The 94,040-nt window shown below is 62.7% G+C and carries 78 protein-coding genes; 44 read left to right on the top strand and 34 right to left on the bottom strand.

Translation table 11 applies throughout. From position 1 onward, the window contains the following. The first annotated feature begins 95 nt into the window (after window positions 1-95). Window positions 96-500, top strand: coding sequence for an IS66-like element accessory protein TnpA (locus B9A97_RS22850; RefSeq protein ID WP_244564327.1), 405 nt, complete (start codon window positions 96-98; stop codon window positions 498-500). Between the two features lie 33 nt (window positions 501-533). Here the strand turns inward: B9A97_RS22850 and B9A97_RS22845 are convergent, their stop codons facing one another. Next, entirely contained in the window at window positions 534-3,539 is a 3,006-nt protein-coding gene (locus B9A97_RS22845) for a Tn3 family transposase (RefSeq protein WP_084368128.1), read from the bottom strand. A 5-nt stretch (window positions 3,540-3,544) separates the two neighbouring features. Further along, window positions 3,545-4,171 (bottom strand): recombinase family protein, encoded by a 627-nt coding sequence (locus B9A97_RS22840; protein ID WP_084368127.1) that lies wholly within the window; start codon window positions 4,169-4,171, stop codon window positions 3,545-3,547. Window positions 4,172-4,359: 188 nt separating this feature from the next. On the opposite strand from B9A97_RS22840, the gene B9A97_RS22835 reads away from it, so the two are divergent. Beyond that, window positions 4,360-4,869, top strand: coding sequence for a P-loop NTPase family protein (locus tag B9A97_RS22835; RefSeq protein ID WP_084368126.1), 510 nt, complete (start codon window positions 4,360-4,362; stop codon window positions 4,867-4,869). Between the two features lie 164 nt (window positions 4,870-5,033). Here the strand turns inward: B9A97_RS22835 and ftsZ are convergent, their stop codons facing one another. From ftsZ to B9A97_RS22820, 3 genes are all read right to left on the bottom strand, one after another. Further along, on the bottom strand, window positions 5,034-6,059 hold the full coding sequence (gene ftsZ, locus B9A97_RS22830) for a cell division protein FtsZ (protein ID WP_084368141.1): 1,026 nt from the start codon (window positions 6,057-6,059) through the stop codon (window positions 5,034-5,036). 4 nt (window positions 6,060-6,063) lie between these two features. Continuing rightward, window positions 6,064-7,332 (bottom strand): beta-ketoacyl-ACP synthase II, encoded by a 1,269-nt coding sequence (gene fabF / locus B9A97_RS22825; protein ID WP_084368125.1) that lies wholly within the window; start codon window positions 7,330-7,332, stop codon window positions 6,064-6,066. 76 nt (window positions 7,333-7,408) lie between these two features. Further along, window positions 7,409-7,999: a TetR/AcrR family transcriptional regulator gene (locus tag B9A97_RS22820; protein ID WP_084368124.1), complete on the bottom strand. Its 591-nt coding sequence runs from the start codon at window positions 7,997-7,999 to the stop codon at window positions 7,409-7,411. A 97-nt stretch (window positions 8,000-8,096) separates the two neighbouring features. Here B9A97_RS22820 and B9A97_RS22815 point away from each other — a divergent pair, with 97 nt between their 5' ends. Both B9A97_RS22815 and B9A97_RS22810 read left to right on the top strand, forming a co-directional pair. Then, complete coding sequence (locus tag B9A97_RS22815) at window positions 8,097-9,206, top strand: efflux RND transporter periplasmic adaptor subunit (protein ID WP_084368123.1); 1,110 nt, start codon at window positions 8,097-8,099, stop codon at window positions 9,204-9,206. Further along, window positions 9,206-12,319, top strand: coding sequence for an efflux RND transporter permease subunit (locus tag B9A97_RS22810; RefSeq protein ID WP_084368122.1), 3,114 nt, complete (start codon window positions 9,206-9,208; stop codon window positions 12,317-12,319). Before B9A97_RS22815 ends, B9A97_RS22810 begins: the two co-directional genes overlap by 1 nt. Before the next feature lie 88 nt (window positions 12,320-12,407). Here B9A97_RS22810 and B9A97_RS22805 read toward each other — a convergent pair whose 3' ends face one another. Continuing rightward, window positions 12,408-12,893: a PaaI family thioesterase gene (locus tag B9A97_RS22805; protein ID WP_143530670.1), complete on the bottom strand. Its 486-nt coding sequence runs from the start codon at window positions 12,891-12,893 to the stop codon at window positions 12,408-12,410. A gap of 257 nt (window positions 12,894-13,150) precedes the next feature. On the opposite strand from B9A97_RS22805, the gene B9A97_RS22800 reads away from it, so the two are divergent. After that, entirely contained in the window at window positions 13,151-13,963 is an 813-nt protein-coding gene (locus tag B9A97_RS22800) for an oxidoreductase (protein ID WP_084368121.1), read from the top strand. A 62-nt stretch (window positions 13,964-14,025) separates the two neighbouring features. Here B9A97_RS22800 and B9A97_RS22795 read toward each other — a convergent pair whose 3' ends face one another. After that, on the bottom strand, window positions 14,026-14,943 hold the full coding sequence (locus B9A97_RS22795) for a LysR family transcriptional regulator (RefSeq protein WP_084368120.1): 918 nt from the start codon (window positions 14,941-14,943) through the stop codon (window positions 14,026-14,028). Between the two features lie 134 nt (window positions 14,944-15,077). Between B9A97_RS22795 and B9A97_RS22790 the strand changes: the two genes are divergently transcribed. The 7 genes from B9A97_RS22790 to B9A97_RS22760 all read left to right on the top strand — a co-directional run bounded on the left by B9A97_RS22790 (window position 15,078) and on the right by B9A97_RS22760 (window position 22,175). After that, window positions 15,078-16,019: an ABC transporter substrate-binding protein gene (locus tag B9A97_RS22790; protein ID WP_084368119.1), complete on the top strand. Its 942-nt coding sequence runs from the start codon at window positions 15,078-15,080 to the stop codon at window positions 16,017-16,019. 77 nt (window positions 16,020-16,096) lie between these two features. Next, a complete protein-coding gene (locus B9A97_RS22785) occupies window positions 16,097-17,839 on the top strand; it encodes a thiamine pyrophosphate-binding protein (RefSeq protein ID WP_084368118.1) in 1,743 nt (580 codons plus the stop codon). Window position 17,840: 1 nt separating this feature from the next. Beyond that, a complete protein-coding gene (locus B9A97_RS22780) occupies window positions 17,841-18,665 on the top strand; it encodes an ABC transporter ATP-binding protein (RefSeq protein ID WP_143530669.1) in 825 nt (274 codons plus the stop codon). Beyond that, the gene (locus B9A97_RS22775) at window positions 18,662-19,438 is read left to right on the top strand and encodes an ABC transporter permease (protein ID WP_084368117.1); all 777 of its coding nucleotides are present in this window, start codon (window positions 18,662-18,664) and stop codon (window positions 19,436-19,438) included. The genes B9A97_RS22780 and B9A97_RS22775 overlap by 4 nt, the downstream gene beginning before the upstream one ends. Beyond that, window positions 19,435-20,202: an ABC transporter permease gene (locus B9A97_RS22770; protein ID WP_084368116.1), complete on the top strand. Its 768-nt coding sequence runs from the start codon at window positions 19,435-19,437 to the stop codon at window positions 20,200-20,202. The genes B9A97_RS22775 and B9A97_RS22770 overlap by 4 nt, the downstream gene beginning before the upstream one ends. 71 nt (window positions 20,203-20,273) lie before the next feature. Further along, a complete protein-coding gene (locus B9A97_RS22765) occupies window positions 20,274-20,708 on the top strand; it encodes a GlcG/HbpS family heme-binding protein (RefSeq protein ID WP_084368115.1) in 435 nt (144 codons plus the stop codon). 36 nt (window positions 20,709-20,744) lie between these two features. Continuing rightward, on the top strand, window positions 20,745-22,175 hold the full coding sequence (locus B9A97_RS22760) for an aldehyde dehydrogenase (RefSeq protein ID WP_084368138.1): 1,431 nt from the start codon (window positions 20,745-20,747) through the stop codon (window positions 22,173-22,175). 4 nt (window positions 22,176-22,179) lie between these two features. Here the strand turns inward: B9A97_RS22760 and B9A97_RS22755 are convergent, their stop codons facing one another. Then, window positions 22,180-22,899, bottom strand: a complete 720-nt coding sequence (locus tag B9A97_RS22755) for a GntR family transcriptional regulator (protein ID WP_084368114.1) — start codon at window positions 22,897-22,899, stop codon at window positions 22,180-22,182. Window positions 22,900-23,021: 122 nt separating this feature from the next. Here B9A97_RS22755 and B9A97_RS22750 point away from each other — a divergent pair, with 122 nt between their 5' ends. The 4 genes from B9A97_RS22750 to B9A97_RS22735 are packed head-to-tail and all read left to right on the top strand — an operon-like array spanning window position 23,022 to window position 27,455. Further along, window positions 23,022-24,062: an amidohydrolase family protein gene (locus B9A97_RS22750; RefSeq protein ID WP_084368113.1), complete on the top strand. Its 1,041-nt coding sequence runs from the start codon at window positions 23,022-23,024 to the stop codon at window positions 24,060-24,062. Between the two features lie 4 nt (window positions 24,063-24,066). Further along, on the top strand, window positions 24,067-24,960 hold the full coding sequence (locus tag B9A97_RS22745) for a VOC family protein (protein WP_084368112.1): 894 nt from the start codon (window positions 24,067-24,069) through the stop codon (window positions 24,958-24,960). 30 nt (window positions 24,961-24,990) lie between these two features. Next, window positions 24,991-26,568: a bifunctional 3-(3-hydroxy-phenyl)propionate/3-hydroxycinnamic acid hydroxylase gene (locus B9A97_RS22740; protein ID WP_084368111.1), complete on the top strand. Its 1,578-nt coding sequence runs from the start codon at window positions 24,991-24,993 to the stop codon at window positions 26,566-26,568. Window positions 26,569-26,606: 38 nt separating this feature from the next. Continuing rightward, window positions 26,607-27,455: a fumarylacetoacetate hydrolase family protein gene (locus B9A97_RS22735; RefSeq protein WP_084368110.1), complete on the top strand. Its 849-nt coding sequence runs from the start codon at window positions 26,607-26,609 to the stop codon at window positions 27,453-27,455. Between the two features lie 401 nt (window positions 27,456-27,856). On the opposite strand, the gene B9A97_RS22730 is transcribed toward B9A97_RS22735, so the two are convergent. The 3 genes from B9A97_RS22730 to B9A97_RS22720 all read right to left on the bottom strand — a co-directional run bounded on the left by B9A97_RS22730 (window position 27,857) and on the right by B9A97_RS22720 (window position 30,604). Further along, the gene (locus B9A97_RS22730) at window positions 27,857-28,780 is read right to left on the bottom strand and encodes a sugar ABC transporter substrate-binding protein (protein WP_084368109.1); all 924 of its coding nucleotides are present in this window, start codon (window positions 28,778-28,780) and stop codon (window positions 27,857-27,859) included. A 118-nt stretch (window positions 28,781-28,898) separates the two neighbouring features. Continuing rightward, on the bottom strand, window positions 28,899-29,672 hold the full coding sequence (locus tag B9A97_RS22725) for an ATP-binding cassette domain-containing protein (protein WP_084368108.1): 774 nt from the start codon (window positions 29,670-29,672) through the stop codon (window positions 28,899-28,901). Beyond that, window positions 29,669-30,604 carry an ABC transporter permease subunit gene (locus tag B9A97_RS22720; RefSeq protein ID WP_179145368.1) on the bottom strand — a complete coding sequence of 312 codons (936 nt, stop codon included), beginning with the start codon at window positions 30,602-30,604 and terminating at the stop codon, window positions 29,669-29,671. Before B9A97_RS22720 ends, B9A97_RS22725 begins: the two co-directional genes overlap by 4 nt. 208 nt (window positions 30,605-30,812) lie before the next feature. Here B9A97_RS22720 and B9A97_RS22715 point away from each other — a divergent pair, with 208 nt between their 5' ends. From B9A97_RS22715 to B9A97_RS22655, 13 genes are all read left to right on the top strand, one after another. Beyond that, the gene (locus B9A97_RS22715) at window positions 30,813-31,697 is read left to right on the top strand and encodes a GntR family transcriptional regulator (RefSeq protein WP_084368107.1); all 885 of its coding nucleotides are present in this window, start codon (window positions 30,813-30,815) and stop codon (window positions 31,695-31,697) included. A gap of 157 nt (window positions 31,698-31,854) precedes the next feature. Continuing rightward, the gene (locus B9A97_RS22710; RefSeq protein WP_084368106.1) at window positions 31,855-33,198 is read left to right on the top strand and encodes a polygalacturonase PglB; all 1,344 of its coding nucleotides are present in this window, start codon (window positions 31,855-31,857) and stop codon (window positions 33,196-33,198) included. A gap of 22 nt (window positions 33,199-33,220) precedes the next feature. After that, complete coding sequence (locus B9A97_RS22705; RefSeq protein WP_084368105.1) at window positions 33,221-36,298, top strand: alpha-mannosidase; 3,078 nt, start codon at window positions 33,221-33,223, stop codon at window positions 36,296-36,298. Continuing rightward, complete coding sequence (locus tag B9A97_RS22700; protein WP_084368104.1) at window positions 36,295-37,527, top strand: CehA/McbA family metallohydrolase; 1,233 nt, start codon at window positions 36,295-36,297, stop codon at window positions 37,525-37,527. The genes B9A97_RS22705 and B9A97_RS22700 overlap by 4 nt, the downstream gene beginning before the upstream one ends. Window positions 37,528-37,537: 10 nt before the next feature. Then, window positions 37,538-38,581 carry a LacI family DNA-binding transcriptional regulator gene (locus B9A97_RS22695; RefSeq protein ID WP_084368103.1) on the top strand — a complete coding sequence of 348 codons (1,044 nt, stop codon included), beginning with the start codon at window positions 37,538-37,540 and terminating at the stop codon, window positions 38,579-38,581. Window positions 38,582-38,702: 121 nt separating this feature from the next. Further along, window positions 38,703-40,604, top strand: a complete 1,902-nt coding sequence (locus tag B9A97_RS22690; protein ID WP_084368102.1) for an ABC transporter substrate-binding protein — start codon at window positions 38,703-38,705, stop codon at window positions 40,602-40,604. A gap of 138 nt (window positions 40,605-40,742) precedes the next feature. Further along, window positions 40,743-41,729 (top strand): ABC transporter permease, encoded by a 987-nt coding sequence (locus B9A97_RS22685; RefSeq protein WP_084368101.1) that lies wholly within the window; start codon window positions 40,743-40,745, stop codon window positions 41,727-41,729. Window positions 41,730-41,735: 6 nt separating this feature from the next. Next, a complete protein-coding gene (locus tag B9A97_RS22680) occupies window positions 41,736-42,899 on the top strand; it encodes an ABC transporter permease (protein WP_143530668.1) in 1,164 nt (387 codons plus the stop codon). A 22-nt stretch (window positions 42,900-42,921) separates the two neighbouring features. Beyond that, complete coding sequence (locus B9A97_RS22675) at window positions 42,922-43,968, top strand: ABC transporter ATP-binding protein (RefSeq protein WP_244564325.1); 1,047 nt, start codon at window positions 42,922-42,924, stop codon at window positions 43,966-43,968. Beyond that, the gene (locus tag B9A97_RS22670; RefSeq protein ID WP_084368100.1) at window positions 43,965-45,011 is read left to right on the top strand and encodes an ABC transporter ATP-binding protein; all 1,047 of its coding nucleotides are present in this window, start codon (window positions 43,965-43,967) and stop codon (window positions 45,009-45,011) included. Before B9A97_RS22675 ends, B9A97_RS22670 begins: the two co-directional genes overlap by 4 nt. Then, window positions 45,011-46,288, top strand: coding sequence for an HAD family hydrolase (locus B9A97_RS22665; RefSeq protein ID WP_084368099.1), 1,278 nt, complete (start codon window positions 45,011-45,013; stop codon window positions 46,286-46,288). Before B9A97_RS22670 ends, B9A97_RS22665 begins: the two co-directional genes overlap by 1 nt. Beyond that, a complete protein-coding gene (locus B9A97_RS22660) occupies window positions 46,285-48,795 on the top strand; it encodes a hypothetical protein (protein ID WP_084368098.1) in 2,511 nt (836 codons plus the stop codon). The genes B9A97_RS22665 and B9A97_RS22660 overlap by 4 nt, the downstream gene beginning before the upstream one ends. A 24-nt stretch (window positions 48,796-48,819) precedes the next feature. Further along, window positions 48,820-49,926, top strand: a complete 1,107-nt coding sequence (locus tag B9A97_RS22655) for a beta-galactosidase BglB (RefSeq protein WP_084368097.1) — start codon at window positions 48,820-48,822, stop codon at window positions 49,924-49,926. Window positions 49,927-49,970: 44 nt separating this feature from the next. On the opposite strand, the gene B9A97_RS22650 is transcribed toward B9A97_RS22655, so the two are convergent. Next, window positions 49,971-50,966 (bottom strand): acrylyl-CoA reductase (NADPH), encoded by a 996-nt coding sequence (locus B9A97_RS22650; RefSeq protein ID WP_084368096.1) that lies wholly within the window; start codon window positions 50,964-50,966, stop codon window positions 49,971-49,973. A gap of 51 nt (window positions 50,967-51,017) precedes the next feature. Further along, entirely contained in the window at window positions 51,018-51,776 is a 759-nt protein-coding gene (locus B9A97_RS22645; protein ID WP_084368095.1) for a FadR/GntR family transcriptional regulator, read from the bottom strand. 160 nt (window positions 51,777-51,936) lie between these two features. Between B9A97_RS22645 and B9A97_RS22640 the strand changes: the two genes are divergently transcribed. The 3 genes from B9A97_RS22640 to B9A97_RS29540 are packed head-to-tail and all read left to right on the top strand — an operon-like array spanning window position 51,937 to window position 57,859. Then, a complete protein-coding gene (locus tag B9A97_RS22640) occupies window positions 51,937-53,370 on the top strand; it encodes an FAD-binding oxidoreductase (RefSeq protein ID WP_084368134.1) in 1,434 nt (477 codons plus the stop codon). A gap of 1 nt (window position 53,371) precedes the next feature. Beyond that, window positions 53,372-56,848 carry an indolepyruvate ferredoxin oxidoreductase family protein gene (locus tag B9A97_RS22635; RefSeq protein ID WP_143530666.1) on the top strand — a complete coding sequence of 1,159 codons (3,477 nt, stop codon included), beginning with the start codon at window positions 53,372-53,374 and terminating at the stop codon, window positions 56,846-56,848. A gap of 33 nt (window positions 56,849-56,881) precedes the next feature. Continuing rightward, window positions 56,882-57,859: a nucleoside hydrolase gene (locus B9A97_RS29540; RefSeq protein ID WP_143530665.1), complete on the top strand. Its 978-nt coding sequence runs from the start codon at window positions 56,882-56,884 to the stop codon at window positions 57,857-57,859. Window positions 57,860-57,861: 2 nt separating this feature from the next. Here the strand turns inward: B9A97_RS29540 and B9A97_RS22630 are convergent, their stop codons facing one another. Genes B9A97_RS22630 through B9A97_RS22615 form a run of 4 tightly spaced genes read right to left on the bottom strand, consistent with a single transcriptional unit; the run spans window position 57,862 to window position 62,869 of the window. Further along, window positions 57,862-59,964 (bottom strand): acetate--CoA ligase family protein, encoded by a 2,103-nt coding sequence (locus tag B9A97_RS22630; protein WP_084368094.1) that lies wholly within the window; start codon window positions 59,962-59,964, stop codon window positions 57,862-57,864. Between the two features lie 10 nt (window positions 59,965-59,974). Next, the gene (locus B9A97_RS22625) at window positions 59,975-60,784 is read right to left on the bottom strand and encodes an enoyl-CoA hydratase/isomerase family protein (RefSeq protein WP_084368093.1); all 810 of its coding nucleotides are present in this window, start codon (window positions 60,782-60,784) and stop codon (window positions 59,975-59,977) included. A 23-nt stretch (window positions 60,785-60,807) separates the two neighbouring features. Beyond that, on the bottom strand, window positions 60,808-61,737 hold the full coding sequence (locus tag B9A97_RS22620; RefSeq protein ID WP_084368092.1) for a pseudouridine-5'-phosphate glycosidase: 930 nt from the start codon (window positions 61,735-61,737) through the stop codon (window positions 60,808-60,810). Window positions 61,738-61,759: 22 nt separating this feature from the next. Continuing rightward, complete coding sequence (locus B9A97_RS22615; RefSeq protein ID WP_084368133.1) at window positions 61,760-62,869, bottom strand: carbohydrate kinase; 1,110 nt, start codon at window positions 62,867-62,869, stop codon at window positions 61,760-61,762. A 103-nt stretch (window positions 62,870-62,972) separates the two neighbouring features. Between B9A97_RS22615 and B9A97_RS22610 the strand changes: the two genes are divergently transcribed. From B9A97_RS22610 to B9A97_RS22590, 5 genes are all read left to right on the top strand, one after another. After that, window positions 62,973-63,950: an isopenicillin N synthase family dioxygenase gene (locus B9A97_RS22610; RefSeq protein WP_084368091.1), complete on the top strand. Its 978-nt coding sequence runs from the start codon at window positions 62,973-62,975 to the stop codon at window positions 63,948-63,950. A gap of 81 nt (window positions 63,951-64,031) precedes the next feature. Beyond that, on the top strand, window positions 64,032-65,069 hold the full coding sequence (locus B9A97_RS22605) for an ABC transporter substrate-binding protein (RefSeq protein WP_084368090.1): 1,038 nt from the start codon (window positions 64,032-64,034) through the stop codon (window positions 65,067-65,069). Between the two features lie 90 nt (window positions 65,070-65,159). Then, on the top strand, window positions 65,160-66,203 hold the full coding sequence (locus B9A97_RS22600; RefSeq protein WP_084368089.1) for an ABC transporter ATP-binding protein: 1,044 nt from the start codon (window positions 65,160-65,162) through the stop codon (window positions 66,201-66,203). Continuing rightward, the gene (locus B9A97_RS22595) at window positions 66,200-67,057 is read left to right on the top strand and encodes an ABC transporter permease (protein ID WP_084368088.1); all 858 of its coding nucleotides are present in this window, start codon (window positions 66,200-66,202) and stop codon (window positions 67,055-67,057) included. Before B9A97_RS22600 ends, B9A97_RS22595 begins: the two co-directional genes overlap by 4 nt. Window positions 67,058-67,065: 8 nt before the next feature. Continuing rightward, window positions 67,066-67,848, top strand: coding sequence for an ABC transporter permease (locus B9A97_RS22590; protein WP_084368087.1), 783 nt, complete (start codon window positions 67,066-67,068; stop codon window positions 67,846-67,848). Between the two features lie 114 nt (window positions 67,849-67,962). Here the strand turns inward: B9A97_RS22590 and B9A97_RS22585 are convergent, their stop codons facing one another. From B9A97_RS22585 to B9A97_RS22515, 15 genes are all read right to left on the bottom strand, one after another. Further along, entirely contained in the window at window positions 67,963-69,423 is a 1,461-nt protein-coding gene (locus tag B9A97_RS22585; protein ID WP_179145366.1) for an FAD/NAD(P)-binding protein, read from the bottom strand. A 156-nt stretch (window positions 69,424-69,579) separates the two neighbouring features. After that, entirely contained in the window at window positions 69,580-70,770 is a 1,191-nt protein-coding gene (locus B9A97_RS22580) for an NnrS family protein (RefSeq protein WP_179145365.1), read from the bottom strand. 1 nt (window position 70,771) lies between these two features. After that, window positions 70,772-71,992, bottom strand: coding sequence for an NnrS family protein (locus B9A97_RS22575; RefSeq protein ID WP_084368084.1), 1,221 nt, complete (start codon window positions 71,990-71,992; stop codon window positions 70,772-70,774). After that, window positions 71,989-72,738 carry an ABC transporter ATP-binding protein gene (locus B9A97_RS22570; protein ID WP_084368083.1) on the bottom strand — a complete coding sequence of 250 codons (750 nt, stop codon included), beginning with the start codon at window positions 72,736-72,738 and terminating at the stop codon, window positions 71,989-71,991. The genes B9A97_RS22575 and B9A97_RS22570 overlap by 4 nt, the downstream gene beginning before the upstream one ends. Next, entirely contained in the window at window positions 72,735-73,544 is an 810-nt protein-coding gene (locus B9A97_RS22565) for an ABC transporter permease (RefSeq protein WP_244564324.1), read from the bottom strand. Before B9A97_RS22565 ends, B9A97_RS22570 begins: the two co-directional genes overlap by 4 nt. A gap of 8 nt (window positions 73,545-73,552) precedes the next feature. Next, complete coding sequence (locus tag B9A97_RS22560; protein ID WP_084368082.1) at window positions 73,553-74,596, bottom strand: ABC transporter substrate-binding protein; 1,044 nt, start codon at window positions 74,594-74,596, stop codon at window positions 73,553-73,555. Between the two features lie 183 nt (window positions 74,597-74,779). Continuing rightward, the gene (locus B9A97_RS22555) at window positions 74,780-75,508 is read right to left on the bottom strand and encodes an SDR family NAD(P)-dependent oxidoreductase (RefSeq protein WP_244564323.1); all 729 of its coding nucleotides are present in this window, start codon (window positions 75,506-75,508) and stop codon (window positions 74,780-74,782) included. Beyond that, window positions 75,508-76,290 carry an SDR family oxidoreductase gene (locus B9A97_RS22550; RefSeq protein ID WP_084368081.1) on the bottom strand — a complete coding sequence of 261 codons (783 nt, stop codon included), beginning with the start codon at window positions 76,288-76,290 and terminating at the stop codon, window positions 75,508-75,510. The genes B9A97_RS22555 and B9A97_RS22550 overlap by 1 nt, the downstream gene beginning before the upstream one ends. 13 nt (window positions 76,291-76,303) lie before the next feature. Then, window positions 76,304-77,725: a diaminopimelate decarboxylase family protein gene (locus B9A97_RS22545; protein WP_084368080.1), complete on the bottom strand. Its 1,422-nt coding sequence runs from the start codon at window positions 77,723-77,725 to the stop codon at window positions 76,304-76,306. Between the two features lie 26 nt (window positions 77,726-77,751). Then, entirely contained in the window at window positions 77,752-78,657 is a 906-nt protein-coding gene (locus B9A97_RS22540) for a dihydrodipicolinate synthase family protein (protein WP_084368079.1), read from the bottom strand. 15 nt (window positions 78,658-78,672) lie between these two features. Then, window positions 78,673-80,070, bottom strand: a complete 1,398-nt coding sequence (locus B9A97_RS22535; protein WP_084368130.1) for an aminotransferase — start codon at window positions 80,068-80,070, stop codon at window positions 78,673-78,675. A 27-nt stretch (window positions 80,071-80,097) separates the two neighbouring features. Next, window positions 80,098-81,183 (bottom strand): ABC transporter ATP-binding protein, encoded by a 1,086-nt coding sequence (locus B9A97_RS22530; RefSeq protein ID WP_084368078.1) that lies wholly within the window; start codon window positions 81,181-81,183, stop codon window positions 80,098-80,100. A gap of 15 nt (window positions 81,184-81,198) precedes the next feature. Then, complete coding sequence (locus B9A97_RS22525) at window positions 81,199-82,020, bottom strand: carbohydrate ABC transporter permease (RefSeq protein WP_084368077.1); 822 nt, start codon at window positions 82,018-82,020, stop codon at window positions 81,199-81,201. Further along, window positions 82,020-82,913: a carbohydrate ABC transporter permease gene (locus B9A97_RS22520; RefSeq protein WP_084368076.1), complete on the bottom strand. Its 894-nt coding sequence runs from the start codon at window positions 82,911-82,913 to the stop codon at window positions 82,020-82,022. Before B9A97_RS22520 ends, B9A97_RS22525 begins: the two co-directional genes overlap by 1 nt. A gap of 74 nt (window positions 82,914-82,987) precedes the next feature. Next, a complete protein-coding gene (locus B9A97_RS22515; protein WP_084368075.1) occupies window positions 82,988-84,343 on the bottom strand; it encodes an ABC transporter substrate-binding protein in 1,356 nt (451 codons plus the stop codon). 275 nt (window positions 84,344-84,618) lie between these two features. On the opposite strand from B9A97_RS22515, the gene B9A97_RS22510 reads away from it, so the two are divergent. Both B9A97_RS22510 and B9A97_RS22505 read left to right on the top strand, forming a co-directional pair. Next, window positions 84,619-86,073, top strand: a complete 1,455-nt coding sequence (locus B9A97_RS22510) for an NAD-dependent succinate-semialdehyde dehydrogenase (protein ID WP_084368074.1) — start codon at window positions 84,619-84,621, stop codon at window positions 86,071-86,073. Window positions 86,074-86,085: 12 nt separating this feature from the next. After that, window positions 86,086-86,904, top strand: a complete 819-nt coding sequence (locus tag B9A97_RS22505; RefSeq protein ID WP_244564322.1) for an IclR family transcriptional regulator domain-containing protein — start codon at window positions 86,086-86,088, stop codon at window positions 86,902-86,904. Window positions 86,905-86,942: 38 nt separating this feature from the next. Here the strand turns inward: B9A97_RS22505 and B9A97_RS22500 are convergent, their stop codons facing one another. Together B9A97_RS22500 and B9A97_RS22495 are read right to left on the bottom strand one after the other, a co-directional pair. Next, entirely contained in the window at window positions 86,943-88,091 is a 1,149-nt protein-coding gene (locus B9A97_RS22500) for an NAD(P)/FAD-dependent oxidoreductase (protein ID WP_084368073.1), read from the bottom strand. A gap of 3 nt (window positions 88,092-88,094) precedes the next feature. Next, complete coding sequence (locus B9A97_RS22495) at window positions 88,095-89,780, bottom strand: FAD-dependent oxidoreductase (RefSeq protein ID WP_179145364.1); 1,686 nt, start codon at window positions 89,778-89,780, stop codon at window positions 88,095-88,097. Between the two features lie 164 nt (window positions 89,781-89,944). Between B9A97_RS22495 and B9A97_RS22490 the strand changes: the two genes are divergently transcribed. The 5 genes from B9A97_RS22490 to B9A97_RS22470 all read left to right on the top strand — a co-directional run bounded on the left by B9A97_RS22490 (window position 89,945) and on the right by B9A97_RS22470 (window position 93,859). After that, a complete protein-coding gene (locus B9A97_RS22490; protein ID WP_084368071.1) occupies window positions 89,945-90,709 on the top strand; it encodes an SDR family NAD(P)-dependent oxidoreductase in 765 nt (254 codons plus the stop codon). A gap of 167 nt (window positions 90,710-90,876) precedes the next feature. Beyond that, window positions 90,877-91,686: a transporter substrate-binding domain-containing protein gene (locus B9A97_RS22485; protein WP_084368070.1), complete on the top strand. Its 810-nt coding sequence runs from the start codon at window positions 90,877-90,879 to the stop codon at window positions 91,684-91,686. Between the two features lie 118 nt (window positions 91,687-91,804). Then, a complete protein-coding gene (locus tag B9A97_RS22480; RefSeq protein WP_280164095.1) occupies window positions 91,805-92,455 on the top strand; it encodes an amino acid ABC transporter permease in 651 nt (216 codons plus the stop codon). After that, a complete protein-coding gene (locus tag B9A97_RS22475) occupies window positions 92,455-93,141 on the top strand; it encodes an amino acid ABC transporter permease (protein ID WP_084368068.1) in 687 nt (228 codons plus the stop codon). Before B9A97_RS22480 ends, B9A97_RS22475 begins: the two co-directional genes overlap by 1 nt. Continuing rightward, window positions 93,122-93,859, top strand: coding sequence for an amino acid ABC transporter ATP-binding protein (locus B9A97_RS22470; RefSeq protein WP_084368067.1), 738 nt, complete (start codon window positions 93,122-93,124; stop codon window positions 93,857-93,859). Before B9A97_RS22475 ends, B9A97_RS22470 begins: the two co-directional genes overlap by 20 nt. Window positions 93,860-94,040: the final 181 nt, after the last annotated feature.

The following is a 94,040-nucleotide window of genomic DNA, read 5'->3' as shown; positions in this document are numbered from 1 at the left end:
TACACCTGGATTGATGAAACTTCTCATCCCGTCACGTTCGATGCGCAAGAGTGCTTGATAAAGGTGCTGCCGGGACACCGCTTACGGATCAGTGCATGATTGACGATGTTGAGCTCGAACGAGGGCTTAGACATATGTCGATTTCACAGCTTACGCTTAAATCCAGCGATGAAGAACCAGTGCGCCGGTTTGAGGTTTTTACTGGCACCGGCCGTCGTCGCGATTGGAGCGATGAGCAGAAGGCGCAGATTGTTGCGGAGAGTTACGAGCCGGGCATCAAGGTCTGCACGGTGGCTCGGCGTCACGGATTGACCCCGCAGCAGTTGTTCACTTGGCGTCGGCTCGCCCGCAAGCCGCTCGAAGCTGCACCTGATGTTGAAGTTGAAGTTCCGATGTTCGCGCCGGCGGTCCTGGATGTTCCCACGATGCCTGCGGCGAAAGGGCAGGAATCGCCGCGCGCAGCGAGAAGGAAGTCGAGCACCGGCGCAATCGGGGTTTGAGTAGCAACGGAGCAGAAAACCTACATAAGGATTTCACGGTTCATCCGGATCGGTGTTTTTTGGATCGCGAAGTGGGCGAAGCTGACCACGTGCGACGAATTCCGGTAGTGTGAAGGTATATCGGCCGAGCATGTTGACGTGGCCAAAGCCGAGGGGCGATAGGCGCGCAAGATCCTCCGGCCGGACATCATAGCGTTCGTTCACGAGCTGTTTGATGGCAGCGTCCATGTATATCGTATTCCAGAGCACGACGAGATTGACGACCAGGCCAAGCGCTCCGAGCTGATCTTCCTGCCCTTCACGATAGCGCTGACGCAGTTCGCCACGTTTTCCATGAAAGATAATGCGGGCGAGCTGATGACGGCCTTCGCCACGGTTGAGCTGGACAAGAATGCGTCGGCGATAGGTTTCGTCATCGATGAACCGCAGAAGATAGAGGGTCTTTATAAGTCGGCCGAGCTCTTGGAGGGCGCGCGCCAGCCGCGTAGGCCGGTCGTTGGTCTGGAGCGTTCGCGTGAGACCTGCGGCATGGACAACCCCGAGCTTGAGAGAGCCAGCGAGACGCAGCAGATCGTCCCAATGCTCTGCGATCAGCTTGATGTTGATCTTGTTCGAGGCGATGGCGTCGAGAATGCCGTAGTCGGCCTTGGCGTCGACTCGCCAGAAGCGCGCACCGCCGACATCGGCGATGCGGGGGCTGAACTGATATCCAAGCAGATGGAATATGCCGAATATCGTATCGGTATATCCCGCCGTGTCGGTCATGATCTCGGTTGGCTGCAGCTCGGTTTCCTGTTCGAGCACGATGGCGAGGAGATTGAGGCTGTCGCGCAACGTGCCGGGAACGGTCATGGCGTTGAGACCGGTGAACTGGTCGGAGGCGAGATTATACCATGTGACGCCGCGTTCCTGTCCAAAGTATTTCGGATTGGGGCCGGAATAGATGGTCCGGATCGGCACGACGAAGCGCAATCCATCGGCCGAGGCGACTTCGCCACCGCCCCATTGCCTGGCAAGCGGAATGGAATTTTGCGCCGCGACTAGAGCGGCGTTGGCCGCTGTCAGGGTCTCGGCACGCAGAAAATTCTGTTTCACCCAACTGAGGCGTGAACGTCGAAGCGCCGGGCTATCGAGACGAACCAGAGGCTCGAATCCGGTATTGGTGGCTTCAGCTACGAGGACGGCGCAGATGCTTGTCGCAACATCCCCGGCCCGTGTGCCGCCTTCGCTGGCATGGGTGAATAGATCGGCAAAGCCGGTTCGCGCATGCATTTCCATGATCAGTTCGGGTAGGTCGAGCCTGGGTAGCCGGGCCTCGACCGACATGCGCAACGCGACCAGGCTTGCAGGTTCTTCCAACTTTTCCAGACGTTCGACGTAGATGTCCGGACCATCTGGGGTGCTGACGATGGTGCCACCTGAATTCGCAGGCACACGGCTGGCCGTTTCCCGGAAAGCGAGATCTAGCCGTTGCGACAGTCGCCCGAGTTCTTCCTCTGCCACACTGGATACGCCAACGGTACGGCATACAGTCGGACGAGCGGCCTCCCAGGCCGGGCCTGACAGTAGCCCCTTGCGTGGATCAGCGTAACGTAGGGATCTGGCGGGAAATAGATCGCGTCGGCGGATGGCGCGGCGAAGGCAATCGAGGACACAAAGCCGGTAGCCGGTCAGATCGAGGGAGCCGTCGGGCGATCTGATCTGTCGGAGCCACTGCTTGGGCGCAAAGGTGGTTGGCGGTGGCCCGGTACGCTTGCGCCCGGAATGAATGGCGCGCAGATATTCGATCGCCTCAAGCAGCGGTCGGCCGGCAGGTGCTGCGCCAAGATCGAGGCCTGTCAGGAGAGCGGGCGTGTAGGCTATCTTACGATTGAATTTCCTGAGTTCGGAGAAATAGGTCTCGTCGTGAGGCTCGGCCAGCTCCCCGACACGCTCGACAGCCGCCGCAAGTGCGTCGGTGTCCACGAGCTGGAACACCGCGTTACGGACGGCATCATCGGGAGTATCCGGATCGAGGATGATGATTGCCGCCTCCCGCAGCTTCAGTGCGGCGGCATCAAGATCTCGAAGTGATCGCAACCTTGCCTGTTTCGCCGCTGTGGACGCTTCGCTGAACATCGACGTGGAGACCGCATCGAACAGGTCGATGACATCATCACTGGCCGAGGCCTCCAGCGTTCGGATGAAGGCCAGCAAGGTGGCGGCCCGTCGATCAGGCGGCAGGCGGGAAACGGCCTGCGCTTTGGCGGCGCTGGCAAAGCGTGCCAAAGCCGTTATTCTTCCGGGCGGCAAACGGTCGATGAAGGGCATCCCTTCGGTAAGACTGCGGATCTTTCCCAGACGATTGAGCGCACGAGTGATCTCCCTGCTGCTTTGAATGTAAGGTCCATCTCGCAAGCGATCGAGCGGACTTTGCCGTTCCCCCTCTGGAATGACGACCAGTTCATCAAGCCTCGCCCGTTGCTCTGATGTCATCGTCACGACCATCAGTTTATGCAGACGGGCATTCGCTCGCGTCCGCACCCTGGCCACGGTACGCTCGAGTACGGACGAGCCGGGTAGCAAGACCTTGAATTCCAGCAGCCAGGCGACTGCCCGGTCGAAAAGAACGGACCCGCGATCCGATCCGGTCCAGCACAGGGCGTAGAGGAAGCGATTGAGCCGAAATCCAACGCCGGGGTCGGTATAGGTTCGGTAGCCATAGTGCACCCGGATGCGCGGCGCATGTCGCCAACGTCCTTCACTGCGCACATATTCTGCGATCAGGCGCTCTGGATCGGAGAACGATAGCTGACGCGCTATGAATTGCAGGGCGGTAGCAGGAACCTGACCCGGATTCTCGAGAAAGACACCGAGCATCCTCAACGATCCGAGCTGAACGGCCACGCCAAGCCGATTGTGATCGCTGCGATGCGTCGAGACGAATCCGCGATCAGCGTCATCGAGATGGAAATAGCGGGCCAATTGATCCGGCGTCGGCTCTCCAGTGAAGCGGCCATACTCTCTAGCCTGGCTTTCGGTCAGGAACCCAACCGGCACGGTCTTTACACCGCAACGTGGTGTTCGCGCTTCGCCCGACGCTTGTTTGCCAGCAAGTCATTTGCCCGCTCGCGGGGCTTTCCTTTGGCATCGACATAGGCGTAGAGCGTCGACAGCGAAACGCCGAGTTCGGCCGCAACATCGCGTGCCGCGTTATCGCGGTCGGCCATCATCGCCATAGCCGCCTTCAGCTTCTTCACCGTCATGACGCGCGGCCGTCCTCCGGCCCTGCCTCGGGCGCGGGCCGCTGCCAGCCCCGCCATGGTGCGTTCATGAATAAGATCACGCTCGAATTCCGCCAGGGTGGCAAAGATGCCGAAGACAAGTCGGCCCGTGGTTGTCGTGGTGTCTACGTCGCCGGTCAGGACCTTCAGGCCAATCCCCCGTTTCTGCATGTCGCTCACCATACCAACAACATGCGCAAGCGAGCGTCCGATGCGATCGAGCTTCCAGACGACGAGGGTATCGCCAGCCCGAGCAATCTCAAGCGCCTTGTCCAGGCCGGGCCGCTGTGTAGCACGTCCCGAACATACGTCGTCGAAGATGTTCTCGCATCCGGCCTGCTCAAGACCATCACGCTGAAGATCGAGATTTTGCTCGCCGGTCGAAACGCGCATATAGCCAATCAGCATGGTCGCTCCCAAATTCCACATTAACTTAGACGGCAGGGAGTTTATAGGCTATAGGTTTATGCACGGGTATTTATGAGATTTGGCAGCTTTTCCGGGATTTTTGCGATCTGCCTTGCAGCGTGACATCAAACCGGGGTTTGTTGGACGAGCGGCATACGGGAATTGACCTCGCGGACCGTGGAGGACGGATGCAAAGAATCTTCGTTGTAGGTAACAGCGGGAGCGGAAAAACTTGGTTAGCCAACAGGCTCGCTGAAGAGCTTTGTCTACCAGCGGTTCATCTTGATGATCTTCACTGGCTGCCCGAATTTGCAGGCGAGCGCTCACGTGAAGAGCGAATCAGACTAGTGGCTGAGGCCGCAAACGACAGCGGGTGGGTAATGGAGGGAATCTACGGCCGGATTCTTCAACAGGTTCTCCCTCGCGTAACGACACTGACCTGGCTCGATCTCTCCGTCGATGAATGTATCTCAAACCTCCAAAATAGAGGCCAAACTGGAGGTGGCACAGACGAACAGTTCCAAGAGCTGTTAGAATACGCGCGCGGTTATCCAAACAGACAAAATCACCTGAATTCGTTCGAAGGCCACCGAAGGCTGTTCGATTCCCATACTCGCGAGAAGATCAAAATAGTCAGCCGACCCGACGCTGCATCTTTCCTCGCGACGGTCACGACCGGCAGGCAGCAAATATCGTGATAAAGGCGTCAGCGTCGGAGAAGATCCGCACGGCTTATGTAGGTTTTCTGTTCCGTTGCTACTCAGACCCCATGTCTTGCTGCAAACTCGCCGGACGTATCTCGAGGCTTGAGATCGGCGATATCAGCAGTGCCCTTGCTGACCTGTAGGCTGGCCCCCCATCTTCACGGGCCGCCTCCATTGGCACGCTGCTTCCGGAGGTGTTCGGCGAGCACCACCACATCAGCCGGTGCATTCAGCCCTGCAGCAATGATCGACACGCGCAGATTTTCACCGAGTGTCGGATCAAAACTGGTGCCAAGGATCATATCCGTATCCGAATTGACGTGGTCGCGGATGTAGCTTGCTGCCTCATCGACTTCGAAGAGGGTCAACTCCCGGGTCGCGGACATGGAAACCAGCAGGGTTTTCGCGGTTTCGAGGCTTGTTCCCCTGAAGAGCGGATTGTCGATCGCCGCCCGGGCCGCCTCTGTTGCGCGACCGCTCCCGGCGGCCATGCCGCTGGCGATAATCGCCCGGCCCATTTTCTTCATCACCGCTTGAACATCGGCGAAGTCGAGGTTGATCAAGCCATCCGCCCGCATCAAGTCGACCAGGGACATGACGCCTTCGACAAGGACCCTGTCAGCCATCTGGAATGCCGCATCAAGCGTCGTCGTCGCATCCGAAAGGTGGAAAAGGTTCTGGTTTGGAACAACAATCACGGTATCGGCTGCCTCGACCAGAGATCGAATGCCGTCCCTTGCCTGGCGCGCCCGGTGTGTTCCCTCGAAAGTGAAGGGCTCGGTCACGACAGCAATTGTCAGCAGGCCGGCCTGGCGGGCGGCTTGTGCGATCACGGGTGTGGCACCGGTTCCTGTGCCGCCACCCATTCCGGCGGCGAGGAAGCACACCTGGACATCTTTCAAATGCGCCATGATGTCATCAATCGATTCCGTCGCCGCAGCCTGTCCGAGCTCCGGCCGAGACCCTGCGCCAAGCCCCTGAGTGGCGTTTCTGCCGAGCTGGACTTGATGTTCGGCCTTGGAGGACGCCAGGGCCTGGGCGTCTGTGTTGGCGGCAATGAACCTCACATCCGCGTCGCTGCGCGCGATCATGGTGTTGATCGCATTGCCGCCGCCGCCGCCGCCGCCGATCACGGCAATCCTTGGCGTCCAGGCGCTCAGTCCAGGCGAGGGCGTTGGTTTCATGGAGTCACGCGTCCCAGCGCCGGAATAGCGCGCTGGCATTCACCCCGCCGAAGCCGAAGCCATTGCTGATTGCAAATTCCATGGGGAGTGACCTTGCCTTGTTGGCGACGAAATCGATGCCATCGCCGGCGGGATCGGGGGCGTTAAGGTTCAGGGTCGGGGGCGCGATCTGGTCGCGCAGGGCCAGGATGGTGAAGATCGCTTCGAGACCGCCGGCTGCTCCGAGAAGGTGTCCCGTTGCGGACTTGGTGCCGCTCACCGCTATGCCCATGCTTGTTCCGAACACGGATTTGATCGCCTCGATTTCCCCGCGGTCACCAAGTTGGGTGGATGTGGCATGGGCGTTGAGATGCTGAACCTGGGACGGCCTTATGCCCGCCTGCCTGATCGCGATCTGCATGGCTCTTGCCGCCCCGGACCCATCTTCCGGGCCGGATGTGACATGATGGGCATCTGCCGTGGTGCCATAGCCGACCAGTTCCGCCAGGGGTTTTGCCCCACGCGCCAGGGCGTGACTGAGCGCCTCGATCACCAGGATGCCGGCACCTTCCCCCATCACGAAACCGTCGCGCATCATGTCGAAAGGTCGGGATGCAGCAGCCGGGGTGTCGGCAAATCCGGTCGAGAGCGCCCGCGCCGCCGCGAAGCCTCCCAGGCTGACGATGTTCATGCAGGCTTCCGTTCCGCCGCAAACGGCAATGTCTGCCTCATTCGCCCGGATCAGCCGAGCCGCGTCGCCGATGGCCTGGACGCCTGCCGCGCAGGCGGTCACCGGCGCCCCGAGCGGGCCCTTCAGCCCATGGCGGATGGACACCTGTCCGGCCGCGAGGTTGACCAGGAAGGACGGAATGGTGAACGGCGACAGGCGGCGTGGGCCCTTCTCGTCGACAATGCGAACCGCCTCGGTGATCGCCGGGAAGCCGCCAATTCCCGAGGCGATGATCGTCGCCGTGCGCTGGCGATTCTGGTCCAGTATCGGCTTCCATCCGGCCTGCGCCAAAGCTTCGTCGGCTGCCGCCAGTGCCAACAGGATGAAGCGATCCACCTTGCGCTGATCCTTCGGGGCCAGGACGCGGTCCGCATCAAACCCGGCCTCCGGATCTTCCGAGATCGTCGGGACGACACCACCAACTTTTGCAGGCAAGTCACCTGCAATGTCGTCGGACAGACGGCGAAGGCCTGATTGACCGGCCAGAAGGCGGCTCCAGGAGCTCTCGACGCCGGCGCCGAGCGGACTGACGGCACCCATTCCCGTGACAACGATACGACGCATGACGACTCCATTGCCGGGATCCACTGTCGAGCGGATGCCGGGCGTTCAGAAAAGTTGAGAAAAACAGCAGGCCCGCTTACGCGCCCGGCTTTGCCGAGGCCAAAGCCCGGGCTTCCCCGGCGGCTGCGTCCAGGAAGCTGTCGGCAAGCGCCTCATCGGTCACGATGCGCGAGAGTGTGACCGCGCCGACCATCAGCGCCAGCATGACCTGGGCTTTCTGGGTCGTGCTTTCCGGGCTGTCAGAGGTGGGCAGGAGTTCCGCAAGCACCTCTAGATGCGCCTTGATCCCGTCCTCAAACGGCTTGCGAACCTCGTCGCTCTGGCGCGCGGCATCGGAGCCCAGCGCCACCAGCGGGCAACCATCCGCCGTTTCTCCGCGATGGCCGGCCGAGAGGTAGAGGTCGATGACACCCCGGATCGGGTCCTCGCTTGATGCAGCGACCGAGGACCATCGACGCGTTGCGCTCTCCATGGCGCGGCGCGATGCCAAGGCCGCCAGATCATCCTTGGATTCAAACTGCTTGTAGAAGCCGCCTTGGGTCAGGCCGGCTCCCTTCATCAGGTCCTTGAGGCCAATGCCGTCGAAGCCATGCTCGCGGAAGAGCCGGCTTGCGACATTGATGACTGTCTCGCGATTGGCCTCTGCCTGTGCGCGGCTCACTCTCATGACGGCTTCCTTTTAGATTTCATTTGACATCTATAAATGTTTTAGAGTTAGAGTGCAATCTAAAAATTGAAATGCTCCCGTCAAGAAGGATGGTGTCATGAAACGAAAACTCCTGCTCGCGACAGCCGCAGTCGCCATAGCCGGCGGCGTGGCTGCTGCCGTCTTCCTCCGCCCGCCAGCAGCGCAAGAGGCAGAAGCCTCCGATCCCCGCACGCTTCCGCCTCTTGTCAATCTGGCGCGTGTTCGCATTCCCGATGCGGCGCGGAGAACCTTCACGGGCACCGTCGCGGCGCGGGTTCAAAGCGATCTTGGATTCCGGGTTCCCGGAAAGATCGTGGAGCGCCTGGTGGGGGTCGGAGACCAGGTGAAGGCGGGGCAGCCCTTGCTGCGCATCGACAGCAACGACCTCAACCTCTCGCTGACAGCAAAACGAAATGCGGTGAACGCAGCCCAGGCGACCTTTGTGCAGGCGCAGGCGGACGAAAAACGGTTTGCCGTTCTCGTCAAATCGAATGCGGCGTCTACCCAGCAATACGAGCGCGCAAGGCTTTCTCTTGATACCGCCATAGCCCAACTGGCCGCTGCCAAGGCGGATGCCACGGTCGCCGAGAACGAGGTGGCATACACCGTTCTGCTGGCTGACGCCGATGGGACGATCGTCGAAACCCTTGCGGAACCGGGGCAGGTCATATCGGCAGGGCAACCCGTCATGCGGCTGGCGAAAGCGGGTCCGCGCGAGGCACTGGTGTGGATGCCGGAGAATCTGAGGCCTGCGATCGGCGCTGAGGCGCGCGCCGCGATCTACGGCCGGAGCGGGGCAGAGACCGCGCTGCTCAGACAGATTTCGGATGCCGCCGATCAGCAGACGCGAACATTCGAGACGCGTTGGGTGTTGCAGGGCTCCGCTGCGACGGCGCCCTTGGGGGCAACGGTGACCCTCAGTGTTGACAGTGGCACCCATGCAGCCTCCGTCGAAATTCCGATCGGCGCGATCCTCGACGACGGCGCCCGGACCGGGGTCTTTGTCTTCAACGACAGCACATCGACCGTTCAATTTCGCGCGGTGAAGATCGAGACGTTGGGCGAAGAGACAGCCATTGTCACAGACGTGAACCCGGGCGAACGGGTGGTGGCCCTTGGAGCGCACCTCCTGCAGGACGGCGCCAGCGTGCGCACAGCGGTTGAAACCGCAGAGGCGGTGAACTGATGAGCTTCAACCTTTCAGCGCTTGCTGTGCGCGAGCGCGCGGTCACCCTTTTCTTCATCGTTCTTCTGTCGGTCGCCAGCGTATACGCGTTCATCAAGCTGGGGCGGGCCGAAGATCCTTCGTTCACGATCAAGACCCTCACCGTGACCACGGTATGGCCCGGTGCAACTGCGCGTGAGATGCAGGATCTTGTCGCGGAGCCGCTGGAGAAGCGCATTCAGGAACTGACCTGGTATGATCGCGTGGAGACCACCACGCGCCCGGGCTTCGCCTATATGACGGTGACGCTGAAGGACAACACGCCGCCTTCCGTGGTGGAGGACGAGTTCTATCAGGCGCGAAAGAAGCTCGGGGACGAGGCGCGAAATCTCCCTCAGGGCGTGCTTGGCCCCTTCGTCAACGACGAATATTCCGATGTGAGTTTTGCGCTCTATGCGCTGAAGGCACAGGGCATGCCGAAGCGCGAGCTTGTTCGCCAGGCCGAGACGATCCGTCAGGACCTGCTGCATGTGCCCGGCGTCAAGAAGATCAATATTCTCGGCGAGCAGCCGGAGCAGATCTTCGTGGAATTCTCCTATCCGAAGCTCGCAACGCTCGGCATTTCTCCGCAGGATGTCGCGGCCGCGCTGCAGCGCCGCAACACCGTGACCGCGGCGGGCACGATCGATACCCGCGGCCCGCAAGTCTTCATGCGCTTCGATGGCGCCTATGACAGCGTTCAGGCCGTTGCCGATACGCCTGTTGTCGCCAATGGCCGCACCATCAAGCTCTCCGACTTCGCCGAGGTTCGAAGGGGCTATCAGGATCCGGAAACCTTTATCATAAGGCACAATGGCGAGCCGGCCATCATGCTGGGCGTTGTCATGCAGCAGGGCTGGAATGGCCTGGATCTGGGCAAGGCCCTGGAACAACGCTCCTCGCAGATTGCTGAGGCGCTGCCGCTCGGCATCACCCTTGCGAAAGTCAGCGACCAGGCGGTCAACATTCAGGAAGCCGTCGGCGAGTTCATGCTGAAATTCGCGATGGCGCTTGGCGTCGTGCTGTTCGTCAGTCTTGTCAGCCTCGGCTGGCGCGTCGGCATTGTCGTGGCGCTTGCGGTGCCTCTCACCCTCGGTGTGGTGTTCATCATCATGCTGGATACCGGACGGTTCTTCGACCGCATCACGCTCGGCGCGCTGATCCTGGCGCTGGGTCTGCTCGTCGATGATGCGATCATTGCCATCGAAGTGATGGTCGTCAAAATGGAAGAGGGCATGGACCGCATCAAGGCGGCTGCCTATGCCTGGAGCCATACGGCGGCGCCGATGTTGTCGGGCACGCTCGTCACGATCATCGGCCTGATGCCGGTCGGCTTCGCGCGCTCGGCGGCTGGCGAATATGCCGGCAACATCTTCTGGATCGTCGGTTTCGCCCTGATCGTCTCCTGGCTCGTGGCGGTCATCTTCACCCCCTATCTGGGCGTCAAGATGCTGCCGAACATCAAGCCCGTGCAAGGCGGACATCACGCCATCTACAACACGCCCAACTATCGCAGGCTGCGTGGTGTGATCGCTTTCGTGGTCCGCCACAAGTTCATGACCTGCGCCGTCGTTGTATTGATGATGGGGGCATCCGTGGTCGGCATGGGCTCGGTTAAGCAGCAGTTCTTCCCGACATCTGACCGCCCGGAGGTGCTTGTCGAAGTCCGTCTCCCGGAGGGAACGAGCATCAAGACGACGACCGACACGGTCGCAAAGCTCGAGGATTGGCTGCAGAAGCAGCCGGAGACGAAGATCGTCACCAGCTATGTCGGGCAGGGCGCACCGCGCTTCTTCTTTGCCATGTCGCCCGAACTGCCGGATCCGGCATTTGCGAAACTCGTCGTGCTGACCCCCAATGCTGAAGCGCGCGAAGCGCTGAAGGAACGGCTGCGCGAAGCTGTTTCGGCTGGGCTGGCTCCCGAAGCCTTCGTTCGCGTCACACAGCTCGTCTTCGGACCCTTCACGCCCTTCCCGGTCGAGTTTCGAATCATGGGGCCTGATCCCGAAAAGCTCTACGAAATCTCCGAGCAGGCGATGTCTCTGATGCAGACCGTTCCGGACGTGCGCAACGCCAATCGTGACTGGGGCAATCGCACACCGGTCCTGCGTTTCGTGCCGGATCAGGAACGGCTCAATCTGATCGGCCTGTCCCCGGCCGAGGCCGGGCAGCAGCTTCAACTGCTGCTGACGGGCGTGCCGATCACCCAGGTCCGCGAGGATATCCGCAATGTTGCCGTCGTCGCGCGAAGCGGTGGCGATACACGCCTCGACCCGGCGAAGTTGGCGAACTTCTCTTTGATTGGCAGGGAAGGACGCGCCGTGCCGCTGGACCAGATCGGCCATGCCGAAGTGCGCTTCGAAGAACCTGTCATGAAGCGGCGCGACCGGACGCCGGTCATCACGGTCCGCTCTGACATCAACGAGGCAACCCAGCCGCCGGAAGTCTCGATGCAGGTCATGCAGGCCCTGCAACCGCTCATCGCGTCGCTGCCGGTGGGATACCGCATCGAGATGGGCGGCAATATCGAGGAATCCCTGAAGGCGAATGTCGCGCTGGTTCAGGTCTTCCCCGTGATGATCGCCGCGATGCTGATCGTCATTATTCTGCAGGTCCGCAGCCTGTCGACGATGACGATGGTGATGCTGACCGGTCCGCTTGGGCTGGCCGGCGTCGTTCCGGTCCTGCTCATCTTCAATCAGCCATTCGGTTTCAATGCCATTCTCGGCCTGATCGGTCTCGCCGGGATTTTGATGCGCAACACGCTGATCCTGACAGAGCAGATCAAGGAAAACCAGGCGGCGGGGTTGGACGACTACCATGCCGTCATCGAGGCGACAGTGCAGCGAACACGGCCCGTCATCCTGACGGCCCTTGCGGCGGTGCTGGCGTTCATTCCGCTCACGCATTCCGTCTTCTGGGGGTCGATGGCCTACACGCTGATCGGTGGCACGGCTGTCGGGACGGTGATGATCCTGCTGTTCCTGCCTGCACTTTATGCGACATGGTTCCGGATCAAGCCTCCCAGGCAGGAGGCTGAGCATCAGCATGACGAGCAGCCGGAAACACCCGCATTGGCGCTTGCGGCTGAGTGATATCAGCAACAGGTCGCGGCCATGTCGGTTGATCATTCAACATGACATGGCACGCGCGTGACCCTGGGGAGCAAACGAAGGCAAAGGCTCAGGCCTTCATCGCCTGAACCAGACAGGTGGATGTGCCGTGGGCGTGCAGCTTGCCATCCGCCGATTCAATCCTGCCATCCAGCGTGATGACCGTTCGGCTGCGAGAGATGATCTTGCCCACGATCGTCAACTCGCCGCTGTCTGCCAGGATTGGCCGAACGAATTTCACGGAGGTCTCGTGTGTGGGGCACCACTGCCCGGCTTCCAGAACGCTGTGTGCGGCAAGCGCCATGGCCGTGTCGAGCATCGTCATGCTCCAGCCCCCGTGGACGGTGCGCAGCGTGTTCAGGAACCGGCTTTCGGGAAAGGCCTTGAGTGTGACGACACCCGCTTCCGGGGGCAGGAGCGTGAACGGGAGAAGCTCGGCCATGGGCGGGCGCGGTAGCCGTCCCTCGGCAAGCAAGGTCACAAATTCCAGGCCCGGGAGCTCCTCCAGGTTTGGTCTCTGGCTGTTTGCCGCCGATGCAGTTGTGCTTTCATTCATATCCGTCGCTCCTTGCGTTTGCTGCTGAATGGGAGGTTGGCGCAGCCGCATTCGACCAGCCGCAATGCGGCTCTCCAGATGGCCTCACGGTGAGATGCGGGAAATTTAACCACGATGCCGCGACGCCCCTTGACCTTTTATATTTCGAATGACATCTAATTCATCGTTAGATGTCAATATAAATCTAATGAAGAATTCGTCGAGGCACCAGCGTCGTCGCCGATCGACAGAGGCGAAGAAGAATAGAGGAGGCCATCATGGCCCAGCAGAAAGTAGTCGTGATTACAGGCGCGTCGTCGGGGATTGGCGAGGCAACCGCCCGTCTACTCGGCCAGAAGGGGTACCGGGTCTACGGCGGTGCGCGCGACCCCAGCCGGGCCAAGCCGATCGCCGGCGTGACATTTGGAGCACTTGATGTCACCAGCGACGAGTCCGTTGCAAGTTTCATCGCATGGGTGCTGGCTGAGACCGGCAGGATCGACGTGCTTGTCAACAATGCCGGTGTCTCGCTGGTCGGGCCAGTGGAAAACACCTCGGTGACCGAGGCCGCGAAACTGTTCGACGTGAATGTGTTCGGCCCGCTGCGCATGATCCGGGCTGTCCTGCCGGGCATGCGAAACGCCCGGAACGGCCTGATCATCAACATCAGCTCTGTCCTTGGCTTCCTGCCGGCCCCCTTCATGGGGCTTTACGCGAGCAGCAAGCACGCCATCGAGGGATTGTCCGAATCCCTGGATCACGAGATCCGTGACTTCAACATCCGCGTGGTTCTCGTCGAACCGACCTTCACCAACACCAACCTGGATGTGAATGCGGCCACGACTGAAGCGCCTCTCGGGGTGTACGCGCGGCAGGCCGAGGCGACCACGAAAACCGTTCTCGCGCAGATCAAATCGGCTCCGTCACCGACAATTGTCGCGGACAAGATTCTGGCTGCCATCGAAGGACCCTACAAGATGCGCCAACCCGTTGGAAGCCAGGCGACGCTGCTGAGCCGGCTCCGGCGCTTCATGCCGGCCAAGGCCGTTGATGGCAGCCTTCGCAAGACCTTCGGGTTCGGCAAGGGATAGAGCCTTTCGCACCTGGCCTCGTTTGGTCGGCGAGTGGGTCGGGCTGCGGGCCGCGCGTGATGCTATTTCCCGAGATAGGTTGCCTGCCAGCGGCCGGACCTGATGTTCTCCCTGGTCGCGGCAAGCAACATGTCCACGAAACGCCGGGCTGCCAGCGATCGCTCGGAATTTTGCAGCAGCGCGATCAGCCAGGTGACGGAAAGCCCCTCGATCGGCGCCCAGGCGAGTTCGGTCAGCGGTGAATTGACCATTCCGCAGAAGGGCATGATCGTGAAGCCCACCCTGCGGCGGATAAGATCATCCATCGGCGCATACTCCGTCTCCACCGCGACCCTGACACGGCGGCCGATGCGCGCGAATTCCGTTTCGATCAGCGTCCGCAGGCCGTCGGGGCGTGGCGTCAGGATCAGCGGCCGGTCGGCCACCATGTCGAGGGTCAGCGGACGCTCGGGCGAAAGGTCGCTGCCGGCCGGACCGACCAGGTAGAGCTGTTCCTGCAGCAGGGGTTCGGTATGCAGGTCCGGTTCCGTCAATGGGGCTGCCAGGATGCCGATATCGATGTCGCGGAAGAAGATCGCCTCGCGTAGCTGGAAGGAATGGGCGCCGCGCACGCGAAGCCGCACATGGGGAAATGCCTCGACATAGCTCGCCACCAACTCGCCGGTCAGCACGCGTCCCATGAAGGGCGGCGCGCCGAAGGCAAGCCGGCCGGCCGGGGTGTCGGCGGCATGCATGACCTCTTCCGGAACCCGCTCGATTTCTTCCATGATCGCCTCTGCCCTGACGCGGAAGATCTCGCCGGCGGGCGTCAGCGTCAGGCCGCGGCCGGTGCGGTGGAACAAAGCCGTGCCGATCTCCTGCTCCAGCGCGGAAATCTGCCGGCTCAGCGCCGGCTGCGAGATGTCAAGCTTTTCGGCGACCCGCGAAAGATTGCCGAATTCGGCGGCCTTCAGGAAATATTCCCACTTCCGCAGGTTCATCGCATCGCCTCCCGCTGCCGCTGAGATATGCCCTGGAGGTTATATCTGAACTGTCATCCTGTCTATTGATGAAAGGGTCCGCAGTTGGAATAGTCGCTGGGGGTTGAGGAGCCCCACATCAAAGGGAGGTATGAATGCTCAAACGCGCAATTCTCATCGCCGGCGTCGTCATGGCCGGTGGTGTCATGGCCAGTGCGGGCCCGTCCTGGGCACAGACAAAGATCGCCATCGGCACGCCGCCGATCGCGGAGGTGGAAGCCGCCTTCGTGGCGAAGGACGAGGGCATGTTCGAAAAGAACGGCCTCAATGTCGAATTCCTGCCGACCGGCTCCAACCAGACGCTGGTGGCGTCGCTGGTGGCCGGTTCGCATCAGATCGTCGCGGTGTCGCCGACCGTGCTGCTGCAGGCGGTCGATAGCGGGATCGATCTCGTCGTGGTCGCCAATTGCGGCGTGAGTGCTCCGCGCACCGCGAGGAATGTCGGGCTCGCCGTGCGCGGCGGCGTCGAGATCAGCAAACCCGAGGATCTCATCGGCAAGAAGGTCGGCACGCCGAGCATCGGCGGCACGCTGGATATTCTCTTCCGCCAGTGGCTGAAGCAGAAGAACGTAGACGAAAAGGGCATTACCTTCATCGAGGTGCCGATCCCCAACACGGCCGACGTCCTGAAGGGCGGCACGATCGATGCGGTCATCGCCGGCGAGCCGTCCCTGGGTCGCGCTGTCGGTCAGTCCAACGGCAAGGTGGCCTTCAACTACATGTCGGAAATCCCGGCAGACCTTCCCTATACGACGTTTGTCGCCACCCGCGACTGGGCCAAGGAGAATGCCGACACAATCAAGTCCTTCCGTGCGGCCTTCGCCCAGGCGGCGGACTATGTGGCAGCCAACCAGGACAAGACCCGCGCGATCGTCTCCAAATATACCCGCCTGCCGGTGGAGGTCCTGAACAAGATCGAACTGCCGGAATGCAAGACCGTACCGACCCAGGCTGCCCTCGACTATTTCGACAAGGCCATGCGCGAAGGCGGCATGCTGACCGGCAAGATCGATACCGCCGGACTGATCGCGCCCTGAGCCGGCAGTCCTACTTCAGGCCGGGGTACACCCGTGATGTTCCCCGGCCACGCTCCCCGTTTTCTACAGGTGACATCATGGTCCAGATGACCGGCGCCGAGGCGCTGACCCGTTTGCTCGTTCCGGAAGCCGTTCCGTTTGTCTTCGGCATCGCAGGAGGCAAGCTGAACCCGCTTCTCCACGCGATTTCCCGCGAGCCCTCCATTCGCTATCTTGGCGTGCGCCACGAGGCCTCTGGTCCGCTGATGGGGGCCGCCGTCGCTGCCGCCAGCGGGCGCATCTGCGTGGCGCTCGGCGAGATGGGGCCGGGGTCTTCAAACCTGGTCAGCGGCGTCGGCACGGCCTTCAACAACAACCTGCCGCTCCTGCTCATCACGTCAAACAACCATCAGGCCGCGTCCTATCCGAACCGCGGCATGTTCATGGACCTGGACACCCACGCACTGCTGAAGCCGCTCACCAAATGGAGCGCCGTGGTCCACGATGGCCGCCGCCTGCCAGACCTCGTTCGCGATGCATTCCGCCAGGCGCTGACGGGCAGACGCGGGCCTGTGCATCTCGACGTGCCGCAGGAAATCTTCACAACCCGGTTCGATTTCGACGAAGAGGCGCTGTCGCTTGCGCCGGATGTCTATCGCGCGGTCGAGGGCCCGCGTGCGCCGGCAGCCCAGATCGCCCGTGCGGCGGAGATGCTGGCGTCCGCCAAACGCCCTGTTCTGGTGGCAGGCGGCGGCGTCGTCTCGGCCAATGGCGGCGACCTGTTCCGCGAACTCATCGCCGAATTGAAGGCGCCCGCGCTCGCCACCCAGATGGGCATCGGAACGGTTCCCTCGGATTCGCCCTTCTTCATCGGCCATGGCGGTATCATCGGCGGCGACGCCATTCCCACGGCATTTGCGGAGGCGGATGTCGTGCTGGCGGTGGGCTGCCGCTTCTCGTCCTGGCTCTGGGACGAGGGCGGCGCACTGGCGAAAGGCGGAGCCCAACTCATCAACATCAATATCGACCCGATGAGCCTTGGTGCAAATGCTCCGCACGCCCTCGGCATCTGGGCCGATGCGAAAGGCGCGCTTGCCGACCTTCTTGTGGCCCTCAAGGGCCGCCCCATGCCGCAGCGCTCGGACTGGCTCGAGAGGCTGCGCGGCATCTATGCCGGCTACCGCGGCAAGCTCGAGCGCATGGCTGAGGATACCGGGGCCATCATGCATCCCGCCCGCCTCGGCACGGAGCTGGGAAAGCTGCTGCCGGCGGACGCGCTGATCGCCTATGACGGCGGGCATACCTCTTTCTGGAGCAACGACCTGACGCCGGCCACCGTCGAGCGGACACGCTTTCATGAGCCGGGCATGTGCCAACTCGGTTTCGGAACGCCTTACGCCGTGGCGCTCAAGCTGCTTCATCCCGACCGGCCGGTCTTCAACATCTGCGGCGACGGTGCCTTCGGCTTTACGCTTGCCGAACTGGATACGGCGCGGCGTTATGGCCTGCCGATCATCAACATCATCCACAACAATGCCTCCTGGGGCGTGATCAAGATGGGGCAGCGCAAGACCTACGACTTTTCGTTCGGCACGGATCTCGAAGGCATCGACTATGCCGACGTAGCGCGCGGCTTCGGCTGCCACGGCGAACGCGTCACCACGGTGGAGCAGATCGGCCCCGCGCTCGAACGCGCTATCGCCTCCGGCCTGCCGGCAGTTATAGATTGCCATGTCCGTTTCGAGGCCCATCCGAGCATGCCCTACTTCGCGAAAATGAATGCCTACGGTTTCCAGAAGGGTGCCGGCGGCCCTCACGCCGCGCTGGTGAAGGGAGCGTGATATGGTCGTAACCCAGCTTTCCACGCACCCCCGGCAAAGCGCAGCCAGTCCCGCTGCGCGATCCGGCGAGCCGCGCATCCGCATCCGCGACGTCACGCTGTCCTATGGAGCGCTGCAGATCATCGGTGGCATCAGCCTCGATATCGCACCGGGCGAGACGATATCCGTCATCGGCCCCTCTGGCTGCGGCAAGACCACCTTGCTACGCATGCTCGCCGGCCTGGCCAGGCCGACCTCCGGCAGCGTCGAACTGGACGGCTCGGTCATCGGCGGCCCGAACCGCTCCGTCGCGATCGTCTTCCAGGATTATGGAAAGGCGCTGCTGCCCTGGCGCACGGCGGCCGGAAACGTGTCCCTGGCGCTTGAGGCGCGCGGTTGCCCGGCGAAAGATCGCCCCGCAATCATCCGCGATCTCCTGGAAAAGATCGGCCTCGGCCAGCATGCCGGCAAATATCCGCGTGAAATGTCCGGCGGCATGCAGCAGCGCCTGCAGATCGCCCGCTGCCTGGCGCAGGAGCCAAAGGTGCTGCTGATGGATGAGCCTTTCGGCGCGCTCGACGCGATGACGCGGCAGGCGCTTCAGGACGAGGTGCTCGGGCTGGTGGCGACCACAGGCGCCACCATGGTGTTCGTCACCCACGATCTCGAGGAGGCGATCTATCTCGGCGATCGGATCATCTGCCTGCAGCCCAATCCCGGTCGGGTCGGCCGTATCGTCGACGTATCGCTGGCAAAACCGCGCCACCAGCTTCTGACCCGCGAGGATCCGGAATTCCTGCGTCTGCGCCGCGACCTCTACGACCTCATCAAGGACGACCACCAATGAGCCCGGCGCGCGTGCTCAAGAGCGGTTGGCGGGCGGCGCTGCTGCCGGTGGTGCTCATCATCCTGGCGCAGGTGGCTGCAACCGTCACAAAGCTGGAAAGCGACAGCCTGGCAAGCCCGATCGATATCGCCAGCGCGTTCGTTACCGTCATGGGTGACGGCACGCTGCTCCGGGCGACGGTCGATACGCTGACGGCGGCTGCAACCGGCTGCCTTCTCGGCGTCGGCGTTGGATCGCTGCTTGGCATCGTGCTGGGCCTGTTCCGCATTGCCGATGACGCACTCGATCTCACCATCGAGCTGCTGCGGCCGGTGCCGGTTGTGGCGCTCATCCCTGTCGTGATGATGCTGCTTGGCGTCGGCACGGAGATGGAGGTCGTCATCGTCGCGCTCGGCATGCTCTGGCCATCGGTCGTTCTGGCTCGCGCGGCGGTGAAGGACATGGAGCCGCGCCTGTTGGAGGTATCGGCCGTGCTGCAGCTCGGCTTTGCGGCGCGGGTCAGGAAGATCGTGCTGCCCGCCATCCTGCCGCAACTCTTCGTGTCGCTGAAGCTTGCCGCCGGCTATGCCTTGGTCGTGGCGGTAACGGTGGAGATCACCGCCAATCCGCTCGGCCTCGGCTACGGCATCATGATGGCGCAGCAGGCGCTGCGGCCTGCGGAAATGTTTGCATACCTGATCTGGATCGGCGCCGTTGGCTGGGTTATCAGCCTTCTCGTCAACGCCGCCCAGCGGACATTCTTTCCGGCTTTTGTGACGGGAGAGGATCGATGAAGCATCTGGCCCTTCGCAAGCTTGCCCTCGGCCTCGGCGGGTTGGCTCTCTTCATCCTGCTCTGGAAACTGGTGACCGATGCGAAACTCGTGTCGCCGATCTTCCTTCCCGGCCCGGAGCGGACCTTTGCGGCGCTGGTGAATGGCCTTTCCGGCGGCGCCATGCTGTCGCAGACCCTGGAGACGGTCCAGCGCATGCTGCTGGGCTGGCTGCTGGCGTCGCTCGTCGGCGTGTTTCTCGGAGCACTGATCGGCATATCGAAACGGGCACGGGCCTTTGTCGCGCCGACGCTCGAACTGCTGCGACCTCTGCCGGCCTCCGCCATGATACCCGTCGCCATCGCGCTTCTCGGGTTTTCCGACAACATGGTGCTGGTGGTCATCGCCTTCGGCGCACTCTGGCCGATGCTGCTCGCGACGATCCATGGATTTTCCGCCATGGAGCCGCGGCTCTATGAGGTCAGCGCGGTCCTGGGCCTCAGCCGCGCCGGGGTGATCTGGAAACTGGCGCTGCCGAGCGCCATGCCGATGATCTTGGCGAGCCTCAGGCTTGGCCTGACCATCTCGCTGATCCTGGCGGTGGTCGGCGAGATGCTCGCCAGCCGGGAAGGGCTGGGGCAGAGCCTCCTGTTGGCAAGCCGCAGCTTCCGTTCGGCCGACCTGTTCGCAGGTATCGTCATCCTTGGTGCCATCGGCCTCGTCGGCAGCAGGCTGCTCTCCGCGGTCGAAAGTCGCCTCCTGCGCTGGCAGGGTGCCGGTCGCTAACCCCGAGCCATTCAGGGTTCTATTTTACCTGAAAGGCTCTAGATACCCTCTCAACAAGACAGGACCACCGCATGTTCAAGCTTTCTGATGCTTCCATCATCGTCGATGCCGCGATTGCCGAAGGGCGCAGCCGTTCGCTGGCACCGCTCGCCGTCGCGGTTCTCGATGCCGGCGGTCATCTCGTCGCCTACAAGCGCGAGGACGGCGCCGGCATCGTCCGGTTCGATATCGCCTATGGGAAGGCCTGGGGGTCGCTCGGCATGGGCTTTGGCACGCGGGAGCTCACGGAACGCGCCGCCAAGAACCCGGCCTTTATCACGGTGCTGGCCTCGGTCAGCGCGGGCCGCATGGTGCCCTCGCCAGGTGGCGTCCTCATTCTCGATGCGGCTGGCACGGTCGTAGGCGCCGTTGGGATTTCCGGCGATATCGGCGACAACGACGAGATATGCGCCATCGCCGGCATCGAAAAGGCCGGTTTCCGCGCTGCTCCCAAGCTGCCGGCCTGACAGGACTTCAGCTCAACTGAAACAATGGAGGCTGCCATGCAGCAGAACGTATCCACTTCCGGCAAGACGGGCGAATTCGTCCGCCTCAACCCGCTGACCGGCGAAATCGCCAGCACGGCCAAGGCTGCGACAGCCCAGGACGCATCCGCCGCCGCCGACCGGGCCGCCGCTGCCTTCCCGGCCTGGTCCGAGACAGGTCCCAATGCCAGACGGCAGCTCCTGCTGAAGGCATCCAATGCGCTGGCGGCAAAGAAGGACGATTTCATTGCGCTGATGCAGGCCGAGACCGGCGCGACCGCAAGCTGGGCGGGCTTCAACGTCATGCTCGCCGCCGGGATGATCGCCGAAGCGGCATCGCTGACGACACAGATCAAGGGTGAGGTCATTCCCTCCGACAAGCCGGGCTGCCATGCCATGTCGGTGCGGGAAGCGGTCGGCGTCTGCCTCGGCATCGCGCCCTGGAACGCACCCGTCATTCTCGGCGTCCGGGCCATCGCGACGGCACTGGCCTGCGGCAATACGGTCGTGCTCAAGGCTTCCGAAAAATGCCCTGGCGTCCACAGTCTGATCGTCGAGTGCTTCCAGTCAGCCGGCTTCCCGGATGGCGTCGTCAACGTCGTCACCAATGCGCCGGAAGACGCCGCCGAGGTGGTGAACGCGCTGATCGATCACCCCGCTGTCAGGCGGATCAACTTTACCGGATCCACCGGGGTGGGAAAGATGATCGCCTTGCGCGCGGCCGAACACCTGAAGCCTGTCTTGCTGGAACTCGGCGGCAAGGCACCCTTCCTGGTGCTCGACGATGCCAATCTCGACGAGGCCGTGGCCGCCGCGGCGTTTGGCGCATTCTTCAACCAGGGCCAGATCTGCATGTCGACGGAACGCATCATCGTCGTCGACGCGATTGCCGATGCCTTCGTGGACAAGTTCCGGGCCAAGGCCGCCACGCTGGTGGCCGGCAATCCGGCGGAAGGCAAGGCGCCTCTGGGCGCGGTCATCGGCACGGAAACCGTTGACAAGGTCAAGGCGCTGATCGAGGACGCCGTCTCCAAGGGTGCGCGGCTTGCGGCCGGCGGGACCGCAGAGGGTGTGTTGATGTCGGCGACCGTGGTCGATGGCGTAACCAGCGACATGCGTCTTTACGGCGAGGAAAGCTTCGGCCCGGTCGTTGCCATCCTCAGGGCGCGTGACGAAAACCATGCCATCGAACTCGCCAATGACAGCGAATACGGCCTCTCGGCTTCGGTCTTCACCGGCGATGCCGCTCGCGGCCTGCGCGTTGCCCGCCGCATCAAGTCAGGCATCTGCCACATCAACGGCCCGACCGTGCATGACGAGGCGCAGATGCCGTTCGGTGGCGTCAAGGGCTCGGGCTATGGCCGTTTCGGCGGACAAGCGGGTATCGCCGAATTCACCGAACTGCGCTGGATCACTGTCGAGACCCTGCCGGGCCACTATCCGATCTGATCATTCAGGCCGGCGACCTTGCGTCGCCGGCCTCACCAGGTTCGAGATCTTCCCGGATGAAGTCCGCAGTCTGCTCGTAATGCCGTTGCAGTCGCTGCATGGCGGTTTCACTGTCTCGATCCAGCACGGCCTTGAGGATATCCTGATGTTCCTGGCTCACCTTGCGAACCCGGAAGGCCTTTCGGCTGGACAGCGCGCGATAGCGGCTCAGCCGGTCGGCCAGTTGTTCGCAGAAGCTGATCAGCGGGCGTGATCCGCAGCCGCTGATCAGGGTGGCGTGGAAGGCGCGGTGTAGCCGCTCCCACTCCGGATTGCTTTCGAAACGTTCGGGATTGAGCGAGCGGGGCGCGCGATCCAACCTGTGATGCGCGACGATGAGGGCCTCTTCCCATGCCGGGGTGGCGTTGGCGATGGATTCCCGCACCGCCAGCCCCTCGACCCAGCAGCGGGTCTTGGTCAGTTCGCCGAGTTCTTCCAGGCTGATCGGCTTGACGAAGAAACCGCGCTGCTCCTTGCCGATAACAAGGTCTTCGGTGGTGAGGCGATTCAGCGCTTCCCGCAAGGGCGTCTGGCCGGCTTCGTAGTGCTCCATCAGGAAACGCAGCTGGAGTTTGCGGCCAGGCTCCAGCCGCGCCGACAGGATGTCTGCCTTCAGCCGCTCATAGATGCTCGTGGCAAGGGTGGCAGGGCTTTCCAGCTCTCTGTTCGGCACGTCGCTTTTCATCCAATTCCCACTGATCAAGCCAGTATTCTATACACGAGCGCATCTCGAATCTAAAATTTATAAATTCCAGCTTTACGAAGATAATTTTGTATATTATCTGAGATCCAACACAGGAGGCTGGTGTGGGCGAGGATAAGGCAGGACGTTTCAGGGGTGGTTGCGGCTGCGGCGGCGTGGATGTCCATTGCCATGTCGTACCCTCCCGTTTTCCGCTGCCGGCCGGCGGTGGCGCGGTGAGGGGATGGCCTTCGATGGTTCCTGCTGCCGAATGCCATGCGACTGTCGTGATCGACGAAAAGCCCTATCGCACCGTGAGCGATGCTTGCTGGGTGGCCGAGCGTCGGCTTGAGGACATGGATCGCTGCGGCGTGGAGGTTCAGGCGCTTTCCCCGATGCCGGAGCTGTTTGGCTACTGGATCGAAGCGCAGGCGGCCAACGATCTCGTGCGCTATGTCAACGATATGATTGCCGCACTGGTGGCAGAAGGCGGCGGTCGTTTTGTCGGGCTGGGCGGCCTGCCGATGCAGGATATAGAGCTTGCTATCGCCGAACTGCACCGCATCGTCCGACTTGGCTTCAAGGGCGTTGAGATCGGCAGCAACATCAACGGTGTCGCGATCGGCGACCCCAAGTTTCACCCCCTCTTTGCCGAGGCTGAAAGGCTGGGCCTGGCGGTCTTCGTCCATGCGGTGCGTCCGGCCGGAATGGACCGGCTTGTCGGGCCCGCACCCCTGCAGCAGGTGCTTGGCTATCCGACCGATGTCGGCCTTGCGGCGGCTTCCGTGATAACAGGCGGGCTGTTGCAGAAATTCCCGAACCTTAGGATCGCCTTCAGCCATGGCGGTGGCACGCTTGCATCGCTGCTGCCGCGTCTGGAGCAGGGTTATGCCGCATTCCCGGCACTCCGGGACCTCATGCCGGAGCCGCCCTCGGCCCAGGCGAAACGGCTTTATGTCGATACGCTCGTCTTTGATGCGGATGCCCTGCGCCGCGTGGTGTCCGTCTTCGGCAGGGACCGGGTCATGATCGGCACCGACTATCCCTTCAATTTTCGCGAGACGGAGCCCGTCGCCCGCATCGAGGAGGCTTTCGCCGATGCCGGCCTGCGCGAGCGCCTGACATTTGCAAACGCCCGCGCGTTTCTCGCTCTGGATGAGGTTTGACACGATGACCGATTTTCCCGTCACCGCCCTGCGCAGTGTCGAACTGGGGACGCCCGATCTCGCGGCGTCTGTCGATTTCTACACCCGCGTCTGGGGACTTGATGTGGTCGCCGAGGCCGGCGGCAAGGTGTTTCTCGCCGCCACGGGCGAGGACTTCCATGTTCTGGAACTGAAGCAGAGCGATCGGGCGGAACTGCGCAAGGTCACCTTCCGCGTTCGCTCTGCGGATGACCTGACGGCCCTCTTCGCCAGCACCGTTGCGGCGGGTTGCGCCGTGCTGCGGGAGGTGGGGCCTGCCGATGCGCCTTCCGGCGGCGAACGTTTCGTCATCCGCGAGCCGCAGGGTTCCGTGCTGGAATTCGTGTTCGGGGACCAGCGCCGGGAAGGCAGGGTTGTCGCCAACCGCCCGTATCGCCTGGCGCATGTCAATATCAACAGCGCCGGGATCGAGGCCCTGTCAGACTTCTATCGCCAAACCCTCGGCTTTCGTCTCACGGATCGGTCGAAGCTCATGGCTTTCCTCTGCTGCAACGCAGACCACCATGCGGTCGTGCTGGCAGAGGCCCCGACGAATGGCCTGAACCATGTGGCGTTCCTGATGCCCGATCTGGAATCGGTCATGCGCGGGTCCGGTCGTGTCGTGGATCAGGGCTATCCGATCGGCTGGGGTGTCGGCCGTCATGGACCGGGCGACAACGTCTTCGCCTATTTCGTGGACCCGCAGGGCGTTGTTGCCGAATACACCGCCGAGGTCCTGCAGGTCGACAAGGACTATCGCTTCCGTGGACCGGACGAATGGGTCTGGCCTCCTGGCCGTACGGATCATTGGGGCATTGCCCCTCCCAAGAGCGAGGCCTGCAAGAAGGCACAGATTTCCATCGGTTTTTCCGGCGCCTGATCCCGCCGCTACCGTTTGCAGAGGTTTTCCGTGACGAACGAGAACGATATTTCGAACAGGTATAACGTTGTCGTGGTCGGCTTCGGCCCGGCTGGCGCGGTCGCCGCCGGCATGCTCGGCGCGCGTGGCCACTCGACGCTGGTCGTCGACAGGCTGACCGGCATCTATGACAAGCCGCGCGCCATCGCCATCGATCACGAGATCATGCGGCACTTCGACAATATGGGCATCGCCGATGCGGTTTCGCCCTATATCGCCCCGTTCACGGCCTCCCAGCATTTCGGTGCCCAAGGACAACTCATCCGGCGGATAGACATGATCCCGGAGCCCTATCCGCTCGGCTATACGCCGAGCATGGTGTTTACCCAGCCGCCGGTCGAGGCGGTGCTGCGAAGCCATGCCGAAAGCTTCGACTGCGTGACGGTTGAGCTTGGAACAGAAATGACCGGTCTGGACCCGCGGGCCGATCAGGTGGTCGTGGCGTTGAAGGATGCGTCCGGCAACACGCGGAACGTCGCCGCGAAATACGTGATCGGCTGCGATGGAGCCTCGAGCCGGGTGCGTGAGCTCTCCGGCATGAAGCTCGAGGATCTGGTCTTTGACGAGCCGTGGCTGGTGGTCGATGTGCAGGTCCATGAGGATGCGCTTGGCAAGCTGCCGCAGACATCGGCCCAGTTCTGCAATCCCGCCCGGCCGACAAGCTACATCATGGGGCCGAAGAACCATCGCCGCTGGGAGATCATGCTTTTGCCGGGCGAAGACCCGCGAGAGATGGAAAAGCCTGACAATGTCTGGCGGCTGCTTTCGCCTTGGCTCGCTTCGGACGAGGGCGATCTCTGGCGGGCGGCGGCCTATCGCTTCCATGCGCTGGTCGCCGACATCTGGCGCAACGGCCGCGTGCTGATTGCCGGCGATGCCGCGCACCAGCAGCCGCCTTTCATCGGGCAGGGCATGTGCCAGGGCCTGCGCGACGTCTCCAATCTCGTCTGGAGGCTCGACCGGATCCTGAAGGGTCAGTCTTCCGACGCCTTGCTCGATAGCTATACCATTGAGCGCAAGCGGCATGTGCAGACGCTGACCGGCAAGATCAAGGTCATTGGCCAGACCATCTGCGAACGCGATCCGGATGCCGCTGCCGCACGAGACGCACGCATTCTCGCCGATGGCGGCGGCAAGCCGCTGACCATCACCCGCCAGGAAATCGTGCCCCCGATCGAGGATGGGTTGATCGCGACCGGGGGCTCCCCGGCACGGGGACTGCTCTTCCCGCAGCCGGTGATCGTCGAAGGCGCTTCGACGCGCCTGTTGGATCGGTTCACCGGACCGGCCTGGAGGCTGGTGCTCGACGGTCGCCGGATCCAGGCAGCGGACGTCGAGGCGCTGGCCCAGGCGATCGACGGGATCGTGATTGTGGCTGTGGCCCCTCAAGGCCATGACGCCGCCGATCCGACGGCCCTTCAAGAAAAGGACGGCGTGCTGTCCGCCTGGTTCGACCGACACGGGGTCATCGCCGCGCTGGTCCGCCCGGACCATTACGTCTTCGGCGCCGCGCAGACCCTCGAGGCGCTTCGCCAGCAGATGGACGACCTGCGCCTGCGCCTTGCCTGACGCGCCTTTCGAAACACACACGTTCACGGACCCGTAAAATGAGACTTTCCACCGTCAAGATCGCTGGCCGCACCACCTGGGGCATTGTCAAAGGCGACACTTTCCGCGATGTCGGCGCTGATCTCGCCGCCCGTTACGGCGATCTCAAGGCGGCGATCGCAGCAAATTTCGCCGGCGTGGCAGAGGCCGCAGCCTCGGCCGCCGCAACGCCGATCACCGACCTGGAATGGCTGCCGGTGGTGCCCAACCCGGACAAGATCCTCTGCGTCGGCCTGAATTATGAGACGCATCGCAAGGAGACCGGCCGCAGCGAAGTTGAAAATCCGACGATCTTCGCCCGCTATGCCAACAGCCAGACCGGCCATCTCGCACCGATCATCCGGCCAAAGGTGTCAACGCATCTCGACTATGAGGGCGAGCTTGCGGTGATCATCGGCAAGCCGGGCCGCTACATTTCCCGCGACGAAGCCATGAGGCATGTTGCGGGTTATGCCTGCTACAATGACGGCAGTATCCGGGATTTCCAGTACCACACGCACCAGTTCACGCCCGGCAAGAACTTCCCCGATACCGGCGCCTTCGGTCCGTGGATGATGACGCCGGACGAACTCGGTCCCTTGGCCAACCTGCGTCTGCAGACCCGCCTGAACGGGCAGGTGGTGCAAGACGCGACCTTCGACCAGATGATTTTCGATATCGCCCGGCAGATCGAATACTGCTCGACCTTCACGCGGCTGGAAGCCGGCGACGTGATCGTCAGCGGCACGCCAGGTGGAGTGGGCGCCAAGCGGACGCCGCCGCTCTGGATGAAGCCGGGCGATGTCGTCGAGGTAGAGATCGATCGGCTCGGCATCTTGCGCAACCCCATCAAGGACGAGGTGCGCTGAGCCTGCGCAGGCCGTGCCAGTGGTGGCGTGGGCGCGGCGATGTCGGGCGGCAGGACCTGTTCTGGTGACTGCCACCCCATTCGCCTGACCTCGATCCGATCAAGCCGCCGCTCCCGAAAATAAGGTAAGCCGGGATGGCCCGGCTTGCCTCGGGCTGCTGACAAATTCTCATTCCAGGTCTTTCGATGTTGGTTTTGACCGAAAACCTCACCGTCATGCCGGCCGCCGAGCCGGCATCCAGCGCAATCAAGTCCTTGATTGCGAAAGACTCATTTCACGGGGCAGACACGCCGTGGCTGGATTCCGGCCTTCGCCGGAATGACGGCTGAATAGGGTCTCGCGGAAAACCTATCTTTGTCAGCAAATTGAGGCAAGCCGGGATAGCCCGGCTTGCCCGGACATCACTTGAACTTGTCCATGTTGTCCTTGGTGACAAGGGCTGCACCGGAATCGATGAGCGATTCGACTTGCTGGCCCTTGATCGACTTGACCAGCGCATCGACGCCAAGCGCCGCCATCTTTGCCGGGAACTGGGCCACGGAGGCATCCTCGATGCCGTCTTTCAGCGCCTCTTCCTCGCCACAGCAGAAATCGAAGCCGACCAGGACGATCTTGTCGGAGGCGATGCCCGCATTCTTGATGGCGCGTGCAGCGCCGGCGGCCGGCGGACCGCAGGCTGCATAGATTGCCTTGAGGTCTGGGGTCTTGGTCAGCAGGTCTTCCGCCACGCTGATGCCAAGCTCCTCGGTGCAATTGGTGGCGCCCCGCCCCACGATTGTGACGTTGACGCCTTTCAGGCCCTCGAGCATGCCGTTGACCCGGTCATCTAGCGCCGGTACGCCCGGAACGCCTTCGAGAATGCCGAGGGTATCGCCATCCTTGAGGACCGTCTTGAGATAGGTCCCGGCGATCTTGCCGGCATTGTAGTTATCGGTGGTGGCGAGCGCCGTGCCGTTCTTCCAGTCGGGAATGTTGTTGTCCATCAGCACGACCTTGATGCCGGCCGCCACGGCCTTGTCGAGTGCGGGAGCAACGGTCGGATCGACCGGGGTCAGCGCAATGCCCTGGACGCCGTTCGTGACCATGGATTCGATGAGCGCGATCTGTCCTTCGATGTCGGTGGCCGACATGCCCTGGCCATAGCTGATTTCGACACCCGGATTGGCCGCGGCATAGGCCTTGGCGGCATTTTCCATGGTGGCGAAGAACGGCACGGGAAATTTGGTGATGAAGCCGAGCTTCACCTTGTCTTGCGCCGTGCCCGGCCCGGCCCCCACGGCAAGGAGCGCGATTGCGCCCAGGATTGTCATCAGTCTCGATTTCATGTCCCTCTCCCTGTTGAGCGCCCCGACGCGGGGCAACACATACGCCGCCCTCCCAGACGGCGATCCCCAAGACCGCGTGCATCCCTCCTGCGGACGCTGACGTATTCGGCCTGATGTCCTAGTTCTCTGCGCCGACGATCATCGACACGAGTTCATGCTTGTTGGCGCCGGTCGGCTTCAACTCCCCGACCTTGTGGCCCTGGCGCAGCACGACGGCGCGGTCGGCCAGTTCAACGACATGTTCCATGTTGTGCGTGATCAGGATGACGGCATTTCTCTCGGCGCGAAGCTGGGCGATGAGATCCAGAACCTTGCGCGATTCCCGCAATCCCAGCGCGGCTGTCGGTTCGTCCAGGATGACGAGTTTGCTGGCAAAGACGGTGGCGCGGGCAACCGCAATGGCCTGGCGCTGGCCGCCGGACATGAGCGCGACAGGCGCATCGAATTTTGGCAGCTTCACTTTCAGCCGGTCGATCACTGTGGCCGCTTCCTGGTTCATGGCGCGGTTGCTGAGGAAACGCAGCGGCTTCGGAAGCCAGGCCGGAAAATCCAGTTCCCGCCCGCAATAGAAGTTCTGCGCCGGCGTTAGATTGTCGAACAGGGCAAGATCCTGATAGACCGTCTCGATGCCCGCATCGCGCGCCGCGGCGGGCGAATGCAGGGGCGCCGGCGCGCCATCGATCAGGATCTCTCCCTCGTCCAGGGCATGGATGCCACTGATGCATTTGATCAGGGTCGACTTGCCGGCGCCATTGTCGCCGAGCAGAGCGAGGACTTCGCCGCGATAGGCATCCAGGCTCACGCCCTTCAAGGCATGGATCGCCCCGAAACGCTTCTGCGCATGACGGACGCTGAGGGCCGGCTGGGTGGCCGACTGGCTGGCTGCAGTCATGACATCCTCCCGGCCTGCAGCACGCGCGCCCGCGCCTCAAGATGGTTGCGCAGCACATCCGCCTCGACGGCGACGACGATCACGAGGCCGATGGCAATCATCTGCCAGAACACATCGACCCCCAGCAGGTTCAGCGCATTGCGGATGACGCCGATCAGGACGGCACCGATAAGCGCGTGGAACAGGTGTCCCCGGCCACCCAGGAAGCTGGCGCCGCCGATGATCACGGCCGCAATCGTGTCCAGTTCCAGGAGATTGCCATAGAGCGGCGACGCGGCGGCCGTTCGACCCGAAAGCACGATGGCGCCGACCCCTGCGCAAAGACCCGACAGGATATAGGTCGCGAGCAGCACCTTCTTGACCGGTATGCCCATGCTCTTGGCGGCCTCGGGCGAGCCTCCGACGGCATAGATCCAGCGCCCGGCGACCATTGCCTTCATCAGCACGAACAGCAGCAGGGCAACGCCCACCACCACATAGAAGGAATTCGGCAAGCCAAGGCTCCAGTTGTTGCCAATGGCGCTGACCGCATCCGGCATGCCGCGCATGGTGGTGTGGCCGGGCGCCAGTTCGAGTGCCAGTCCGCGGCAGATGCTCAAGGTCGCCAGCGTGATGATGAACGGGTGAGGCAGCCGGCCATAGACGAACACGGTGCCGTTGATGGCGCCGACAAGCCCGCCCGAGACCAGCATCGCCAGCATCACCAGAGGCGCGGAATCGATCTGCTGGTAGGTCAGGCCGCCGATCACGGTGGCGAGCGCCAGGTTGGATCCCACGGAAAGATCGATGCCGCGGGTGAGGATCACCAGTTGCTGGCCCATGGCGACAATGGCGATGACAGCCGTCTGGGAGAGGATGTTGCCGAGATTGACCGGCTTGAGAAAATTCGGCGTGACCAGGCCTATGACGACGACCAGGAGGAAGAGGATCAAAAGCGGACCGATCCCCAGAAGCGCAAGCGCCAGGTCCACGCCTGTCCATCGTCGCGGCGGCGGCTCCCGCCCGGCATGCGCAACCTCCTGATCGCTATTCTGACTGATGACCAATTCTGCCTCCCTGTTTTATATGTATAAGAGACAGGCTTGATTTCACTGACAAGTTGTTTTTTATGTATTAAAATACATTAGGAATTCCAGAGAGATGAAATCCGATACGATCTACAAGAAGGCCTTCAACCATGCTCTTGATTTGCTTGAGAGCATGCAGACGGGCGCGGAAATGCCGACCGAAAACCAGCTTGCCATGCAGCTAGACATCAGCCGCACGACGGTGCGCAAGGTGCTCGCAGCCTTCACCGCATGCGGCCTTGTCTCGACCGCTCTGCCGCGGATCAAGCTGCGCTCGCCCGGTTCTTCGGAGCGTTTTCCCGATGCCGAAACCGTCCCGATCTCGGCCCAGGTCGAGAAGAACTTCATGCAATGGATCCTCAAGGACGACCCGCGTCCGGGGACGCTGATCAACGAACTGGAACTCGCGCGAAAATTCGGGATCGCCACGACGATCATCCGCGAGTTCCTGAACCGGTTCCAGAGGTTCGGGCTGATCGAGAAGCGCAACAATACCGGCTGGGTATTCCGGGGCTTCACCAAGGACTTTGCCCTTGAGCTGTTCGAAGTGCGCGAGATGTACGAGCTGCGCTCGGCCAGGCTGTTTGCCGGGCTCGATCTGTCCTCCCCGCTCTGGCGAGAGCTGGCGGCAATCCGCGTGGCGCATGTCGAACTGCTCGACGATATCGACACGCGGTTCCAGGATTTCTCCGAGCTCGACAGCCACTTCCACCGCCTGATTAGTTCGGCCTCTCCAAACCGGTTCATCGACAGTTTCTCGGATGTGATGTCGCTGGTGTTCCACTATCATTATCAGTGGAGAAAGCACGATGAGCGCCAGCGCAACGAAGTGGCGATAAAGGAGCATCTCGCCTATATCGACGCTCTCGCCAGCCGCGACCCCGAACGGATCGAAGCCGCCTGCCGCGCGCATCTCCTCTCAGCTCGCGCCACGCTTCTGCGATCGACCGAGGAGTGATCGAAGATCGGCTGCGGCTCCCAAGTCTCCCTAATGAAGAAAAAATTTTCATTTTGTATTTGGCGCAGAAATCGGATTGATATGGGCCACCGGCGTTTCAAGCGCTCGAAATTGCGGGGTTTTCCATGAAACTGCTGCCTGGTAGGAGGGGCTTGCGGTGACAGAATCAAGAAAATTATTCATTGAATATTCGGCTAAGGCCACCCAGTCGCTGCAGGACGCGATTGTTTCAGCGGCGCATCAGGGCGTGGCATTGCATGTGCCCAAGGGCATCTATTCCTGTGGCGCCCTTCGTCTTCCCAGCGGCACGGATCTTTATCTCGAGGAAGGCGCCGTGCTGCGCTTCGATCCCGACTATGCGCGGTATGCGTCAAACACTGTGGATGTCATCGCCGAGGATTCCGATCGTGCGCTGATCCTTGCAAAGGACGCCCACTCGATCCGCATCCATGGACCAGGCAGGATCGAAGCGCCGGGAGAAGCCTATATAGAGGGTATGCTGGAGGAGATGGGGACTTACATCCCATCGCGCCACCGTCCACGAACCCTTGTTGTCGACCGCTGCACCGATGTGCGCATCGAGGGCATCACCATCGGCCTTTCGGCCATGTGGACGGTTCATCTGATCCGCAGCGCGAACGTGGCGCTTGACGGTGTGAGCATCATCAATGATCGCAAGATGCCGAATACCGACGGCGTGGTGGTCGATGGCTGCGAGCGTGTCACGATCGAGAATTGCATCATCGACACGGCCGATGACGGTGTCGTGCTGAAAACGAGCTGCGGCATCGACCGCTTGCCGATCGGTGCATGCCGCCAGATCCGTGTCGCCAGTTGCAAGATCACCAGTGAAAGCTGCGCCCTCAAGCTCGGAACCGAGAGCTTCGGCGACATGGAAGACATCGCTTTCGAGGATTGTGAGATCGCCCATAGCAACCGGGCTCTCGGCCTCTTCTCCCGCGATGGAGGTCGACTGGCGAATGTATCCTTCCGCCGACTGACACTCGAATGCCGGGAAACGCCGGAAGGCTTCTGGGGTTCGGGAGAAGCGATTACGGCAACCGCTCTCGACCGCCGCAGCACGCAAGCCGCCGGCGTGATCGAGAATGTGCTGTTCGAGGACATCGATGGCCTGATGGAAGGTGCGATCAACCTCTATGCCGATCGTCCGGGCCTGATCCGGAATGTCACGCTGCGTCGCTTGACCGTCCGCCAGCAGCCAGGGCGTTTCAATGCCTGCCGCTACGATGTGCGTCCGACCAAGTTTGACCTGGCGCCCTCTCCTGATGCTGCCGGCCGGGCGAATGCCTGGGTTCGGGGCGAGGATGGCAAGGTGATCGGTCTGGTGCCCTATCCAGGCGGAATGCCGGGGATTTTCGCCTCCAATGTCGAAAACCTCGCGCTCGACGACGTGCAGGTGAGCCGTCCCGATCCTTTGCCCCCAGGTTTTTCCCCGGAGCCCATCGTGACGCTGCAGGACCAGCCGCCGGTGTGGTCGTGATCCCGTTTCAGGAGGTGCTGCGATGAAGACCATCCGCAAGCTCGACAAGCTTCTTTCGGTCCTGGCCGAACAGATCTTCCAGCCGACCGGCGTGCAGGTCCCGCTGGTCTACCGCCAGGCCACATCGCATGAGCGTGCGGCCATGGTGGCCTCCGATCGTTCGGATTGGACGCCTGTCGGACGCGACCATATCTGGGGCGAGCCGGACGGTTATTTCTGGTTCGGCGGCCAGGTGGTCCTGCCGGAGGGAACCGAGGGCAGCAGGCTCTTCGGCCGCATCGAGGCGGCCTTCGGAAACGTGATGGGGCGGAGTGATCCGCAATGCCTCGTTCGGGTCGATGGACGGATCGTGCAGGGCGGTGACGCAAACCACCGCGAGTTTCCGCTGGACCTGGATGCAGCGCCGGGCCGGATCCATGACATCCTGATCGAAGCAGGCACGATCGAGGATCGGCGCCAGATCGGGTTCGGGGTTTCGCTGCATCGCCACGATCCTGAGGTCGAGGAGGTCTATTACGATCTGCGCGTGCCGCTCGATGTGGCGCGGCTGCTGGATGAGAACGATGCACGCCGGCACTTCATCCTGCGGGTGGTGGAAGAGGCAGTTGATGCCATCGATCTTCGCCCTGGTGACCCACAGCGCTTCTCCCGTTCGCTCTCCGTCGCGCGCGCCATCGCAGCCCGGATCTATGAGACCGGCGATTTCGAGGAAAAGCCTGTTGTCGTCGCGACCGGGCACACGCATATCGACGTCGCCTGGCTTTGGCGGGTGCGGGAAACACGGCAGAAGATGGCCCGGTCCATGGCCACCATGCTGTCGCTAATGGACGAATTTCCCGACTACCGCTTCATGTACAATCAATGTGTCCTGCTCGACTACCTGCGGGAAGACTATCCGGAACTTTTCGACGGCATTCGTCGCCAGTTCTCGGAGGGGCGGTTCGAGATCGAGGGGGCGTTGTGGCTGGAGCCTGACGTCAATATCGCGGGCGGCGAGGCGCTCGTCCGCCACATCCTCTATGGGGTCCGCTATCATCAGGAGACCTTCGGCATCAGGCCACGCATGGTTTGGCTGCCGGATACGTTCGGCTACACGGCGGCACTGCCGCAGCTGATGGCAAAGTCCGGGCTCGACAGCTTCGTCACCCACAAGCTCTCCTGGAACGACACCAACCGCATGCCGGAGGAAAAGCTGTTCTGGCAGGGGATCGATGGCAGCCAGGTGGTCGCCTATTTCCTGACGACCCAGCCCTATGACACGAAGAGCATCGGCACGACCTACTGCCCGAACCTGAAGCCCACCCATGTGATGGGCACATGGAAGCGCTACGGCCAGCAGCGCATCGGCGGCGAACTCTTCCTGGTCTATGGCCATGGTGACGGCGGCGGCGGACCCACACGCGAGATGCTCCACAACATCCGCCGCATGGAGCGCGGCATTCCCGGCTGCCCCAGAGTCGAGCACGGGGCCATGAGGCCCTTCTTCGAACGGCTGATTGCGCAGATGAAAGCTAACCCGCAGAATTATCCGACCTGGGTCGGGGAGTTCTATCTGGAATTCCATCGGGGCACGCTGACCTCGGTCGCGAAGAACAAGCGCTTCAATCGCCTGGCCGAGATCGCCCTGCGCGAACTGGAATTGATGGCCGTCCTGACACAGCGCGCTGCCGGTCACGCCTATCCGCATCAACGGCTCAGGCGTCTCTGGGATATCGTGATGCTCAACCAGTTCCACGACATCCTGCCCGGTTCATCCATTGGCGCGGTCTATGAGGATAGCGACCGCGACTACGAGGCCTTCTTCATCGAGGCCGAAGCACTGGCCGCGGAGCTGGCATCGGTGTTGCTGCAAGGACCTGGCGTGCTCAACGCCACCGGGCGCTTGCGTGGTGGATTGCTCACATCACCCCGCCTCGACGTGCCTGCACAGCAGATGCTGACCAGGGCCGACGGCACGCAGGAACAAGCTGTCTGGGTGGAGCGCGCAGCACCGCTCTCCATCGTGCCGCTTGATGGCGCCGTGGCGGAGCCTCAGGGCATGGAGGCACTGGAGGTCTCCGAGCGTCGTCTGGCCAATCGTCACCTGGAGGTCCATTTCGACGCCGCCGGACGGATCGAGCGTCTGATGGACCGGCTCAGCGGACGTGCGATCCTGAAACCGGGACACGCCGGCAATCGCCTGCAGGCGTTTCGTGATCGTCCGGCCGAATACGACGCCTGGGACATCGATTCCGATTTCGAGGATCAGGTGTATGAAATCGACGATCTGGTAAGCGTCGAGGTGGTGGAGCGCGGGCCGCTGCGGGCTGCCATCCGGCTCGAATGGCGTTACGAAAAGTCCCGCATCGTGCAGGTGGTATCCCTCGAAGCCGATGCCCGGCAGGTGGAATTCGACACGTTTGTGGAGTGGCACGAGCATAACACGCTGGTGAAAACCGCATTTCCGCTTGAACTGCATGCCGCTGCCGTCGATGCCGAAATCCAGTTTGGCCATGTGCGTCGCGCCACCCATCGCAACACGTCCTGGGACAAGGCGCGCTTCGAATGTGTCATGCAGCGCTGGGTCGATGTCACCGAGCCGGATTTCGGCGTCGCGTTTCTCAATGACAGCAAATACGGCTACGACGCACGGGGAACGGATATCCGGCTGACGCTCTTGCGGTCGCCGACCTATCCTTGGCCCGAGGCCGATCAGGGCGAGCACCGGTTCCGCTATGCCCTGAAGGTGCATGACGGGGACAAGGATGTCGTGCATCGGGCGGCCGAAGACTTCAATCTTCCGCTACGCTTGATCGCGGGCCAGCCGACCTCTGATCCGAGACTAAACGACGGCTCTCTCCTTCACATCAGGACTGACGGTATTGCCGTCGAGGCTGTGAAAGAGGCGGAGGACGGCAGCGGCATCGTGGTGCGGTTGTGGGAGACAACAGGTCGACACCGCGCAGCCAGGATCGAGCTGGCGTCAGACATCACCCAGGCGGCTCTGATCGACCTGCTGGAACATCCGATCAATGCCTGGCCGGTTGAGGATCATTGTCTGCAGATCCCCTTCAAACCCTTCGAAATCATAAGCCTGAAACTGGGGAGGAGCGCCACGTGAGCATCGACCAGGAAATCAACATCACCATCGACGCTTTTCCGGATGGGGAGAAATCCTTCATCGAGATCCCCTTCGAGGTTGGGGCGGATATCGAACGGATCGAGGTCGCCTATCATTTCCCCTTCGGCGGTGGCGGCAGTGTGATCGACCTCGGGGTTGCCCAGAATGGTCGTATGCGGGGCTGGAGCGGTTCGGAGCGCGGCTTCATCACGATCGAGGAAGACAGGGCAACACCAGGCTACGATTGCGGACCTTTGCAAGGCGCGTGGCATGCCGTTCTCGGCATCGTCAAGATCGGTCCGGCCTGCAAGGTCGATCTGAAGATCCGGCTGATCCGCAAACGCAAGCGCTGGCTCGTCGGCGAATTGCACAGCCATTCGGAGCATTCCGATGGGGGCGTGACGGTGCTCGATGCCATCTACCGGGCCCGGGCCGGCGGCCTGGATTTTCTGGCGATCACCGATCACAACACCATCTCGCAAAACACCATCCGGCCCGATGATCCGGGGATCCTGGTGATCCCGGCCATGGAACTCACCTCGTTTTTTGGACACACGAATTTCCTCGGGCTCGCACAGCCGGTTGCGGATTGGCGTTGCCGTCGGCCGGAAGACGTGGTGGATCGCATGGCCGAGGCGCGGGCCAATGGCGCGACGATCGTCATCAACCACCCCTTCCAGAACTCTGCCGGTGGCAAATGGCAAGCCGGGTTCGAAGCCCCCTTCGATGCCCTGGAGATCTGGAACGGCCTTTGGACGCCGATGAACGAGCAGGCGCTCGCCTTCTGGCAGGAACTGCTGGTGGCGGGTCGCCGGATCCCGATCACCGGCGGCAGTGATTTTCATCTCAAGAACCGCCGCCGGCACGGCCATCCGAGCAACCGGCTTGTTGTGACGGGATGCGCGATTTCGGATATTCTGGATGCCGTGCGGGCCGGGCGCAATGTCGTGAGTTTCTCGCCCCATGATCTCAAGGCCGAACCGGCCGGCGAGGACCATCCCGATTTCGGATCGCGGATCGCCTCCGGCACCACGGTTGCCGTCGCCTTCGACGGGCTTTCTCACGGCGACGAGATCCGCGTGATCGACGAGCGCGGCACGGTGGAAAGCATTCAGCCGCGCGAGAGCCGGCAGACCGTCGAGGCGCGGCTCGATGGCCGGTTCCTCCGTTTCGAGGTCTGGCACGGCAGCGAGGCGCGCCTGTTCACCAATCCCTTCTACACCGAATGATGCTTGGACCATGGACACGTCAGACAGACCGAAAGTGGGGATAAAGGATGTGTCGCGCGAGGCGGGTGTCGCGCTCAGCACCGTCTCCCACGTCTTGAATGGAACCGCGTCGATCTCACCGGAAGTCCGAAGTCGGGTGCTCGATGCGGCCCGGCGGCTCGGCTATCTGGCGAGGCGACAGCAGAAGGGCTCGATCGCCTCGCTATCGACCGTCTATCTGGCCGTGCCTCCCGGCAATATCCCGCATGTCGACACCAATCTCTTCTCCTGGACGCTGTTGACGTCGCTGACCCGGGAATGCGAGCGGCGCGGTGTGCGGGTCGTTGCCCATGCGGGCGGCGAAACGCTGAATGCGCAGGAGATCATTGACGGGGCGAAGGCCGTCTATGCCGATGGCGTCATCCTGGTTTACGACGACAATCCGAAACTCCTGCGCGCGCTCGCATCCTCAGGCCTGGCGGTCGTCCTCCTCAACGGGGAAGACCCGTCGATGTCGGTGGATACGGTGACGCCCGGAAATCGCTATGCGGCCCGGCTTGCCACAGAATGGCTGCTCTCGCACGGTCACAGGCAGATCCTGCATCTCACCTGGCGGGGTCGCGGAACGATTACCCGGCGTGTCGACGGCTTTCTCGATGCCTATCGCGAGCGGCAGCTGCCGCTCGAATTCGGACGGGTCCATGTCGCCCAAGGCTATAATCCCGCAGATGGGGAAGCCGCAATCGCCCTCCTGCTGGCAGAAAAGGACGGGCTTAAAGGCACCACCGCAATCTTCTGTGCCTCCGATAACCTCGCGGTCGGGGCGCTTGCCGCCCTTCACGCCCATGGCGTCAAGGTGCCCGAGGAGATCGCCGTAGTGGGGTTTGACGGCGTGGCGCTCGGAGACTTGACCCGGCCACCGCTCACAACGGTGCGGGTGCCGCTGCAGGAAATGGCGGTGCTGGCGCTCCAGGCGCTGGAAAATCGGCTTTCTGTCTTCGGTCCAGATCATCCGCCCTGCCGCATAGAATTGGGCTGCAAGCTGATAGAACGCGAAAGCGCCAAGCCCATTTAGCTGCAGTATCAATGAAAATATTTTTATCTTGATTTTGCCGTATCACTGTATAATTCTGCCGATATCGCGGGTCTAAGGGCGAAATACGCGAAAAATTTTTCGTTATCTGGGAGGAGACGATATGCGTAATGAAAAAATTTCAATAGGGCTGCTGTCGGTTTTGATGAGCTGCTGCCTGGCCGGCTCGGCTTGGGCCTTCAATGAATCGCCGATGCTTCAGGAGCAGGTGAAGGCGGGCAAGCTGCCGCCGGTCGAGCAGCGCCTGCCGGAAAAGCCGACGGTGGTGAACGCTGTCGAGGTGGGCCAGTATGGCGGCAACTGGCAGCGCGCCTACAAGGGTCCGGGCGACCGCTGGGGTCCGACCAAGCTGATGGAAGAGCGCGTGGTCAAGTGGCACATGGGTGCGGACGGCAAGCTCTCGCTGGTGCCCGGCTATGTCGAGTCCTATTCGGTCAGCGAGGATTCCCGCACCTTCACCTTTACCCTGCTCAAGGGCCTGAAATGGTCCGACGGTCATCCGGTGACCACCGAGGATGTCCAGTTCTGGTATAACGACGTTTTCCTCAACAAGGATCTGCTGGCATCCATCGACCAGACGCTCGCGCCCGGCGGCAAGCCGATGAAGCTCGAGGTCGTGGATGACCGCACCTTCAAGGTCAGCTTCGAAGACCCCTATGTCTATTTCCTGGAAATCCTCGCCAAGGACTCCACCGGTGAGCCGAGCCTCGATCGCCCGAGCTTCCTTTTCCCCAAGCACTACCTGAAGCAGTTCAACAACAAATACGCCTCCAAGGACGAGCTGGACGCGGCGGTGAAGAAGTTCGGCGTCGAGAAGTGGCAGGATTTGTGGGGCTCGAAGGGTGCAGCGACCGCCTGGTGGCAAAATCCTGACCTGCCGGTCATCACCGCCTGGAAGATCGAAACGCCGGCTCCATCCGACGTCGTGACGATGGTCCGCAATCCCTATTACTACGCCGTCGATCAGGCGGGGAACCAACTGCCCTATATCGACCGCATCTCGCATCGCCTCTTCAGCGAGCAGGAAGCCTTTAACCTGATGATCGTGCAGGGGCAGATCGACATGCAGATGCGCTATGTCGAGCCGCAGGACTACACGTTCTACAAGGAAAACGAGACCAAGGGTGACTACAAGGTCTACCGCTGGAACCAGGCCCAGACCTGGTCGCTGGTCCCGAACCTCAACGTCAAGGACGAGGTGCTGCGCGGTCTCTATGACAATTCCGACTTCCGCCAGGCCTTGAGCATCGCAATTGACCGCGACACGGTGAACGAACTCCTGTTTACCGGCCTCGCCGAGGCGCGCCAGGCATCGCCTGTGACAGGTTCGCCCAACTACAGCGAAGAGCTGGAGACCCATTGGGCGGAGTTCGATCCGGACAAGGCAAACCAGCTGCTTGATGGCATCGGCCTGGACAAGAAGGACAATGACGGTTACCGCCTGCGTCCGGATGGCAAGCGCCTCTCGATCGTGGTCGAAATGCAGCATGCCAATGGCCCCAAGACCATGGAAATCGTCGCCGACAACTTCAAGCAGATCGGGGTTGAACTGCTGCCGCGCCTGATTGACCGCACCCAGTGGGATGCGAGCCGCGACAACAATGAGTTCCAGATGCAGTGGTATCCCTTCGACCGGCTTTCGGTCGTGGCGGCCGACCCGCGCATCATGATGGGCAATGATAGCTACGCCAACCAGTACTACATCTGGTACTCGACCAAGGGTGCCTCAGGCATCGAGCCGCCGGCTGACCATCCGATCCGCAAGATCTTCGAAAGCTGGGATGCCGCTGCCAAGGCTCCCACCCGCGAGGCCGCCGATGCTGCCCTCAACCAGCTGATCGACACCTTCGTCAAGCAGGGCTGGGTCATCGGGATCGTCGGCGAATCTCCGGCCATCGCCATCGCGAAGAACGACTTCAAGAACATGCGCGACGGCCTGATCGAAGATGACATCACGCGTGGCATCGGTCTTGGCGGGACCCAGCAGATGTGGATGAAGCCCTAATCTGAACGCTTGGAGGCCCTCCGCCTATTCCCTTGGGCGGCGGGCCTCCGATCCCATCCATGTTCACGGGTTTGTCGCGTCAGAACGCGATTTGACACTGCCACCGCGCTCAGAGGTCGGCAATCAGAGGAAATGCGTATGCTCGGCTATGCTGTCCGGCGACTGCTGTGGGCTATACCCACGCTGCTCTTCGTCTCCTTCATCGCCTTCGTCATCATCCAGCTGCCGCCGGGCGACTTTGTATCGGCCTATGCCGCACAGTTGCGCAGTGGTGGCGAATACATCACCGAGCTTCAGGAAGAGCTGATGCGTCAGCAATACGGCCTGAACGACCCGATTTTGCTGCAATACTGGCGCTGGATCTCCAACATCATCTTCTATGGTGACTTCGGCCGCTCGCTCGAATGGAATGCTCCGGTCAGCGACCTGATCTGGGACCGCCTGGGGCTGACGCTGGCGATCTCGACGCTGAGCATGATCTTCACCTGGATGATCGCCATCCCCGTCGGCGTCTACTCCGCGACCCGCCAGTATTCGGTGTTCGACTACGTCTTCACGGTGTTCGGCTTTCTCGGCAAGGGCGTTCCGGACTTTCTCCTTGCGCTGGTCCTGATGTGGATGAGCTTCGTGTGGCTCAACCTCGATGTCGGTGGACTGGTATCGCCGGAATTCCAGGATCGTCCTTGGGACTTCGACAAGTTCCTCAACATGCTGACGCATATCTGGATCCCGCTGGTGGTGCTGGCCACCGGTGGCGCGGCAGGCCTGATCCGCGTCATGCGTGCCAACATGCTGGACGAGTTGCGCAAGCCCTATGTCGAAACGGCCTATGCGCAGGGTTTCAGCGAACGCACCGTCGTCTGGCGCTATCCGGTGCGCGTTGCCCTCAACCCCTTCATTTCGACTGTTGGCTGGGCCCTGCCGGCGCTCTTCTCCGGTGACGTCATCACCGCCGTGGTGCTGAACCTGCCGACGACCGGCCCGCTTTTGCTGCAGGCACTCAAGATGCAGGACATGTATCTCGCGGGCAGCTTCATCCTCATTCTCAGCGTCTTCACCGTCATCGGCACGGTGCTGTCGGACATTCTGCTTGCCATGTCCGATCCGCGCATCCGGTTTTCGTGAGGCCCCATGACCGATATCCAGAACCTCTCATCCCCGATGCACACGCCCCGCGTCCCGCCGCTTGCTCCGAAAGAGGAGTTTCGCGATGAAAGTCTTTATACAGCCAAGCCCTGGACGCTGGTCTGGTGGCGCTTCCGCAAGCACAAGCTGGCGGTTGTCTCGCTGGTCTTCATGATCATCCTCTCGATACTGGCGATCTTTGCGCATTTCTTCACGCCCTATGCGCCGTTCACCATCAACCGCCTGAATACGCTGGCGCCGCCGAGCACGGTGCGGATCATGCATGAGGGTGAATTGCAGCGGCCCTTCATATATGCCCTGAAGCGCACGCGGGATCCGGAGACAGCCCGGGTCATCTATGGAGAAGATACGAGCAAGGTTCTGCCGATCCGGTTCTTCGTGCAGGGCGAGCCCTACAGCTTCTTCGGCCTGGTCGAGACGCGCTTGAGGCTCTTCGGTGTCGATGATCGCCGCCAGCAGATCAATCTGCTCGGGACGGACTCGCTCGGTCGCGATCTTTACTCCAGGCTCATCCATGGTGCCCGGGTCACGCTATCGGCGGGCCTTGTCGGTGTTGCCTTCGCCTTCGTTCTGGGTCTCGCACTAGGTGCAATCTCCGGCTATTACGGCGGCCGGATCGACTCCGCGATCCAGCGGCTGATGGAGTTCATCCGCTCGATCCCGACGATCCCGCTATGGATGGGGCTGGCGGCAGCCCTGCCGATCGCCTGGGATCCGATCTTCGTCTATGTGCTGATCACGCTCATCCTGTCGCTTATCGGCTGGACCCATCTTGCCCGCGTCGTGCGCGGCCGCTTCCTGTCCCTGAAGACGGAAGACTACGTGCTGGCGGCGCGACTGGCGGGTGCTTCCGAATACCGGATCGTGACGCGCCACATGCTGCCGGCGATGACGAGCTATATCATTGCCGCGCTGACGCTTGCGGTTCCGGAAATGATCCTCGGCGAAACGGCTCTGAGCTTCCTCGGTCTCGGCCTTCGGCCGCCCGTCGTCAGCTGGGGCGTGCTGCTGCAGGACGCCCAGAACCTCCGCTCGATCTCGATGGCGCCCTGGCTGCTCGCCCCCGGTGTTGCTGTGGTGCTGGTCGTCCTCGCGTTCAATTTCATCGGTGATGGCCTGCGCGATGCGGCCGATCCCTATGGTCAATGAGGGAGGGTGACCGATGCAATCCATGAACAAAATCAGCGGTAACCCCATGCCACCCGAGAGGCTTCTCGAACTCGACAATGTCGGCGTGCATTTCCCCACACGCGACGGTCTCGTCAGGGCGGTCAACGGCGTTTCCTACCACGTCAACAAGGGCGAGGTGCTGGGTATCGTCGGCGAAAGCGGGTCGGGAAAATCCGTCACCGCCCGGTCGATCATGCGGCTCCAGCCACGCAGCGCCATCAATGCCCATGGCACCATCCGTTTCCGCCGTGGTAATGGCGAGGAGGTCCGCATCTCTGACCTGGACTGGCAGGGACGCCAGATGCGCGAGATCCGCGGCGGCGAGATCGGCATGGTTTTCCAGGAGCCGATGACGGCGCTCTCGCCGGTGCACACCATCGGCACGCAGATCATGCGCACGGTCATGCTGCATCGAAAGGTATCGAAGGCCGAAGCCCGCAACCAGGCGATCGAGCTTCTGACGCGGGTGCAGATGCCGCGGCCCGCCGATATCGTCGATCGCTATCCGCATCATCTGTCCGGGGGCATGCGCCAGCGCGCCATGATCGCGCTCGCACTCTCCTGTGATCCGTCGCTGCTGATTGCCGACGAGCCGACCACGGCGCTGGACGTGACGACCGAAGCGCAGATCCTGGAGCTTCTGAAGTCGCTGCAGCAGGAACTTGGAATGGCAATCGTGTTCATCACGCATAACTTTGGCGTGGTGGCAGACATCGCCGATCGCGTCGCCGTCATGTATCTCGGCCGCGTCGTCGAGACCGGTACGGTGGACGAAATCTTCTACGAGCCCAAGCATCCCTACACCCAGGCGCTGCTGCAATCCATTCCACGCCTTGGAAAGAGCCATGGCAACCGCCTGCGCACCATCGCTGGCGTCGTGCCAGACCCCTACAACGTCCCGGCTGGCTGCTCCTTCCATCCGCGCTGCCTTCACGGGGTTGCGGGGATTTGTGACACCACCCTCCCGGATGACATCCAGTTCGCCAGCGGCCAGCGCGCACGCTGTCATTTCGCCGGCGAGATCGTACCTGTGGCGGAGTTCGCATGATGACCGCGCCTATCCATGAAGGCCTGGACAAGGATACGCTGATCTCCGTTCGCGGCGTGAAGAAGTATTTTCCCATCTACGAAGGCTGGAAGCGCAAGGAGGTCGCGACCATCAAGGCGGTCGATGACATCTCCTTCGATATCCGCAAGGGTGAGACCTTCGGTCTGGTCGGCGAAAGCGGCTCGGGCAAGTCTTCGATCGCAAGGCTGATCCTCAGGGCCTATGACCTGACCGAAGGGGAAATCCTGTTTCGGCGGGAGAGCGGCGAGGTGGTCGACATCACCCGTCTGGGCGACCGGGAGATGCGGTCGATACGGCGTGAAATGCAGATGATCTTCCAGGATCCGTATTCCTCGCTCAATCCGCGCATGCGCCTGCTTGAACTCGTCGGCGAGCCGCTGGTCATCCACGGCATGGGCACGCCGGCGGAGATCAAGGACCGCGTGTCGGAATTGCTGGGGCTGGTCGGTCTGCGTCCTGAATATGTCATGCGCTATCCCCATGCCTTTTCGGGCGGCCAGCGCCAGCGCATCGGCATTGCCCGGGCATTGGCCCTCAATCCGAGCTTCATTGCGGCGGATGAGGCCGTCTCGGCGCTCGATGTGTCCGTGGCCGCGCAGAACATCAATCTGATGCAGGACCTGCAGGAGAAGCTCGGCCTTACCTATCTCTTCATTACCCATGACCTTGGCATGGTCGAGCATATCTCGGACCGTGTCGGCGTGATGTATCTCGGCCGCTTGATGGAGGTCGGGCCGACGGATGCGATGTTCGCCAAGCCGCTGCATCCCTATACGGAAGCACTGCTGGCGGCCGTGCCGCAACCCGATCCGCGCGGCAACCGCGCCCGCAAGCGCGTGCCCTTGAAGGGCGAGATCGCCGACGCGATGAATGTGCCGAGCGGTTGTCCCTTCCATCCGCGCTGCGCCTATGCCGACGAGGCCTGCCGCACGCAGACGCCTGAGCTCAGGTCCATGCCGGGTGGCCGGCAGGTGCGCTGCCATCATGCCGAGAGCCTCGATCTCGTGGGAGTGGGCAACTGATGAACGCGCACGCCCCATCCCCGTCCGATTTTCTTTCGTCTCCCGTTGCCGAGGCCGATCATGCCCTGGCCATGCGGCATCGGCCTGTCTTCCAGCTCGATGCCAACGAACCCTTCGCACCTGTCGCGCTTGGATACACGCTTTATCGCGAACCGGCGAAATCGGTGTCATCGAAGTTCCGGATCCGCCCCGGCACGGGCAGCGTGATCGAATATGCGATCTGGTATGACTGGGACATACAGCATCTCTACGACCTCGAACACGTCTGGGTGCATCTCGATGCCGAGGGCGCGGTCATCGCGGTCAAGGCATCGCGTCATGGGGCACGCCTGACCATGCGGCGGCCGGATGGTTCAATCCCGCTCCAGGGGCCGCGACCGGTGCTGTTCGTCGAGCCGGGCAAACATGCCCATTGGGCCGATCGCGACGCGATGCGGCATGAAGCGGGCGTGGTCGTCGATGCTATGTGCGGCTCGTTTGCCGGCGAGGAGGGCATCCATCTCTCCAACCTGTTTTCAGAAGCGGGGCTGATCGCGGCCTCGCGTTATGAAATAAGGCTCGCACGTCTTCATCTTAAGCGGGCAGCCTTCAAGCCGGCCTGGGAATTTGCCGAACGGGGTCCTGCGTCCGAGCCTGAGCTTCTGCCCTGGACTGCGCTTAAATCCTGGATCCCGCAGCGGTTCGCGGCGCTGACGGCGCAACTGCCGACGACCGTGCCGCATCTGGCAGCGGTGTTGCTGGACTGCGGCGACACCCTCGTCGATGAGTCGACCGAGGTGAAACTGCCGGGAACCGATGTGGTGACATCCGGCAAGCTCATTCCCGGCGCGGATGCCATGCTGCAGGAGCTGGTGGCGGCCGGGCATCGGCTGGCGCTGGTGGCGGATGGGCCTCGTGCGACATTCGAGAACCTGCTCGGCCAGCATGGGCTTTGGTCGAGCTTCGAGGCCCATGTCATTTCGGGCGATGTCGGCGCCTTGAAGCCGTCTCCGCTGATGTTCGACGCCGCATTCGATGCGCTCGGCCTTCGCGAGAGCGATCGGGCACGGACGGTCATGGTCGGCAACAATCTGGAGCGCGATATCCTCGGCGCCAATCGCTTCGGTTTGATCAGCATCTTCCTCGCATGGTCGCTGCGGCGGACCCACAAGCCTGGGCATCGCCACGAGCGGCCACGCCTGACCATCAAGCAGATCACCCAATTGCCGGCGCTGCTGGAGAAGATCGAGCTGGCGCTGCCGGCAACGGCGGTCGAGACGCGGGAGGGCGCGGAATGAGGACGATCTCTTCCGCCGAACGGCTATCCGAGCCAGAGGGGTTCGTCGTCGAAACAGGCGGCTCCGTCACCGCCTGGGCCATGGGCGACAGCGTGCAGACCTATTATCCCGGTGAACCCGCTTTGGCGGAAGATCGGGTGAACTACCGCTTCATCAACGGCTTCGTCGATGTCGGTGATCTGCCCTGCCGGATTGCGCTCTGGAAGGAGGTCGCCACGCGGACAGTCGAGCTGCAGGACGACTTTGCGGTCACCGGGCTCTACCTGCCCGGCTTCAACCGACGGGTCGAATTCTCCGACTTCTGGCATCGGCCAACGCGCCTGTCTCGCTGGCTCAGGACCCGGCTCGTGCCAACGGCTGCGGGATCGCACCGTTTCAGGCTCTCGACCTGTGGCGGCGTGCATGTCTGGGTCGATGGCGTGCTCACTGCCCGGTTCGAACCCTTCAAGCGCAACAAGGAAAGTGTCACCGAAATCGAGCTTGCGCTCAAGGCAGACGGCAGCGACGTCGTCGTGCTGACGGAGGAACTGGCGGAGCGTGATGCGCTGTGGTTCTTCGAACTGACCTATCTCGGAACCGCGCCGCTGCGCGCTGACTTGCCCGTCGATGTGTCCCCGGAGATCATTGGCCTTCTCAAGGCCCTGGCGACCGATGTACGGCCAGACCCGATGCATGTCGGGGATGGGCGGCTGGTGCTCGAATTCGGCGTGACCGCGCGGATGGACGTCGAGGTCAAGGCGCAGATCCTGCCCAGCGTGCATATGCGCGGCAAGCCGCCGCTGCTCGATACCAGGGCTACACTGAAGGCCGGGGAGCGCCGCCTGACCCTCGATGGGGCACAATCGCTGCAGGACGGCTATCATGCGCTCAACCTCACCTTTTCGGTGGGGGAAACCCGGGTCGAGCGACACATCGCCTTTGCGACCTTCAAGGATGCGCCGCGAGACATGCGCGGGCTGTCGCTTGCCGAGCGCAAGGCGATCGCAATCGACTACATGGCGCGCCATGGCGAATTGCGCGCCGGGCGGGCGATTGCGGCCCTGGCTGCGGGCCGCGCCGTCGACGATGCGTTTCGCGAGATCATTGGCAATACGCTGGCTGCCATCGACGAGCGCCGGGATTGCTCGGACTTCGTCCTGGTCCCCTTGCTTTGGGTCGCAGCCTGCTACCGTGACCGGGTGCCGGCCGATCTGATGACGGATATCGACCGGAGCATTCTCAACTATCGCTACTGGGTGGATGAACCGGGCAATGACGTGATGTGGTTCTGGAGCGAGAACCATGTGCTGTGCTTCCATGTCTCGCAATATCTGGCCGGTCGCCTCTATCCGGAGCGGCGGTTCGAATGCTCTGGGTGCCCAGGTCGTGAGCAGGCCGCGCTCGCCGAAACCCGGCTGATGCACTGGTTCGATTCCGTCGAGGCCCATGGTCTCGCCGAATGGAACTCGGCAGCCTACTACCCGATCGATTTCATCGGGCTGCTTGCGCTTGAGCATCTGGCCGATGGCGTGATCCGGGATCGGGCACGACGGCTGCTGGACCGGCTGTTCCTCATGATCGGTCTGCACACGCTGGGCGGCGTGCCCGCCGGCACCATGGGTCGGGCCTATGATAAGGAATTGCGTGCAGGCCCGCTGACGGAACTTGCGCCGTTTGCCACCGTCGCCTTCGGCCAGGGCTGGCTGAATGATGGCGTCGCCGCCCTCCCGATGTTCGCTGCGGGGTCCTATTCGCCGCCGGCGCAAGCGCAGGATGTCGTCGATCCGCCCGAGGGCAAGGCGCTGATGGCCCATTATGTCCAGGGTCACGACGAGGCCGCGCGGCTGGTGCTCTACAAGACCGCTGCCGTCCAGCTGTCCTCAACCATGGACGGGAAGCCGGGTGGGCGTGGCCACCAGCAACATGTTCTTGATATCCGTTTCGCCGCCAATCCCCTGGCCAAGGCCTGGATCAACCATCCCGGCGAGGACGATCCCTGGGGTCACCAGCGCCCCTCCTACTGGGCCGGCAACGGATCCATGCCGCGGGCTGCGCAATATGGCAATGCGGCCCTGCTGCTCTACGATCTCGGCGCGGATGCGCGGCTGCCGTTTACCCATGCCTATGTCGAAAAAACTGCGTTCGACCAGGTCATCCTCCATGACAATTGGCTGATCCTCAGGAGCGGTCAGGGCTATGCCGCGCTGACGGCGACCCGTCCGATTGCCGCGGTCGACTCCGGGCCCGGTACCGGCGTCGAGTTCCGGGCGGATGGGACTGATGTCGCCTGGTACGCCGTGGTCGGTGAAGGCGGCGATGCCGATGCTCTGAAGCGGTTCCGTTCGCAGCTTTCAAACACCCGCCTCGAATTGTCCGGTGACGGGCGTCGCGCGCTGGTGCGGCAGGCCGATGGGCCATCTCTCAGTCTTGATTGGAACGAAGGGCTTTCCGTTGACGGCCAGCCTCATGTTTTCCCCAACCGAAGCATCGACCCGATGATCCGCTGGATCGACGCGGTCTCCTTCTAGCCTTCAAAGCCAGGATTTTCACCCATGTTGTTCCCCGCTCCCGAAGTTCTTTCAGAAGCCCTGTCCCGTGTCGCCGTCGGTCTTGCCAGACTGAAGGGGATCAACGAGACCGCAGATCTTTCCGACAGCGGCTACAATCTTCAGTTCGATGAATGGGACTGGGAGGTGGGCGTGGGCATATACGGCCTGCTGCGCCATGCGGAGGCCGTCAAGGATCGGTCCCTGATCGAGGCGATCGCGCGGTGGTATGACTGGCAGATCGGCCGGGGCCTGCCGCCACGGCAGGTCAATTCCAGTTCACCGATGCTTCCGCTGTGCATACTGATCGATCATGTCGACCGGCCGGATTGGGAAGAGCTCGTGCGCGATTGGGCACAATGGCTCGTCACCTCCCTTGCCAAAACGGAGGATGGCGGTTTCCAGCATGTCGTCAAGGAGCGGATGAACGACGGCGAGCTGTGGGATGACACGCTGTTCATGACCTGCCTGTTCCTTGCCAGGGCCGGGCAGCGTTTCGGCCGCCAGGACTGGATCGAGGAGGCCTTCTACCAGTTTATCGTCCACGAGCGTTATCTCGCCGATCCCGTCACCGGGCTCTGGTACCACGGCTGGACCTTCAATGGCCGGCACAATTTCGCCAAGGCGTTCTGGGCGCGGGGCAATTCGTGGATCACGGTTGCCATTCCCGAACTCTTTGGGCTTGTTGATCACGTGCCCGAGCACCTGAAGCGGCATCTCGTCTATATTCTCGGGACGCAGCTCAAGACGCTCGCCGCGCACCAGCGGGAAAACGGCATGTTCAATACGCTCGTCTGCGATCCGACCTCACCCGAGGAGACATCGGCCACCGCAGCCATCGCCTATGGCATCCTGCGCGGCATGGATCTGGGGATCGTCGACCAGAGCTATCGGCCGATTGCCGAACGGGCGCTGGAGGCTGTTCTGACCCGCATCGACGCCCGCGGTATCGTTCTGGAGGTCTCGGACGGAACGCCGATGGGTCATACGCTCGAGTTCTATCGCCAGATTCCCAATGTGCCCGCGCCTTACGGTCAGGCGCTTGTGATGCTGCTGCTGGTGCGCGCCATGAGCGACGCCCGACACGCTGGTGACCACCGCCACCAGATCTGAGCCTTTCCGCGAGGAATCGTGCGGCGCCGGGGCGCGAGCCGCTCTCAGCCTTTGACGTCGATGACCACGCGGCCACGGATCTGGCCGGCCAGGATGGCATCGGCCAGTTCAGGCAGCTTCGACATCGGCTCGACCGTGGTCATGCTGTCGAGCTTGGCGGTGTCGAGATCGCGGGCAAGCCGGGACCAGGCGGACAGGCGTTGTTCCATGGGCGCCATGACGGAATCCACCCCGATCAGCGTGACGCTGCGCAGGATATGCGGCAAGACGGTGCCGGGCAGGTCCGCGCCGCCGGCAAGGCCGCAGGCGGCGATGGCGCCACCGCGCACGGTCTGGGACAGCGCGTTGGCGAGCGTCGTGGAGCCGACGGAATCGACGCCGCCGGTCCAGCGTTCCTTTTGCAGCGGTCCGCCTTTTTCCTGAAGCGTGGCGCGGTCGATGAAATTCGTCGCGCCCAGGGCTGCGAGATAATCATGGGTCTCCGGCCGTCCGGTGGACGCGGTGACGACATAGCCGCGCGCCGCCAGGAGGGCGACGGCCACCGAGCCGACGCCGCCTGCCGCACCTGTCACGAGAACCTCGCCCTGGCCCGGCTTGATCGTGCCCCATTTTTCCAGCGCATCGACGCAGAGCGCTGCGGTATAGCCGGCGGTGCCGATGGCCATGGCCTGCTTCAGGGAGAAGGCCTCGGGCAGCCGGATCAGCCATTCCGGCTTCAGCCGCTGATAGCGGGAATAGCCGCCCCATTCGGTTTCCGACAGGCCCCAGCCATTGACGATCACCTTGTCGCCTGGCTTCCAATCCGCAGAGCGGGATTCGATCACGGTGCCCGACAGATCGACGCCGCCGACCATCGGCATTCGCCGGGCAATCTTGCCCTTGCCGGAGATGGCCAGGCCGTCCTTGTAGTTCAGAGTGGAATAAGCAATTTCGACCAGGACGTCATGGTCGGGAAGCTCCGACTTCGTCAGGTCCCGGATCGCACCCCTGGGCTTACCGTCGACGGTGTCGATCACCATGGCGCTGAATGTGTCGGTCATGGATTTCATCTCCATTTTTTCTGTCTGGATTGCCAGTTTCTCTATGGGGGTTTACGATGACGGGGAGGCTTCGAGATCGCGCCGCGCGCGCGCATCCAGCACCGCCGAGTAGCTGTCCCGGACATAGGCCAGAAGCCGCGCCAGGGTGTCGGTTGCCTTGGCATCGTCCCGGTCGCGGACGGCATCCACGATTTCCTGGTGCAGCGAAGCGACATGGCGCCGCTCCCGCACGCGGAAGACGATCATGTTGGTGATCGGGATGAAGGCCTCGATCACGGTGTACATCATCAGCTTCAACGGCCCATTGCCGGTGGATTCCACCAGCGCCCGGTGGAAGCGGACGTCGGAGGCGCAGAAATCCTCGTCGCTGATCTTTTCGTCCAGCTGAACCGCGATCTCGGCTTCCATGGCGGCAAGATCTGCATCGCTGCGGCTGCGGCTGGCCAGCCGGCAGCAGACGGTTTCGGTCTCAAGCCGCGCGGTGATGATTTCATCGATATCGAAAGCCCCGACGCCGACCAGCAGGGTGGCTGCACCGGTAATGGCCTTGGACAGGCCTTCCGGATCGGGCCGCTTGACGAAATTGCCGCCCGTCGGTCCGCGCTTTGAATGAATGAGGTTTTGCGCCGCCAGGCGCTTCAGCGCCTCGCGCACCGTGGGGCGGGATATCCCGAAGCTGCGGGCAAGATCCTCCTCGGTCGGCAGGCGCTCATCCACCTTCAACCGCCCGTCCATGATCGCGGAGCGGATGTTGTCGGCAACCTGCTTGGCGATGCCGGTTCGCACCACTTCGTCATATTTGAGGATCATGTCGCCCCTTCCCCTGTCGTCACAACCTTGATGCCATGGTCCCGGGCAAAAAGCCACAGCTTTTTAAATATAGGTTTGACAAATAGGGGAATGGGAATAACCTTTGATCAAGCCGCAAACGGCAAGGGGAACGACGATGCATTTGGATGCGTCCGGCATCATGCCGGGTCGAGGCGAGACAGGCCGCCGGGAGGGTGGATCTTCCATCCACACTGATCGTCTTGTTGCCCGCCTGGAAGGCAAACTGGATGCCGCCGCAATCCTGCGCGGGGATGCGGTTTCCGAGGGTTATGCCGGTGATGCCAGCTTTCGCGGCACGAGGCCGCTGCTGGTTCTGCGCCCGCGCGACACAGCAGACGTATCCACCATTCTGTCCGCCGCAAACGATCTTGGCCAGCCGCTGGTCGTACAGGGCGGGCGCACCGGTCTTTGCGGCGGTGCCGCACCCCAGGCGGGGGAGGTGTCGCTCTCGCTGGAGCGGCTGTCCGGCATCGAATCCTTCGATCCCAAGAGCCAGACGCTGATTGCCGGTGCGGGCACGCCCTTGCAGACGGTCCAGCAGGCGGCCAGCGATGCGGGATTGTTCTTCGGCGTCGACATCGGCTCGCGCGGCAGCGCGACTGTTGGCGGCAACATCGCCACCAATGCCGGCGGTATTCGCGTCCTGCGTTACGGCATGTTCCGTGCCCAGGTCATGGGCCTGGAGGCCGTGCTTGCCGATGGCACGGTTCTGACCTCGCTCAAGGGCTTGCCCAAGGACAATTCGGGCTATGACCTGGGGCCGCTGTTCATCGGCACCGAGGGAACGCTTGGCGTGGTGACGCGCGCCTGCCTGAAGCTGCATGCCAAGCCTAGGATCGAGCGGGTCGCCTTTCTGGCGCTGCCGTCGCTGGCCGCGGCCCAGGATCTGCTGGAGCGGTTGCGGGTAGAGCTCTTCGGCATATTGTCGGCCTTCGAGGTGATTTTCCCCGGCGTCTACGAGGGGTCGGTTGCCTATTCCGGCCTTCGCCCGCCCGTTGCGACCGGTGCTGGCATGTATGCCATGGTCGAGATCCAGGGCCAGGCGCCGGACGAAGACAATGAGCGTTTCGAGGCCGCTTTGGGCCGGGCGCTGGAAGACGGGCTTGCCGACGACGTCGTGCTCTCCAATTCGCTGCGCGAGTTCAACGCGCTCTGGGCGATCCGCGACGGGTTGAACGACTATCTCTTCAGCCTCGGCGACATGCCGGGCTTCGATATCTCGGTTCCGTTGTCGCGCATGCAGGAGTTCATATCAGGCGCCGAGGCCGATCTCGCCGCGCTCGATCCGGCCGCACGGACCTTCATTTTCGGCCATATGGGTGATGGCAATCTCCACTACATGGTACAGACCAAGATGAAGGATGCGGCCTACGAAGCCGTCTATTCGCGCATCGCCGCTGTCGGCGGCGGGGTTTCGGCCGAACATGGCATTGGCGTTGAGAAGGTCGACTGGCTGCAATATGCGCGCAGCCCCGCGGAAATTGGCGCCATGCGGCGGCTTAAAGCGGCCTTCGATCCCAAGGGTATCCTCAATCCGGGCCGGGTATTTGCCCCATCGGTGCGGAGTGCCTGAGATGACCATTCACGCCACGCCCGTGCCAGACAGCTCCCGGACATTCACCCTTGATGACCGCTACACGCTGGAGCGTGGCCGTATCCTGGTCTCAGGCACGCAGGCGCTGATCCGCCTGCCGATGATCCAGCGCCAGCGCGATCTCGCCCAGGGGCTGAACACGGCGGGTTATGTCTCGGGCTATCGCGGATCGCCGCTCGCGAGTTTCGACCGCGAGATGGGCAAGGCCCGCAAATATCTCGACGCCGCCCATATCAAGTTCCAGCCCGGCCTGAACGAGGACATGGCGGCGACCGCGGTCTGGGGCACCCAGCAGACCGGCATGTTCGAAGGCTCGCGCTATGATGGCGTGTTCGCCATGTGGTATGGCAAGGGACCGGGCGTCGATCGCAGCATGGATGTCATCCGCCATGCCAATGCCGTCGGCACCAATGCCAGGGGTGGTGTCCTGCTGCTGGTCGGCGATGATCACGGCGCCGTCTCCTCCACCCTGCCGCACCAGAGCGAGCACAACCTGATCTCGGCCATGGTGCCGCTGCTATCGCCGGCTGGCATCGGCGAATATATCGATTATGGTCTGTTGGGCTGGGCGATGAGCCGCTATTCCGGCGCCTGGATCGGCTTCAAGTGCCAGACGGAAATCGTCGAATGTTCCGCGACCGTCGATATCGATCCGGATCGATTGCAGATCGTCATACCCGACGAAAGCTTTGCGCCTGACGGGCTGGGGCTGCGCTGGCCGGATGGGCCGCATGCCATGGAACTGCGGCTGGAGCGCAAGATGCTGGCGGTGCAGGCCTTTGCCCGCGCCAACCGGATCGATCGCCCCGTCTGGGGCGGCGAAGGTCGCGCCTGGCTTGGCATCGTCTCCACGGGCAAGTCCTGGCTCGACCTGATGGCAGCGCTGTCATTGCTCGGCATCGATGAGGCCCGCGCCAGCGAACTGGGGATTGCCCTCTACAAGGTCGGCATGGTTTGGCCGCTGGAGCCGCAGGGGCTCGCCGCCTTTGCCGCCGGTGTCGATGAACTCCTCGTCATCGAGGAAAAGCGCCCCATCCTCGAAGACCAGATCAAGGCACAGCTGTTCAACATGGAGGCTGAGCATCGCCCCCGTGTGTTTGGAAAGTCCGGCCTGGATGGCGCACCGCTGCTGCAGGCAGCCGGCGAGATCGGCACGATTGCGGTGGCCCGCGCCATCCTTTCGCGGTTTTCGCAGATGGACGAGGCTCTTGCTGCCCGCGCCCGTTTCATTGAGGAAACGGCGCTGGCCATGGGCGTGGAAGCCACGGCGCTGAAGCGCGAGGCCTATTTCTGTTCGGGCTGTCCGCACAGCGTCTCCACCCGCCTGCCGCCAGGCAGCCGCGCCTCGACCGGTATCGGCTGCCACATGATGATCATCGGCAATGAGGACCGCAACACTTCGACCTTCACCCAGATGGGTGGGGAAGGGGGCTCGTGGATCGGGTTGTCGCCCTTCACCGACGAGAAGCACATTTTCGTCAACATGGGCGACGGCACCTATTTCCATTCCGGCGTGCTGGCGATCCGTGCCGCCATCGCCGCGAAGGTCAATGCTACATATAAGATCCTCTACAACGACGCCGTTGCCATGACCGGCGGCCAGAAGCATGACGGCGAGGTCACGGTGCCCGGCATTGTCGGGCAGATGCTGGCGGAGGGTGCCGAGCGTGTCGTCGTCGTCGCAGAACGGCCGGAGGTCTGGCAGGGCCGGCTGCCGCGCGAGGTTTCCATTCATCACCGCGACGAACTCGATGCCGTGCAGCGGGAATTGCGCGAGGTTCCGGGTGTCACCGTGCTGATCTATGACCAGGTCTGCGCCGCCGAAAAACGCCGCCGGCGCAAGCGCGGTGCCTTTCCCGTCTCCGACAAGCGCGCCTTCATCAACGAACTGGTCTGCGAGGGCTGCGGCGACTGTTCGGCCGTCTCCAACTGCATCTCCATCGAGCCGCAGGAGACCGAGTTTGGCCGCAAGCGCCGGATCAACCAGTCCAGCTGCAACACCGATCTCTCCTGCATCAAGGGCTTTTGCCCGAGCTTCGTCACCGTCGAAGGCGGCAGCATCCGCAAACCGCAGGTGAAGTCGAAGACGGTCAGGACCGACGACCTGCCGCTGCCGGCCTTCGCCACAACCTTCGACCGCCCCTATAGCATGCTGCTGGCCGGCATTGGCGGCACAGGCGTCATTACCGTCAGCGCGATCCTGGCCCAGGCGGCGCTGATCGACGGGTTGGCGCTGGTGACGCTCGACCAGACGGGCCTGGCCCAGAAGAACGGTTCGGTCGTCTCGCATATCCGGCTTGCCCGCGATCCTGATCAACTGAATGCCGCTCGCATCGGGCCGGGGGAAAGCGACCTGGTGCTCGGCTTCGACATCGTGGTCGCCGCCTCGCGCAATTCGCTGGCTTCCTTTGCGCGAAATCGCACCCATGCCGTCATCGATGATCATTTCGCCCCGACGGCTTCCTTCGTGAAGGACACCACGATCGATTTCCGCCAGGAGGCGACGCTGAAATCCCTGCGCCGTGCTGCCGGCGAGGAGGCTGTCGAGACGGTGGCCGCAACGGATATGGCGACGGCTCTGCTGGGGGATGCGATCGCGGCGAACATGTTCCTGCTCGGCCATGCCTGGCAGCGCGGCCTCGTGCCCATCGGGCTCTCGGCCATCGACAAGGCGATCGAGCTGAATGGCACCGGCATTGCGATGAACCGCGCGGCCTTCGGCTGGGGTCGCCGCTGCGCTGTCGAGCCTGCCGCCGTTGCCGCTGCTGCCGGTCTCGGCGCGCCGGTCACCAAGGCGGAAAGCTTGGACGAGATCGTCGCCCGGCGCGTCGCCTTCCTGACCGACTACCAGAATGCCGCCTATGCGGAGCGTTACCAGGATCTGGTCGACATGGCAGACCAGACGGAACGGCGACTGCGCGGCCGGACAGGATTTGCCGAAGCCGTCGCGCGCAATGCCTTCAAGCTGATGGCTTACAAGGACGAATACGAGGTTGCCCGACTGCATCGGGACCGGAGCTTTTCGGAAAAGCTGGCGCGCCAGTTCGAAGGCGATTTCAAGATCCGCCACCATCTGGCGCCGCCCTTGCTTTCCCGCCGGATCGACGGGCGCACGGGGCGTCCTCAGAAACTCTCGTTCGGCGGCTGGATCAGGCCGGCCTTCGCGGTGCTCGAAAAGCTGAAATTCCTGCGTGGAACAGCCCTCGATCCCTTTGGTCGCACCGAGGAGCGCCGCATCGAGCGCCGGCTGATCGAGGACTATATCGCGCTGGTCACGGACCTCTGTTCGGCGCTGGATGCCGCCAATCACGCCGTTGCCGTCGAGCTTGCCGGCCTGCCGGACATGGTGCGCGGCTTTGGTCCAGTAAAACTTGCCGCTGTCGAGCGCTACGAGAAGCGCCGCGCGGAGCTGATCGAGCGGTGGCGCGACGCCGCGCCGCTGACCCATGTCGCCTAATCCTGTTATCGCCCTCTGCTGAAAGTCACCATCATGGCCGAAAAGATCATCATCGACACCGACCCGGGCCAGGACGACGCGCTTGCCATCCTGCTGGCGCTAGCAAGCCCGGAGATCGAGGTTCTGGGCATCACGGCCGCCGCCGGCAATGTGCCGTTGTCGCTGACGGAAAAGAACATCCGCAAGATCTGCGAACTGGCGGGACGATCCGACATGGGGGTCTATGCCGGCTGCAGCCAGCCGATGTCGGGAACGCTGGTGACGGCGGAATATGTCCATGGCGCCAGCGGTCTTGATGGTGCCGACCTGCCGGAACCGGTGATGCCGCTTCAGGCCATGCACGGGGTTGATTTCATCATCGAGACCTTGCGCAACGAACCCTCGGGAACCGTGACGATCTGCACGCTGGGGCCGATGACCAATCTCGGCAAGGCGCTGACCAAGGCGCCCGACATTGCCGGCCGCATCCGCCGGGTGGTGCTGATGGGCGGTGGCCTGTTCGAAGGCGGCAATGTCACCCCGGCAGCCGAATTCAACATCTATGTCGATCCCCAGGCCGCAACCATCGTCTTCGGCTGCGGTGCGCCGATCGTGATGATGCCGCTTGATGTGACGCACAAGGTGCTGACCACGCGCGCGCGCATCGCCGCCTTCCGCGCACTTGGAACCCAGGTCGGCGAGGTGGCGGCCGGATGGCTCGAATATTTCGAGCGCTTCGACGAGGCGAAATACGGCACGGATGGCGGGCCGCTGCATGATCCCAACGTGATCGCCTATCTGCTGAAGCCGGACCTCTATTCCGGCCGGCATTGCAATGTCGAGATCGAGATGGAATCCGACCTCACCCGTGGCATGACCGTCGCCGATTGGTGGGGCGTCAGCGGCAGGCCCAAGAACGCACTGTTCATCCGCGATGTGGATGCCGATGGCTTCTTCGCGCTGCTGACGGAACGACTGGCAACGCTCGGCCGTGCCGACACGGTGCGCCAGCCGAAGCTGAGATTAGTGTAGCCCTATCTCGCTCTCGGAATGATCAGCGCATCGAGAATGCGCACGCCCCGCCTCGCGGGCAGCACTGCGACGGGGTTGAGGTCGATCGCTTCGATGTCGTCGCCATAGGCGGCGACGAAATCCGATAGCTGCACCAGCAGTTGCGCCAGCGCCTGACGGTCCGCCGCTGGCGCGCCGCGATAGCCTGATAGCAGGGACGCCAGCCTTGTCTTGCCGATGAGTGCGTCCGCGCGGGCGAGATCGAGCGGCAGGAGATCGAAGGCGCTGTCCTTCACCAGTTCCACCAGCACGCCGCCGATGCCGACGACGAGGCCGAAGCCGAAGGGCTCGTGACGCACCACGCCGACCAGAGCCTCGACACTGCCCGTGACCATCTCCTGCACCGAGACACCGCGTAGATCAGCGTCCGGCGCGTAGGCACGGGCGCTGTCCATGATCTCCAGATAGGCCTGGCGCGCCTCGGCCTCCGACGCGATGCCGAGTTTCACGCCGCCGGCCTCGGTCTTGTGCGGGATATCGGGAGATTCGATCTTCAGGACGACCGGAAAGCCGAGCCTTGCCGCCGCTTCTGCTGCCGCCTGCGCCGACGTGACCAGAATTTCCTGCGGTACCGGCATGTCCTCGGCAGCAAGCAGCGTTTTCGCCTCCCGCTCCGTGAGTGCGCCCGAGGGAAGCGATTTGCGGTCGGTCGGGCAAGCCTGCGGCCAGGATACTGTCTGCTGAAGCTCCAGCAGACCCTTGATCGCGGTCAGCGCGCTTTTGGTCCCGCGCAGGATAGGCACGCCGGAAAGCTTGTCTTCCACGGCCGCGTGGTGGCCCGACGACAGGTTGCTCATGAAGATGACGGGCACGGTGGCGTCTGCGGCATAGTCGGCGACGGCCCCGGCGATGCCGAGATATTCAGAGGCACAGGCATCATCCAGGCCAACCGGCGCGTCCTGTGTGGCAACGATCAGGCCAATGGCGGGGTCGCCGGCCAGTGTCGTTAGCACGTCGCGGTAGATGGTGCCATCGGCAAAGACGACGCCCGTCGTGTCCAGCGGGTTCTGCGGCGTGGCGAAGGGCGGCAGCAGGGTTTTCAGGCGGTCGCGGGTCGCACGCCCAAGCTCCGGCAGGTTAAGGCCCACCTCTTCGGCGATGTCGGAAACATGGGCAACGCCGCCGCCGGACACGCCGACAATTGCGACATCAGGCCTTTGCGGACGCGTCTTCAGCGTCAGGCACAGATTGGCCGTCTCGATGAAACCGTCCATGTCGGGCACCTCAAGGATGCCGACACGCTCGAAGAAGGCGCGGAAGGCTTCGTTGCTGCCGGCCAGCGCGCCGGTATGGGCGGCCGTTGCCGCCGCACCCCGGTCCGAGCGGCCCGCCCGCAAGGCGATGACCGGTTTGCCCGCAGCATGCATCCGCTCCATGGCCGCGGCCAGTTTCCCGGGATCGCGGATTGCTTCCAGGACGATGCCGACTGCCGACGTGTCGTCGTTTTCGGCGAGATAGCTCAAGTAGTCGGCGATATCGGTCGCGGCGCTGTTGCCGGAGGAGACGATATGGCTGAGGCCGAAACGGCCGGTATTGCCAAGCGCGATGGCGCTGGCGCCGGAATGGGAGAGAATGGCGAAACGGCCCTTCCTGAGGTTCGTCGAAAGGCTGGAGGAATAAAGCGCCGCGCCGGTCGACAGATTGAACAGACCAAGGCAATTCGGCCCGCAGATGGCCATGCCATAGCGCTCGGCGATGTCGATCAGTTGCCGCTGCCGCTCGCGGCCGGCGTCGTCGAGTTCCGCAAAGCCCGAGGCCAATACCACGGCGGCCTTCACGCCCCTCTGGCCGGCGTCTTCAAGCGCCGCAATGACGCGGTCGGCGGCAATACCGATGACCGCGACATCGGGAGCCGTATCAAGGGCAGAGAGTGACGGGGCGGCCCGGTATCCGAAGACCGTCTCGGCCTTCGGATGCACCGGCAGGATCGTGCCTTGATAGCCCGCGCGCATCATGTTGCGCATGACATAGCTGGAGGAGGCGTCGGCGCGCTCGGTGGCGCCGACAATGGCGACCGAGCGGGGCGCCATCAACGCCCGCATCGCCTCAGGGGTGTTTGCGGGCATGGCGCGATCCTCAGTCCAGACCCTTGAAGGGCGAGTCGCGGAAGTTCAGATATTCCTTGAGCGACATCTTGGCGAGGTTCGCCATCCATTCGCGGCCTTGCTTCGTCACATGGAGCGCTGCAATTGCTTCAATGTTGTACTGGAAGGCGGGCAAGAGCCCTGCCACGACCTGCTGGTTGTTGATCGAGGCCTTGGTGTATTTCAGCGCCGGCACCGGCATGCGGGCGAGCTTGCGGGCCAGGTTCTCCGTCTTTTCCTTCAGCTGGTCGGCCGGCACCACCTTGTTGATCAGGTGCATGCGCAGCGCTTCCTCGGCATCGACGGTGTCGCCGGTAAACATCAGCCAGCGCACGTCGCGGGTGGCGAGCAGCCACGGCATCATCAGCGCCGGAGGTCCGGAATTGTGCCGCACTTCCGGCTCGCCGAACTTGGCATTGTCGGCGGCAATGGCCAGATCGCAGCACATCATCAGTTCCAGCGCGCCGGCCAGCGCATAGCCATTGACCGAGGCGATGACCGGGATCGGCGCCTTCCAGATGTTGAGAAGCGCCTCGGCATTCTCGGACATGTCCTCGCGCCAGAAATCGATATCGACATCGAAGTCGCCGCCCTGCAGGTCATAGCCCGAGGAGAATGAACGTCCGGCACCCGTGATCACAAGCGCGTTGACATCCGGGTCGGCGACGGCGGCGGCCAGCGCCGCATCGATCTCGCGGATGACCGTCTTGTTCATCGCGTTCATCTTTTCCGGCCTGTTGATGGTGATGGTCGCGAACTTGTCGTGGGCATCCTTCTCGTAAAGGATGGTTTCGTAGCTCATGGCATTCCCCTTTTTATAGGCCGTTACTTCGAGGCGAGTTTCAGGGCGGAATAGGCAACCGCCATCCGGGCGGCGAGCGCCGCGTTGTTCTTGACCAGTTCGATATTGGCTTTCAGGCTTTCGCCACCCGACATCTCGTTGATGCGCGCCAGCAGGAAGGGCGTAAGCTCCTTGCGGCCGATACCCTTTTCTTCCGCCTCGCGGACCGCATCGGCGATCGTGCCATCGATGAATTCGGGCGTGAGCGCAGCCGCTTCCGGGATCGGGTTGGCGACCAGGAGCCCGGTGCCGGTGCCGAGCCCGTGATGCAGCAGCATGGCTTTCGCAATTTCGGCCGGCGTATCTAGCCGGTGGTCCGCCTTGAAGCCGCTGGAGCGGGTGAAGAAGGCCGGGAAGTCGTCGGTGCCATAGGCAATGACGGGCACGCGCTGGGTTTCCAGATATTCCAGCGTCTTGGCGATATCGAGGATCGATTTCACGCCCGCGCAGACGACCGCGGTCTTCGTGCGGCCGAGCTCGGTCAGGTCGGCGGAGATGTCGAAGGTCTGTTCGGCGCCGCGATGCACGCCGCCGACACCGCCGGTCGCGAAGATGTCGATGCCGGCAAGATCAGCCAAAATCATGGTGGCCGAAACCGTGGTGCCGGCGGACGCGCCGCGCACCATGGCAACCGCAAGATCGCGGCCGGAGGCCTTCACCACGCCCTTGGCCTGGGCCAGCGCTTCCAGCTCGCTTGCCTCCAGCCCGGCCTTCAGCTTGCCATTGACGACCGCGATCGTTGCGGGAACGGCGCCATTGTCGCGGATCACAGCCTCCACGGCGAGCGCGGTCTCCAGATTGGCGGGGTAGGGCATTCCGTGGGTGATGATGGTCGATTCAAGCGCCACGACAGGGCCGCCAGCGGCAAGGGCTTCGGCCACGTCGCGGCTCAGTTCGGGTTTCATAAGGGTCATTTCAGCAGGGGTCCTTGGAGTATCAGCCGGCAAGCCGGTGCATGTTGGCCTGAAGGAAGCGTTCCGACAGTTCGGTATGGACGCTGGCCGCGCTTTCGGTGGTCAACGTGCCGAGAAGGGCGCCGGTACGGGCGGCCCCATAGGTGTCTTCGCCCGAGAGGATGCGATGCAGCGTGCCGGCAATCATGGCATCGCCCGCGCCGGTGATATCGACGGGCTTGGCGTGAACGGCCGGGAAGGTCCTGACCCCCTCGGTGCCGGCGACTGCGATGCCGCGAGACCCCATGGTCACCACGGCCTCCCGCGCGCCGGCAAGCTGCAGCGCGACCGCGGCATCGCGGGCGTCGTCGATGGTCTCGTGCCCCTTGCGCTGCAGGATCGAATTGGCCTCGTCGATATTCATGAACAGCAGGTCGATGCCGGTGAGGTCCTTGGGCAGGCGGGCGGCCTTGGGCGTGGAGACGGCATCGATGGCCAGCTTGAAGCGTGCGCCGCGCCGTTTGGCGATGAGAGCGGACAGGGTTTCGGCCGGCAGGTTGCAATCGGCAAACACCCAGGTGGCGGCCGCCAGATGCGGCCAGATGCGGTCCAGGTAGCTCGGTGCGAACAGGTCGAAAATGCTCATGTCGGCAATGCCGAGGACCAGTTCGCCCTGGGGATCGAGAATAGCCGCATATTCCGCCGTCGGCCGTTCGCCGGAGGTGATGACCTGGCTGACATCGATGCCGCGATCACGCATGTGCTTCAGGATCGCGCGGCCAGTTTCATCATCGCCGACGATCGACACGAAGCTGGTGGTGGTGCCGAGCAAAGCCAGGTTTTCGGCGACATTGCGCGCCACGCCACCCAGGCTGCGCAGGCCATCGACCGGATTGGAGGTCTCGAACACCAGCGGCGTGCGGGCCCGGTATTTGCGGTCCAGCACGGCGCCGCCGATGCAGACCGCCCGCGAACTGGCCGGCATCACATAGCCGCGGCCGAGGATATAGCCTTTCTGCATCAGCTGAACGATGTGAGCCGCCACCGTGGACCGGGCCAGCCCAAGCATGGTCGCGATTTCCTGCTGCCCCGCAAAGGGGTTCTCCTTGATGATCTCAAGGACGGCCGCTTCCTGGGCGCCAAGGTCTTCCATATCGCTTCGATCACCGTTTCGAGCTTCGATAATTTTTATATGGACAACAACAGATGTTTTTGTCAACATCTGTTTGTCGAAGTGCAGCCGGAAGGAAAAACCCATGTCCGCCACCAGCGCCAGTGCCGCCAGCTCCCCATCAGGAGAAGGCATTCCGGTCATCGATGTCGGTCCGTTCATCCGCGGCGAGACCGGCAGCGCCGCCGTGGTGAAGGCCATCGAGACCGCGTGCCGCGACACAGGTTTCTTTCTGGTGACGGGCCATGGCGTTTCGGTCGAGATCACCAAGCGGCTCTACGATCTGGCGCGCGCCTTCTTTGACGAGCCGCATGACTGGAAGAAGAGCCAAGGCCGTGGCACCGGCGTTATCGGCGGGGTGGCGTTCTCGCCGATCGCCGACGAGGCGCTGGCGGCAACACTCGGCATCAAGACCCCGGGCGACTACAAGGAAAGCCTGAATTTCGGCGAGCGGCTGCCGGGCGATGCATGGCCCGAGAAGCCGGCCGGACTGGAAGCGGCCTTCCGGGACTATTTCCGGGAAATGGAAATCCTGTCGAAGCACATGCGGCGGATCTTCTGCCAGGCAATCGGCCTGGACCAAGACTATTTCGAGCCCTCCTTCGAAAACCATATGTCGGCGCTGAGGGTGATCAACTATCCCGAACAGGATGAATCGCCGCTGCCGGGCCAGTTGCGCGCCGGCGTGCACACCGACTACGGCTTCATGACCATCCTGCGCTCGGAAGCGTCCCCCGGTGGATTGCAGGTGCGCAAGCGCTCCGGCGAATGGCTGGATGCGCCGTCGATCGAGGGCGCCTATGTCATCAACATCGCCGATGCCTTCATGCGCTGGACCAATGACGAATGGGTCTCGACGCCGCACCGGGTGGCCAACCCGCCAAGCGGCTTCAAGGGCACGGCACGGCGCCAGTCGATCCCGTTCTTCCTCAATCCGAGCAAGGAGACGGTGATCGAGTGCCTGAAGCCCTTCATCCGCGAGGGCTCGCCGGCCAAATACGAGCCGATCACCTTCGCCGATTACATCGACCTCAAGACGAAACAGGCCTTTTCGAAGGGCTGAGGGCTGATACCGACACGCGCTCAGAAGCGGAAAACCGCCGGCGCAGACAAGTTGCAGAAAACGTAACAAGGGGAACTGAGCATGATGGATTTGACAAGACGGCAAACCCTTGCCGGAATGAGTGCGCTTGCAGCCGCCGGCCTCTTCGGCCTTCCGGCCCGGGCTCAAGGGAAGACCCTGGTCGTGCCGACACTCGGCGGGGTCTGGGAACAGTTCTGGCGCTCGACGGTTGCGCCTGAATTCACCAAGCAGAGCGGAGCTGAAGTGACGCTCGATGTCGGCAACGGCCGCGTGTTCGGCGCCAATCTGCGCGCCGCCGGCGTCGACAAGCCGCCCTATTCGATCGTGATGACCAACGAGGTCTTCGCATCCGGTCTGCGCAAGGAAGGCTTCTTCGAGAAGCTGGACCTCGCCAAGGTGCCGAACTACGCCGACCTCTATCCCCTGGCGAAGAAGACCGATGGCTGGGGCGCGATCGCGGCCGTCTCGCCGATCGGTATCGGCTACCGCACGGACATGGTGAAGACCCCGCCGAAGTCCTGGAAGGACCTTTGGGAAAACCCGGAGTTCAAGGGCAAGATCGGTCTCTACAATTTCGCCAACAGCGCAGGCAAGATGGAGCTGCTGCTGTTCTCGAAGATCTTCGGCAAGGATCAGTATGATGTCGATGCCGGCTTTGCCGCGCTTGAGAAGCTCGGCTCGGTCATCCAGGTCGATTTCAACCTCTCCACCGGCCTGGCATCGGGCGAAATCATCGTCGCACCCTTCGATTTCGGCGAAATTGCCCGCCTGAAGGCGCAAGGCCTGCCGGTCGACTGCATCATCCCGGAAGAGGGCATGATCATGTTCGACCAGACCATCAACATCCTCGCCAATGGCCCGGAAAAGGAACTGGCCTATCAATATGCCAATTTCCTGCTGTCGCCTGAAGTCCAGGCCATGATGATGAAGCAGTTCTTCATCTCGCCGACCAATTCCAAGGTCGTGGTGCCTGACGATCTCAAGGCCAGCGTTCCGGTCTCCGGCGCTGACATGGACAAGATCCTGACCTGGGACTGGAACTTCGTCAACGAGAAGCAGGGCGAGCTTGCCGAACGTTGGGCCAAGACCGTGAAATAGTTTCCCCCGCTGCGATCATGGCTTGTCTTCCCAAGGCAAGCCATGATCGGCTTTTTCGCCAGGCGCGGTATCATTGGAAAGTGAAAATAGATGACAGAGGTTAGCATTGAAAAGCTGACCAAGGACTACGGGCAGTCGCTCGCAGTCAACGGGATTTCGATGAGGATCGCCGAGGGGGAGTTCATCTCGCTGCTCGGCCCCTCCGGCTGCGGCAAGACGACGACGCTGAAGATGATCGCCGGTTTCGAGGAGGCGACCGAAGGCGCGATCCGCTTCGATGGGCGCGATGTGGTGCATGTGCCAGTCGAGAAGCGCGACATCGGCATGGTGTTCCAGAACTACGCGCTGTTTCCGCATATGACGGTGGAGCGCAACCTCGCCTTCGGACTGGAAATGCGCAAGACGCCCAAGGCCGAAATGCGGGCGCGCATCGCCAAGGTGCTGGATATGGTGCAGCTCACGGGCTATGCCGACCGCTATCCGCGCCAGCTCTCGGGCGGACAGCAGCAGCGCGTGGCGCTCGCCCGGGCACTGGTGATCGAGCCGAAGATCCTGCTGCTCGACGAGCCGCTCGCCAATCTCGACGCCAAGCTGCGCGAGGAAATGCGCGTCTTCATCCGCGATCTGCAGCGCCGCGTCGGCATCACGACGGTCTACGTCACCCATGACCAGGCCGAGGCGATGACGATGTCGGACCGGGTGGTGGTGATGTTCGGCGGTCGGATCGCCCAGATCGGCACGCCTGCGGACATCTATGAGCGTCCGGTCAGCCTTGAAGTGGCGGAATTCGTCGGCCAGGTGAATATCGTCAAGGGCAAGGTGCAGAACGGCATGGTCATGACGGCCTTCGGCGCGATCCCGCTGACAGGCATCTTCCCGGATGGCATCGAAATGACGCTTGCCCTTCGGCCCGAGGCCATCGAGCTTTTGCCCGCTGCAAGCGGCGCCATGGGCGTGCCGGCCAAGGTCGTGTCCAGCTATTACTCCGGCAGCCTCGTCGATTATCACCTTGAGATGGGGGACGGCAGCAGGCTTGACGTCCAGACCTTCCCGCGCAACCGTTTTGCCGATGGCGAGGCGGTGCTGGTGCAGGTGCCGGTCGAGCGTTTCTGGCCGCTTGGATCCGTCGCATGAACGCCACCAGCAAAAAAGGCTTCGGCCCCTGGCTGTTGATCGCGCCCGCCGCGATCCTGATCTTCGTCTTCCTGGTGCTGCCCTATCTCAATATCATCCTGATGAGTTTCCGCATGCCGGGGCAGGGCACCCCCTACGGGCCGGGCTTCACGATAGGCAATTACGGCAAGTTCTTTTCCGATTATTTCTATATCGGCCAGGTGATCAACACCCTGCTGATCGGCTTTGTCACCACGCTTCTCTGCCTGTTGCTCGGCTTTCCCGTGGCATGGCAATTGGCGCGCGGCAATTCGCGGTTCCGCGCCGTCGGCTATGGGCTGGTGCTGTCACCGCTTTTGGTCGGCATCGTCATCCGCAGCTTCGGCTGGACCATCCTGCTCGGCAATAACGGGCTGATCAACCGTACCCTCACCAATCTCGGCGTCATCGATGGCCCTCTGCCGCTGATGTATAATGCGCTCGGGATCGTCATCGCGCTGGTGCATGTGTTCCTGCCCTTCATGATCCTGCCGATCATGAGCGCTATCCAGGGCATCGATCCCTCGCTGGAAGCCGCTGCCCGGTCGCTGGGGGCCTCGAAGTTCACGGCCTTTCGCCGGGTCACTTTGCCGCTGTCGCTGCCGGGCATCCAGGCCGGCTGCATCCTGGTCTTCGTGTTGTCGCTTTCGGCCTATGTCACGCCGTCGCTGATCGGCGGGCTCAGGGTCAAGACCATGGCTGTCACCGTGGTGGATGCGCTGATCGACACGTTCCAATGGCCCTTCGGATCGGCGCTGGCGCTCGTTCTTGCAACGACCGGCGCCATCATCGTCGTCATCTTCGGGCGCATGACCGCTGTCAAATGGAAGGCGTGAGAACCAAGATGTCGAAACCCTTCTTCACCGTCTACTGCCTTATCATCTATGCCTTCCTGCTGGCGCCCATCCTGGTCGTCGTCGGGGCGTCGTTCAATGCCGGCGCCTTCCTGACCTTCCCGCCGCAGGGCCTGTCCTTCCGCTGGTATGTCGTGTTCTTCAACAACGAGGTCTTCATGCGGGCGATCCGCACCTCGCTCTGGATCGCCTTCGTATCCATGGTGATATCCGGCATCATCGGCACCATGGCGGCGATCTTCTATGTCCAGCATGCGGGCCGGCTGAAGGAAACCGTGCGGGTCGCCATGCTGGCGCCCTTGCTGCTGCCGGAGGTGCTGACCGCGATCTCGCTGCTGTTCTTCGTCTATTCCATCGGCATCGGCACGCAGACCATGGTCGGCATGATCGTCGGGCATGTGCTGATCACGCTGCCCTTCGTCTTCATCAACGTCTCGGCCTCGATGGACAGCTACGACCCCTCCTGGAGCCTCGCGGCCCAGAGCCTCGGCGCCGGACGCTTCACCCGCTTCTGGCGGATCATGCTGCCGCTGATCAAGCCCGGCGTCATCGGCGGCTGCCTGTTCGCCTTCATCATCTCTTTCGACATCTTCACCATCTCCTTCATGCTGAAGAATGTCGGGACGTCGACCCTGCCGATCCAGCTGTTCGATTACCTCAGGACGAATTTCACGCCGGAAGCCGCAGCCGTCTCGACCTGCTCGATCGTGCTGACACTGGCCGTCGTCATCATCTCGGAAAAATTTCTGGGGCTGCGCATACATCGGTTCTGATCGGCGCGGTGAGACAGACCGATGCCATGGCTTTGGCTTGGCATCGGTCGTTTGCGCGCGGATCGCCCGTAGGGGTCACAGCAGACCGCCCGCTCTCCATTGCACGCTTCTGGTTCAGCCTGACGCGCTGATGAGGATTGTCCTGATGTCCCTGGCGCAGCAGCGGATGATCCTGGTCACCAGGTTGCCGGCCTGGGTCGCGATTTCCGGCACGCCGGTGAGTTCGCCAAAGGCCGGACGGGCGGGAGGGCCGGCGACGAAGAGGGTGGCGTTCGGGGTTCCGGCGACGGTCAGCGCGCGGCCTGCCGTGTCGCAGTCCAGCCCCAGACCGAGCAGGTCGGACTGGATGAAGCCATCGCGTTGCATGCCGAGCAGAAACCTCTGGTGTCCCGCATAATCCCGGAATTCCGGTCCCGTGGCCAACAGGATGCGGCGACAGCGAAGCACCGCGTCGCCGCGACGGGTCCGAATTGTCACCAGCAGGTCGTCACCGTCGCGGCTGACGGATGCGAGATCGCCTCGTTCCGTGGTCATTCGACCCGTGGCAAGGCCTTGCTCCAAGATCCCGGCGGCCTGTGGCGGCATTCGGTAGCGGTGCACGTCGTAAAAGCGTCGAAGGCGTCGCACCAATTTCTGCCGTTCGTTCAGCGGCAGGCCTTTCCAGATCTCCTGCGCATGCTGCCGCAGCCCATCGAAAACGGATTGCCAGGGAATGCCCTGATCGTCCGCATCCCTGATCGCCGCCCGCACCAAGGCCACAAGTGCCCGGGCGGAACTGATGCCGGCGCCGCGAAAATCGCCAAACGGCGTGAAGCTTCCGCTGGCATGGGGTCTCGGCATCAGGCCGGTGCGCGACAGTAGCGTCACCGGGCTATCATGGCCAAGGGCATTGAGGCGGGTCAGCGCGTCGAGCGCAGTCAGGCCCGAACCCACGATCAGCACGGGATCGGATTTGCCAAGGCGGTCGAAAGCCGTGGGATGAAGAACATCGGCCACCCGAGCGGCCGTCTGGGGATTGAGCCTGCCGAATGCGGCCGGCCTGGATGCGGGCGGATGCCCGGTGGCAAGGATCAGGATGTCGGCCAGCGTCACGTCACCGTTGGAACAGGTGATCCGCCACTGCTCGTTCACGCGGTCGACGGCCCGAACGGTCTGCTGTAGATGGCGGATCGCTCCGCTTTCCAGATGGGGGGCCAGTTGTGCCTGCATGAACCGGCCAAAATCTCGGCGGCGGGCAAAGATGCCGTCCGGCGTCACCGCCTGTGGATCGACGGTCAGCGTTCCGCTCGTCTGCAGCCAGTCCAGGAAGGCGCTGGGCGCGCCGGGGATCGCGCGCATCCTGTGGGCCGCGACATTGAGGCGGACATCGATATTGTGGGGATCATAGGCGAGGCCGCATCCCAGCTGCTCCCGAGGCTCGAAGACGGTAACCTCTTCGAGATCCCTCAATCCGCGCTCGACCAGGAGCTTGGCAAGGATGGCGCCGGTATATCCGCCGCCGATGATCGCCACGCGCGAGGCCGGGCGATCGGACTGCGGCTGCAGTCTTGGAGAGGACATCCTGATCTTCAACATGGCAGTCTTCCTTCCTGTTGGCGGGAATGAGCTGGGCATATTTTCCACTAAATATATGTAAAACGAAAACGCTTGTCCACTGCCCAGGTTCCACGGCGAAACATGGTGCCCTTTGCGCCAACACGAAGATTGTGATGCAGGTTTTGTGCTCGCTCCCTATCCCCTCCGCGCAGTCAGCGGCATGTAGAAGGCCAGGTAGCCGAGGAAGGCGATGATCCAGGCGAGAGCGGCAATCGGCAGCAGCAGCATGGTATGCTCGGGCCATAGCGCGACGAGGATCCTCAGCACCGCTGAAAGCATGATCGGCGCATAGATAAGCCAGGTCGTTGAGGGGGGAGAGGTCAGCGCCTGGCCGGTATGCCCCCTGGTGGCGCGTGTCATCACCGCCAGCGTCACCACACCGATCCCGCCTGCGGTCCAGGCATGGATGCCGGCCGTGGCATAGCCGGAATCGTCAAGCAGCAGGGACAGGCCTGTCAGCACAAAACCCAAGGGGATGAACAGATAGCCGATGTGCAGGATGGTGACGAGCGGTTCGCGCAGCGTGCGTTCGGGGCACCATCGGGCCTGCCTCAGGAGATGGGCGATGCCGCTGACGATCATGAGCAGGCCTGCGGGAAGGCGAATTGCCTCCAGTCCGGCGGCAACGGCAATCCACAGCGCAAGCGCCATGCCGGCAAGGATCATAACGGCCAGATCGAAACCGCCGAAGTTGCGGGGCAGGCGCCCCGGATTGTTGGCTTTCAGCCAGTTGCCGGTAAAGGCCGGGATGATGCGCCCGGCGACAAGGGTGATCAGGATCAGGATGGCGGACAGCGCCAGACGGTCTGCCATCTCGATCCGGCCGTAACGGGCGATCTCGAGATGGAACAGCACCTGGGCCGCACTCAGGACGGCGAGCACCGCCACGATCTTGTAGTTTCGCCGGTTCGAGGCGGCGACGAGTTCCTTCAAGACGACAAGGGCAAGCACCGGCAGGAAGGCGAGCGCGACAAGCGTTGCCGGAAGCTGGCCCGTCCATTGCGAGACACTGATAGCGAGCCGTCCGGCAAGCCAGAGAAGAAACAGCAGCAGAAGGGGCATGCCCTTCAGGCCCGGCCTGCCGGTCCAGTTCGGCACGGCGGTCAGAAGAAAGCCTGCTATCACGGCCGGCACGAAGCCGAAGAGAAGCTCGTGCTGGTGCCAGGCGACCGGTGGCAACAGGGTCGGCACGTGCAGGAAGCCGAGGAACCACGGAACCCAGAGCGCGATGGAGAGGGCGGCGAGGAGGGCGCTACCCGGAAAAAACAGGCGAAAGCCTCCGGACAATAGACGCCTGGGGATGGAGGGGCCGTGGTTTGTGTTCATGTCAGCACCTTTCCTGGTCCACCGTTTCCGGCGACCAGAGCAGAGGAATATAGGCCGCGGCCCAGAGGAGGAAGGAAAGCGAAAACAGCGTCGAGGCGAGACCATAGGGGCCAAAAGGCAGGGCAAGGAACGCTGCGAATTCTGGCGCGACGCGCAGAAGGACCGACAGGACGAGCAGAACGAGCGACAGCCGGGTGGTTCTGGAAAAGCCCAGCGGCTGCCCCGTATGCAGCAGGCCCGAGATCGACAGAACCTGCAGCACGCCGAGGCCAAGTCCTCCCATGAAGGCGAGGTGCAGGCCACCCAGCCAGGGCAGCGGCAGGCCGATGAGGGAGAGGCCGCAGACGAGAAGACCGGTACCGGCGAGTGCACTCGACAGCCAGAGACCGCCAAGCTCGAAGGAGAGGCCTTCGCGACCGACGAAGCCCTCGGCGACACGATCCAGAAACGCGGCACCCGCGGCAACCATCAGATAGCCGCGCACGGCCTCGGACAGGCCCGCCCCCTCAGCCAGGATCACCAACATCATCACACCCGCCGAGAGATGGATGCGGCCGGGATGTGGCCGATAGGGAGAGGTCTTTTCCGTGGGGTCCAGGATCAGATTGGTTACCGGCACGGTGATACGCGCCAGCGCCAGACCGAGAAGGCCGAGCAGCGAGAACCCGAGGATCCGGATGGCGCGGTCGGCCAGTTCATGGAGCTCCAGGCCCATGGCGACACGCAGCGCTGCTGCTGAGAGCGCAAAGGTGGTGACGAAGGCAACGAAGCCGAGGAGATCACTGCTCTTCTTGATCCAGGCGAGACGCAGTCCATAGGCCAGCAGGAACAACATCCAGGCCTGGTCAAGCAAAAGGCCTGCCATCCATGCCCGTTCCAAGCCGACGAGGCCGATGATACGGGCAAGCGCCCACATCCCCGCAGCCAGGAAAAGGGGGCGTCCGCTGATGCGCCGCGTATCCGTCCATTCTGGCAAGGCGGAGGTCAGGAACCCCAACAGCGCGCCGCCGAAGGAGCCGACCAGCATTTCCTGGGCATGCCAGTGGCCGGGAAGAGACGAGACGGCCAAGGGCAGATCCAAGGACCAGATTGCCACCCAGAGAAACGGCCAGAGCGCCGCGTGCAGGGCGGCAAGCGGAAACATCAGCCTGAGACCTTCTGACGACATGGCCCTCACAAGATCGGTGGAAGCGATGAGCCGCATGGCCGGGAGTGCGCTCATGCCAGCCTCCGCTCGTCATGTTCGTCGACAACGGCAAACAGCGGGTGATCGGACACGAGTCGCCGGGCAGTCTCGAAGATCATCTCGTCGCTGCGGCTGCCGGGCATGCCTGCAACTGCCACGCAGTCGAGTATGCCATGTCCGGACCGATCAAGCACCGCGATCCGATGGCAGATCCTGAGCGCTTCATGGATGTCGTGGGTGATGAACAGCCCGCCCTTGCCGCTGTTTGAGACCGTCGAGACGACCAGGTCCTGCATTCGCCGTCGCAAGGCGGCATCGAGTGCGGTGAAGGGCTCGTCGAAATAGAGAAAATCGGGATCGCCGACCAATGCGCGGGCGAGTGCGGTGCGCTGGCGCATGCCGCCGGATAGCTGCGATGGGAACTTGTGCCAATCGCCTTCCTCCAGCGAGACCTGATGGCAGGCCGCCGCAATCCTGGTGTTCCGCTCGCTGCGCGCAAGGGCATGAGCCGACAGGCCGAGCGCCACATTGGCCTCAACCGTCGCCCAGGGGAGGAGGCGCGGCTCCTGAAAGACGAATGCGCTGCGGCCATAGCCTCTGGTGACCTGACCATGGCGGGGGGCAATCAGCCCGGCGGCGATCTGGGCAAGCGTGCTCTTGCCGCAACCGGAGGGTCCGACCAGCGCGACCATTTCTCCCGCATCGACATGCAGACTAACGTTTTCGAGCACGGCGCGGCCCAGAAAGACGTGGCCGACTGCATTGAGCCTGAGAAGCGTCATCGGCGCACGCCCCAGGGTTGGGCGGCTTGCCGCCATGCCTCGGCTTCGGCGCGCAGGGGCTGAACGAGTCCGTATTCCACGCCGATCAGCGCGATGACCGACAGGAGGATCCAGGCAAGGGCGGCTTCGACATCAAGCGCGGAGCGGGCATTGGCAAGCGCGCCGCCGATGCCGCCGGCATTGGCCAGAAGCTCGGCCATGACGGCCGCCTTGAAGGCCGTGCCGAGCGCCATGACCAGAGACGGAAACAAGACATGCAGCATTTGCCGCAGCGAGATCTTGAACAGGCGGGCAAGCGGCGACAGGCCCGCCATGCGAGCCATGTCTTCCAGCGCCCGGTCACGGGTCTGGATGCCCTCGGCTGCACCGACGAAAACAAGCGGCAGGGCGGCGATGGCTGCGGTCGCAATGACAGTGCCGGCGCCCATGCCGAACCAGATCATCAGCAGGACGATCCAGGCGATGGGTGGCACGCCGATCAGCACGGTCACCTGCGGGCGCGCAAGCCGCATGACCGCCGGGTTGTATCCCGCGATGACGCCGGCGATCGTCCCAAGTGCTGCCGCCAATGCAAATCCGCCGAGTGCCCGCATGCCTGTCGAGAGCACCAGCAGCCGGTTTTCGGGATCGCCGACCAGTCGGAACAGGGTGTTCAGCGTTGCGGCGGGCATGGGCAGAACGAAGCTGCCATAGGCCTCGGCGCCGAGCTGCCAGACGGCGGCAAACACCGCCAGGCCGGCGAGACCCGCCCAGCCGGACCAGAGGAAGCGCAGGACCCTTCGCGCACGATCAGTCAGCGCCATCATGATCGGCCTCAGAGATAGAGGGAGGCGTCCGGCATGCGACCGCCCACCATTTCGGGATGGCTCCGTGCCACGGCGCCGAGCAAGGTCTCTATCGATCCGCGGGCGTCCCGCGCAGCAATGGCGACGAGGTTCGAATAGGGAATAGACGCCTCCAGCACCGGCCAGGGCAGTTCCAGGGCCGATGCGGCCTGGTTTGCGGCTGCTGCCGGATTTGCATTCACCTCGACGGCAGCCTTCGCAAGTCCGTTCAGAAGGGCTTTTGTCTGATCGGGATGATCGTCCAGGAAGCTCTGCGCCAGCGCCAAGCCGGCCTGGGGCATGATGGGCGTGGTCCCGGTCACCGCGCCCCACTCCTTCTGCATGTCGATGACCCGGTAAAGGGCCTGACCGCTGGTCCTGGCCTTGAAAAGGCCGGCAGAGACCGCCGGCTCGGGCAGGAGCGCCGTCTCGATCCGACCCGCCAGCAGCATTTGCACCGCCTCTATCGGGGTGCCCGCCCGCTCCACCGTGACCTTGCCGGTCATGCCATGATGCGCAAGTGCTGCATCGAAGATCAGTTCGGGCGTGTCATTGGGAAATGGCACGGTGACGCTGCGGCCTTCGAGATCGCTGAAGGCCGCGATCTTTTCGTTGCGCGACACGACATAAAGAAGGCCATTGGTCATGACATTGGCGAGCTTCAGGCCAAGCCCGCGGGTGTGCAGGTTCGCCGCCGCCACCGTCGGCATGACCACCGCCTGCATCGAACCGGATGCAAGGCCGGCCCGCATTTCATCGGGCGTGCGCCATATCTTGAACTCCACCCTGTCGGCCACATCGCGCAGCAGGCCCTTGCCAACAGCATAGGCCAGCGTGATCGATGGCCCGGCGGGAGGGCCGTAGAGAACGAGGCTGTCCAGCACTGCCGCCTTGGCCTTGCGGGCGAGGAAGGGCAAGGCAAGTGCGGCTGCCATGCCTGCACATACGGCGCGGCGGCTCGGCGCATAACGGCTGGCCTCGTCGATCACACGCGTCTTGTTCTTTTCGCCGAGATCAGCCTTGGCATTTGGCATCACGTTCTCCTTTAAGATGAACTAGATGCTCATGTTATACTGGGTCGCGCGCGGGCTGTTTGACGGGGAGCAAGGAAGGCGGCGATTTGCGGCAGAGGCATCGGGATGCGCGGCGATCGGCAAACCTGTCGATCGCCCCCTGCCGGCACGGGGCCAACATGGTCGTCGAGGTTCTTGAAAGCCTCAGATCCAGCTTTCGAGCCGGGTGTTCATCACCAGTTCGGCGACCGAAGCGGTGTTGGGGAGGCTGAGCAGGAAGCTCACGGTATCGCCGATCGTCTCCGGCTGGATGCGGTTGGCGGAGGGGGTGACGCCCGGAACCGAGGCAACCAGTTGCGTATTCACGGCGCCGGGGCAAAGCGCGGTGACGCGCACGCCGTGCTCCCAGCCGGCGAATTTGGCGGCATGGGATAGCGCAATGACCGCATGCTTGGTCATGGCATAGGCGATGGATACGCCGTCGCGGTAGCGCTTGCCGTCGGTCGAGGCGACGTTGATGATGCGGCCATGGCCTGACTTTTCCAGATGCGGAAGGGCGAGCCGGATCAGCCGGTACGGCCCCTTGACATTGACCGCCCACATCTCGTCCAGCACGGATTCGTCACCGGAGCGCAAGTCGAGCGCCCGGAGGATGCCGGCATTGTTGATGAGACCATCCAGCCGTCCGAAGCGTGCCAGTGTCGCCGCAAGCCAGGGTTCGGTATCTCCGGGCTTGCTGGCGTCGAAGGCATGCACCAGCGTGGTTGCGGGATCGAAGCCCTTGACGTCCGAGGGTCGGCGAACGCCGAGAGAGACGCAATATCCGTCTTCCGCCAGGCGCCGGGCGATCGCGAGGCCTATGCCCCGCGATGCTCCCGATATCATGATCACACGACCGTCAGGCGCGATGGATCGGGGGGAAACCTCGCTCATCAGAAGATCCCCTGGTAGACGCCACCGTCATTGACGATGTTCTGCCCGGTGATGTAGCCGGCATTGGCGCCGCACAGGAAGGCGATCAGGTCGCCGCATTCCCGCGGATTGGCGAACCGGCCGGCCGGCGTCATCTTCAGCCGGTCTGCGACGATCGCCTCATAGGTCGTGTTGCCGCGTGCGGCATGGCCATGCAGGTTGGTCTGCAGCGCGTCGGTATCGAAGAAACCGGGCAGGACCGAATTGATGACCACGTTATGCGGCACCAGTTCACGCACCATTGAGGCGATGGCGCCTGAGAGAGCCAGCCGCGCGCCATGGCTATGGGCAAAGTTCACCTGCGGAAATTTGATATTGCTGACGGAAATATTGACGATCCGGCCAAATTTCCGCTCGCACATGCCCGGCACGACCTTCTGGATCAGTTCCAGCGAGGAGAAGCAATGCGCCTCGAACCACAGGTTCCAGTCCTCGCGCGTCAGCGTGCGGAAATCCGCCGGTGTCTGCCGCATGCCTGGATTGGTGACGAGAATATCAGGATTGGGGCAGGCGGCCAGAACCGCCTGCCGCCCTTCCGGTGTCGTGATGTCAGCCGCCACGAAATCGACCGCAACGCCATGGCGTTCGGACAGATCCCGGGCCGCGGCTTCCAGTGCGTCAGCGCTGCGCGCGATCAGGGTCACCGAGACGCCTTCCAGTGCCAGCGCTTCGGCCGCTGCATGACCGAGGCCCTTGCTGCCGCCGCAGACGAGCGCGTGGCGCCCTCTTATTCCAAGATCCATGTCTGTCTCCGGTTCAAGGGGCGAAAGATGCGGCGAGAAGGCGCGGCGGCACGCGGAAGCGTCCGGCAACGTCCTTCAATTGCTCGCGTTCCGTGATGATCTCGGCAGTCGAGCCGGAGACCAGCACGGTTGCCGGAAGCAACTGCGCATTGTAGCGGGCGGCTGACGACTCCGTGTAGCCGCCGGCATCGAGGAAGGCGACGTAATCGCCGCGGCTGAGTTCAGGCAGCTTGCGATGCGGACCGATTTCATCGGAATTGCAGAGCGGACCGACCAGGTCGACCGTCTCCGTCGGTGCGGCGCCTGCATTCTTCACCGGCACGGCGTGATAATACCAGTCCAGGATCGACGCCCAGGAGAGGTGGTTGGTCGACAGATCGAGGTTGACCCATTTCTTGGTCGAGCCGGTCTTGATGGCACCAACACGACCGACGGCGACACCGGCGGGACCGGACAGGGCGCGGCCCGGCTCCAGCCTGAGCTTGGGCAGGGGCAGGCCCAGACGCTCCGCCTCTTCCTTGATTGCACCGACGCAAAGGCGGGCATAGTCGTCAGGGGTGGGTGCCTTGTCGTCATCGAGCTGGCTGTTGGGGCCGGTGCCATACCATTTGCCGAAAGTCCAGCCGCCACCGATATCGATGCAAGGCGGGGTCCAGCCGGTATTGTCGCGAATATAGCCCGACCAGGTGATCATTTCCCGTGCCATGACCGCGAAGTCGGCCGGATCGTTGGACATGCGGCTCAGGTGGAAATGGGTTTCCTTGAGGTTGATGCGACCCATGGCCTGCGCGCGCTTGACGATTTCCACCGTCTGCTCGCGGGTCATGCCCCACTTGGTCGAGTCGCTCTGCTGCTTCAGCGTGCCCGGACCATGCATGGAAACGCCCATGCGGTTGCGCAGCGGCTCCAGGTCGAGCTTGAGGCGGATGCCAATATCGACGTCGCAATTCAGCCGCTCGGCAATGGCCGCGATGCGGTCGAGCTCGTCCATGGCGTCGATATTGATGCAGAGTCCGTTGGCGATTGCCATTTCCAGCTCTTCATCCTGCTTGTTGGAGCCGTTCAGCACCAGCGATTTCGGATTGGTGCCGGCCAGCAGCGCCATGTACATTTCCTGGGCGCCGAAGCAATCGCCGCCGGCGCCTTCCTGGTTCATGATATGGCGGATCGCCAGGCCGTTGTTCGACTTGTTGGCAAACAGGATCTCGGTATCCGGATGGTATTTCTGGAAGGCATCGCGGAAGGCGCGGTAGTTCTGGCGCAGCTGGTTTTCCGAGATGATGTAGAGCGGCGTGCCGAAGCGTTCGGCCAGGTCCTGCACGTCGCAGCCATCGACGAACAGATTGCCGTTCGGCCCGATGCCGATGAATTCGCCGAATTTGGTGCTGTAGTCCACCGGCTTCAGTTCCGGGGCGCGGATCTTCGCATGAGACATGTCTGGCTCCCTTTTTGTGATTGGTTTCAAAGTAGTCCGAGGTCGCGGAGGCCCTTTTCCAGGCCCTTGAGCGGTCCGCCTTCCAGCGCGCGAAGCGGACGGCGCGGCGTGCCGCCGCCGGCAAGGCCCATCATGTCCATGGCCGCCTTCGTCGCCGGATAAAGCGTTCGGCCGCCCGTGGTGCAGAGATCGGTGAGCTTGCGGCCAAGCGCCTGCAACTCTGCTGCCTTGGCGCGGTCGCCGCGCTTCGGCGCGAAATAGAGATCGATGCCACCGCCCGGCCACATGTTCGGAAAGCAGTCGACGGTGCCGTCAGCGCCGAGATCGACCGCGGGAACCCCGAAGACCGAGGAGGGGCCGCAGAACACCCGGAGCTTGTCGTGAACGGCGAGATAGGTGGCGTAGTAGTTGTTCCAGTCGCCGGAGCTTTCCTTGACCGCCACCACCTTGTCGAGGGTGGCGAGCCGCGCGACAAGGCTCGGAACCAGCGCGTTCACCGCATTGCCGGGGATATTGTAGACCGAGACCGGCAGTCCGATCCGGGCATCGACATCGCGGAAATGGGCGAAGATCTCGTCGTCCGACAGCTTGACGAAATAGGGCGGCAGGATGAGAACGCCATCGGCGCCGGCCTGTTCGGCGGCGTTGGTCAAGTCGACGGTTTCATCAACCGTCACCGCCCCAGTCCCGACGATCAGCGTGCCTTTGCCTTTCATGGCTTCGGCGGCAATCGTGTAGAGACGCTTGCGCTCGGCATTCGACAGCGCCCAGAATTCTCCGGTGCAGCCGCCGGCGACGATGCCGGTCGCGCCATCCTTGATCAGCCGGTCGACATTGTCGCCGAAGGCCTTTTCGTCAATCGTGCCATCCGCCTTGAAGGGCGTAGTCACCGCAGGCATCGGGCCTGCCCAGTCGACGCTGTTTCTGTCCATCTTTGAGCTCCTTGTTCAGTTCGACCAGATTTTTTCGCGGACGAGCTCGTCCATGGTCGCGTCGACGGCTTCACGGGTTTTGCCGATCATTTCGTCGATCTCGGCCTCGCTGATCACGAAGGGCGGCGAGAACGAAATGGTGTCGGCATGCGGCAGGGCGCGGGTGATCACGCCACGGTCGCGGGCATGCTTGACGACGCGAGCGGCGATCTTCAGCGACGGATCGAACTTGGTCGCCGGCTGCTTCGCAGCGACGAATTCCACCGCGCCGACCAGGCTCTGGCCGCGGATGTCGCCGACCAGCGGGTGATCTCCGAAGGCTGCCCGCAGACGGGCATGCAGATGCGCACCCATCACCGCTGCCCGGTCCACCAGGCCGTCGTTTTCGATGATGTCGAGATTGGCGAGTGCCGCCGCCGCCGACAACGGATGAGCGGTATAGGTATAGCCATGGCCGAAGGCGCCGAACTTCGACTGGCCTTCCAGAACCGTTTGCCACACTTTTTCCGAGACGATGCAGCCGGACAGCGGCACATAGGCTGACGTGATGCCCTTGGCGACGGTGATCAGGTCCGGCTTCATGCCCATGACAGTCGAACCGAACCACTCACCGAGGCGACCGAAGCCCGAGATCACCTCGTCGGCGATCAGCAGGATGTCGTGCTTGGTCAGAACCGCCTGGATCGCGTCGTAATATCCGGCTGGCGGAACGATCACGCCGCCGGCGCCCATCACAGGCTCCATGATCATGGCGCCGATCGTATCCGCACCTTCCGCGAGGATCAGCTGTTCCAGGTCATCGGCGAGCTTTGCGACGAAGTCCGCATCGCTCATGCCCTCGGCAGCTTCCCACAGGCGATAGGGGGCGGTGGTGTGGCGCACGAAGGGCAGCGGCAGATCGAAGCCGGAATGCAGCGAGGGCATGCCGGTCAGGCTGCCCGAAACGATCGTCACGCCGTGATAGCCACGATTGCGCGCGATGATCTTCTTCTTCTGCGGCTTGCCGCGCACATTCCAGTAATACCAGACCAGCTTGACCTGGGTATCATTGGCATCCGAGCCCGACTGGCCGAAGAACACCTTGGACATGCCTTCCGGCGCCAGGTTGATGACGCGCTCCGCCAGAAGAACCGGCGTATCGGTGCCCCAGGAGGAGAAGGAATGGAAATAGGGCAGCGTCATCGCCTGCTGGCGCAGGACATCGGCAATTTCCTGCCGGCCATAGCCGACATTGACGCACCAGAGGCCGGCCATGCCGTCGATATAGCGGCGGCCGTGATTGTCCTCGAGGTGAACGCCTTCGCCCCGAACGATCACGGTCGGGCCGTTGACGGCATGATCGGCAAGCGCGGTAAACGGATGAAACAGGTATTTCCTGTCCAGTTCCTCGAGATTGGGCGTGTTTCGCAACATGGTCATGGCAACAGTCCTGGGATGAGATCAGAGATCGGAATTGAGACGCCGGCCACTGGCGCGGTCGAACAGATGCAGCCGGTCGATCTTGAGATCGAAAGGCACGGTTTCGCCGGCCCGCAACGCGCAATCGCCCGGCGCGCGGGCCGTCACGAGGGGACCGCCGAGGTCGAGGGTGACGATCGCCTCGTGGCCCGTCGGCTCGACGAGCCTGACCACGGCGGAGCCATGACCGCTGCCGAGCGTGACATGTTCCGGCCGGATGCCGAGCGTCAGCGCCGCGGAGGGTGTCTTCGGCGGTGCGGCCAGCAGGTGGGCCGGCAAGGCGAAGACCTGCGAGGCGATCCGCAGCCTGTGCTCGGCTTCGCCCGCCTCCAGGACGGCCTCGACCAGGGACATGGCGGGCGTGCCGATGAAGGAGGCAACGAAGGTATTGGCGGGGCGGCCATAGATTTCGGCCGGGGTGCCGAATTGCTGCAACACGCCGCCCTGCATCACGGCGATGCGGGTGGACATGGTCATGGCTTCGAGCTGGTCGTGCGTGACATAGACCATGGTCTTGCCCAGCCGGCGATGCAGCTCGATCAGCTCCGAACGCATATGGGCGCGCAGCTTGGCGTCCAGGTTGGACAAGGGCTCGTCCAGCAGGAACACCTTCGGTTCGCGCACCAGCGCCCGGCCCAGCGCAACGCGCTGCTGCTGGCCGCCGGAGAGCTGTTTCGGCTTCCGGTCCAAAAGCGGGCCCAAGTGCAGCAGGTCCGCCACGGCCTTGATCCGCGCGGGATGCTCTGATTTCGGCACGCCGCGCTTCTTCAGCGGATAGCCGATGTTTTCCGCGACGCTCATATGGGGGTAGAGCGCGTAGGACTGGAACACCATGGCGATGTCGCGTTCACCCGGTGCCACATTGTTGACCGGCCGGTCGCCGATCAGGATGCGGCCGCCGGTGGGCTGTTCAAGACCGGCCAGCATGCGCAGCGTGGTGGTCTTGCCGCAGCCGGATGGGCCGAGCAGCGAGACGAACTCGCCGGATTCGATCCGGAGATCCAGTTCGGGAATGGCCTTGACGTGACCAAAGGATTTTTCGACCTTGTCGAAGATAACGGTAACCAAGCGGTATTCTCCTCGTCAGCCCTTCACGCCGCCGGCGCCGAAGCCGCGGGTGAGGTAGCTCTGCAGGAATGCGAAGATGATGATGAGCGGGACGCTCATCATGACGGAGGCGGCCATCAGCAGCGACCAGTCGATGTTGAAGGCCGTGATCAGCATGTTCATCACGCCCGTGGTCAGCGGCCTCGACTGGTCGGAATTCACCAGCACCAGGGCATAGAGATATTCGTTCCAGGCCAGGATGAAGGTGAACAGCGCCGTCGAGATGATGCCGGGCAACGCCTGGGGCAGGATGACATCGATGAAGGCGCCGATGCGCGATGCGCCATCGACCAGCGCCGCCGATTCCAGATCCTCGGGAATGCCGGCCATGAAGGAGCGCAGCAGCCACAAGGCATAGGGCAGCGAAAAGGTCGTGTAGGCAATGACCAGGCTCGCCAGGGTGTTGGAGAGGCCGATCTTCACCATCATCAGGTAGAGCGGAATGATGAGAACGACCGATGGCAGCAGATAGGTGAACAGCACCAGGCCTGCCAGCGTCTCCCGGCCGCGATAGCGAAACCGCACGAGGCTATAGGCGCCGAGAGCACCGACTACGACGACAAGGATCGTGGTCATCGTCGCGAGCAGCATCGAATTGGCGAAATAGCGCAGGAACGGGGTATCCTGCAGCAGGATGCGATAATGCTCGAAGGTGATTTCGGTCGGCAGGATGCTGGGCGGAATGCGGAACAGTTCGCTCTGCGGCTTCAGCGAGGTCAGCACCATCCAGATCAGCGGGAAGGCGATGATCGCAACCAGTGTCCAGGTGAAGAGATTGACGAGGATACGGCGAACCATCACGCGTTCCTCCTGTTCTGGTAGAGATAGACAAGCATGAATGCGAGCATCACCAGCATCATCGCCACCGCATAGGTCGCGGCCATGCCCATCTGGTTGAGCCCGAAGGCCTGCTGGTAGACGATCAGCGGCAGCGTGCGGGTGCTATCGACTGGGCCGCCACCCGTCAGCAGGTAGATCAGGTCGAATTCCTTGAAATCCCAGATGATCCTGAGCAGGATGACGATGGACAGCACCTCGCGCAGCTGCGGCAGCGTGACATCGAAGAACCGGGCAATGCTGCCTGCGCCATCGATCCGGGCGGCTTCGTAGAGATGTTCGGGAATGGTCTGCAGCCGGGCGAGCACGGCGATGACGACGAAAGGAAAGAACTTCCAGGCGCCGACGACGATGACGCTGAGCATGGTGTTGGGCATCTGCCCCAGCCAGTCGACCGGCATGTCGATGAAGCCGATGCGCATCAGCAGGTGGTTCAGGATGCCGTAGAGGTCGTTGAACAGCCAGCGCCAGACGAGCACCGCCACCACGGTCGAGATGAAATAGGGGAAGAGAACCAAACTGCGGGCCAGCGAGCGGAACACCAGGTTCTGGTTTAAAAGCAGCGCCATTCCGACGCCGAAGAAGATCTGCAGGGTCAGCGTTCCCACAGTCCAGATGACGGTGGTCCAGAGCGAAAACCAGAAGTATTTCGAGCCGAGGATTGCCGCATAATTGTCCAGCCCCACCCAATGGCCGCTCAGCGTCGGGGTGTAGATGGAAAACAGCGACAGATAGATTGCCGAAAGTAGCGGATAGACGATGACGGCGGACAGGATCAGCACCGTCGGCGCAATCAGCAACATGCCGAGCAGCCCATAGCGCCGCTCGAGCGTCATTTCTCTTCTGTTGTACATGGCCAGTTCTGTGCGTGAGAGCAGGATGGACGGGGATTGTGCAATCCCCGTCCCCAAAAGGATCCGGCTGTCGCTCAGCCCTTCATGATGTCGGCGATCTTGGTCGAGATCGCGCCAACCGTCGTCTTGGCGTCTTCGCCGTTCAGAACGACGCGCTGCACCAGTTCGGCGATCGCGTTGGAGGCGATGATCTGGTTGGCCTTGACGTTTGCCTTCCAGCCATCGTTTTCGAAGCCGAGATTCTTGCCGGCCGCGGCAGCCGATGCCATCAGCGATACCTCTGCGGGGTATTTCTTGATGATCGGGTTGTCGAGATAGGCAGAGCTTTCCGCGATGGTCTTCAAGACCGGCAGGACGTGGCCGGGCGCGGCATGCAGCTGCGGGATATAGCCTGCCGGATCGAACAGATAGGCCGCGAACTTCTTGGTGACATCCATGTTGGCGGCATCCTTGGGGATGAACACCGACGGGAAGTCGTTGAAGGTCCAGGGCGCGACATCGGCAGAGATCGTCGGATAGACCGCGCAGGTGACATGATCGGCGATCGTCGGGTTCTGCGCATTGACGTTTGCCAATACTCGGCCGGCATAGATGCCGGTTGCCGTGGCGCCCGATACGAAGGCGGTCAGGCTTTCACCCCAGCTGTAGTTGGTGGCGCCCGGTGGGCAGAATTCGCGCATCGACTTGTAGAATTCCAGCGCGTTGTAGGTGGCGTCCGTGTCAAGGGCCACTTCAAGATCCTTGGAGAGGATCTGGCCGCCGGCGCGGTGGATGAAGCCGATAAAGATCAACGAGGTCATGGAGTTCAGGCCATATGGCAGCGGTGCGCCATAGATGCCGCCGCCCTGCATCTTCTGGGCCGCGGCGCGCAGCTCGTCCCAGGTCTTGGGCGCTGCGGCAATGCCGGCCTTTTCCATCAGGTCCTTGCGCAGCCACATCATGTCGGCAGCGGTGTTGCCGATCGGCGTGCCGCAATAGTGACCGTCGGCGGTCTTGAACACGTCATTGGCGCCGGGGAAATAGTTCTGTTCGCCGATCGCCTTGATCACGTCGTCCATGGGCTCGACGAGGCCCTGGCTGTAGTAGTTCTGCGCCGCGAAGGACGGAAGGTGGGTGACGATGTTCGGCACCTGCTTGGCGGCAAAGGCGGCGGCGAACTGTGCCGGATAGCCCTCGTCGGATGTCGGCTCGAACAGCACCTTGACGCCGGGATTGGCCGCTTCGAAGGCGGCAATCTGGGCCTTGTACATGGCGAGCTGGGCCGGAGAGGCCTGTGGCGACCACCAGCGCAGTGTCACCTCGCTACCCTGTGCGCGGGCGAGGCCCGGCACAGCCGCCACAAAGGCGGCCCCGGCCGCACCTTGCAGCACACGGCGGCGCGTCACCGCCATCTGGCTCATGTTGAATGTGTCGGATGCAAATTTGGACATTTCAATCGCTCCCCTGCCTTTTCGGCCATCCAAAGTATTCGCAATGCGTACAACTGTTCGAAAATATGAGCAGGAAATTGCGAATGTGACAAGCGGGTTTGGCGAGGCGACGGGATGAATTCCGGCAAATATCTGATATGAAATCGATAATTTCCGATGGTGCGCTGCAGCTAAAAATCCGGATCAGATTTTTATGCGCACATTTGTTCGATTATGGTGACAAGTTTCCGCGGATCATGTATCCCTCCCGTAAAAGCCATGACTGAGGAAACCCCATGCACATTGTCAGCGACCCCCGCCTCCTGAGAGAAGCCTGCTACGTGAACGGGAGCTGGCATCCCGCAGGTGCCGAGGCCATCGAAGTCACCAATCCCGCCACCCTGGAGGTGATCGGCCGGGTACCCAAGGCAACGGTTGCCGAGACGCGGGCTGCCATCGAGGCGGCCCATGCGGCATTTCCCGACTGGTCGGCGCGGCCGGCGCGGGAGCGATCGGCCATCATGCGCAAGTGGTTCGAACTGATCGTCGAGAATGTCGACGACCTCGCGCGGCTGCTGACGGCCGAGCAGGGCAAGCCGCTGGCCGAGGCGCGCGGCGAGATCCTCTACGGGGCTGCCTTCTTCGAGTGGTTTGCCGAGGATGCCAAGCGGGTTTCCGGCGAGACCATTCCCGCGCCAAGCCGCGACAAGCGCATGCTGGTGCTGCGCCAGCCGATCGGTGTCTGCTCCGCCATCACGCCCTGGAATTTCCCCATGGCGATGACCCCGCGCAAGGCCGGACCTGCGATCGCCGCCGGTTGCACCATGGTGCTGAAGCCGGCGAGTGCCACGCCGTTTTCCGCACTGGCGCTGGCCGAACTGGCCGATCGCGCCGGCGTGCCGAAGGGTGTGTTCAACGTCGTCACCGGCAGCGCCGGCGTCGTCGGCGATGAGCTGGTCACCAATCCCCTGGTTCGCAAGATCACCTTCACCGGCTCCACCGAGGTCGGTCGCGAATTGATGGCCAAGGCCGCCAAAACCATCAAGAAGGTGGCGCTGGAGCTGGGGGGCAATGCACCCTTGATCGTGTTCGATGACGCCACGCTTGAGACGGCCGTGCAGGGCGCGATCGCATCCAAGTTTCGCAACATGGGCCAGACCTGCGTCTGCGCCAACCGCATCTATGTGCAGGATGGCATCTACGATGCCTTTGTTGCGCGCTTTGCCGAGGTGGTTGCCGCGCAGAAGGTGGGCAATGGTGTCGAAGAGGGCGTGGTCCAGGGCCCGCTGATCGACGAGGCGGCTGTTCGCAAGGTCGAGGATCACGTGCAGGACGCGCTTTCCAAGGGTGCCCGGATCGTGACAGGCGGCAAGCGCCATGCGCTGGGCGGAACCTTCTACGAGCCAACCGTGATTGCCGATGCCAACCAGTCTATGAAGATTGCCCATGAGGAAACCTTCGGCCCGGTCGCGCCGATCATCCGCTTCCGCGATGAGAAGGAGGCGATCGCCATGGCCAATGACACCGAATTCGGCCTGTCGGCCTATTTCTTCACCCGCGATCTGGCCCGGGCCTGGCGCGTGGCCGAGGCGCTGGAAGTGGGGCAGATGGGCATCAACACAGGCATCACCTCGTTCGAGGGCGCACCGTTCGGCGGCATCAAGCAGTCCGGCATCGGCCGCGAGGGCTCCCATCACAGCATCGACGAGTTCCTGGAGCTGAAATATCTCTGCATCGGCGACATGGGGTGAGGGGTGGACACGGTGCCAATTGACCTGCTCCTGGAAGACGAGACGGCCGGAGAGCCGGCCGGCGGATTCGGTCCGGCCGACCGGGATTATGTGAATGCGCTTGCGCGCGGCCTTGAGGTGATCAAGGTCTTCACGCGGCATTCGCCGAAGATGACGCTGAGCGAGATCGCCAGCGAAACCGGGATGACGCGGGCCACCGTTCGCCGGTTTCTGCTGACGCTCGCCCATGAGGGCTATGTCGAGGTCTCGGGCAAGCATTTCAGCCTGCGGCCTAAGATCCTGGAGCTCGGCTTTTCGGCGCTGTCTTCGATGGATCTTTGGGACGTGATGCAGCCGGTGCTGAACGACCTCTCCGAGCAGTTGAACGAAAGCTGTTTTGCTGCGGTGCTGGATGGGGATTCCGTCATCTATGTTGCGCGCGCCACCTCGAACCGGCGCGTCAATGTCGGGATTTCCATCGGTAGCAAGGTGCCTGCTCATTGCGTTTCCACCGGTCGGGTCCTGCTTGCGTCACTCAGCGAGCCGGACCTGCATCGCTATCTCGATGCCATGACGCTGACGCGCTTCACGGCCAATACGATCACCTCCAAGGTGCAATTGCGCAGCGTCCTGGAAGAGGTGCGTATCCAGGGCTGGTCGATCGTTGATCAGGAACTGGAGATCGGCCTGCGCTCGCTCTCCGTCCCGGTGAAGGACGGCAACGGCCAGATCGTCGCCGCCCTGAATGTCTGCTGTCCGTCCAATCGCATCACGCCCGACGACATGCGCACGCGCGTGCTGGCGTTGACGCTTGAAGCGGCCCGCAACATCACCCAGGCCCTGCAGTTCTGAGGATTCCGAGACGGCGGCCGATGATCGGGCCGCCGCCTTCAGGCCGCAAAACGCTCCGGCCGGTAATCCTCCATGTCCTCACCCGGATTGCGATCCACCACCATGTCCGCCACCATTCGGGCCGAAAGCGGCCCCAGCGTATAGCCCGCATCGCCCGGCACGGCGAAGAACAGGCCCGGCACTGACGGGATCGGGCCGAGCACCCCCTTGCCGTCAACCGATGTGTTGATGCCGGCCCAGGTCCTGATGATCCTGAGCGGGCCAATCACCGGCGCGATATGGCAGGCGAGCGTGGCATTGGCGATCATGCTGTCCAGCCGGACGGTCGGATGCTCCCGGTCGCCGGCAAGATCGGCCGGCCAGCCACCGCCGATGACGATCTGGCCGGTGGAGAATTGCTTGAGCGTGATCATCCGGTCTGCATGCTGCACCAGATGCTCGATCATCGGCGTCGTCGGCTCGGTGATGTTCATATGCAGGGGCTCGGCGCGGGTGGGGACATTTACCCCGAAGCGCTGGGCAATCTTTTGGGTGCCGACGGCCGCCGCCAGCACGAGGGCGCCGCTCTCGATCCGGCTGCCCTTGTCGGTCGCGACAACGAAACGCTGCTGGTCGCGGCTCGCATCCTCGACGTTCTCGCCGTCGATGATGCGCACGCCCAAGCCAAGGATCCATTTGCGGATGGCGGCATTGCAGCGCAGCGGGTTGAGCTTGCCTTCATCCAGGCAGAGTTCGGCACCGAAGGCCGCAGGCCCCAGATAGGGCGCCAGCCGGCGCAATTCGGGCTCTTCCAGGATCTCGACTTCAAGGCCCAGTTGCCGCTCGCGCTCGGCCTTGCGCCGCAGGAAATCCAGCTGATCGGCATTTTCGGCGACCATCAGGCCGCCTTTCTTCTTCAGCTCGAAATCAGCCCCCAGCTTGCGTTCGAATTCCTGCCAGAACCGGACCGCCTTGGGATAAAGGTGGAGCTGACGCTCCATGCCGGGCACGTTTTCCGGATAGAGCCGCATGAAACGGCTCTGCATCTGCACATGCAGGCTTCCGGCATTGGCATTGGACCCGCCAATCTGCCCGTTGTCGACCAGCACGACATCACGGCCTTCCTCGGCCAGGAAACCAGCCAGGCACAGGCCGACAATGCCGCCGCCGACGATGGTGACATCCGCTTTCGCAATCTTGCCGGCCATGGCTTAAAGCCCCGCCAGATCTTCGATGCGAACCGGACGGACCGGAACGCGAGGGGCAAAGCCGGAAAACTCGTCGCGCTGGTAGCCCAGGCGCGCGCCCATCAAGGTGTCGAGGACCGGTGCGCAGTAGCGTCCCTGGCAACGTCCCATGCCCACACGGGTCTGCCGTTTCACGGCGCCGATCATCCTGAGGTCTTCTGCCATGGCATCTTCGATCTGGCCGAAACTGACCTCCTCACACCGGCAGATCAGCGTGTCGCGATCGGCAAGCGATGCGTCATAGCCGGCGAAGGCATAGAGCTTCCAAAGCGCGGACTGGAAGCGCCGGTGGCGCGCCAGGCTGGCCGAGGCGCGCGTGATATCGATGGCATCCACCGACTTGCCGAGACTGCGCGCCGCCTGGCCGCCAACCAGCGTTCCTTCCGACAGCGCCGCCCTGGCGCCGCCGAGCCCGGTACAGTCTCCAAGCGCGTAAAGGCCCGCGACGCTGGTCCGGCCGGTTTCGTCGCGGCGCGTCACCAGTTGCCGTCGGGCGGGATCGAAATCGTGCTGGCAGCCCAGGGCCCGCAGCAGTTCGTTGGCCGGCTCGAAACCATAGCCGAGGCAGAGCGCGTCCACCTCGAACACCCTCTGCTGTCCCTTGCCGTCTGCGGCTCCAACGGTCACGCGCAAGCCGTCGCCCGCGCGGTCGATACGGCGCACCACCTCGCCATGGATCATGTCGGTCCCGGCCCGCCGGCGCTTGAGGTGATAGGTCATGCCGTTGCGGATCAGGTCCGGAGAGGAGAGAAGCATGGTGGCGACGGTGGAAAGATCCGCCGGCCCCGGCTTGCGCGCCGCCTCCACCACGGCGACCACATCCGATCCCGCTTCGATCAGTTCGGCTGCCAGTTGAAGGTTGAGCGGCCCATTGCCCGCGATCAGCACGCGTTTTCCGGGCGTGCGCCGGGCCGTGCGCCAGAGCGTCTGGGCCGCGCCCGTGGTCATGACGCCCGGCAAGGTCCAGCCCGGAACGGGCCAGCCTCGCTCATAGGCGCCGGTAGCGATGATCGCCGCCTTTGGTTTGTAGCGAACCGGACCTTCGGGGCTGCTGGTGGCAAATTCCAGCGGCGCAAACGCGCCCCATACGGTGACGTTGTTGCGGATGACAACGCCAAGCGCCCGGGCTTCGCGGATGAGGGCCGCGCCCTCGCGATGCTGCGCATCCGGTGGCGCGATATCCCCGCCGGCCAGATCCGGTTGCTTGAAATATTGTCCGCCGGGCTGCGAGCGCTCGTCCAGCACGACGACCTGAACGCCGGCGCGGCGCGCGGCGATCGCGGCTGATATGCCGCCCGGGCCGGCGCCGATGATCAGCAGTTCCGGCGTTTCGAGCTTCAGGCTCTCCACCGTCGCGGGCGGGCGATAGGTCGGGTTGGCGGGCAAGGGTCTGGCATGGGCTTCCGACCGCACGGTCAGCGGCCCGGTCACCTTGGTCATGCAGGCGCGCTGGTTCGGCTTGCCGTCAACCTCCACCAGGCAATCCTGGCAAACGCCCATGCCGCAGAACATGCCGCGCTCTGCGCCGCAGGCCGTGGTGCGGAAGCTGCGGATGCCAGCGGCGGTCAGGCAGGCGGCCAGGCTTTCGCCATGGCGGGCCTCGATTTCCTTGCCGTCGAAGGTAATGATGTCCGTGTTGCTCGGTGTCATAGCGGCCTGCTCCGATGGACAGGCAGGCGTGACTTTTTCAGGCTCGTCCGGCATGGACCAGCAAATCTGCTACTTGGCATGTTGTGTTCTCTCTGCGAACTTATGTACATATTTGCATGGGGCAATTCCGTTCGCAAGCCCCCTATGGATGAGGAGAAACTCCAATGTCGCAAAGCGTTATCGATCGTCTTGAAGGCAAGGTCGTCCTTGTTACGGGAGGCACCCGTGGCCTTGGTGCAGCGATTGCTGAGGTCTTTGCGACCCAAGGTGCCACGGTCGTCCTTGGAGATTTGCGCCCTGCAGACGACGGAACTGCGGCATCGAGCCACATGTTTCTGGAGCTCGACGTCACCGACGAAAGCTCCATCCGCGCGGCTGTCGATGCCGTCGTTTCGCGGTTGGGCCGGCTCGATGTGGTCGTCGCCAATGCGGGCGTCGTGCCGCCCTGGTCGGCGACGGCCGAGATCGATCTTGCCGAGTGGGATCGGGTCATGGCGATCAATGCCCGCGGTGTTCTGGCGACCATCAAGCATACGACCGAGGAATTGGCAAAAACCCGCGGCAGCGTGGTGGTCATGGGCTCCATCAATTCCGCCGTCGCCCATCCCAGGCAGTTGATCTACACCGCCAGCAAGCATGCGGTTCTCGGAATTCTGCGCGCGGCGGCGCTTGATCTCGGGGCAAAAAAGGTGCGCGTCAACGGGGTCGCGCCGGGACCGATCGCAACCGATGCGCTGCTCGGGCGGATCAGGGAACGCGCGAAGGCTGGCCCCTCCGAAACCGAAGCGATGAGCGTGCTGGAAAGCCAGACGGCGCTCGGTCGCCTGGCAACGGCGGACGAGGTGGCGAAGACCGTGGCGTTTCTCGCCAGCGATGCCGCCAGCGGCATTACCGGCCAGCTTTTGCGGGTCGATGCGGGGCTGGCGTAACCGCCGATGAAAAATGCGGACAAAAGTTCGCATTACGTACATTTTTCTGTTGACGCGAGCGCGCGTAATTGCAAGCTTAGTCTTGCCATTAAGGAGCCGGACGTGCTCCAGACCATAACAAATCGGAACAATTATAACCGGCGATCCCGGGAACAGGAGGTCATGCCATGATTGGTAAGTTGTTGTCGTTCGCATCCGTCGCAGTGATGGGTGCCGTGCTGGCCGTCGCACCGGCTGAGGCCCGGTCGCTTGATCAGATCATCCAGTCCGGAACGATCAAGGTCGGCGTCAATCCGAACTTTCCGCCGATGAGCTCCTATGGCTCGACCAACGAACTCGAAGGCTTCGACATCGATGTCGGCAAGAAGATTGCCGAGGCGCTCGGTGTCACCGTCGAGTTCGTGCCGACCGAGACGGCCCAGCGCGTGCCCTTCCTCGTTGCCGACCAGATCGATATTTCGCTCGGCGCCCTGACGCGCAGCACCGAGCGCGCCAAGCTGATCGATTTCACGGTGCCGTTGCACACCGAATCCATGGCTGTGCTGACCACTGACAAGGTGACGGCCGAGAAGTGGACCGATCTCGACACCGACGCGGTGACCATCGTCAACATGCGCGGCAACTGGTCCGTCGACTTCCTCAAGGACAAGCTGCCGAAGTCCAAGGTGCTGCTGGTTGAAACCAATGCCGACACCGTGCGTGCCATCGCCCAGGGCCGCGCCGACGCGCTGGTGGAAAACATCGACTTCTTCATGTCCTTCACCAAGAACTATCCCGATGTGAAGTGGAAGACGCTGAACGATACGATCTTCACCAACTACGACAGCATTGGCGTCTCCAAGGGCAATGATGGCCTGCGCCAGTTCCTCAACACGCTGCTCTATGATCTGCACAGCTCCAACTACATCAACGAGACCTGGGTTAAGTGGTATGGCGCGCCGATGCTAAAGCCTGTCGAGCCAAATCCATTCTTCTGATAGTTTGATCAAAACGACTCGGGGCGCGCAAGCCCCGGGTCGTCTGGACACGCGCGGAGGAGGGGCAGCGAAGTATCGTGAAGGGCGAAGTCTTTTGAGTTACACGTTTCAATTCAGCGTGGTTTTAGAGCATTTGCCATACCTGCTGTCGGGGGCCTTGGTCACGCTGCAGGTGGCATTCATTTCGTTCTGGCTTGGCGCGGTCATCGGTCTTGGCGGCGCGCTGGCCAAGCTGCGCGGCGGACGGCTCCTGCGCGGCATCGTCGGCGCCTATGTGATCTTTTTCACCAACACGCCGGCGCTGGTGCAGATCTTCTTCCTGTTCTACGCGCTGCCGGATGTCGGCATATTGCTGGATCCTTTCACCGCCGTCGTCATCGGCATGACGATCAACACCGGCGCTTATCTCACGGATATCCTGCGGGGCGGCATCCTCTCGGTGCGCAAGACGGAGCTGGAAACGGCTGAAGTGCTGGGCATGTCGGCCATCCAGACGCTGCGCTATGTGATCCTGCCGCATATTGCCAAGACGCTCTATGCGCCGCTCAGCAATTTCTTCATCTGGCTGGTGCTCGGCAGTTCCATGGCCGCGATCTTCGGCGTCGAGGAACTGACGGGCAGGGCGATCAACATCTCCACCAGCAATCTCAGGTCCATCGAGACATTCGCCATCATTGCGGTGATCTATATCGGGCTCACCATTCTTGCATCTGCGGCGCTTGCTCTGATTGGCCGCTGGGCATTCCGAGTGAATGCGAGGATCTTCTGATGCTGGACCGGATTATCGAGGAAGCTCCGCGCTTCTTCACCTATTTCAACATGATCTTCATCCTGAAGGCCATGGGCACGACGCTGCTCTTGACCGCGCTCGGCTGCGTGACCGGCTTCGTGTTCGGCTTTTTGATCGCCGCCACGCGCGCCACCCGCTCGAAGGTTTTGCTGCCATTGAGGCTGCTGTTGATCGCCTATGTCGAGATCTTCCGCCGCATCCCGTTCCTGGTGATCCTGTTCATCGTGATGTTCGCGATCCAGATGCTGATCGGCAATATCTCGCTGTTCACGATTGCGGTCATCTCCATCTGCATCCTGTCCACCGCCTTCCTGTCCGAAGTCATCCGCGCGGGCATGGAATCGGTGCCGCGCCAGCAGATCGAGGCGGCGGAGACGCTGAATTTCGGCTTCTGGCGCACGCAGTTCCGGGTGATCCTGCCGCAATCCTGGAAGGTGATCCTGCCGCCCGCCTTCGCCTTCATGGTGATGTTCATCAAGGACACTTCGCTTGCCTCGCAGATGGGTGTGATCGAACTGACCTTCACGGGCAAAAGCCTCATGAATCGCGGCTTTTCGCCCTTCCTCGTCTATGGCGTGGTGCTCGCGGGATATTTTGCCATGTCCTATCCGCTGAGCCTGCTGGGTACCTATATGGAGAAACGTCTTGCCACTGCTCGAAATTAGCAACCTCTCCGCAGCCTATGGCACGTACAAGGTTCTGGAAAACATCAACCTGTCGATGGAGCGGGGCGAGGTCGTCAGCCTCATCGGTTCGTCCGGCTCCGGCAAGAGCACGCTCCTGCGGGTGCTGATGGGCCTCCTGAAGCCGAACCAGGGACAGGTCACGATCGACAGCCAGGCGGTCAATTACGGCTCGCGCGCCAGCCTCAAGGGCATCCGTGATCGCATGGCGATCGTCTTCCAGCAGTATAACCTGTTCCAGAACATGGACGTGCTGCGCAACGTGACCATCGCCCCCGTGGAGATCAAGAAGCGACCCAAGGCGGATGTCGAGCGCGAGGCCAAGGCCATTCTCGACCGCGTCGGCCTTTCGGCCAAGCTCAAATCCTATCCGGACCAACTGTCCGGCGGCCAGCAGCAACGCGTCGCGATTGCCCGGGCGCTGGCGCTGAAGCCGGAAATCCTGCTGCTCGACGAGGTCACGGCCGCGCTCGATCCGGAACTGGTCAATGAGGTGCTGGATGTCGTCGGTCAGCTTGCCGGCGAGGGCATCACCATGCTGATCGTGTCCCACGAGATGAGCTTCGTGCGCAAGGTCTCCTCCAAGGTGGTGATGATGGACAAGGGCCAGGTCGTGGAGATCGGCACGCCGGAACAGATCTTCGAAAATCCGCAGGAAGCCCGGACCAAGGAATTCGTCAGCAAGATCCTGCGGCACTGACCACGGGAACGGACCATGGAGGCCGGCTCGACCGCGCCTCCAGACTTTTGACAAAGGTGTTATCTCTGCGGACAACTCCAAATTACCGTCATTCCGGCGAATGCCGGAATCCAGCCACGGCGCGTCTGCGCCGTGAAAAAGTCTATCGCAATCAAGGACTTGATTGCGCTGGATGCCGGCT

The sequence above is a fragment of the Rhizobium sp. RU36D genome (assembly GCF_900176345.1).
Lineage (GTDB): Bacteria > Pseudomonadota > Alphaproteobacteria > Rhizobiales > Rhizobiaceae > Allorhizobium.
Note: the sequence above shows the minus strand (reverse complement) of the source record. Positions and strands in the feature narration are given on the sequence as shown.

What these genes read in the sequence shown, in the direction of transcription:
- B9A97_RS22695 (WP_084368103.1), top strand. Translation starts at nt 37,538, where the DNA reads ATGGACACGTCAGACAGACCGAAAGTGGGGATAAAGGATGTGTCGCGC.
- B9A97_RS22665 (WP_084368099.1), top strand. Translation starts at nt 45,011, where the DNA reads ATGAACGCGCACGCCCCATCCCCGTCCGATTTTCTTTCGTCTCCCGTT.
- B9A97_RS22730 (WP_084368109.1), bottom strand. Translation starts at nt 28,780, where the DNA reads ATGAAATCGAGACTGATGACAATCCTGGGCGCAATCGCGCTCCTTGCC.
- B9A97_RS22495 (WP_179145364.1), bottom strand. Translation starts at nt 89,780, where the DNA reads ATGACACCGAGCAACACGGACATCATTACCTTCGACGGCAAGGAAATC.
- B9A97_RS22655 (WP_084368097.1), top strand. Translation starts at nt 48,820, where the DNA reads ATGTTGTTCCCCGCTCCCGAAGTTCTTTCAGAAGCCCTGTCCCGTGTC.
- B9A97_RS22835 (WP_084368126.1), top strand. Translation starts at nt 4,360, where the DNA reads ATGCAAAGAATCTTCGTTGTAGGTAACAGCGGGAGCGGAAAAACTTGG.
- B9A97_RS22805 (WP_143530670.1), bottom strand. Translation starts at nt 12,893, where the DNA reads ATGAATGAAAGCACAACTGCATCGGCGGCAAACAGCCAGAGACCAAAC.
- B9A97_RS22765 (WP_084368115.1), top strand. Translation starts at nt 20,274, where the DNA reads ATGTTCAAGCTTTCTGATGCTTCCATCATCGTCGATGCCGCGATTGCC.
- B9A97_RS22475 (WP_084368068.1), top strand. Translation starts at nt 92,455, where the DNA reads ATGCTGGACCGGATTATCGAGGAAGCTCCGCGCTTCTTCACCTATTTC.
- B9A97_RS22705 (WP_084368105.1), top strand. Translation starts at nt 33,221, where the DNA reads ATGAAGACCATCCGCAAGCTCGACAAGCTTCTTTCGGTCCTGGCCGAA.
- B9A97_RS22760 (WP_084368138.1), top strand. Translation starts at nt 20,745, where the DNA reads ATGCAGCAGAACGTATCCACTTCCGGCAAGACGGGCGAATTCGTCCGC.
- B9A97_RS22785 (WP_084368118.1), top strand. Translation starts at nt 16,097, where the DNA reads ATGGTCCAGATGACCGGCGCCGAGGCGCTGACCCGTTTGCTCGTTCCG.
- B9A97_RS22800 (WP_084368121.1), top strand. Translation starts at nt 13,151, where the DNA reads ATGGCCCAGCAGAAAGTAGTCGTGATTACAGGCGCGTCGTCGGGGATT.
- B9A97_RS22685 (WP_084368101.1), top strand. Translation starts at nt 40,743, where the DNA reads ATGCTCGGCTATGCTGTCCGGCGACTGCTGTGGGCTATACCCACGCTG.
- B9A97_RS22660 (WP_084368098.1), top strand. Translation starts at nt 46,285, where the DNA reads ATGAGGACGATCTCTTCCGCCGAACGGCTATCCGAGCCAGAGGGGTTC.
- B9A97_RS22630 (WP_084368094.1), bottom strand. Translation starts at nt 59,964, where the DNA reads ATGCCCGCAAACACCCCTGAGGCGATGCGGGCGTTGATGGCGCCCCGC.
- B9A97_RS22600 (WP_084368089.1), top strand. Translation starts at nt 65,160, where the DNA reads ATGACAGAGGTTAGCATTGAAAAGCTGACCAAGGACTACGGGCAGTCG.
- B9A97_RS22565 (WP_244564324.1), bottom strand. Translation starts at nt 73,544, where the DNA reads ATGATGGCGCTGACTGATCGTGCGCGAAGGGTCCTGCGCTTCCTCTGG.
- B9A97_RS22570 (WP_084368083.1), bottom strand. Translation starts at nt 72,738, where the DNA reads ATGACGCTTCTCAGGCTCAATGCAGTCGGCCACGTCTTTCTGGGCCGC.
- B9A97_RS22780 (WP_143530669.1), top strand. Translation starts at nt 17,841, where the DNA reads ATGGTCGTAACCCAGCTTTCCACGCACCCCCGGCAAAGCGCAGCCAGT.
- B9A97_RS22560 (WP_084368082.1), bottom strand. Translation starts at nt 74,596, where the DNA reads ATGCCAAATGCCAAGGCTGATCTCGGCGAAAAGAACAAGACGCGTGTG.
- B9A97_RS22850 (WP_244564327.1), top strand. Translation starts at nt 96, where the DNA reads ATGATTGACGATGTTGAGCTCGAACGAGGGCTTAGACATATGTCGATT.
- B9A97_RS22500 (WP_084368073.1), bottom strand. Translation starts at nt 88,091, where the DNA reads ATGGCCGGCAAGATTGCGAAAGCGGATGTCACCATCGTCGGCGGCGGC.
- B9A97_RS22625 (WP_084368093.1), bottom strand. Translation starts at nt 60,784, where the DNA reads ATGAGCTACGAAACCATCCTTTACGAGAAGGATGCCCACGACAAGTTC.
- fabF (WP_084368125.1), bottom strand. Translation starts at nt 7,332, where the DNA reads ATGCGTCGTATCGTTGTCACGGGAATGGGTGCCGTCAGTCCGCTCGGC.
- B9A97_RS22810 (WP_084368122.1), top strand. Translation starts at nt 9,206, where the DNA reads ATGAGCTTCAACCTTTCAGCGCTTGCTGTGCGCGAGCGCGCGGTCACC.
- B9A97_RS22490 (WP_084368071.1), top strand. Translation starts at nt 89,945, where the DNA reads ATGTCGCAAAGCGTTATCGATCGTCTTGAAGGCAAGGTCGTCCTTGTT.
- B9A97_RS22645 (WP_084368095.1), bottom strand. Translation starts at nt 51,776, where the DNA reads ATGATCCTCAAATATGACGAAGTGGTGCGAACCGGCATCGCCAAGCAG.
- B9A97_RS22555 (WP_244564323.1), bottom strand. Translation starts at nt 75,508, where the DNA reads ATGAGCGAGGTTTCCCCCCGATCCATCGCGCCTGACGGTCGTGTGATC.
- B9A97_RS22735 (WP_084368110.1), top strand. Translation starts at nt 26,607, where the DNA reads ATGAGACTTTCCACCGTCAAGATCGCTGGCCGCACCACCTGGGGCATT.
- B9A97_RS22820 (WP_084368124.1), bottom strand. Translation starts at nt 7,999, where the DNA reads ATGAGAGTGAGCCGCGCACAGGCAGAGGCCAATCGCGAGACAGTCATC.
- B9A97_RS22775 (WP_084368117.1), top strand. Translation starts at nt 18,662, where the DNA reads ATGAGCCCGGCGCGCGTGCTCAAGAGCGGTTGGCGGGCGGCGCTGCTG.
- B9A97_RS22840 (WP_084368127.1), bottom strand. Translation starts at nt 4,171, where the DNA reads ATGCTGATTGGCTATATGCGCGTTTCGACCGGCGAGCAAAATCTCGAT.
- B9A97_RS22690 (WP_084368102.1), top strand. Translation starts at nt 38,703, where the DNA reads ATGCGTAATGAAAAAATTTCAATAGGGCTGCTGTCGGTTTTGATGAGC.
- B9A97_RS22585 (WP_179145366.1), bottom strand. Translation starts at nt 69,423, where the DNA reads ATGTTGAAGATCAGGATGTCCTCTCCAAGACTGCAGCCGCAGTCCGAT.
- B9A97_RS22715 (WP_084368107.1), top strand. Translation starts at nt 30,813, where the DNA reads ATGAAATCCGATACGATCTACAAGAAGGCCTTCAACCATGCTCTTGAT.
- B9A97_RS22755 (WP_084368114.1), bottom strand. Translation starts at nt 22,899, where the DNA reads ATGAAAAGCGACGTGCCGAACAGAGAGCTGGAAAGCCCTGCCACCCTT.
- B9A97_RS22725 (WP_084368108.1), bottom strand. Translation starts at nt 29,672, where the DNA reads ATGACTGCAGCCAGCCAGTCGGCCACCCAGCCGGCCCTCAGCGTCCGT.
- B9A97_RS22610 (WP_084368091.1), top strand. Translation starts at nt 62,973, where the DNA reads ATGTCCGCCACCAGCGCCAGTGCCGCCAGCTCCCCATCAGGAGAAGGC.
- B9A97_RS22745 (WP_084368112.1), top strand. Translation starts at nt 24,067, where the DNA reads ATGACCGATTTTCCCGTCACCGCCCTGCGCAGTGTCGAACTGGGGACG.
- B9A97_RS22605 (WP_084368090.1), top strand. Translation starts at nt 64,032, where the DNA reads ATGATGGATTTGACAAGACGGCAAACCCTTGCCGGAATGAGTGCGCTT.
- B9A97_RS22595 (WP_084368088.1), top strand. Translation starts at nt 66,200, where the DNA reads ATGAACGCCACCAGCAAAAAAGGCTTCGGCCCCTGGCTGTTGATCGCG.
- B9A97_RS22590 (WP_084368087.1), top strand. Translation starts at nt 67,066, where the DNA reads ATGTCGAAACCCTTCTTCACCGTCTACTGCCTTATCATCTATGCCTTC.
- B9A97_RS22795 (WP_084368120.1), bottom strand. Translation starts at nt 14,943, where the DNA reads ATGAACCTGCGGAAGTGGGAATATTTCCTGAAGGCCGCCGAATTCGGC.
- B9A97_RS22485 (WP_084368070.1), top strand. Translation starts at nt 90,877, where the DNA reads ATGATTGGTAAGTTGTTGTCGTTCGCATCCGTCGCAGTGATGGGTGCC.
- B9A97_RS22670 (WP_084368100.1), top strand. Translation starts at nt 43,965, where the DNA reads ATGATGACCGCGCCTATCCATGAAGGCCTGGACAAGGATACGCTGATC.
- B9A97_RS22535 (WP_084368130.1), bottom strand. Translation starts at nt 80,070, where the DNA reads ATGTTGCGAAACACGCCCAATCTCGAGGAACTGGACAGGAAATACCTG.
- B9A97_RS22680 (WP_143530668.1), top strand. Translation starts at nt 41,736, where the DNA reads ATGACCGATATCCAGAACCTCTCATCCCCGATGCACACGCCCCGCGTC.
- B9A97_RS29540 (WP_143530665.1), top strand. Translation starts at nt 56,882, where the DNA reads ATGGCCGAAAAGATCATCATCGACACCGACCCGGGCCAGGACGACGCG.
- ftsZ (WP_084368141.1), bottom strand. Translation starts at nt 6,059, where the DNA reads ATGAAACCAACGCCCTCGCCTGGACTGAGCGCCTGGACGCCAAGGATT.
- B9A97_RS22525 (WP_084368077.1), bottom strand. Translation starts at nt 82,020, where the DNA reads ATGGTTCGCCGTATCCTCGTCAATCTCTTCACCTGGACACTGGTTGCG.
- B9A97_RS22540 (WP_084368079.1), bottom strand. Translation starts at nt 78,657, where the DNA reads ATGGACAGAAACAGCGTCGACTGGGCAGGCCCGATGCCTGCGGTGACT.
- B9A97_RS22515 (WP_084368075.1), bottom strand. Translation starts at nt 84,343, where the DNA reads ATGTCCAAATTTGCATCCGACACATTCAACATGAGCCAGATGGCGGTG.
- B9A97_RS22550 (WP_084368081.1), bottom strand. Translation starts at nt 76,290, where the DNA reads ATGGATCTTGGAATAAGAGGGCGCCACGCGCTCGTCTGCGGCGGCAGC.
- B9A97_RS22580 (WP_179145365.1), bottom strand. Translation starts at nt 70,770, where the DNA reads ATGAACACAAACCACGGCCCCTCCATCCCCAGGCGTCTATTGTCCGGA.
- B9A97_RS22790 (WP_084368119.1), top strand. Translation starts at nt 15,078, where the DNA reads ATGCTCAAACGCGCAATTCTCATCGCCGGCGTCGTCATGGCCGGTGGT.
- B9A97_RS22615 (WP_084368133.1), bottom strand. Translation starts at nt 62,869, where the DNA reads ATGGAAGACCTTGGCGCCCAGGAAGCGGCCGTCCTTGAGATCATCAAG.
- B9A97_RS22520 (WP_084368076.1), bottom strand. Translation starts at nt 82,913, where the DNA reads ATGTACAACAGAAGAGAAATGACGCTCGAGCGGCGCTATGGGCTGCTC.
- B9A97_RS22575 (WP_084368084.1), bottom strand. Translation starts at nt 71,992, where the DNA reads ATGAGCGCACTCCCGGCCATGCGGCTCATCGCTTCCACCGATCTTGTG.
- B9A97_RS22620 (WP_084368092.1), bottom strand. Translation starts at nt 61,737, where the DNA reads ATGACCCTTATGAAACCCGAACTGAGCCGCGACGTGGCCGAAGCCCTT.
- B9A97_RS22815 (WP_084368123.1), top strand. Translation starts at nt 8,097, where the DNA reads ATGAAACGAAAACTCCTGCTCGCGACAGCCGCAGTCGCCATAGCCGGC.
- B9A97_RS22640 (WP_084368134.1), top strand. Translation starts at nt 51,937, where the DNA reads ATGCCGGGTCGAGGCGAGACAGGCCGCCGGGAGGGTGGATCTTCCATC.
- B9A97_RS22770 (WP_084368116.1), top strand. Translation starts at nt 19,435, where the DNA reads ATGAAGCATCTGGCCCTTCGCAAGCTTGCCCTCGGCCTCGGCGGGTTG.
- B9A97_RS22545 (WP_084368080.1), bottom strand. Translation starts at nt 77,725, where the DNA reads ATGTCTCATGCGAAGATCCGCGCCCCGGAACTGAAGCCGGTGGACTAC.
- B9A97_RS22650 (WP_084368096.1), bottom strand. Translation starts at nt 50,966, where the DNA reads ATGACCGACACATTCAGCGCCATGGTGATCGACACCGTCGACGGTAAG.
- B9A97_RS22510 (WP_084368074.1), top strand. Translation starts at nt 84,619, where the DNA reads ATGCACATTGTCAGCGACCCCCGCCTCCTGAGAGAAGCCTGCTACGTG.
- B9A97_RS22635 (WP_143530666.1), top strand. Translation starts at nt 53,372, where the DNA reads ATGACCATTCACGCCACGCCCGTGCCAGACAGCTCCCGGACATTCACC.
- B9A97_RS22675 (WP_244564325.1), top strand. Translation starts at nt 42,922, where the DNA reads ATGAACAAAATCAGCGGTAACCCCATGCCACCCGAGAGGCTTCTCGAA.